Annotated in this window: 114 protein-coding genes, 5 tRNA genes, 2 other RNA genes and 1 pseudogene (2 of these 122 cut by a window edge); 27 read left to right on the forward strand and 95 right to left on the reverse strand. The window is 46.2% G+C overall.

Going from position 1 to position 115,343, the window contains the following annotated elements; genetic code table 11:
* A protein-coding gene (locus BLU12_RS01865; RefSeq protein WP_234945373.1) for a B12-binding domain-containing radical SAM protein crosses the window boundary here: on the forward strand, positions 1 to 228 show its 3' portion. 1,053 nt of this gene lie to the left of the window's left edge; 228 of the gene's 1,281 nt are visible here — the last part of the coding sequence; the start codon falls outside the window, past its left edge; it ends in the stop codon at positions 226 to 228.
* 7 nt (positions 229 to 235) lie between these two features.
* On the opposite strand, the gene BLU12_RS01870 is transcribed toward BLU12_RS01865, so the two are convergent.
* The 9 genes from BLU12_RS01870 to BLU12_RS01910 all read right to left on the reverse strand — a co-directional run bounded on the left by BLU12_RS01870 (position 236) and on the right by BLU12_RS01910 (position 10,153).
* The gene (locus BLU12_RS01870) at positions 236 to 1,495 is read right to left on the reverse strand and encodes an argininosuccinate synthase (RefSeq protein WP_091460160.1); all 1,260 of its coding nucleotides are present in this window, start codon (positions 1,493 to 1,495) and stop codon (positions 236 to 238) included.
* Positions 1,496 to 1,929: 434 nt separating this feature from the next.
* Positions 1,930 to 3,264: an NAD(P)-dependent malic enzyme gene (locus BLU12_RS01875; protein WP_091460162.1), complete on the reverse strand. Its 1,335-nt coding sequence runs from the start codon at positions 3,262 to 3,264 to the stop codon at positions 1,930 to 1,932.
* Between the two features lie 48 nt (positions 3,265 to 3,312).
* Entirely contained in the window at positions 3,313 to 4,575 is a 1,263-nt protein-coding gene (locus BLU12_RS01880; RefSeq protein ID WP_091460163.1) for a nickel-dependent lactate racemase family protein, read from the reverse strand.
* Positions 4,576 to 4,592: 17 nt separating this feature from the next.
* A complete protein-coding gene (locus BLU12_RS01885) occupies positions 4,593 to 5,033 on the reverse strand; it encodes a tripartite tricarboxylate transporter TctB family protein (RefSeq protein WP_091460165.1) in 441 nt (146 codons plus the stop codon).
* Positions 5,030 to 6,553: a tripartite tricarboxylate transporter permease gene (locus tag BLU12_RS01890; RefSeq protein WP_091460167.1), complete on the reverse strand. Its 1,524-nt coding sequence runs from the start codon at positions 6,551 to 6,553 to the stop codon at positions 5,030 to 5,032. The genes BLU12_RS01885 and BLU12_RS01890 overlap by 4 nt, the downstream gene beginning before the upstream one ends.
* A gap of 47 nt (positions 6,554 to 6,600) precedes the next feature.
* Positions 6,601 to 7,563 (reverse strand): tripartite tricarboxylate transporter substrate binding protein, encoded by a 963-nt coding sequence (locus tag BLU12_RS01895; RefSeq protein ID WP_091460169.1) that lies wholly within the window; start codon positions 7,561 to 7,563, stop codon positions 6,601 to 6,603.
* Positions 7,564 to 7,626: 63 nt separating this feature from the next.
* Positions 7,627 to 8,127 carry a LeuD/DmdB family oxidoreductase small subunit gene (locus BLU12_RS01900; RefSeq protein ID WP_234945374.1) on the reverse strand — a complete coding sequence of 167 codons (501 nt, stop codon included), beginning with the start codon at positions 8,125 to 8,127 and terminating at the stop codon, positions 7,627 to 7,629.
* A gap of 12 nt (positions 8,128 to 8,139) precedes the next feature.
* Positions 8,140 to 9,396: a 3-isopropylmalate dehydratase large subunit gene (locus tag BLU12_RS01905; protein ID WP_091460172.1), complete on the reverse strand. Its 1,257-nt coding sequence runs from the start codon at positions 9,394 to 9,396 to the stop codon at positions 8,140 to 8,142.
* Positions 9,383 to 10,153 carry a FadR/GntR family transcriptional regulator gene (locus tag BLU12_RS01910; RefSeq protein WP_091460174.1) on the reverse strand — a complete coding sequence of 257 codons (771 nt, stop codon included), beginning with the start codon at positions 10,151 to 10,153 and terminating at the stop codon, positions 9,383 to 9,385. The genes BLU12_RS01905 and BLU12_RS01910 overlap by 14 nt, the downstream gene beginning before the upstream one ends.
* A 252-nt stretch (positions 10,154 to 10,405) precedes the next feature.
* Here BLU12_RS01910 and nifS point away from each other — a divergent pair, with 252 nt between their 5' ends.
* From nifS to BLU12_RS01925, 3 genes are read left to right on the forward strand one after another with little or no spacing between them, the layout of a single operon-like run.
* Positions 10,406 to 11,575 carry a cysteine desulfurase NifS gene (gene nifS / locus BLU12_RS01915; RefSeq protein ID WP_091460176.1) on the forward strand — a complete coding sequence of 390 codons (1,170 nt, stop codon included), beginning with the start codon at positions 10,406 to 10,408 and terminating at the stop codon, positions 11,573 to 11,575.
* A gap of 6 nt (positions 11,576 to 11,581) precedes the next feature.
* Positions 11,582 to 11,995: a Fe-S cluster assembly scaffold protein NifU gene (gene nifU, locus BLU12_RS01920; RefSeq protein WP_091460177.1), complete on the forward strand. Its 414-nt coding sequence runs from the start codon at positions 11,582 to 11,584 to the stop codon at positions 11,993 to 11,995.
* A complete protein-coding gene (locus tag BLU12_RS01925; protein WP_091460179.1) occupies positions 11,980 to 12,420 on the forward strand; it encodes an MOSC domain-containing protein in 441 nt (146 codons plus the stop codon). Before nifU ends, BLU12_RS01925 begins: the two co-directional genes overlap by 16 nt.
* A 122-nt stretch (positions 12,421 to 12,542) precedes the next feature.
* Here BLU12_RS01925 and BLU12_RS01930 read toward each other — a convergent pair whose 3' ends face one another.
* The 10 genes from BLU12_RS01930 to BLU12_RS01970 all read right to left on the reverse strand — a co-directional run bounded on the left by BLU12_RS01930 (position 12,543) and on the right by BLU12_RS01970 (position 23,359).
* On the reverse strand, positions 12,543 to 13,022 hold the full coding sequence (locus BLU12_RS01930; protein WP_234945375.1) for a class I SAM-dependent methyltransferase: 480 nt from the start codon (positions 13,020 to 13,022) through the stop codon (positions 12,543 to 12,545).
* A 4-nt stretch (positions 13,023 to 13,026) separates the two neighbouring features.
* A complete protein-coding gene (locus BLU12_RS09995; protein WP_200778696.1) occupies positions 13,027 to 13,176 on the reverse strand; it encodes a hypothetical protein in 150 nt (49 codons plus the stop codon).
* A gap of 456 nt (positions 13,177 to 13,632) precedes the next feature.
* Positions 13,633 to 14,304, reverse strand: a complete 672-nt coding sequence (locus BLU12_RS01935) for a GntR family transcriptional regulator (RefSeq protein WP_091460181.1) — start codon at positions 14,302 to 14,304, stop codon at positions 13,633 to 13,635.
* A 286-nt stretch (positions 14,305 to 14,590) separates the two neighbouring features.
* The gene (locus BLU12_RS01940; protein WP_091460183.1) at positions 14,591 to 15,526 is read right to left on the reverse strand and encodes an oxalate oxidoreductase subunit beta; all 936 of its coding nucleotides are present in this window, start codon (positions 15,524 to 15,526) and stop codon (positions 14,591 to 14,593) included.
* A gap of 14 nt (positions 15,527 to 15,540) precedes the next feature.
* Positions 15,541 to 16,728 (reverse strand): oxalate oxidoreductase subunit alpha, encoded by a 1,188-nt coding sequence (locus BLU12_RS01945; protein ID WP_091460185.1) that lies wholly within the window; start codon positions 16,726 to 16,728, stop codon positions 15,541 to 15,543.
* Positions 16,729 to 16,740: 12 nt separating this feature from the next.
* Complete coding sequence (locus BLU12_RS01950) at positions 16,741 to 17,700, reverse strand: oxalate oxidoreductase subunit delta (protein WP_091460186.1); 960 nt, start codon at positions 17,698 to 17,700, stop codon at positions 16,741 to 16,743.
* Positions 17,690 to 19,744, reverse strand: a complete 2,055-nt coding sequence (locus BLU12_RS01955) for an AAA family ATPase (RefSeq protein ID WP_091460188.1) — start codon at positions 19,742 to 19,744, stop codon at positions 17,690 to 17,692. Before BLU12_RS01955 ends, BLU12_RS01950 begins: the two co-directional genes overlap by 11 nt.
* Positions 19,745 to 20,036: 292 nt before the next feature.
* Positions 20,037 to 21,662 (reverse strand): L-lactate permease, encoded by a 1,626-nt coding sequence (locus BLU12_RS01960; protein WP_091460189.1) that lies wholly within the window; start codon positions 21,660 to 21,662, stop codon positions 20,037 to 20,039.
* Positions 21,663 to 22,020: 358 nt separating this feature from the next.
* The gene (locus tag BLU12_RS01965; protein ID WP_091460191.1) at positions 22,021 to 22,647 is read right to left on the reverse strand and encodes a cysteine hydrolase family protein; all 627 of its coding nucleotides are present in this window, start codon (positions 22,645 to 22,647) and stop codon (positions 22,021 to 22,023) included.
* Entirely contained in the window at positions 22,640 to 23,359 is a 720-nt protein-coding gene (locus tag BLU12_RS01970; protein ID WP_091460193.1) for a class I SAM-dependent methyltransferase, read from the reverse strand. Before BLU12_RS01970 ends, BLU12_RS01965 begins: the two co-directional genes overlap by 8 nt.
* Before the next feature lie 146 nt (positions 23,360 to 23,505).
* Between BLU12_RS01970 and BLU12_RS01975 the strand changes: the two genes are divergently transcribed.
* The 3 genes and pseudogenes from BLU12_RS01975 to BLU12_RS01985 form a co-directional block, all read left to right on the forward strand.
* Positions 23,506 to 24,705: a hypothetical protein gene (locus tag BLU12_RS01975; protein ID WP_200778691.1), complete on the forward strand. Its 1,200-nt coding sequence runs from the start codon at positions 23,506 to 23,508 to the stop codon at positions 24,703 to 24,705.
* 45 nt (positions 24,706 to 24,750) lie between these two features.
* Positions 24,751 to 26,358: a gamma-glutamyltransferase family protein gene (locus BLU12_RS01980; protein WP_091460195.1), complete on the forward strand. Its 1,608-nt coding sequence runs from the start codon at positions 24,751 to 24,753 to the stop codon at positions 26,356 to 26,358.
* A gap of 74 nt (positions 26,359 to 26,432) precedes the next feature.
* Positions 26,433 to 26,837, forward strand: a pseudogene (locus tag BLU12_RS01985) (pyridoxamine 5'-phosphate oxidase family protein); the annotation flags it as partial.
* A gap of 55 nt (positions 26,838 to 26,892) precedes the next feature.
* Here BLU12_RS01985 and BLU12_RS01990 read toward each other — a convergent pair.
* The 10 genes from BLU12_RS01990 to hpf form a co-directional block, all read right to left on the reverse strand.
* Positions 26,893 to 28,320 (reverse strand): RtcB family protein, encoded by a 1,428-nt coding sequence (locus BLU12_RS01990; protein ID WP_091460196.1) that lies wholly within the window; start codon positions 28,318 to 28,320, stop codon positions 26,893 to 26,895.
* 15 nt (positions 28,321 to 28,335) lie between these two features.
* Positions 28,336 to 28,740: an archease gene (locus tag BLU12_RS01995; protein ID WP_091460198.1), complete on the reverse strand. Its 405-nt coding sequence runs from the start codon at positions 28,738 to 28,740 to the stop codon at positions 28,336 to 28,338.
* 1 nt (position 28,741) lies between these two features.
* Entirely contained in the window at positions 28,742 to 29,521 is a 780-nt protein-coding gene (gene surE, locus BLU12_RS02000) for a 5'/3'-nucleotidase SurE (RefSeq protein WP_009200566.1), read from the reverse strand.
* A 34-nt stretch (positions 29,522 to 29,555) separates the two neighbouring features.
* Positions 29,556 to 30,158: a site-2 protease family protein gene (locus BLU12_RS02005; RefSeq protein ID WP_091460200.1), complete on the reverse strand. Its 603-nt coding sequence runs from the start codon at positions 30,156 to 30,158 to the stop codon at positions 29,556 to 29,558.
* Positions 30,159 to 30,165: 7 nt separating this feature from the next.
* A complete protein-coding gene (locus tag BLU12_RS02010; protein WP_091460201.1) occupies positions 30,166 to 32,796 on the reverse strand; it encodes a CBS domain-containing protein in 2,631 nt (876 codons plus the stop codon).
* On the reverse strand, positions 32,793 to 33,683 hold the full coding sequence (coaE, locus tag BLU12_RS02015; RefSeq protein ID WP_091460203.1) for a dephospho-CoA kinase: 891 nt from the start codon (positions 33,681 to 33,683) through the stop codon (positions 32,793 to 32,795). The genes BLU12_RS02010 and coaE overlap by 4 nt, the downstream gene beginning before the upstream one ends.
* Positions 33,643 to 35,631, reverse strand: coding sequence for an ATP-dependent helicase (locus BLU12_RS02020; RefSeq protein WP_091460205.1), 1,989 nt, complete (start codon positions 35,629 to 35,631; stop codon positions 33,643 to 33,645). The genes coaE and BLU12_RS02020 overlap by 41 nt, the downstream gene beginning before the upstream one ends.
* A 1-nt stretch (position 35,632) precedes the next feature.
* Entirely contained in the window at positions 35,633 to 36,292 is a 660-nt protein-coding gene (hypB, locus tag BLU12_RS02025) for a hydrogenase nickel incorporation protein HypB (RefSeq protein WP_091460206.1), read from the reverse strand.
* Positions 36,276 to 36,638, reverse strand: coding sequence for a hydrogenase maturation nickel metallochaperone HypA (hypA, locus tag BLU12_RS02030; protein WP_009200560.1), 363 nt, complete (start codon positions 36,636 to 36,638; stop codon positions 36,276 to 36,278). The genes hypB and hypA overlap by 17 nt, the downstream gene beginning before the upstream one ends.
* A 93-nt stretch (positions 36,639 to 36,731) precedes the next feature.
* A complete protein-coding gene (gene hpf, locus BLU12_RS02035; RefSeq protein WP_009200559.1) occupies positions 36,732 to 37,268 on the reverse strand; it encodes a ribosome hibernation-promoting factor, HPF/YfiA family in 537 nt (178 codons plus the stop codon).
* Between the two features lie 169 nt (positions 37,269 to 37,437).
* On the opposite strand from hpf, the gene BLU12_RS02040 reads away from it, so the two are divergent.
* A complete protein-coding gene (locus tag BLU12_RS02040) occupies positions 37,438 to 38,631 on the forward strand; it encodes a pyridoxal phosphate-dependent aminotransferase (RefSeq protein WP_091460208.1) in 1,194 nt (397 codons plus the stop codon).
* A gap of 85 nt (positions 38,632 to 38,716) precedes the next feature.
* Here BLU12_RS02040 and arcC read toward each other — a convergent pair whose 3' ends face one another.
* From arcC to rpsB, 5 genes are all read right to left on the reverse strand, one after another.
* On the reverse strand, positions 38,717 to 39,688 hold the full coding sequence (gene arcC / locus BLU12_RS02045; protein ID WP_091460210.1) for a carbamate kinase: 972 nt from the start codon (positions 39,686 to 39,688) through the stop codon (positions 38,717 to 38,719).
* A gap of 180 nt (positions 39,689 to 39,868) precedes the next feature.
* Positions 39,869 to 40,435, reverse strand: coding sequence for a ribosome recycling factor (frr, locus tag BLU12_RS02050; protein WP_091460211.1), 567 nt, complete (start codon positions 40,433 to 40,435; stop codon positions 39,869 to 39,871).
* The gene (pyrH, locus tag BLU12_RS02055) at positions 40,422 to 41,186 is read right to left on the reverse strand and encodes a UMP kinase (RefSeq protein ID WP_091460213.1); all 765 of its coding nucleotides are present in this window, start codon (positions 41,184 to 41,186) and stop codon (positions 40,422 to 40,424) included. The genes frr and pyrH overlap by 14 nt, the downstream gene beginning before the upstream one ends.
* A 76-nt stretch (positions 41,187 to 41,262) precedes the next feature.
* Positions 41,263 to 41,856, reverse strand: coding sequence for a translation elongation factor Ts (gene tsf / locus BLU12_RS02060; RefSeq protein ID WP_091460214.1), 594 nt, complete (start codon positions 41,854 to 41,856; stop codon positions 41,263 to 41,265).
* Between the two features lie 3 nt (positions 41,857 to 41,859).
* Positions 41,860 to 42,708: a 30S ribosomal protein S2 gene (gene rpsB / locus BLU12_RS02065; RefSeq protein ID WP_091460216.1), complete on the reverse strand. Its 849-nt coding sequence runs from the start codon at positions 42,706 to 42,708 to the stop codon at positions 41,860 to 41,862.
* A gap of 204 nt (positions 42,709 to 42,912) precedes the next feature.
* Here rpsB and BLU12_RS02070 point away from each other — a divergent pair, with 204 nt between their 5' ends.
* A complete protein-coding gene (locus BLU12_RS02070) occupies positions 42,913 to 43,221 on the forward strand; it encodes a metal-sensitive transcriptional regulator (RefSeq protein WP_091460217.1) in 309 nt (102 codons plus the stop codon).
* A 26-nt stretch (positions 43,222 to 43,247) separates the two neighbouring features.
* Here BLU12_RS02070 and ffs read toward each other — a convergent pair.
* The 7 genes from ffs to BLU12_RS02105 all read right to left on the reverse strand — a co-directional run bounded on the left by ffs (position 43,248) and on the right by BLU12_RS02105 (position 46,746).
* Positions 43,248 to 43,347: signal recognition particle sRNA small type (gene ffs, locus BLU12_RS02075), an RNA gene on the reverse strand.
* 33 nt (positions 43,348 to 43,380) lie between these two features.
* Positions 43,381 to 43,473 (reverse strand) — tRNA-Ser (locus BLU12_RS02080).
* Positions 43,474 to 43,526: 53 nt separating this feature from the next.
* Positions 43,527 to 43,619: transfer RNA gene (locus BLU12_RS02085), tRNA-Ser, on the reverse strand.
* Positions 43,573 to 44,082, reverse strand: a complete 510-nt coding sequence (locus BLU12_RS02090) for a nucleoside deaminase (protein ID WP_091460456.1) — start codon at positions 44,080 to 44,082, stop codon at positions 43,573 to 43,575. Before BLU12_RS02090 ends, BLU12_RS02085 begins: the two co-directional genes overlap by 47 nt.
* 137 nt (positions 44,083 to 44,219) lie before the next feature.
* Positions 44,220 to 45,521, reverse strand: coding sequence for an acetamidase/formamidase family protein (locus tag BLU12_RS02095; RefSeq protein WP_091460219.1), 1,302 nt, complete (start codon positions 45,519 to 45,521; stop codon positions 44,220 to 44,222).
* 127 nt (positions 45,522 to 45,648) lie between these two features.
* The gene (locus BLU12_RS02100) at positions 45,649 to 46,035 is read right to left on the reverse strand and encodes a (2Fe-2S)-binding protein (RefSeq protein WP_091460220.1); all 387 of its coding nucleotides are present in this window, start codon (positions 46,033 to 46,035) and stop codon (positions 45,649 to 45,651) included.
* Positions 46,036 to 46,095: 60 nt separating this feature from the next.
* Positions 46,096 to 46,746: a helix-turn-helix domain-containing protein gene (locus tag BLU12_RS02105; RefSeq protein WP_091460222.1), complete on the reverse strand. Its 651-nt coding sequence runs from the start codon at positions 46,744 to 46,746 to the stop codon at positions 46,096 to 46,098.
* 144 nt (positions 46,747 to 46,890) lie between these two features.
* Here BLU12_RS02105 and BLU12_RS02110 point away from each other — a divergent pair, with 144 nt between their 5' ends.
* Together BLU12_RS02110 and BLU12_RS02115 are read left to right on the forward strand one after the other, a co-directional pair.
* A complete protein-coding gene (locus BLU12_RS02110; protein WP_091460223.1) occupies positions 46,891 to 48,150 on the forward strand; it encodes a Y-family DNA polymerase in 1,260 nt (419 codons plus the stop codon).
* A gap of 13 nt (positions 48,151 to 48,163) precedes the next feature.
* Positions 48,164 to 48,520, forward strand: coding sequence for a S24 family peptidase (locus tag BLU12_RS02115; RefSeq protein WP_091460225.1), 357 nt, complete (start codon positions 48,164 to 48,166; stop codon positions 48,518 to 48,520).
* A gap of 6 nt (positions 48,521 to 48,526) precedes the next feature.
* Here BLU12_RS02115 and BLU12_RS02120 read toward each other — a convergent pair whose 3' ends face one another.
* The 12 genes from BLU12_RS02120 to BLU12_RS02175 form a co-directional block, all read right to left on the reverse strand.
* Positions 48,527 to 50,236, reverse strand: coding sequence for an ABC-ATPase domain-containing protein (locus BLU12_RS02120; RefSeq protein ID WP_091460226.1), 1,710 nt, complete (start codon positions 50,234 to 50,236; stop codon positions 48,527 to 48,529).
* A gap of 240 nt (positions 50,237 to 50,476) precedes the next feature.
* A tRNA-Arg gene (locus BLU12_RS02125) sits at positions 50,477 to 50,553 on the reverse strand.
* A gap of 15 nt (positions 50,554 to 50,568) precedes the next feature.
* Positions 50,569 to 50,662, reverse strand: a tRNA-Ser gene (locus BLU12_RS02130).
* Positions 50,663 to 50,787: 125 nt separating this feature from the next.
* Entirely contained in the window at positions 50,788 to 51,852 is a 1,065-nt protein-coding gene (locus tag BLU12_RS02135; RefSeq protein ID WP_091460228.1) for an AbrB family transcriptional regulator, read from the reverse strand.
* A 342-nt stretch (positions 51,853 to 52,194) separates the two neighbouring features.
* Positions 52,195 to 53,457: an isocitrate dehydrogenase (NADP(+)) gene (gene icd, locus BLU12_RS02140; protein WP_091460230.1), complete on the reverse strand. Its 1,263-nt coding sequence runs from the start codon at positions 53,455 to 53,457 to the stop codon at positions 52,195 to 52,197.
* A gap of 12 nt (positions 53,458 to 53,469) precedes the next feature.
* Positions 53,470 to 55,401 (reverse strand): aconitate hydratase, encoded by a 1,932-nt coding sequence (locus BLU12_RS02145; RefSeq protein WP_091460231.1) that lies wholly within the window; start codon positions 55,399 to 55,401, stop codon positions 53,470 to 53,472.
* 28 nt (positions 55,402 to 55,429) lie between these two features.
* Positions 55,430 to 56,923 carry a tripartite tricarboxylate transporter permease gene (locus BLU12_RS02150; protein WP_091460233.1) on the reverse strand — a complete coding sequence of 498 codons (1,494 nt, stop codon included), beginning with the start codon at positions 56,921 to 56,923 and terminating at the stop codon, positions 55,430 to 55,432.
* A gap of 16 nt (positions 56,924 to 56,939) precedes the next feature.
* Positions 56,940 to 57,374 (reverse strand): tripartite tricarboxylate transporter TctB family protein, encoded by a 435-nt coding sequence (locus BLU12_RS02155; protein ID WP_091460235.1) that lies wholly within the window; start codon positions 57,372 to 57,374, stop codon positions 56,940 to 56,942.
* Positions 57,375 to 57,437: 63 nt separating this feature from the next.
* A complete protein-coding gene (locus tag BLU12_RS02160) occupies positions 57,438 to 58,430 on the reverse strand; it encodes a Bug family tripartite tricarboxylate transporter substrate binding protein (protein ID WP_091460237.1) in 993 nt (330 codons plus the stop codon).
* Between the two features lie 62 nt (positions 58,431 to 58,492).
* Positions 58,493 to 58,819 (reverse strand): DUF4387 domain-containing protein, encoded by a 327-nt coding sequence (locus BLU12_RS02165; protein ID WP_009200538.1) that lies wholly within the window; start codon positions 58,817 to 58,819, stop codon positions 58,493 to 58,495.
* Positions 58,820 to 58,821: 2 nt separating this feature from the next.
* Positions 58,822 to 60,177 (reverse strand): acyclic terpene utilization AtuA family protein, encoded by a 1,356-nt coding sequence (locus tag BLU12_RS02170; protein ID WP_234945378.1) that lies wholly within the window; start codon positions 60,175 to 60,177, stop codon positions 58,822 to 58,824.
* Between the two features lie 14 nt (positions 60,178 to 60,191).
* Complete coding sequence (locus tag BLU12_RS02175; RefSeq protein WP_159428496.1) at positions 60,192 to 60,893, reverse strand: GntR family transcriptional regulator; 702 nt, start codon at positions 60,891 to 60,893, stop codon at positions 60,192 to 60,194.
* 172 nt (positions 60,894 to 61,065) lie between these two features.
* On the opposite strand from BLU12_RS02175, the gene BLU12_RS02180 reads away from it, so the two are divergent.
* Both BLU12_RS02180 and BLU12_RS02185 read left to right on the forward strand, forming a co-directional pair.
* Positions 61,066 to 62,940, forward strand: coding sequence for a thiamine pyrophosphate-dependent enzyme (locus tag BLU12_RS02180; protein ID WP_091460241.1), 1,875 nt, complete (start codon positions 61,066 to 61,068; stop codon positions 62,938 to 62,940).
* 28 nt (positions 62,941 to 62,968) lie between these two features.
* Complete coding sequence (locus BLU12_RS02185) at positions 62,969 to 63,541, forward strand: 2-oxoacid:acceptor oxidoreductase family protein (RefSeq protein ID WP_091460243.1); 573 nt, start codon at positions 62,969 to 62,971, stop codon at positions 63,539 to 63,541.
* A 118-nt stretch (positions 63,542 to 63,659) separates the two neighbouring features.
* On the opposite strand, the gene BLU12_RS02190 is transcribed toward BLU12_RS02185, so the two are convergent.
* Complete coding sequence (locus BLU12_RS02190; protein ID WP_091460244.1) at positions 63,660 to 64,826, reverse strand: SurA N-terminal domain-containing protein; 1,167 nt, start codon at positions 64,824 to 64,826, stop codon at positions 63,660 to 63,662.
* 151 nt (positions 64,827 to 64,977) lie between these two features.
* On the opposite strand from BLU12_RS02190, the gene BLU12_RS02195 reads away from it, so the two are divergent.
* The gene (locus tag BLU12_RS02195; protein ID WP_091460246.1) at positions 64,978 to 66,462 is read left to right on the forward strand and encodes an ABC1 kinase family protein; all 1,485 of its coding nucleotides are present in this window, start codon (positions 64,978 to 64,980) and stop codon (positions 66,460 to 66,462) included.
* Positions 66,463 to 66,472: 10 nt separating this feature from the next.
* Here BLU12_RS02195 and polA read toward each other — a convergent pair whose 3' ends face one another.
* Positions 66,473 to 69,043, reverse strand: a complete 2,571-nt coding sequence (gene polA / locus BLU12_RS02200) for a DNA polymerase I (protein WP_091460248.1) — start codon at positions 69,041 to 69,043, stop codon at positions 66,473 to 66,475.
* 162 nt (positions 69,044 to 69,205) lie between these two features.
* Here polA and gltX point away from each other — a divergent pair, with 162 nt between their 5' ends.
* Positions 69,206 to 70,525, forward strand: a complete 1,320-nt coding sequence (gltX, locus tag BLU12_RS02205; protein WP_091460249.1) for a glutamate--tRNA ligase — start codon at positions 69,206 to 69,208, stop codon at positions 70,523 to 70,525.
* 77 nt (positions 70,526 to 70,602) lie between these two features.
* On the opposite strand, the gene BLU12_RS02210 is transcribed toward gltX, so the two are convergent.
* From BLU12_RS02210 to BLU12_RS02315, 22 genes are all read right to left on the reverse strand, one after another.
* Complete coding sequence (locus BLU12_RS02210) at positions 70,603 to 71,007, reverse strand: 4Fe-4S binding protein (RefSeq protein WP_091460251.1); 405 nt, start codon at positions 71,005 to 71,007, stop codon at positions 70,603 to 70,605.
* Positions 71,008 to 71,019: 12 nt separating this feature from the next.
* Complete coding sequence (locus tag BLU12_RS02215) at positions 71,020 to 72,015, reverse strand: respiratory chain complex I subunit 1 family protein (protein WP_091460253.1); 996 nt, start codon at positions 72,013 to 72,015, stop codon at positions 71,020 to 71,022.
* Positions 72,012 to 73,247 (reverse strand): hydrogenase large subunit, encoded by a 1,236-nt coding sequence (locus BLU12_RS02220; protein WP_091460254.1) that lies wholly within the window; start codon positions 73,245 to 73,247, stop codon positions 72,012 to 72,014. Before BLU12_RS02220 ends, BLU12_RS02215 begins: the two co-directional genes overlap by 4 nt.
* 14 nt (positions 73,248 to 73,261) lie before the next feature.
* Entirely contained in the window at positions 73,262 to 73,807 is a 546-nt protein-coding gene (locus BLU12_RS02225) for an NADH-quinone oxidoreductase subunit C (protein ID WP_091460256.1), read from the reverse strand.
* Positions 73,800 to 74,276 (reverse strand): NADH-quinone oxidoreductase subunit B family protein, encoded by a 477-nt coding sequence (locus tag BLU12_RS02230; protein WP_091460258.1) that lies wholly within the window; start codon positions 74,274 to 74,276, stop codon positions 73,800 to 73,802. Before BLU12_RS02230 ends, BLU12_RS02225 begins: the two co-directional genes overlap by 8 nt.
* Before the next feature lie 12 nt (positions 74,277 to 74,288).
* Positions 74,289 to 74,630 carry a hydrogenase gene (locus tag BLU12_RS02235; protein ID WP_091460260.1) on the reverse strand — a complete coding sequence of 114 codons (342 nt, stop codon included), beginning with the start codon at positions 74,628 to 74,630 and terminating at the stop codon, positions 74,289 to 74,291.
* Entirely contained in the window at positions 74,630 to 76,189 is a 1,560-nt protein-coding gene (locus BLU12_RS02240) for a proton-conducting transporter transmembrane domain-containing protein (protein ID WP_091460261.1), read from the reverse strand. The genes BLU12_RS02235 and BLU12_RS02240 overlap by 1 nt, the downstream gene beginning before the upstream one ends.
* Positions 76,186 to 76,533: a sodium:proton antiporter gene (locus BLU12_RS02245; RefSeq protein WP_091460263.1), complete on the reverse strand. Its 348-nt coding sequence runs from the start codon at positions 76,531 to 76,533 to the stop codon at positions 76,186 to 76,188. Before BLU12_RS02245 ends, BLU12_RS02240 begins: the two co-directional genes overlap by 4 nt.
* Entirely contained in the window at positions 76,523 to 77,017 is a 495-nt protein-coding gene (locus tag BLU12_RS02250) for an MnhB domain-containing protein (RefSeq protein ID WP_091460264.1), read from the reverse strand. Before BLU12_RS02250 ends, BLU12_RS02245 begins: the two co-directional genes overlap by 11 nt.
* A gap of 5 nt (positions 77,018 to 77,022) precedes the next feature.
* Positions 77,023 to 77,292 (reverse strand): hydrogen gas-evolving membrane-bound hydrogenase subunit E, encoded by a 270-nt coding sequence (mbhE, locus tag BLU12_RS02255; protein WP_091460266.1) that lies wholly within the window; start codon positions 77,290 to 77,292, stop codon positions 77,023 to 77,025.
* Positions 77,279 to 77,554 (reverse strand): Na(+)/H(+) antiporter subunit B, encoded by a 276-nt coding sequence (locus BLU12_RS02260; protein WP_009200519.1) that lies wholly within the window; start codon positions 77,552 to 77,554, stop codon positions 77,279 to 77,281. The genes mbhE and BLU12_RS02260 overlap by 14 nt, the downstream gene beginning before the upstream one ends.
* A complete protein-coding gene (gene mnhG / locus BLU12_RS02265) occupies positions 77,551 to 77,922 on the reverse strand; it encodes a monovalent cation/H(+) antiporter subunit G (RefSeq protein WP_091460268.1) in 372 nt (123 codons plus the stop codon). The genes BLU12_RS02260 and mnhG overlap by 4 nt, the downstream gene beginning before the upstream one ends.
* Before the next feature lies 1 nt (position 77,923).
* Positions 77,924 to 78,178 carry a monovalent cation/H+ antiporter complex subunit F gene (locus BLU12_RS02270; RefSeq protein WP_091460270.1) on the reverse strand — a complete coding sequence of 85 codons (255 nt, stop codon included), beginning with the start codon at positions 78,176 to 78,178 and terminating at the stop codon, positions 77,924 to 77,926.
* Complete coding sequence (locus BLU12_RS02275; protein WP_091460272.1) at positions 78,175 to 78,663, reverse strand: Na+/H+ antiporter subunit E; 489 nt, start codon at positions 78,661 to 78,663, stop codon at positions 78,175 to 78,177. The genes BLU12_RS02270 and BLU12_RS02275 overlap by 4 nt, the downstream gene beginning before the upstream one ends.
* A 202-nt stretch (positions 78,664 to 78,865) precedes the next feature.
* Positions 78,866 to 79,804: an ABC transporter permease gene (locus BLU12_RS02280; RefSeq protein ID WP_091460274.1), complete on the reverse strand. Its 939-nt coding sequence runs from the start codon at positions 79,802 to 79,804 to the stop codon at positions 78,866 to 78,868.
* Between the two features lie 6 nt (positions 79,805 to 79,810).
* Positions 79,811 to 80,743: an ABC transporter ATP-binding protein gene (locus BLU12_RS02285; protein ID WP_091460276.1), complete on the reverse strand. Its 933-nt coding sequence runs from the start codon at positions 80,741 to 80,743 to the stop codon at positions 79,811 to 79,813.
* Between the two features lie 2 nt (positions 80,744 to 80,745).
* Positions 80,746 to 81,984 (reverse strand): COG1470 family protein, encoded by a 1,239-nt coding sequence (locus tag BLU12_RS02290; RefSeq protein ID WP_091460278.1) that lies wholly within the window; start codon positions 81,982 to 81,984, stop codon positions 80,746 to 80,748.
* A 200-nt stretch (positions 81,985 to 82,184) separates the two neighbouring features.
* Positions 82,185 to 84,059, reverse strand: a complete 1,875-nt coding sequence (gene typA, locus BLU12_RS02295) for a translational GTPase TypA (protein ID WP_091460280.1) — start codon at positions 84,057 to 84,059, stop codon at positions 82,185 to 82,187.
* 147 nt (positions 84,060 to 84,206) lie between these two features.
* Positions 84,207 to 84,559, reverse strand: a transfer-messenger RNA (tmRNA) gene (ssrA, locus tag BLU12_RS02300).
* A 2-nt stretch (positions 84,560 to 84,561) separates the two neighbouring features.
* The gene (smpB, locus tag BLU12_RS02305) at positions 84,562 to 85,020 is read right to left on the reverse strand and encodes an SsrA-binding protein SmpB (protein WP_091460281.1); all 459 of its coding nucleotides are present in this window, start codon (positions 85,018 to 85,020) and stop codon (positions 84,562 to 84,564) included.
* Positions 85,021 to 85,084: 64 nt separating this feature from the next.
* A tRNA-Pro gene (locus BLU12_RS02310) sits at positions 85,085 to 85,162 on the reverse strand.
* A gap of 89 nt (positions 85,163 to 85,251) precedes the next feature.
* On the reverse strand, positions 85,252 to 86,577 hold the full coding sequence (locus BLU12_RS02315) for a pyrimidine-nucleoside phosphorylase (RefSeq protein ID WP_091460283.1): 1,326 nt from the start codon (positions 86,575 to 86,577) through the stop codon (positions 85,252 to 85,254).
* 177 nt (positions 86,578 to 86,754) lie between these two features.
* Between BLU12_RS02315 and BLU12_RS02320 the strand changes: the two genes are divergently transcribed.
* From BLU12_RS02320 to nhaC, 4 genes are all read left to right on the forward strand, one after another.
* Positions 86,755 to 87,138, forward strand: a complete 384-nt coding sequence (locus tag BLU12_RS02320; RefSeq protein WP_091460284.1) for a 4Fe-4S binding protein — start codon at positions 86,755 to 86,757, stop codon at positions 87,136 to 87,138.
* 17 nt (positions 87,139 to 87,155) lie between these two features.
* Complete coding sequence (locus BLU12_RS02325) at positions 87,156 to 89,324, forward strand: aldehyde ferredoxin oxidoreductase family protein (RefSeq protein WP_200778692.1); 2,169 nt, start codon at positions 87,156 to 87,158, stop codon at positions 89,322 to 89,324.
* Between the two features lie 4 nt (positions 89,325 to 89,328).
* The gene (gene thiS, locus BLU12_RS02330) at positions 89,329 to 89,526 is read left to right on the forward strand and encodes a sulfur carrier protein ThiS (protein ID WP_091460286.1); all 198 of its coding nucleotides are present in this window, start codon (positions 89,329 to 89,331) and stop codon (positions 89,524 to 89,526) included.
* Between the two features lie 129 nt (positions 89,527 to 89,655).
* On the forward strand, positions 89,656 to 91,083 hold the full coding sequence (gene nhaC / locus BLU12_RS02335; RefSeq protein WP_091460288.1) for a Na+/H+ antiporter NhaC: 1,428 nt from the start codon (positions 89,656 to 89,658) through the stop codon (positions 91,081 to 91,083).
* Positions 91,084 to 91,134: 51 nt separating this feature from the next.
* Here nhaC and BLU12_RS02340 read toward each other — a convergent pair whose 3' ends face one another.
* A complete protein-coding gene (locus BLU12_RS02340; RefSeq protein WP_091460289.1) occupies positions 91,135 to 91,770 on the reverse strand; it encodes a hypothetical protein in 636 nt (211 codons plus the stop codon).
* Positions 91,771 to 91,913: 143 nt separating this feature from the next.
* Between BLU12_RS02340 and BLU12_RS02345 the strand changes: the two genes are divergently transcribed.
* Genes BLU12_RS02345 through BLU12_RS02355 form a run of 3 tightly spaced genes read left to right on the forward strand, consistent with a single transcriptional unit; the run spans position 91,914 to position 94,546 of the window.
* Positions 91,914 to 92,468 (forward strand): isochorismatase family protein, encoded by a 555-nt coding sequence (locus BLU12_RS02345; RefSeq protein ID WP_091460291.1) that lies wholly within the window; start codon positions 91,914 to 91,916, stop codon positions 92,466 to 92,468.
* A gap of 7 nt (positions 92,469 to 92,475) precedes the next feature.
* A complete protein-coding gene (locus BLU12_RS02350; RefSeq protein WP_234945379.1) occupies positions 92,476 to 93,348 on the forward strand; it encodes an MBL fold metallo-hydrolase in 873 nt (290 codons plus the stop codon).
* Entirely contained in the window at positions 93,302 to 94,546 is a 1,245-nt protein-coding gene (locus BLU12_RS02355) for an NAD(P)-dependent malic enzyme (RefSeq protein WP_091460293.1), read from the forward strand. The genes BLU12_RS02350 and BLU12_RS02355 overlap by 47 nt, the downstream gene beginning before the upstream one ends.
* Here the strand turns inward: BLU12_RS02355 and BLU12_RS02360 are convergent.
* The 9 genes from BLU12_RS02360 to BLU12_RS02400 form a co-directional block, all read right to left on the reverse strand.
* Positions 94,523 to 95,029: a methylated-DNA--[protein]-cysteine S-methyltransferase gene (locus tag BLU12_RS02360; protein ID WP_234945380.1), complete on the reverse strand. Its 507-nt coding sequence runs from the start codon at positions 95,027 to 95,029 to the stop codon at positions 94,523 to 94,525. The genes BLU12_RS02355 and BLU12_RS02360 overlap by 24 nt on opposite strands.
* Before the next feature lie 2 nt (positions 95,030 to 95,031).
* Complete coding sequence (locus tag BLU12_RS02365) at positions 95,032 to 95,598, reverse strand: methyltransferase family protein (protein ID WP_091460296.1); 567 nt, start codon at positions 95,596 to 95,598, stop codon at positions 95,032 to 95,034.
* On the reverse strand, positions 95,564 to 96,628 hold the full coding sequence (locus BLU12_RS02370; protein ID WP_091460298.1) for a lysylphosphatidylglycerol synthase transmembrane domain-containing protein: 1,065 nt from the start codon (positions 96,626 to 96,628) through the stop codon (positions 95,564 to 95,566). Before BLU12_RS02370 ends, BLU12_RS02365 begins: the two co-directional genes overlap by 35 nt.
* Positions 96,629 to 96,710: 82 nt before the next feature.
* The gene (locus BLU12_RS02375) at positions 96,711 to 97,295 is read right to left on the reverse strand and encodes a D-glycero-alpha-D-manno-heptose-1,7-bisphosphate 7-phosphatase (protein ID WP_091460299.1); all 585 of its coding nucleotides are present in this window, start codon (positions 97,293 to 97,295) and stop codon (positions 96,711 to 96,713) included.
* A 4-nt stretch (positions 97,296 to 97,299) separates the two neighbouring features.
* Positions 97,300 to 97,728, reverse strand: a complete 429-nt coding sequence (locus tag BLU12_RS02380) for a hypothetical protein (protein ID WP_091460302.1) — start codon at positions 97,726 to 97,728, stop codon at positions 97,300 to 97,302.
* A gap of 20 nt (positions 97,729 to 97,748) precedes the next feature.
* Positions 97,749 to 98,702: a GDP-mannose 4,6-dehydratase gene (locus BLU12_RS02385; protein WP_234945381.1), complete on the reverse strand. Its 954-nt coding sequence runs from the start codon at positions 98,700 to 98,702 to the stop codon at positions 97,749 to 97,751.
* Positions 98,703 to 98,714: 12 nt separating this feature from the next.
* Complete coding sequence (locus BLU12_RS02390; protein WP_091460305.1) at positions 98,715 to 99,446, reverse strand: nucleotidyltransferase family protein; 732 nt, start codon at positions 99,444 to 99,446, stop codon at positions 98,715 to 98,717.
* Positions 99,433 to 100,014, reverse strand: coding sequence for a D-sedoheptulose 7-phosphate isomerase (gene gmhA / locus BLU12_RS02395; protein WP_091460307.1), 582 nt, complete (start codon positions 100,012 to 100,014; stop codon positions 99,433 to 99,435). Before gmhA ends, BLU12_RS02390 begins: the two co-directional genes overlap by 14 nt.
* Before the next feature lie 14 nt (positions 100,015 to 100,028).
* On the reverse strand, positions 100,029 to 101,021 hold the full coding sequence (locus tag BLU12_RS02400) for a glycosyltransferase family 9 protein (protein ID WP_091460308.1): 993 nt from the start codon (positions 101,019 to 101,021) through the stop codon (positions 100,029 to 100,031).
* A 218-nt stretch (positions 101,022 to 101,239) separates the two neighbouring features.
* Here BLU12_RS02400 and fliD point away from each other — a divergent pair, with 218 nt between their 5' ends.
* A complete protein-coding gene (gene fliD, locus BLU12_RS02405) occupies positions 101,240 to 102,709 on the forward strand; it encodes a flagellar filament capping protein FliD (protein ID WP_234945382.1) in 1,470 nt (489 codons plus the stop codon).
* A 36-nt stretch (positions 102,710 to 102,745) separates the two neighbouring features.
* Here fliD and BLU12_RS02410 read toward each other — a convergent pair whose 3' ends face one another.
* The 3 genes from BLU12_RS02410 to BLU12_RS02420 all read right to left on the reverse strand — a co-directional run bounded on the left by BLU12_RS02410 (position 102,746) and on the right by BLU12_RS02420 (position 105,089).
* Positions 102,746 to 104,119, reverse strand: a complete 1,374-nt coding sequence (locus tag BLU12_RS02410) for a sodium:solute symporter family protein (RefSeq protein ID WP_091460311.1) — start codon at positions 104,117 to 104,119, stop codon at positions 102,746 to 102,748.
* A 63-nt stretch (positions 104,120 to 104,182) separates the two neighbouring features.
* A complete protein-coding gene (locus tag BLU12_RS02415) occupies positions 104,183 to 104,776 on the reverse strand; it encodes a lysine exporter LysO family protein (RefSeq protein ID WP_091460313.1) in 594 nt (197 codons plus the stop codon).
* Between the two features lie 7 nt (positions 104,777 to 104,783).
* On the reverse strand, positions 104,784 to 105,089 hold the full coding sequence (locus tag BLU12_RS02420; protein ID WP_091460314.1) for a LysO family transporter: 306 nt from the start codon (positions 105,087 to 105,089) through the stop codon (positions 104,784 to 104,786).
* Positions 105,090 to 105,295: 206 nt separating this feature from the next.
* Between BLU12_RS02420 and BLU12_RS02425 the strand changes: the two genes are divergently transcribed.
* Positions 105,296 to 106,006 carry a tRNA 2-thiocytidine biosynthesis TtcA family protein gene (locus tag BLU12_RS02425; protein WP_234945383.1) on the forward strand — a complete coding sequence of 237 codons (711 nt, stop codon included), beginning with the start codon at positions 105,296 to 105,298 and terminating at the stop codon, positions 106,004 to 106,006.
* Here BLU12_RS02425 and cdd read toward each other — a convergent pair.
* From cdd to BLU12_RS02450, 5 genes are read right to left on the reverse strand one after another with little or no spacing between them, the layout of a single operon-like run.
* Positions 105,999 to 106,379: a cytidine deaminase gene (gene cdd / locus BLU12_RS02430; RefSeq protein WP_091460317.1), complete on the reverse strand. Its 381-nt coding sequence runs from the start codon at positions 106,377 to 106,379 to the stop codon at positions 105,999 to 106,001. The genes BLU12_RS02425 and cdd overlap by 8 nt on opposite strands.
* A 13-nt stretch (positions 106,380 to 106,392) precedes the next feature.
* Entirely contained in the window at positions 106,393 to 107,328 is a 936-nt protein-coding gene (locus BLU12_RS02435) for a SufB/SufD family protein (RefSeq protein ID WP_091460319.1), read from the reverse strand.
* Positions 107,315 to 108,067 carry an ATP-binding cassette domain-containing protein gene (locus tag BLU12_RS02440; RefSeq protein ID WP_091460321.1) on the reverse strand — a complete coding sequence of 251 codons (753 nt, stop codon included), beginning with the start codon at positions 108,065 to 108,067 and terminating at the stop codon, positions 107,315 to 107,317. Before BLU12_RS02440 ends, BLU12_RS02435 begins: the two co-directional genes overlap by 14 nt.
* A 36-nt stretch (positions 108,068 to 108,103) precedes the next feature.
* Positions 108,104 to 109,480 (reverse strand): glucose-6-phosphate isomerase, encoded by a 1,377-nt coding sequence (locus BLU12_RS02445; protein ID WP_091460322.1) that lies wholly within the window; start codon positions 109,478 to 109,480, stop codon positions 108,104 to 108,106.
* A 25-nt stretch (positions 109,481 to 109,505) separates the two neighbouring features.
* Positions 109,506 to 109,751 carry a glutaredoxin family protein gene (locus BLU12_RS02450; protein WP_091460324.1) on the reverse strand — a complete coding sequence of 82 codons (246 nt, stop codon included), beginning with the start codon at positions 109,749 to 109,751 and terminating at the stop codon, positions 109,506 to 109,508.
* Positions 109,752 to 109,940: 189 nt separating this feature from the next.
* Here BLU12_RS02450 and nuoE point away from each other — a divergent pair, with 189 nt between their 5' ends.
* The 3 genes in view from nuoE to BLU12_RS02465 are tightly spaced (at most 14 nt apart) and all read left to right on the forward strand, a layout consistent with a single transcriptional unit that may run on beyond the window.
* Positions 109,941 to 110,441 carry an NADH-quinone oxidoreductase subunit NuoE gene (gene nuoE / locus BLU12_RS02455; RefSeq protein WP_091460326.1) on the forward strand — a complete coding sequence of 167 codons (501 nt, stop codon included), beginning with the start codon at positions 109,941 to 109,943 and terminating at the stop codon, positions 110,439 to 110,441.
* Positions 110,434 to 112,206: an NADH-quinone oxidoreductase subunit NuoF gene (nuoF, locus tag BLU12_RS02460; protein ID WP_091460327.1), complete on the forward strand. Its 1,773-nt coding sequence runs from the start codon at positions 110,434 to 110,436 to the stop codon at positions 112,204 to 112,206. The genes nuoE and nuoF overlap by 8 nt, the downstream gene beginning before the upstream one ends.
* 14 nt (positions 112,207 to 112,220) lie before the next feature.
* Positions 112,221 to 115,343 carry the 5' portion of an FAD-dependent oxidoreductase gene (locus tag BLU12_RS02465; RefSeq protein ID WP_091460329.1) on the forward strand. The gene runs 111 nt beyond the window's last position, so 3,123 of the gene's 3,234 nt are visible here — the first part of the coding sequence; it begins with the start codon at positions 112,221 to 112,223; its stop codon lies beyond the right edge, outside the window.

The raw sequence follows: 115,343 nt of genomic DNA on the forward strand, positions 1-115,343 counted from the left end.
CTAGCGGAATACTCTCCCATACCCGGAACGCCCATGTTCGACGAATGTGCTAAGATTTTTCCTCTACTGAAAGAAGACCCTCTATACCAGAACAACACCGCCTATTGCGGGTATATGACACCCGATTTAACACAAATAAATCTGCAAAGGTTAAAAAATCTGGCCAAGAATAAAATAAGGGACGGGGTGAAGGCTTCCATTAGACGCGACGACCCGCCCCTGACTTAAAATCTTTCTAGCCTTTTTGGTTTGAGCTTATAGGCTCTTTTTCTGAAGAGGCCTCACATTGGTATGCGGGCTTTTTTGACCCATGGACCTGTTTCCACGTCACAACGGGCAACCCCCAAATGTTTATGAAGCCTACAGCAGCAGAGTGATCGAAGCTATCTCCCGTCGAATAGGTGGCTAGATCGTCAACGTAGAGAGAATTGGGGGATTTAAGGCCAACTACCGTGCTTTGCCCCTTATACAACCTAACCCTTACGACTCCATTGACGACCTTTTGCGCCTGATTGAAGAAGGCGTCTAACGCATCCTTTAGGGGAGAAAACCAATAGCCCACGTAAGCCAGCTCGGCGTATTTCAATTCCAGGTCAGCCTTAGCAGCTATTACATCCTTCGCCAGGGTCATCTTCTCCAATGCCTTTTTGGCCTGAAGCAACACGACAGGCGCCGGACATTCATACACTTCCCTGCTCTTAAATCCCACAAGCCTGTCTTCGATCATATCTATTCGTCCCACTCCATGTTTACCGGCTATCTCGTTCAGCTTAGCGATCAGAGCAACGCCGTCCATCTCCTCGCCGTTCAGGGCCACAGGCAGGCCTTCTTTGAAGGTTATCTCCACGTATTCCACTTCATCAGGAGCATCCCAGGGATCCGCTGTGAGCTTAAAGGCATCGGACGGCGGTTCTGTCCAGGGATCCTCAAGAGGACCGCATTCGATGGAACGTCCCCATAAGTTCTCGTCAATGCTGTAGGGGCTTTTCTTTGTGACGGGAACGGGGATTCCATGTTCTTTGGCGTAATCTATCTCGTCATCCCGGGAGAAGTGCCAATCCCTTACGGGTGCCAAGACCTTCAAATCCGGCTTTAATGCCCTGGTACAAACTTCTATGCGGACCTGGTCTTGACCCTTTCCCGTGCAACCGTGTGCAACGGCGACAGCTCCCTCGATCTCAGCGATTTTTGCCAAATACTTGGATATCAGAGGCCTAGAAAGCGCTGACGTCAAGGGATACGTTCCCTGATACATGGCGTTAGCCTTCAGAGCAGGCCACACGAAATCCTGGACAAACTCCTCCTTGAGATCCATAACATAGGCATTACAAGCACCGGTCAGAAGAGCCCTCTCCTTGCAGGCCTCCAAATCGACTACCTGTCCGACGTCTGCAGTAAAGGTTACGACATCATATCCTTGATCCATGAGCCACTTTATAGCGACTGAAGTATCGAGCCCTCCACTATAAGCTAAAACCACTTTACCTTTATACATTACAATTCCTCCTTTAATTAAATATATTCATAAATAAAAAAGGCCCGTCCCACTTAAGGGACGAGCCTTTAATTGCCCGCGGTGCCACCCTTTTTGGCTAGGACCTTTAGGTCCTGCCCTCTTGCCGGCCTTTTGTCGGAGGCCACCCGAGTTCCTACTTGGTTTTAACCTTTCTTCGGAACTGGCTCGGGGACTCTCTTCGATCCGGCTTCACTCGAGGAACGCTCTCAGCTTATGCATCCCCTCTCTGTCGACGAGCACAGACCTACTCTTCCCCTCATCGCCCTAATATCGGACAACTGAGCGGAACAAGGTCTTATACGTCTAGCTCGTCTTATTCGAAGAGATGCCAACATCAATACTCCACGCTCCTTAGTGAACTTTAGGTTAGTTAACCAAATATTATAAGATTTGTCAATAGTCCTCAACTTAATTTACAAAGATTTTATCAACCCTTCTTTCATAAGAAGTTTCGTCGTCTCCTGGGCTGCCTTTATCCTTTCTTCCGCCATCTTGACCAGATCGTCTCTGGACGCGGTGAGTTTCGCCACTCCCTGTTCGATTGCCTTGACACCCACCGACGCAGCGACCTCGGGGTATACCCACGTCTGATCCATCGTCGGGATCAAGTATTCCTCGCTCATTCCTATCTTCTCGGCGCATTCCGACAGGGTTTTTGCTGCAGCGATGCACATTTCGTCCGTTATGACCGATGCCCTGACGTCAAGCGTTCCTCTGAAAACCGCAGGAAAGATTAAAGAATTATTTATCTGGTTGGGAAAATCCGACCTTCCCGTAGCCACTATCCTGGCCCCTGCTTCCTTGGCCTCCCACGGCCATATCTCCGGCACAGGATTGGCACAGGCAAAGAGCATAGCATCTTTTGCCATTTTGGCCACCCATTCTTTTTTCACGACGTCCGGGCCTGGTTTTGTATAGCAAAAGACAGCATCGGCGCCTTCGAAGACCTTCTCCGGTCCGCCGCTTATCCCCTGAGGGTTGGTTAATTGGGCGAGATGGCGTTTAACATCGTATTTTACGTCCTCGAGGTCCCTTCTGTCAGGGTGAAGCACTCCCCTGCTATCCGCTATCAGTATGTTTTTGGGGTCGACCCCTGCACTTATGAGAATTCTTATCGTGGCCACGTTTGCAGCTCCGCAACCGAAAAAACCTACTTTTATATCTTCGATTCTCTTCCCCGTTATCTTAAGTCCGCTGTACAAGCCAGCGAGGTTAACGGCAGCCGTTCCCTGCTGATCGTCGTGCCATACGGGTATCTTGCAATCCTTTCTCAGTTCATCGAGTATGTAAAAGCACTTTGGCTGAGCTATATCTTCAAGGTTTATTCCTCCGAAGGCAGGAGTTAAATTCTTGACCGTCTCGATGAATTTGTCGGGGTCCTTCGTATCAAGGCAGATGGCCACGGCGTCCACGCCGCCAAGGTACTTAAAGAGCATGCACTTTCCTTCCATGACGGGCAACCCCGCTTCCGGTCCTATATCACCCAGGCCCAATACTCGCGTTCCGTCTGTAACGACGGCTATTGTATTCCCTTTATTGGTAAACTCATAAGCCAAATCAGGGTTTTTCTTTATCTCCTTGCAGGGCTCCGCTACGCCGGGAGTATACCATATTGCGAAATCGGAGACATCTCTGATGCAGCACTTTGGTACGGTCTGCATCTTTCCTTGATAATATCGATGTAGCTTAACAGCTTCCTCTGCAGGCTTTTGGGCCCTTTTCAACATTTCATCCTTAGTTAAATCCATTAACTTCACCTCACAACCTTTGCGACTTTTTGTTTTGTATGTAAAAAACTAGTTTGAAAGCACGGGAACTGTCAGGCTGCCGTAAGGCATTAATATATAGCTTGGTTGATCGTATTTGTCTTCGACATATTTTATAGCTTCATCGACTGAGCCCATTTTACGCATAAACAACCCCTTTGTCTCCTCTTCGGATAGGGAAGAAATCAAAATAATTTCCTTATCGTTTGCCACCTTGCAAATTCCGTAGGCCTTATGACCGCCCATGGCAAAGTTTTTCTTTATCCGCTCTACAACATCGCTCGGTTTTTCGGCTTCACGCATCCACTCCTCGAAGGTCCGTTCTCCGTAACCCTGAGAGCATTCAGCAACCAAGATAATGGTTCCACCTGTCTTCGTCGCTTTATCAGCATGGTCAAGAGCCTTCTGTGCTTGATAGACATTAATGTCCCTCGGGTAACCGCCTGCACTGGCTATGGCGACGTCTGCCTTTCTTGCTATGGGAACCTCATACATCCCCGACGAGACCGAGACACCCTCATACCAGGCATCTTCCAAATCTCCCGCAACGATCTTGACTATCTCCTTTTTGCTGTTTGTAACTACGTTTAGAATAAAATCCACGCCAACGAGCCTAGCTGCCTCGATCATCTCAAGGCTTACGGGGTTTTGCCTTATCGACGGAAGGTCGTCCATGAGATAGACCATGCGAGAGTGATTCTTTTCTATCGATTCTCTCCCTGCTACTCCGGGCAAAATGCTTTTCCTGCCGCCTGAGAAACCCGCGAAATAATGAGGCATTATTACGCCTAAAGTTATAAGAAAGTCGGCCTCCACAACCAACCTGTTAATTTTGAGACTCAATCCTGTAGAAAGATTGCCCATTTCTACAAGTGCGGAATCATCGTCTGCGCAATGTGACACGAATCGATACTTATTCACCAGGTCTTTGCCATAGACCTCTAAATCCTGTTCGCGAGTATGGGGATCATGAATTCCAGTAGCCGTGAGAAAGGTGATCTGGTCATCCCTCAACCCGCAGTCATGCATGACCTCAAGCAGAGGGGGTAGCAGACTTTCGTAGGGCGTAGGCCGGGTAATATCGTTGACTACGATAACCACATTTTTCGGCTTCTTGGCTGAGACCAGGTCGGCCAAAGGACGGGTCCCAACTGGGTTTTTTAAAGCCTCTTTTACGGTATTTAACGGATCTGATATGCCGGGCCTCTCATTGGGCTCTAACGTTTTGATTATCCTGTTTTGATCGACATCAAAAGCAATTTCCGATTTACCATATTTCATCTGCATCAACATATAGGATCACCTCTTATTTAAAAAAGAAAGCCTTCGGGGAAGAAAATATATAAGTACTTGGTAAAGACGTAATATATTACGAATACGCTCCCAATGGCCACTGCCAGAGATATGGCTGAAATTTTTAAATTGCGCTCACTGCTGAGAAACCACTGAATTGCCCACATGGACACAACGCTGGCGACAAAAAATCCGACGTAACTTGCGGAAAGAACCCACAGGAACGACCATATCATCGTAGCAGCCATGTATTTATTTATATCTTTTAAAAAAGGTTTCACGTATTGAGGCTTTACTTTTGCTTTGACGATCATCACTACACCTAAAAATGCCAATAAAGCAATGATGACCTTTGGAAACATTAACCCAAACTTCGTAAAGTCTCCCATCTGAAGCCAAAACATACCGGCAAAAGCAAGCATGATCAATCCACCGTATAAATCGGAATTTAACATCATAAGGCAGCCCTCCTTCTCCTGCGAGCTGCATAAATCGGCCACAGAGCCGAAATTACGGATATTACTATCAAAACTATGGATATTGGCCTTGTAAAAAATACGAGCCACGGTGATCCCGGGAACATACTGTTTCCCATTAAAAAACCCTGAACCAACCCCTTCTCGGCTATTGGCCCCAACACCAACCCCAATACCACTGGCCCGGGGCTAAATCCTAAATTAGAAAGGACATACCCTAGATATCCGCTGGCAAGCATGAAAATGACGTCCATATAGTTATTTCTCACTGCATAGGAACCAACAATAGTAAGAAGGAGTATTGCCGGAACCAGCACCCTTATGGGCAACCGCATTATAATCTGATAGAACAAAACGCCGGCAAACATGCCTATTAATACTGTCAAAGCCATAGCAACGAAAAAGGACATCATAAATGTATATGTAATTTCAGCATGTTTAGTAAAAAGCTCCGGCCCGGGATTTAACCCTTGAATCATCAGAGCCCCATAAACAACTGCTGCTACAGGAGATCCGGGAACTCCAAGCGTGAGAAGGGGCACGAAAGAGCCCATAATAGTAGCCTTATCGGCAGACTCGGTGGCAACTATTCCCTGGGGATTGCCCTTACCAAAACTCTCAGGATCTTTGGACGCCCTTTTTGTCTCGTTATAGGCGATTAAATTAGCTATATTGCCACCTGCTCCAGGTAAAATTCCCACGAATAAGCCAATTATTGAAGAACGCACTAAATTAATCGCGTCTGCAAAGGCATTTTTAAACCCCTTATAGATCACTTCCCTGTATCCGCCGCCCACATGACCTATATTGGTGCTTTTCAAATAAGAACCGACAGGATCCTTTGCCATCTTGAATACCTCAGGTATGCAGAAGAAACCTATCAACACGGAAATGAGTTCCACTCCCCCTTGGAATGAAGCTATTCCGAAGGTAAACCTAACGTCTCCGCCAACGGGAGCGATGCCGATGGTGCTTATGAGCAGTCCAAGCACTCCTCCTGCGATGCCCTTCAGCAAAGAATCACCGGAAAGTCCGGCAATTATAGTTAAACCGAAAATGCTAACCCAAAAATATTCCGGCGGGCCAAACTTCAACGCAATTTTAGCTAAAGGCAGGGAAAAAGCGATCAACCCTATCGTCCCGATAAAGCCTCCCACAAGGGAAGCGAAGGCAATAGTAAACAAGGCTTCCTGCGCTCTTCCCTGCAATGTCATAGGGTAACCGTCAAAACACGTGGCAATGGATGAAGGTGTCCCCGGCGTATTTATCAAAATTGCCGGAAATGCTCCACCATATATGGCCGCGCAATATACTCCGCTCACGCATATAAGCCCCATAATGGGGTCCATGGCAAAAGTAAAGGGAACAAGTATCGCCACAGCCATGGTGGCCGTAAACCCAGGCAGGGCTCCGGCCATCATGCCCAGCGGTATGAGCAGCGTCATAGCAATGATGTTCTTAATAGAAAGGACATTAAGAAAAGCTTCTAAAAATATATCCATCGTACATTTCACCCCTCCCAGATCTACAAGCCACCATCGAAGAAATACTATTTCATCTCTAATTTATCCAATATGCTTTTGTAGTACTCCACACGATCTTCCACAAATTTCTCCGACTCCTCAGGCCCATAAAATACCATCTGAAATCCCATGGCTTCCATCATCTCTTTGAATTCTGGCGTTTCGTTTACTTGCTTGAAAGCATCGGCCAATTTGTTAACTATCTCATCGGGCGTCTTTGGTGGCACACAAATGCCTCTGTAAGCACCTTCGACATAGTCATATCCAAGCTCTTTAAATGTAGGAACATCAGGGAATATTGAAACCCTTTCTTCCGTTGCTACAGCCAAGGGGCGCATCTGCTCTCTGTAATTTGCGACCATCGTAGTATAGGTCATCAGTCCGGTAACATGGCCTCCCAAAAAAGCAGGAACCGCATCTCCCGATCCGGTAAATGGTATATACGTGGTCTCTATTCCGGCAGCCTCGTTGAATTCGACTGTCCCAAGGTGGTTTGCGCTATAGCTTCCGCTTCCTCCCAAGGTTATTTGTCCTGGGTGCTCTTTGGCGTATTTTACGAAGTCTTCTAACGTTTTAAATTGGCTGTCCACTGGAACGACGAGTATGTTGGGCGTTGCTTGGAACCAACAAACCGTCTTTAAATCGGTGGTCTTATAACCAGTGTCCTTGCGTTGAAGCGGCTGAAGGATTATATGAGGTATATTATGACCGACAATCGTGTAACCGTCTGGTCTCATTCGCGGCACTTCAGACCACGCAACAGCTCCGCCTCCGCCGATCTTGTAGGTGATTATGATCTTCGTTCCGAGAACTTTCTCCAAATAGGGCTGCTGTGCTCTAGCGGTAATATCCGACTCTCCTCCTGGATTAAAGGCTATTACATAAGTAATCGGCCTTTCCGGGTACGCGGCTTCCGCCATCATTCCAAAAACGCCAAATACCGCTACGAAAAGCAAAACAATCGCAAGACCTGCCATGAAACGCTTCATTTCTTATCCTCCTCCTTTTTATTTGATGCAATGATATAGCTTATACAAATACGACCGGACTCATCACCTCTCCTCCGTTTTCGACTTATAAAGCGGTATGACGCCTCCCGCTTCAAAAATTTCCAAAATATGTTCAGAAAAAGGTACAAATCTGGCTTCATAACCGTTCGAAAATGCTGCCCTACCTTCTCTAACATCTACGCTCACATTGAGTCCGTCCTGTATTTTTGAAAGGTCAAGATCGGGTATCTCTACAACACAAAGCCCACGATTGATGGCATTTCTATAAAAAATCCTGGCAAAAGACTTGGCTATGACTGCTTTAACGCCTGCAGCAAGCAGGGTAATAACTGCATGTTCGCGGCTAGAGCCACAACCGAAATTTTTCCCGGCCACAATGATGTCTCCCGGCTTGACCTTCGAGGGAAAAGCTTCGTCTGCCCCTTCCATTGCGTGTTTTGCTATATCCTGAGGTTCCGTAAGCTCCAAATACCTGCCGGGATAGATCTGATCCGTATCGATGTTGTCTCCGAAGATATGCACTACTCCTTTTATAGCGTCCATAGCCATTCCTCCCTAAAGAATTTTGCGAGGATCGGTAATCCTGCCGCTGATCGCAGAAGCCGCTGCCGTAGCAGGAGAGGCAATGTAAATAGAAGCCTGCGTGCTTCCCATGCGTCCGGGGAAGTTTCTGCTCGAGGTAGATACGCAGACGTCTCCGGGAGCAAGGACGCCTTCGTGCGCACCAAGACAGGGACCGCATCCGGGGGTAACAAAAACAGCTCCAGCATCAATAAGGGTTTGGACGTAACCCAGCTTCAGGGCATCTTTAAACACCTTCTTGGAAGCGGGAATAACTATACAGCGAACGTTTTTAGCTACACTTTTGCCCTTCAAAATTTCCGACGCTACTTTGATGTCGTTCAACCTGCCGCCTGTACAGGTTCCTATGAACACTTGTGTTGCAGGTGTCCCCTCCACTTCCTCCACATTTGTTACGTTGTCGACACTTCCCGGTAAGGCTATCTGGGGTTTTAGGTCGCTTACGTCTATATGGTGTACTATCGAATAAGTAAAGCCTTCATCAGTGGTCAACACGTCGAAATCTTCTCTTTTTGTGCCCATTGCTTCCAAAAATCCGAACGTTATCTCATCGGGCTGTATATAAGCTGTCTTAGCGCCCATCTCCACAGACATGTTGCAGAGCACAAACCGCTCGTCCATCTCCATGGAGGATAAAGTTGAACCTGTGAACTCTATGGCTTGATAAATGGCAGCATCCTGTTTCAACTTCCCTAAAACATGGAGTATTACGTCCTTTGCCATGACTGGAAAAGGAGGTTTTCCATCGAGATTGATATTGACAATTGAAGGCACTTTAAACCAGAGTCTGCCCGTCAAGAGGATAATGGCCAAATCCGTGGCTCCAACACCGGTAGCAAAGGAGCCGAGAGCTCCAAGCGTCGTGGTATGTGAATCCGTCTCTATGACCACTTTCCCGGGACCCACCAAGCCGCTTTCGGCCAAGAGTTGATGACAAACACCTTCGCCTATGTCGTAAAGCATGTTTATTCCCATTTTTTCGCAAAATTCTCTCATCTGCTTCTGATTATCTGCTGCCTTTATGGTAGGGGGTGGGGAGTAGTGATCGAAGACAAAAGCCACCCTTTCAGGATGTGCAACTTTCTTTCCTCCCATTTCGTAAAAGGACTTTATTACTTGAAGATAAAGGTCGTTAACTTCCGCTAAATCTACTTCGGCCTCGACAATCTCGCCCGTCTTGACGCTACTTTTACCGGACGCCTTGGCTAACAGCTTTTCAAGCGCGTGCATGTAGATCATCCTCCTTCGCATGACCGTTTAATGGAACAAAAAATTGCAGCCCAAGTGATTGGGTAAACCGATAAATACGCTCCTGTGATATAAGAACGTGTTCATGGGCTCTTCTTTCGGCTTCAGCTGCATTTCCCTCTTCTATGGCATCGACGATCCCTGCATGTTCCATCCAGATTTCCTTGGGCCATTTTTCAAAGGGCATGGGTGCCTTTTCTCTTGGAAAGGAAGAGACATTGCGTTCATATAATCTAATGATCCCTTCATGTATCCTACACAAGACATCATTGTGCGAGGTTGCTACAACGATGGCATGAAAGATAGAATTCCACTTTTCGCCCAATAACGCCTTGTCAGACCTGTCTTCTTTAAAAAGCTCTTCAATTTTGAAAATGGTTTCTTTAAGCTTTTCTAAATCCGATTGTGTTCTTCTTTTCGCAGCAATTGCCGCTGCCTTGGGCTCAATTATCAATCTGGCTTCAAACACTTGGGGCAGGATATCGAGAGGCCAATCCACCAAAAAGGACAGCGGAAGCGAAATTTCGCTCCACGCCTTTTCTTTTATAAATATACCCTGTCGATCCCGAACCTCAATTATGCCGAAGGCCTCGAGCATCGCCAGGGCTTCTCTTATCAAAGGGCGTGTGACCTGAAACATATTTGCCAGCTCGCGCTCGCTCGGCAGTTTATTATCCCTGCCCAGCTTGTTTTCTTTTATCTGATCGTAAATACTAATTGCCAATTCTTTCCTCGTCATTTTCACACCTCAAAATCTGGTATTCCAAGGTAGTCCAACTGTTTTTTATATTTTGCCACGTATTTTTAGATCAGTCAAGTAATTGGAAGATATTACACCACTCTCTTTTCAGGAATTGCTAACATCTTCATATTTTCTCCCAAATAAAAGTAATCTTGAAAGTAAACACTAAAACTGCTTGACAATATCCCGGATAGAGGGTAAATTTTTAATGAAGTTAGGCTTATCTAATAAAGAGAGGCGATGCAAACTATGAGTCGTTTTGTATATCTAGATCACTCAGCAACGACGCCTGTGGACCAAAGAGTCGTGGAGGCGATGCTGCCCTTCTTCTCCATAGACTTCGGAAATCCAAACAGCCTTCATGCCTGGGGAAGAAAGGCAAGGCAGGCGGTCGACCAAGCAAGAGACGAAGTTTCCCGGCTGATCAATGCCGAACCCTCTGAGATCATATTTACAGGCGGAGGCAGCGAAGCCGATAATATAGCCATAAAGGGCGTTGCCTTCGCGAAAAAGGACAAGGGGCGCCACATAATAACCTCGGCGATAGAACATCACGCCGTATTGGACACTTGCAAATGGCTCGAAAAAGAAGGCTTCGACATAACCATCCTTCCCGTAGACGAATACGGCACAATAAGGCCCGAGGAATTGAGAAAAGCTATTCGGCCCGACACTATACTGGTTACTATTCACTTTGCAAACAACGAGATAGGAACGGTCCAACCAATCGAACAGTTGGGGAGCATATGCCGCGAGCAGGGCGTGCTGTTTCATACAGACGCAGTTCAAGCAGCGGGACACATCCCCGTAGATGTCAAAAAACTTCCAATAGATTTGATGACCATGGCGGCACATAAGATGTACGGTCCGAAAGGAGTCGGGGCCTTATATATCAAAAAGGGAGTTAAAATCGTTCCTCTGATTCACGGAGGAGGCCAAGAGAGGGGATGGCGCTCGGGCACTGAAAATACGGCCGGAATAGTCGGTTTCGGCAAGGCTGCTGCTTTAGCCTCTGACAGGCTTGCCAAGGACGAGCCGGAAAAAGAAAGAAATTTGCGCGATCGGCTGATAGACGGAATCTTGGAGAAAATTGAAGATGCAATGCTCACAGGCCACAGAAAGGAACGCTTGCCCTTCCACGCGAGCTTCTGTTTCCGTTACATTGAGGGAGAATCCTTGCTTTTGCGTCTGGATGCCCTGGGGATCGGAGCAAGCAGCGGTTCGGCCTGCACATCGGGCAGTCTTGAGCCAAGCCATGTCTTGCTAGCCATAGGGTTGCCTCACGAGATAGCCCACGGTTCTTTGAGGCTTACCCTTGGGAAGGATACAAGCGAGGAAGACATAGATTACGTATTGGAAAATTTGCCAAAAGTAGTAGAGTCGTTAAGGGCCATGTCCCCTTACGGCAAAAGGGGGTAATATGTAATGTATACGGAAAAGTTAATGCAACTTTTCATGGATCCTAAAAACGTCGGAAGAATTGAAGACGCCGACGGCATAGGAGAGGTGGGAAATCCCATCTGCGGAGACGTTATGAAGATCTATCTGAAGATTGAAGACGACCGCATAGTAGACGTGAAATTTGAGACCTTCGGATGCGCGGCGGCCATTGCAACGAGCTCCATGGTTACTGAGCTTGTTAAGGGCAAAACGATAGAGGAAGCTTTGAAGGTATCTAACAAAGATGTTGCCGAAGCGCTTGGCGGACTTCCGCCACAAAAAGTCCACTGTTCATTGCTTGCCGAAGAAGGCATTAAAGCAGCTGTAGACGACTATCTGGCGAAAAAGGACAAAACTAAAAGGGAAGCGAGCGAAACAAGGCAATGTGCGAAGGCATAGTGTGGGCGGTCTGCCTTTCAAAGAAAAAGGGCACCGTCAAGGAAGATGTAGGCGAAGCCACTCTCGTCGAAGGAATGGGCCTTGAAGGCGATGCTCATGCCGGTTTCATGCACAGACAGGTGAGCTTACTTGCCCTTGAAGATATAGAGAAAATGCGGGAAAAGATGCCAAATTTGGGTCCGGGCAGTTTTGCGGAAAATATAACGGTGAAAGGCCTCGATATGGACAGCCTGTCAATCGGAGACAGGGTAAGCGTCGGCGATACTCTGCTCGAGGTCACGCAGATAGGAAAGGAATGCCATAGCAAATGCGAAATTTTCAAAATAACCGGAGACTGCATAATGCCCAAAAAGGGAATCTTCTGTGCCGTCATTAAGGGCGGCCGTGTCAAGAAAGGCGATGTCGTAAAAAAGGTCAAGAAATAACTTTAGAAATAGCGTTATAAAACAAATAGCAGGCTTAGAGCGAGGCCTGCTATTTGTTTTTTTTATTTTCCCTTGAAGGACTAAAATCATATCGACATTCAAGCCAGCCTATAAATTTATATTTACTTTAAGTGTTTGTAGGAAAGGGCACATATAAATCCACCGTCTTCCCTTCCTTGTCTTTGCGCTTCCCTTTCGAGCTCCAATGCTTTTTCCCTATCCTCAAAATTAAAATCAGGCGGAATGAACAAAACCGCCTTGCCCTGAACGTTTTTCCCAGGCATGGCAGCAATAAGCTCATCCAGCGTTCGAAAGTGGGCATGTCTAAAGACGCTTTCAGGATCTTTCTTGGCCTTTTTCTCGTAATACCTGCTCCAGGCGCTTCCTCCTCCAATGAGGCCGATTACCATGCGGCCGCCCGGTTTCAGCACACGATAAATGTCTAACAGGGTTTTCTTTAAATCAGAGGAGAATTCTAAAGCCGAAAGAGAAACAGCTGCATCGAAAGTTTCATCCTCGAAAGGCAGCTCGTTAGCGTCGGCACAGCAAAAGTTTATGCAGAGATTTTCCCTCGCTGCCTTCTCTCGCGCCTTAACAAGCATCGCCTCAGAGATATCTATGCCGGTGACCATTTAAGAACGATAGATAGGTGTAGTTTTCGCCTTGTGCCCTCTCCAAGAAGGCGTCAAGGTATTTGGCAGCGGCAGTCAGTTCTAGGCTTTCCAAGTTAGCTTTTGTCATTACAAGCTCTATCATTTTGTATTCACCTCAAGATAGGACGTCGTAAACTACAAGCGATCGCCTTTGGACTTCCAAAGACGCAAGCTTCGTCGCCCTAGGTTTGGGATAGAGGCGTCCTTCTGCTTCTTTTTTTCACGCGCATCCGATACCTTAAAAGCTTTTAAGGCCGAGCGTATTGGTAATATTATTTTTTATGGCCATTGGCCATAGTGGTAAGAGCCTCCTTTTTCATGGGTTTGGTTGGTTCTTACCACAATTGTATTTTCAAATCCAAATTCCATATTAAAGAGTATAGAGCCTTGATTCGAGGGCTCTATACTCTGAAGTAAGGGCACAAAAATACTTCAGCGCATTAATGAATTTTAATAACAAATAACTTAAGCGCATCAACAATATCTAGTATTCCATATTAACGCGATAATATATCTCGTATTATCAATTTATTTCGACGGTTCTTCTGCTATAAAGCTTTTAGTCTTTCTGTAGTTCCCTTATATACGCTTCCTTGGACCTTTCAATATGTTTCCTGGCCCAGTCTTGTGCCTTTTTGGAATTACGAGATATTAAGGCCTCTAAGATCTCAGCATGTTCTTTTGCGGCCTCCAATTTTCTGCCCGGAAAAGAGTAACCCACGTGAGTGTAGGCCTTTATGCATTCCCTGAGGTCCATCAATATCTGATAAAGCTTTTTGTTTCCCGATAAACTGAACAAACGTTCGTGAAAGAGCATGTGGATTTTTTCAAGCTCTTCGTCGTCGTTTATTTCGATACATCTATGCATATCGTCCATCAATTTCTTGAGGTAAGAGATATCCTCGGCAGTAACGTTATCAACTGCTTTACTAGCGGCAAGCCCTTCCAGGACCTCTCTGACGTCATAGGTATCTATCACTTCCTTCGGCGTGGGCCTTGCCACGATTACGGCCTTCTTTGAAATCTGAACAGCCAGCCCCATTGACTTTAAGCGCTGTATCGCCTCTCGAACAGGCGTGCGCGAAACTCCTAGCTTTTCTGCAAGATCACGCTCTATTAGGACATCACCCGGCTTTAGCTCTCCACACAGTATTGCTTTTTTAAGTACATCAAATACCTTATCGCTGATGTTTACATCAATCAGTGGTCTGATAACACTTGAATTCTCCATTCTTCATCCCCGCTTAAAATAATATGTCGATCTGGATTATTGTTTTTAAGTATACCAAATATCAAAGTCCAATTCCAACTAAACCCTTGACTAATAGCACGAGTTTAACTCGTGGTAAATCCTAAATGTGTCTACTGAAATACTAACTTGACAGCTGTTAACTTTTTGAATATTATGATATCATAGAGCAAGGGAAGATGGGGTTTTTCAGCAAACTAAGAATATAAAGGAAACAGGCCCTCATGCAAGAGAGGGCCTGTTTTTGTTAATCCAACTTAACTATACCTTACGACAGAGCCGCTATTTCTATCTCTATTGCCTTGACCTTCTGATCGACGAAGTTTTGAATCTTTTCGATGTGCTCAGGTTTCAGATGTTTAAACCTTCCCTGCAACTTGAGATACTCATCCACCGGTTTGCGCTGTTTAGGCATGTAGGATATTTTATACTTGCCGTTTTCAAGTTCATACAGCTGAAACATGCCCGTATCTAGGGCAAGTTTTGCCATCTCTATCGTCTTGCTTGAAGGGAACTGCCATCCCTTTGGACAAGGAGCTTGAATATGGAGATATGCCGGTCCCTCTGCGTTTAGGCCCTTTCTTACCTTGTTGAAAAGATCTACGGGAAACGCCGGAGACGCCGTAGCCAAATATTTCAGTTCAGGATGTCCGTGAGCTATCATCTGGGCGTTATCCTTCGGCCACAACCTTTTACCTTCAGGAACAGCAGGGCCCGAAGGAGTAAAGGTGGTAACCGCTCCCCAAGGAGTGGACGGCGAAGTCTGAATGCCCGTGTTGGCGTAAGATTCATTATCGTAGCATATGAAAAGCACGTCGTGTCCGCGATAGATCATCCCTGACAAAGCCTGTAGCCCAATATCCGTAGAACCACCGTCGCCGGCCATCACTATGACATGGGGGCGCTCACCTGTATATTTGCCCTTTCTCATCATTGCCTTGTAAGCAGCCTCTATGCCGGAGGCCACGCCGCCGCCGTTTGTGATCTGAGCATGGATCCAAGGCACAGCCCACGGACCACAGCCGTAGCTCGTGTTAGCGACGTACATGCAACCTGTGGGACCAACGAAAATGGTGTTCGGGCCAGCAGCCTTTGCCACCAATCTATACACCAAAGCAGGGCCACATCCAGCACATGTCCTGTGACCAGGAACATAGTATTCTTTTTGAGGCATATCGCGAAGGGTCTTTATGGTCTCTAACATCATCTTCACCTCCTTTAAAGCTCGTACGGCAGCCAGTAAGAGTTCTTCTCAACCTTACCGGTCTTGGCGATCTCTTTTAGCTTGGCATACATCTTGTAGAACTCTTCCATAGTTATAACTTCTCCACCGAGCCCGCCAACGAAGCCGACGGTCTTGGTCTTGTCGCCCAAGCCGTACAGGGCTGTCCTTGCTTCACTGAGCAATACCCCACCGTCGCCGGCTATTCCGAAATTAACGGAGTTGTCTACGACTCCGACCACCTTAAACTTAGACAGTACATCTCTGACTACCTCAGTGTTGAAGGGCCTGAAGGTACGAAGCTGTACTACTCCGACCTTTTCGCCGTGATTCCTAAGTTTCTGGGCCACGTTCTTAGCAGTAATGGTATGTGCACCCTGTATGAATATGACGACTTCGGCGTCATCGGTCATGTATTCTTCCACGAAGGGGCTGTATTTGCGCCCAAAGATCTCGCCAAATTCCTTGTAGGCTTCGGCAATGACCTTTTTAGCTTCCTGGACGGCCAGATATCTTTGGTACTGAAGAGGTGGCCCCATCTCAGGTTCTATCTGAGCACCTATTATCATTGGATCGTAGATGTTAAGGGAATGTTTGTTTTTGTATGGCGGTAGAAATTCCTTGACTTGACCTTCGTCGGGAATCTCAACTTCGCCAGCTATATGGGAGACAAAGTAGCCGTCTTGACAGGCATATTGGGGAAGCAACACGCGAGGATCCTCTCCTATTCTGTAGTAAAGAAGCGTAAGGTCAAGAGCTTCCTGTGGCGTTGCTGCCCATCCTTGGATCCAGCACTGATCGCGGCACGACTCGGCCTCAGTATGCTCAGAACCAAAGTCCCCGGGAGGATCAAGTGTCCTGTCGGCAATTGCCATCTGGACCGGTAACCTCTCTCCTGATATCGGGGAGTAAACCTCCATAGCGAAAGTAACACCCACGCCCGAACTTCCGGTAAATGTCCTTGCGCCGGCTGCAGAGGCACCGTAGACAACACTGAGCTGGGCGTGTTCGCCTTCGGCATGGACGAACTCGGCATCAAGCTCACCATCTGCAATCATCCTTGCAAGCTCGGACATTATGCCCGTGTAAGGCCTGATAGGATAGGATGAAATCACATCTACGTCAGCAAGCCTGACAGCTTCGGCGGTGGCCACCACTCCGGTTATAAGTCTCTTCTTTCCCATGGATCTCACCTCCTAATCCTCAAAATCCAACTCTGGTACCATGGTTATAGCCTTCGTCGGACACACCGCCGCGCAAAGGCCGCAACCCTTACAGTATTTCAGGTTATTGAACTCCATGGCCTCGGGAGTCTTATAGGTTATGACAGCATCGGGACAGCTGACCCAACACAGCAAACAGCTGGTGCAACGTTCCTTTGACCAAACGGGCCTTTCGGATCTCCAGTTGCCTGTCATTCTCTTCTCGTTTTCCTCATCCACGGAGGGCACTGTACCGGCAAAAGGAAGATCATCCACCCCTAGCTGCTTTTTAGGTGCAGGGACAAAGGCAGGAAAAGTAGTATTTACTGTCATCAGGTGAACCTCGTTGTAGCCATACCTGCAGGCTTGCTCGTTCTTCACCGAGGAAAATACGCTTTCGGGTTTAACGAATGGTTTAGCCTTTGCGACAGCTCCGGCCAAAACCGCACCTGCGCCTACGCCTATACCCGATGCGTCCGTAGCTCCTTCTGCTCCCGAAAGCGTCTGGACATAACCGGCAACTCCCGTAGCATCGACGCATCCTATTGTTCCAAGATTGGTCGTGTCCTTCAAGAACTTCAGTATATACTGCGGATCCCTCTTGGTGTTTACTATCAAGACACCACCCGGCTTCATCCCTGCCAATACGTCATTTCCCTTTACCAACGCCTCTTCCGTAAGGACTACCACATCCGGATTTTCGTTCTCATATATGTACTTACTTAAAATGGGCTCTTCGCTTACTCGAGCATAAGCACGCACAGGAACGCCTACCCTGTCCGGAAGATCGACGTAATTTTCCCATGCCTGAACATACTTGCCCTCTTTGGATCCGGCGTTAGCTAACGCAAAGACAACATCCCTGGCATCCTTGTTTTGCAGGACACCGCGGGCCCAAGTCGTGATCTGAATCAGACTAGGCTCTTCAAACAACTTCTTTGCATCAAGACTCATTAAAAAACACCTCCTGTCCTTTATTAATTTCCTGCAACGCCTCCATCATCTCTTCGTTGGTCAGGACACCACCTCCCCTTTTGAATATCATCTTATAAATCACCTTGCGGCAGGCTCTTTCCACAGAAGCTTTTAGGTCCGCTCCGGAAAGACCTTCGGTGATCTCTGCCAGATAATCCAAGGACACATTGCAGCTAGGTATCTTCTTGAAAATTATTTGAAGTATTTCCTTTCTCTCCTCCAAGGTTGGCATGTTAAAGGCAAGCATCGCCGTTAACCTGTCGGCGGATATCAAAGAGGGATCTATGTTTTCAAGGGAGTTGGCGATGGCTATTATGATGTTATTGACTTCTTTATTAGCATCGAGTTCCGCTATTAACTGATTTGTAAACCTCTTTCCCAAAGCTGCGACCATTCCGTCTATTCTGTCGAAAAGCAGTATACAGGGAGATACCCTTTTTGCCAGCTTGAACAGATCGCTTACAGCTTGCTCTATTCCCCGCTTGTTGGATAAAAGCATTGGAGGTGTGACGTGAATTAGGTTTAAGCCGGCTTCCTTTGCAATAGCATTTGCCATCAAGGATTTGCCCGTGCCGGAAGGGCCCAAAAACATGATGAAGCTGGATTTCTTTAAGCCGAATTCGTCGTAGACTTCCGAATGTTGAAGGGGTATTTTGACCAGTTCCAATAAGCTCTTTTTTATATCAGCAAGCCCGCCTACGCTTTCAAATCCCACAGAAGGGATCTCAACGATCATCTCTCTCAATGCCGAAGGCTCTATCGCTTTAAGCGCCCTCTCGAAGTCTTCCTTTGTTACGGTTACGTCGCCCGTCTCTCGGCAATCCATGTATCGCTCCAGGGCGCGAATTCCGGCTTCCTTACAAAGCTGGGCCAAGTCAGCTCCTGTGTAACCGTGCGTGACTTCCGCTATCTTTCTAAGGTTGACGTCAGGTGTCAGGTTCATCCCCCTGGTATGAATCTTGAGTATCTCTTCCCTTCCCTGAGTTCCTGGAACACCTATGAAAATTTCTCTGTCAAACCTCCCGGGCCTCCTTAAAGCTGGATCGAGCAATTCCGGCATGTTCGATGCCCCGATCACGATGACGTCGCCGCGAGATTTAAGTCCGTCCATGAGCGAAAGAAGCTGCGCTACAACCCTCTTTTCGACGTCGCCAACGACTTCAGATCTCTTGGGAGCTACGGCATCAAGTTCATCTATGAATATGATGGCAGGGGAGTTTTTCTTTGCTTCCTCGAAGATCTCTCTTAACCTTGCCTCACTTTCCCCATAGTATTTGTTCATGATCTCTGGGCCGTTAATGGCGATGAAGTAAGCCCTTGAATCGGAGGCAACTGCACGCGCTATAAGGGTCTTACCAGTTCCTGGAGGACCGTAAAGCAGTATTCCTTTCGGCGGTTCGATGCCCAATTTTCTAAAAAGATCTGGACGGGTCAAGGGAAGTTCGACAAGCTCTCTTACTTTTTTTACCTCTTCCTTGAGGCCACCTATGTCCTCATAACTTACTCTATCCTTTTTGGAATCGAGGGTTTGATCCACCAGTATTATGCTCGTATCCTTCGTGACAAGCCCTATTTCAACGGAAGGCGCCATTCCCTGGATCCTCAGGGCAATGACGCCTCCGCTATAAAGTAGGACTGACACTTTATTGGAGATGACTACAGCTCTACCCAGTAAGTGTTTTTTAAGCTCCTCGCTGGGAGGGACTTCGTCGGGGGCAAGACCACCCTTATCCAACATTACGGTCTTTAACTGAATTGGATTGACTTTCGATACCTCAACAGCATCTCCTATATGAACGCCGAGGTTATCGCGGGCAATGCTATCTATCTGGATCAACTTTGAACCGCGAAAGGCAGTGGGGTTGGGAAAGACCTTTAAAGCCACCTGCGATTTTCCTTTGACCAGAATAAATTCGCCGCTTTGCACCCCAAGGGACTTGATGTCCTCGGGATCCATTCTGGCTATGTCCTTCCCCTTATCCTCTGGCAAACCTTCCTCGACATAAAAATACTGTCTATCCACATTTATCCCTCTTATATTATTTGGTATATGGTATGCCAATCTTTTGTTTAAAAATAACCTTACCTTTGGTTAACGTCAAGTCAACAAATAAGCTTGTCGAAATCAACCTTTAATAATGGGAATCAACATTGAAATGATAAGCACTAAATACCCAACTGCCTCCAAGGCAACATTTTGATGTGTAGTCCCAGGGTATAACAAAAGAGGTGGCGCTATTAACATCCCGAGGAGCGATAAACCCAAAAAGGTTTGATTATTTCCCTTCTTTGCCACTTTGAACGCCCCCTTCTTCTTAATAAATGTGCTTATACAGTATGAAAAGCATGCACCATGCTATGACGCCCAAAATGAGCGCCAAGGTGACGCAATATTTCAATGTCTTACCTATGACCTCTCCCTCACGTCCGGTTAGGCCAACGGTCGAAGTGCCAACTATTACCTTTGACGGCGCCAGCATGCTTCCTATGGAGCCACCTGCAGTTTGAGCGGCAGCGCTTATCAATGTGCTTATGCCGAGTATCTTGGCTATTTGAACCTGGAAAGCCCCAAACATGACGTTAGAGTTGGTGTTGCTGCCGGTCATAAAGGCCCCAAGCACTCCTACGAGGGGGATAAAAATTGGATATATCGATCCGAAGGCATTGGCCACACCCTTTGCCAGGGTATAGGTCATGCCGGATTCGACCATCATGAAAGCCATCAAAACCATGGATGTGGTGGCGATGCTGGAGCTAACTCCTCCTTTTACTACCTTAGACAAAACCGTCTTAAACATTCCGGGCTTCCATACTCCCTTTGCGCGATAGATCAACATACCCACAATTGAAGCATACACGAGGAATGCACCGGCATGAGAAAAGATGCCCACGCTGGTAGATGACCCAGCAGGAGTGACCCATCCCAGGCCCGTTGAGTATTCGCCAAACTTGAGCTTAAGCACAAGTAACCCCTTTAACCAATCCTCAACGCCTGGTATGAACTTTACCAACAAAACTATGACTATCAAAGAGTAATAGGGAGCGAAGGCCAAATTAAAGGGTAGTTTTTTAGTAACGACCTTACCCTTTGTTTCAGGGTTTGAGCTTGGAGAGTTAGATGAAACAGTAGACGAGAATGACGCACTTATAGCCTCATCAGTATTGAAGACCTTTGCCCTAGCCAAAAGAGCTGTTACAAGCATTCCAACGATTCCCGACAAGAACGTGGCTAAAGTCGGTTCCCATTGGGCAATAAAGAGCAGAGCAATCGACATGCTAAAAGAAACTACAAGGGTCGGCACAAGCCCTTGGCGTAAGGCCTTCATGCCTCCGTAAGCATGTACCGCAAACATTCCGCAAAAGATGCCAGCAAGGGCTATAAAAAATCCACACCAAGGCGCAAGATCAGCTGCCAGCAACCCTGTAGCTTGCTGTAGGCTTGCAAAGGATGCTGCCATATCGCCGAAAGTAACCGCCCAGGCATGCCCGATGAGAGCAATTGCCACAGCGCTTACGGGGTCAAACCCCATACCTATGAGTAGTGGTGCCCCAACAGCTACCGGGACGCCAAAGCCGGCTACGCCCTGCAGAAAAGTGACGAAGGCAAAACCTATCATGAGAAGCTGCAGAATTTTGTTTTGCGTCATCTCTATGAAGGTGGCGCCTATGCTTTCGATCCCACCAGTCGCATCGACGACGTTATATAGCAACAAAGCACCCCATACGATATAAAGCACGTAAAAAGCCATGACAAAACCTTTGGCATTCGAATTGGCCAACAAATGGAAGTCGGCCTTAAACACCACCAAAGCACCAATCAGGGCCACGAAAAAACCAATAGGCCCCGCCTTTGAGGCGCTCCACCTAAACCCTATCATCAAGACGAGAATGGCTAGAATCGGAAGAGAAGCACAAATCCACCTAAAAACGTTAACTTCCATACGATACCCCTCCCATCTTATGCTAAAGGCTTTAATAGGGTATCATCGTGAAGTCAAATGAAGGGGCAATCAATCGAACTTTCCCAAATATGGACCATAAAAGTTGAGGAATAAAGTCATTTTTAAATGCGATCTTTGGCATACCGAATACTGCGTTCCACTTGTGTATAACAGTATCATCATCATTTTCTTGTGTCAAGAGGATGATTGGACTTTTTATTATAAGAATATTCCACAATCTATACAAAATAATCCAAAATAAAAAGGGCACACCGAACTTTAACTAGTCTTTCGGCATGCCCTTGAAATGGCCAAAGAACTACAAATTACTTTTTTCTTCTCCTGATTTCTTCTACTTTTATTTCTTCTCCTCCAAATATTTCCTGATCCTTTCCATAAATCCGTCTTTCGGCGGATTGGGCAGGCTTTTAACAAATTCATCCACGGTCATCAACTTAACGCCGATGTTTTTCATATCGGTTAAGTTAGCTTCGTGGACTTCTGTTGTATTGGCCCCCGTTCCGTCAACGAGCACGATTACCTCATAGTCAAGCGAGTTGGCATCCCAAACCGTACCTCTTATGCAGTTGGGCGTTTGAACGCCCGTTACCACCACCTGATCCACGCCAAGCCGCTTAAGCAAGTTGTCCAGTTCTGTCTGAAAGAAAGCGCTCCACCGCCTCTTGCAAACTAAATATTCGCCTGCCAAGGGCTTGAGTTCTTCGACGATCTCTCCCCCCTTTGTACCTTCAATTAAAGCGCCGCCTACCTGCATAAATTTATCGTATCTCGTAATCTCAACATCGCTTCCGTCCGGCCTGTAGTAACGAAACACGTGCACTACAGGCAGTTTGTGCTGACGACAGGCCTCCAAAGCCCTTCGTATGTTACTTGCCACCCCCATGGCTCCTTTCACCTCGAAGGGCGCCCCGGGCAGACAAAAATCGTTTTGCATGTCGACGATCAAAAAGGCCGTTTTACTCATTTTCACTCAACTCCTTTTTAGGCTTAAAAGATACGGCACATATAAATCCACCGTCCTTCCTTCCTTGTCTTTGAGCTTCCCTTTCGAGCTCCAATGCTTTTTCTCTATCCTCAAAATTAAAATCAGGCGGAATGAACAAAACCGCCTTGCCCTGAACGTTTTTCCCAGGCATGGCAGCAATAAGCTCATCCAGCGTTCGAAAGTGGGCATGTCTAAAGACGCTTTCAGGATCTTTTTTGGCCTTTTTCTCGTAATACCTGCTCCAGGCGCTTCCTCCTCCAATGAGGCCGATTACCATGCGGCCGCCCGGTTTCAGTACGCGATAAGCTTCTTTAAGGGCTTCGCTTAAATCGGACACAAACTCCAAGGCAGACAAAGATACAACCGCATCAAAGGTCTCGTCATCGAAGGGCAAATTATGGACGTCAGCCTTATAAAATTTAACATCGAGCTTTTCTCGCAATGCCTTTTGGCGCGCTTCGGCAAGCATGGGCTCGGATATATCTACACCTGTAACCATTGCCCCAAGCCTTGCAAGCTCGAGCGAAAGGTTCCCGGTCCCGCATCCTATATCCAGTATTTCCATATCAGGCTGTGGCTTTAAAAACTTGTACATCACCTCTTTTTCGATCTTGTCTACCAGTCTACCCTTTGGCGTTTTATACCAAAAGTCGTACTCATTTGCTATTTGATCGTCGAAGATATCGGGCAATTCGCGTCTCCTCCTTAGATTAGCTGATGAATGTGATTAATTTGCGTTGAATGTTTGCTTTATTATACAATACTTGGTAATATACGCAGCATGATATACCATATGTAACACACCATTATTTTTTTACCTAAAGGAGGTATTGGGTTTTGGTCCAATCTATGTTTTTCCTGTTTATTTGCTTAATCATTTTCACCATAGGCGATGTCTTGGGAGTTGCAACAAAGGCTAAGCTGTCATCGGTTTTTGTGGCTCTGATGATCTTTTTGGTGGGTTTTTTGACGGGCGTGCTCCCCAAGGACATCATCAATCAGGCCATGTTGTCCGATATAGCCCGTTGGAGTTCTGGTTTTATCGTGTTTCATATGGGCACAATGATTAACATGCGCGAATTGGCCCGCGAATGGAGGACGGTTGTGATGTCCTTAACTGCAATGGCCATTGCAAGTTTATCTATCGTTGTCATAATCCCGTTCATAGGAAAACAGGCAGCTATCGTCAGCATACCCATAATCAACGGCGGAATAGTGGCAACACAAATAATGACCACTACTGCACTGGATAAGGGGTTGGGCTTGGCAGCAGCTTTAGGGGCCATTATCTACGCTGTCCAAAAATTCGTCGGGACGCCCCCGGCTTCGCTCTTTGGCCTAAGAGAGGCCAAATTGATATTGAAGGAGTATCGCGAAAAAGGAATGTCCGAATCGAGCAAAGTGTCAAAGGACGATCCTGAAGAAGCCCAAAAACCATTGTTATATGAGAGATTGGGTTTGGGCAAATACTTCACTCCATTCACATGTCTCGGAGTGACGGCCTTTTTCGCTTGGCTTTCTTACTACCTCCAGTGGGCATCAAAGACAATGGGTGTCGAGATAAATTACTCCATATGGGCTCTAATCTTGGGCGCCGTCATAGGGCAAATCGGGATAGTTCCGCCAAAGATACTTGAAAAGGGCAATTCAGCCGGATTGCTCAATATGGCAATCTTTGCTGGGATCATACCTTCACTTGCCATGATAGAGGTAGGCGATCTGATGACATTGCTTTTTCAGACGGTCGCCATCTTTGCAGCTGTTCTAATCGGGACCTTCTTATTGGTATATTTTCTTCCTCTTTGGAAGATTGTCGGCTCAAGGAACCTGGCCGTTGGAATATCAATGGCACAACTTTTGGGATTTCCCGCCACATATCTGATTTCAAATGAAATTGCCACGGCTGTTGCAGAAAATGAGGAAGAAAGAGAGATAATTTTAAAGAGAATAATGCCTGCATATGTAATAGCGGGTTTTGCATCGGTCACAACGCTATCTATCGTAATAGCAGGTATATGTACCAACTTTTTGAACTAACTGTATGTTTGAGCTACTACAAAAATTCTAAAGAGGTGAATATTAATGACTTTTAACACCTACTCCCATCGCTACCCCTCGAGGAGAAATTTGGTCTTCGCCAAAAAAGGAGTTGTAGCAACAGGACAACCTTTAGCTGCAGAGGCAGGACTTGAAATTTTAAAGAAAGGCGGCAACGCCATTGATGCGGCTGTGGCCACTGCTGCATGTTTGACCGTCGTTGAGCCTGCCTCTAACGGCATAGGAGGAGATGCTTTCTGCATCGCCTACGTTAAGGGAAAATTATACGGCCTAAATTCCAGCGGGCCTGCACCTCAAAACATCTCTATCGAGGCGCTGAAAGACAAAGGATATAAAGAGATTCCTCCTGTTGGTTGGCCGCCCGTGACTGTACCCGGCATTCCAGCGGCATGGGCATCCCTGATAAGGCGTTTCGGCAAATTGCCTTTGAGTGAAGTGTTAAAGCCTGCCATTCAATATGCCTCCGAAGGTTACCCCATATCTCCTGAGCTTGCGGAAAACTGGGGAAGGCGTTTTGAGTGGTACAAGAGGGTCGCCAAAGACGAAATATTCAAGTATTGGTTCGATACGTTTGCTCCAAAGGGACGCGCCCCAATCCCTGGAGAGCTTTGGAAGTGCGAGGCGATGGCCGACACCTTACGGGAAATTGGACAGACTCAGGCAGAATCGTTCTATAGGGGTAAGCTTGCTGAAAAAATTCTGGAATTTTCGAAATCTACAGGCGGATATTTCGAAGCGGAAGACTTCGAGTCCTTCGAACCGGAATGGGTAGATCCGCTGAACATCAATTACAAAGGTTTCGACGTCTGGGAACTGCCTCCTAACGGACAGGGACTGGTCGCACTAGTGGCGCTTAACATCCTCAAAGGCTTCGATCTAACAGATAAAGAGGACCCGAGGTCATATCACCTTCAGATTGAGGCCACGAAACAAGCTTTCGCCGATGGTCTGTCCCTGCTTGGAGATCCAAGGCACATCGAAATTCCCCTATTAAAGCTACTTTCCGAAGACTATGCCCGTCAGAGAAGGAGCGAAATAGGAGAGACCGCAAAGATCTACACATCAGGTATCGCCCCTCACAGCAACACGGTTTACCTGGCTACGGCAGATGAAGAGGGCAACATGGTATCCTATATCCAGAGCAACTACATGGGCTTCGGATCGGGGCTGGTAGTACCGGGAACGGGAATCGCTTTGCATAACAGGGGCCATTGTTTCGTGCTCGATCCAAAACACCCCAATTGCATAGCCCCGGGGAAACGCCCCTATCACACGATAATTCCCGGATTTTTGACAAAGGACGGCTCGCCCGTGGGGCCTTTCGGAATTATGGGGGGCTACATGCAACCCCAGGCTCACGTACAAGTATTAGCGAACTTGCTTGACTTTCATTTAAATCCCCAGGAGGCGCTGGACGCACCGCGCTGGCAGTGGATCAAGGATAACATGGTATCTATAGAATACGGGATGCCGGAAAACGTCGCAGCAGCCTTATCCCGAATGGGACACGACGTGAAAATAGAGTTGGAACATCACCCCTTCGGAAGAGGGCAAATCATTTGGAAGACGGAACATGGCACCTACTGCTGTGCCACAGAACCTCGAACTGACGGACATATTGCTGTCTGGTAAAAAGGAGAACCGCCATGAGGAGAAAGGACCGCGAAATAACGGACCAAAAATGGATAGGGTAAGTTTTAGAAGAAGGGAAAGTTTGTTTTTTGTCGCTTTGTAGGAATAATGAACCGTACGTCGTGCCGATGCATTATGCATGGAAAGACGGTTTTCTTTACCTTCACTCAGCCTTAGAAGGCAAAAAGGTAGATATTGCCAGAGAAAACCCTAGAGTTTCATTTTGCGTAGTTCCTGAATGGAAAATTATCGAGGGATCAAGGCCATGTGATTGGACAACACATTATCGCAGCGTGATAGGCTCAGGGATCGTTTCATTCGTCGAAGACGAAACCGAAAAAAGAAAGGCGCTGACTATCTTCGTTGAACACTTCACCCACGGGGCCTTCGAGCTTCCAAGGCCCATGTTAGACCGTGTGGTAGTATGGAAAATCAAGGTAGATAACATTACCGGAAAGCAAAATCCCAGCCCTCGGTAAAACATCAAAAAAGTTGCAAGGCTAAAAGCAATTGCTTTTGGCCTTGCAACTTAGCTTACCCCTTGATGACGGCCAGCGGACGCAAACGTGCGACTTTTCTGCTAATTCCTGCTTTCTCTACGACATCGACTACGCGAGAAACGTCCTTGTAGGCTTCGGGTATTTCTTCCCTTACAGTTCCTATCGTCTCGGCCATGACTTTTATGCCTCTGTCTTCCAACCGTTTCAAAATAGTGTCCGCCTTCTCGGACTTCATGGCAGCCTTTCTGCTCAAAACCCTTCCGGCGCCATGGCACGTCGAGGCAAAACACTCTTCCATCCCCCGTTTGGTCCCGACAAGGATGTAGCTTTCCGTGCCCATACTGCCGGGAATTATCACTGGCTGACCGACCTGTATATATCTTTCGGGCAATGAAGGATGACCGGGAGGAAATGCCCTTGTTGCTCCCTTCCTGTGGACACACACATCGACCTGCTTTCCCTCCACACCGTGTTTTTCGATATGGGCCATGTTATGGCTTACGTCGTACAGAAGTTTCAAATCGGACTTAGGGAAAAAGTCGCCAAATACTTCCCTTACCAGTTGCCCTATTATCTCCCTGTTGGCCAAAGCGTAGTTTGCGGCAGCCTGCATCGCTCCCAGGTATTGTTTCGCTTCCTCCGATTTCAAGGGGGCACAACACAGCTGTCTGTCTGGAACGCTTATGCCGTATTTATTCATGGCTCTAAGCATCACTTTTATGTAGTCATCGCAAACTTGGTGCCCCAATCCGCGGCTTCCGCAATGGATCATCACGGTTACTTGTCCCGGGTTTAAGCCAAATTGCCTGGCTACGTTTTCATCGTAAATTTCATCTATAACCTGTATTTCCAGAAAGTGGTTCCCGCTTCCCAAAGTGCCAAGCTGAGGCTTGCCCCTTTCAATGGCCTTTTTGGAGACTGCATCTGGGTTTGCATGGGGCAAGGTGCCTCTTTCTTCAATGCATTCGAGGTCTTCGCTCCTTCCGTAGCCCTTCTTAACTGCCCAAAGTGCGCCTTTGGCAAGCACCGAAAGAAGCTCTGTTTCGCTGATCTTCAAAGCCCCTTTTGATCCCACTCCGCTGGGTACCCTGGAAAACAGTGCAGCCGTTAACTCATCTATGCAGGATGCCACTTCTTTCTCCTCGATAAATGTCAACATAACCCTCACGCCGCAGGATATGTCGTAGCCAACTCCCCCGGGAGATATGATTCCTTCATTCAATGAAAAGGCAGCAACTCCACCGATGGGAAAGCCATATCCCCAGTGAACGTCGGGCATAGCGAAGCTGTGCTTTAAAATGCCGGGTAGACATGCGACATTGGCTATTTGAGTCAGAGCGCCCTCCTTTTCAAGGTTTTGAATTATGTAGGAATCTCCATATATCAAACCGGTTACCTTCATTCCGATCTTGAAGTCCCTTTCCAACACCCACCTGACAGGATCTATTTGCTTTAACGCCACGGGAATTCACCTCCTTTACAGGTCAATATATACCCTTAACCTCCATGGCGGGCCTTCCGAAATTTCCGCACCGCCGTAAGTCACAGCCTTGACAGCTCTTGCGGGGCTTGGCGCGATATGCAGGTTACCTTTTGCGAGCAGGCGGGCTCTTTTTGGGTCAACTTCGATTGTTTCGGGAGAAAACACCTTCTCCTTTGTATCATAAATATACAAAAGCTCGTTTAACCAGGAAACGAAAAGCTCCAGCAAATCCATACATTCCAATTCAACGGTGTGTTCTTCAACAGACCTCACTAAAGAAACCTCGCCAAACATGAATGCATAAAACGCCCGTGCCGCTTCTGTGACCAGGTCTTCAACGGAAGAGGCGGTTATTTCCAGACCGGCGTCTGCCGTATGAGGCAGCTCCACCCAAGGCACTTTATAATGAAACCTCCTCGAGTCCGTCGCTTTTCAATTTCATGAGGGAAGGATAGTGCGTCATATCCAAATGAACGGGCGTTACGGAGACGTAGCCGTTGGCTACGGCCCAAACGTCAGTTCCTTCTATCAGCTGATCCGTTGGTTTGCCCGCTATCCAATAGTATATCCTGCCGTGGGGATCTCGCAGTTTACTTACCTTTCCTTCGTATATCCTCAAACCCTTTTTTGTGACTTTTATGCCGGAGATATGATTTATTTCCACGTCCGGTATGTTTACGTTTAAAAGCAACCCTTTATCAAGGGGATGATTCTTAAGCCATCCCATTATCTTAGCTGCGATGATGCCCGCAGTGTTAAAATGAGCACCCGCTTCATCATCGCAATCCAGCGAAAAAGCGACCGAAGGACGCCCCAGCACAACACCCTCCATTGCCGCCGATACTGTTCCGGAATAGGTCAGGTCATCGCCGAGGTTGGGGCCAATATTTATCCCTGAACACACAATCTCAACCGAAGGGTCGAGCTCTTCAAGCCCCAATACTACGCTGTCCGATGGAGTCCCGTTGCAGGCGTAAACCGCGACTCCCTCTGGATAGGGACCGTTGCCTATCTGCCATAGCCTTAAAGGACGATGCAAAGTTATAGCGTGACCTACACTGCTGTGTTGTCTTTCAGGGGCGACCACGATGACTTCATGACCCGCACCTTTTAAATGTGTTGCCAGGGCAATTATCCCGGGCGACAGAACTCCGTCATCGTTTGTGACTAATATTCTCATATTTGACCTCTCTGCAGATTATTTTTTGCCTTCATCACAGCATTATTCTAAATATCGCCATGGTCACAGGCGCCATTACTGCCTGGACAACTCCAAGCATCACAAGAATCAGAATCAAAAAAATACCATATCGCTCAAGGTAGAAATATACGTTCATAGCCTTTGGAGGCAAAAGGACATAAAGTATCCTCGAGCCATCGAGAGGGGGAATTGGAAGCAAATTGAACACCGCCAAACCCACATTTATCATAATCATAAGCAGTATGAACCTCGAAAGGGCGATATTTGATAAAAATATAGCGGGAAATATCCTTACCAAAAGCGCACAAACCACAGCCGTGATCAAATTGCCGACAGCACCCGCAAGCGATACTAGAACCAAATCCCTCCTGGGATTACTGAAGTTTCTCGTGCTTATAGGTACAGGCTTCGCCCATCCGAAACGAAATATGAGCAGCATCAAAGCCCCTATGGGGTCCAGATGCGCCATGGGGTTTAACGTAAGACGCCCCGATCGCAAGGCAGTGTCATCCCCCAATCTATAGGCCACATAACCATGACAATATTCATGAAAAGTAATAGCCCACAAAACTGCAGGCAAACTCAAAATAAGATCTACCCAATTTGGAAAACCCATCACATCCCTATCCTTTCTTTAAAACGTACAAAGGGTAATGCTTTTTAATCCATCTTATTTCATCTTCTCTGGTTTCTACCTCGCCACGAAGACGGGCCCTCAAAAGTTCGTCTAAAATCTTTCCAATTAAGGCCCCTTTCGGGTAACCTAACTCTATCAAATCTCTTCCCATAAGTATAGGGTGTATCCGATGAAGTCTAGTCAAAAAGAGCAATATCCTTCTCCTGACTCGCCACCGCTCCGTCGCGGCAGCCCAAAACAACGCCGTAACGTATGGAACGTCCTCCAGGAAAAAGTAAATTTCCTCATGGCTTCTTATACCCCGCCCTCCCACAGCATTTTCGGCAGTTCCTAGATCGTTTAAAGCCCTTTCGACGGCCTCTCTGTCTGGTTTGGACAGGTGCAGTTTATCGAGCGTAGCTTCCTGTACCCATTCCGCAGAGGAAAAAAGCACCGCCGCCAAAAATGCCAACCACACCTTATCGCCCATGTCGGGCAAATCGTAGTGGATTCGCCTCAAAAAGAAGGATAACCTTCGAATAACCCGCAGACAATTGCGATCGATCTTAATTCCAGGAAATAATGCTTCAAAGATCCCAAGATGGACCATCTCAAGGACGATGGGATATGCTCTTTCTTCCAGAAAAATCAACTTTAGCTCGTTTTTAACCCTTGTTCCGGAAAGGAGAGCCAATAAACCTCCTTTAATGGCGCTTCTGATCAGCCTGACGGTGTTGTCTTCAAATTCGAAACCCAGCCTGTGCTTCAATCTCAAACCCCTTAAAACACGCGTTGGGTCTTCCACAAAACTTAAATTATGCAATACGCGCAACTGTCTTTTTTGAAGATCGCGTCTTCCTCCGAAATAGTCTATAAGAGTCCCCCATGATGTTCCGTTGATGGATATTGCCATTGAATTGACAGTAAAATCCCTCCTGTACAGGTCGTGTTTCAAGCTATCGCCGACGACCTTGGGCAAAGCAACGGGATATTCGTAAAACTCCCTGCGAGCAGTGGCTACATCTATCTTTCTGCCTCCGGGAAACACTATTGTGCCTGTTCTGTATCGCTCATGCACCGCCACTCTGCATCCGTCTGCTTCCCATGACTTGATAAAAGAAAGGGCGTCCCCTTCTATAACTATGTCCAAATCTTGGTTTTCCTTGCCAAGCAGCAAATCCCTCACGAAGCCACCTACGATATATGCTTTGAGCGACATTTCCTCGGCTCGCCGACCCAACCTTCGCAAAGTCTGAGTGATCCATGGCGAAAGCCTCTGAGCCATCAACTCCGAAACGTCCTCTGTCCAGGGCAATGCCGACCCTAAAGACTTTTCTTCGGCGGGAACGGAAACGGGATAAAGTGCTCGGAGCATATCCGTCCTCGTTACGATACCAACGAGCGATCCGTTTTCTTTTACGGGCAAACGTCCTATATTATGAAAGACCATCAATCTGTGGGCTTCAGAAATGGATGCTCCCGGATGAACGGTAATGACACCTTCGGTCATGAATTCTCTCACTTCGACGGTCCCAAATCCGTGAAGGTGAGCTTTGTCCAGGTCTTTTCGCGTTATTATTCCAACAAGATTTCCATCTCGAACGATGGGCATTCCCGAATGACCATAACGAATCATGAGCTTATAGGCTTCGTCAACTTGAAGGTCTGGGTTGATAGCCATTACCGGACTGGTCATCACCTTAGCCACAGTTAACAGGGGCCTTATCTCGTCGGCCAACCGCCTTTCGATTTCCTCGACGAGGACAAAGGGATCTCTGCACGTGAGCGTCACCGACGCAGCTTGAGGATGTCCTCCTCCTCCCCATCTCACCAAAAAGTCGGCCACGTTTAATACTTCTTCTCTGCTTCGTGCTACTATATATGTTCTTTGACCCATTGAAACTACAGCTATGGCCACATCGGCATCGAAATAGTCGCGCAGTCGATGAACGAACAAAGAAAGCCCTTCAACATATTGAGATGAATTTAAAGCAGATAAGACCACTTTTGCCCCGTTTATATATCTTTCCCAAGAATTGTCTATGAGTTCGCTCAATAAATGTTTTTCTGCAGAGTTTAAGGACTGCTCCACGAATATGGGAATTTGCGTCATGTCGGCTCCCAGTTCGCGAAGGGTGGCGATGATCTCGAAATCCTTTCTGCATGTACCTCCGAAGGTAAGCGCCCCTGAATCTTCATATATCCCCATAGCATAAAGTGTAGCCTCTTGAGGAAGTATGGTAATGCCGCGCTCTAAAAGGATCTCCACGAGCAAAGTTGTACAGGCGCCAAGAGTTTCCGTCCTGGCAAAGGAAGCTGGAAGCTCATCCAACACATCACCAGGGTGATGATCGTAGACGTGAATGATAACATCCTTTTTTCCTACGAGAGAGGCAAAGGGTCCTATGCGGGACACCGAGCGTGTGTCTACGACGATCAACGTCGTTACTTCGTCCATATTGACCTTTCTGGGAGTTAAGACTTTGTATCTGCTTTGATAGCGTTTCAAAAAATCTCTTACGTTCCTCGACGCAGAACCTGAAAAGCAGGGAACCGCACCGGGATACAGCTTCGTAGCAGCTATCATGCTGGCTAGAGAATCGAAGTCCGCTCCGATGTGAGTGGTGATTACCTTCAAATATCCAAAACCTCCCTAAGCCATAGTAAAGCCGTGCCGTTCATCCACTTCAAAGGATGAACTAATATTACGGGAGTCTCGTAGCTATGTTTTTCGAGGATAGTATTTTTCAGGGCATGTAATTTGCATTGTAGGGATTTAAACTTCAACTCCCATTCGCCCTCCTGCTCCAACTTTCCCTGCCACACATAGATGCTCTTTACGGGGCAGATGTTGACGCAAGCAGCAAGCTTCCTGTCGATACACGCCCTTGCGATCTCTTCGGCCTCGCTTTCGCTTCCGCACGTAAGGGAAACCAGAATGGGATAAGCGAGGTTCAAAAGAAGCTCTCCCAAGTCTTCGACCTTTGCCCTCAATGTTTTGAGATCTCCTTCGTTTTCTATTACCCAATCTGATCTCTTCTTCTTTTCATCGGCGGGCAAAAGCCACCTCTCCCTCAGGGCTAGGGTCTCTTCGTCCAAACCTCTCGCGGCGTTTCTTCTAGCGCGCAACTCCTTGGGCGCCGTAACGTATATGACGAAATCGATCCAGTCGGGCCTACCGACTTCAAATAACAGAGGTATCTCAAAAACCTTGAGTCCCTCGCCACCTACGAGCTCCCTTTCCATTTCAGCCATGACCAGAGGATGAATGAGGTCGCAAAGCCACTTGTACTCACTGTCGTTCAAGAAGGCCTTGGATGCAATGACATTGGGTAAAACGCGACCCTCCTCATCCAATATTTCCTTTCCCCAGCGATTGCATGCTTGCTCTATAATTTCTGGCTTTGTCCATATCTGTCTTACAATTCGATCAGCCTCCACTATCTCAGCTCCCATTCTCTGAAGGAGGCTGCAAACTGTGCTTTTACCAGCCCCAATGTCTCCTGTTAGACCTACGACCAACATTTATCGGCACCTCTTCTTCTTCTAAAGTCAAATCGTAAACCACCTTGTTTCTATCCGGTATTTCCTCCAAGAACCTCGAGAAGGCATTGTACTGCAAGTTTCCGAACAACATCCTCCTTTGCGCACCAGTCAGATAAAGTTTTTCCATGGCGCGAGTCATTCCAACGTAACACAATCTCCTCTCCTCTTCGAGCTCAGAATCGCTCATCTTCGCCCTGGAGTGGGGGAAAATATTTTCTTCCATTCCGACAAGAAAGACGACGGGAAACTCCAAGCCCTTTGCAGCATGTAGAGTGAGGAGATTGACCCTGCTTCCGGAAGTCTCGTCGACGTCTGCATCGGAATAAAGGGCGATAATTGAAAGAAATTTGGCCAGATCGCCTCCTTCGACGTTTACCGATAGCAACTCGTAAATATTTTCTGACCTGGACTCCCAATCTTCAGGATATTGCTCTCTCAAAAAGAGCCCGTACCCCATTTCCTCCATGATATAGCTGATAACGTCTGCTACGTCACCCGAACGGGACAAAATTTGGATCATGTGTCCGGCCAGCTCTCTGGCGCCGGCTTTTGCCTTGCCCTTTAGGGGCAAAACATCGGAACTGTGAACTTCCTCCCACAAAGGGAGGGGATCCTCATGGCCTGAAGAGATGCTTGCTATCGATTTCTCGAAAGCCTCTAAACTCTTTGCTCCAAGCCCTCTGGAGGGGACGTTTCCGATCCTGTGCAGCGCTGCCGCGTCCCAGGGATTAACCGCAAGCCTCATGAAAGACAATACATCCTTTACTTCTTTTCTTTCATAGAAAGATACTCCCTTAACTATTTTATAGGGAATTCCTCTATTCATAAGATCCTGCTCGTAGCTTCTGCTCATTGCATTGATTCTATAAAGAACGGCGATGTCGTCAAAAGAATAGCCGGAACGACATAGCTTTCTTATTTCGTCGGCAATGAATTGAGCCTCCATGCGATCGGTATTTGCCAGGTATACTGTTATGGGTGTTCCCTGTTGATTGGCCGTCCAAAGGTCCTTCGGCCTTCTTTCGATATTGTTTTTTATTACGGCGTTTGCGGCGTCCAAAATCATGCCCGTCGAGCGGTAGTTCTGATCGAGGGTGATGACTTTGGCCCCTGGGAAATCACGTTCAAAATTCATTATTATGGACATATCGGCTCCTCGCCATCCGTAAATGGACTGGTCCGGATCCCCTACGACCATGATGTTGCCCGATTTGGCCAGTAGTTCGATAAGTTTATACTGTGGCGTATTTACGTCTTGATATTCATCGACCAGCACCCATTTAAATCTGGCACGTTCTTTTAGTAGAACGTTTTTGTTAGTAGTAAGCAAGTGAAGAGGAAGAAGAAGTAAGTCATCGAAATCGAGCGCTCCCTGCCTTTTGAGCTCTTTGTTATAGGCATCGTAAAATTCACGCCATCTTGCCTCCAGTGTCGCATTGGGCGAAAGAGTCTTGGGATCGGCGCTTGCCTTCGCTTTGGAGATCATGTTCATCAAAAAAGATGCGTCAAAGCGTTTTTTATCGATGTTAAAATCCTTCATAAGCCTTTCCACGAGCTTTTGCGAGTCTCCTCTGTCGAATACGCTAAAGGGAACCCTTATACCCGCTTCCCCGACTTCTTTTGTATATCTGTAGAGGAACTCAACACCATAGGAATGAAAAGTCGAAATGTGCAAATTATTAATATCCGACCCCAACAGAGCCCATACCCTTTCTTTCATTTCCCTTGCCGCCTTGTTGGTAAAGGTAACGGCAAGGATCTGCCAAGGTTGAGCCAGGCCGCTGGCGACCAGATAGGCGAATTTATAGGTCAACACTCTGGTCTTTCCACTTCCGGCGCCAGCTAAAACCAAAAGAGGGCCTTTCGTATATAAAACAGCCTCCCTCTGTCTTGGGTTCAATTGGGAAAGAAGTTGTTCAGTCTGCAACTTAATTTCCCCTTATATCTTTTAACCAATCCTCGATAGATCCGATCAAATCGTCCAATCCTTTCCCCTCAATGACCGCAAGCTCGAATTTATCGGCACTGGGGTTCAACTTTTGCACGTCCCGCCAAAAGGCAGACCGGTCGAATTTTATGTAGGGCAATACATCCACCTTTGTCAGAAGCACTGCCCTAGCCTGATGAAAAAGCGAGGGATATTTAAGTGGTTTATCGTCACCCTCAGGGACGCTTGAAATGGCCATCTTGAAGGTCTCTCCGAGATCGAACTCCGCAGGACAAACCAGATTGCCAACGTTCTCCACAAAGAGTACGTCAATGTCATCTATGGGAATATCCCGCAGGGCCTTTCTTACCAAATTGGCTTCCAGATGACATCCTCCCTGTGTGTTTATCTGCACGACCGGCGTTCCGGTGACCGCTATGCGCTCAGCATCCCTGGAAGTAGCGACATCGCCTTCGATAACTGCGCATCTCAAATTCAGTTTGGGCAATAACTTCTCTAGCAACGTCGTCTTGCCCGACCCGGGTGAGCCTATCATATTAATCATCAATACGCCCTTCTGTTTCATCATGCTTCTTATATAAGAAGCATGCTCCTCGTCAGCTGCCATGACGGATTTCTTAACGTTAACAAGTCTTGGCATGTTTCATTTCCACCTCCAGGTTCGTCAATTCCAGCTCCATTCCATTTAAAAGGTTAACATTTATGGAGGAGCATTTTGGACACATGCCCAAAAATTCTCTATCGCTCCAAAGATAACCGCATTCGTCGCATTTGATCAGCAAAGGTATTTCATCAATTTCCAAAAGGGCATTTTCCATTATGGTGCCCTTTGACGCCACATCGAAGCAAAACTTCAGTATATCCGGCACAATCTGGCGCATAGCTCCGACTTTAAGGCGTATTCGTGTGACGGCCTCCCAATCCTCATCTTGCGACATCTTGATTATCTGCTCCATCAACGCCTCTACAATCGACATTTCATGCATATGACAACACCTACAGATCTGATTTTATACCAAAATTAAAGGGGCTGATCGCCCCTTTTGGTCTAAACTCGAAGGGTGTGTTTCAACTTCATTTTAAGCTTCGGGCTCGATCAAGCCATAGCCTCCATTTTTCCTTTTGTAAACAACGTTGATTAATCCCGTATCGGCGTTCTTAAAGACGAAAAAGTCGTGTCCGAGCAAATTCATCTGCAATGTCGCCTCTTCAGGGGTCATCGCCTTAACGGGAACTCTCTTCCTTCTTTCGAAGAGTATCTTCTCTTCATCTTCGGCATACGTTTCGAGAGATTCTATCCCAAAAGAGATGTCATGGGTTTTCATCTGCACCCTGTCTTGAAGGTAAGATTTGTGGCGTTTAATCTGTCGCTCGATGTTCTTCAAAGCCTTATCAAAGGCTTTGCGCATATCGGGAGCATGCTCTTCTCCTCTCATTATAACGCCATTGACGTTAGAGGTGATCTCAACGACATGCATTCCTCTGGTATAGCTAACGACGACTTGAGTATCGAGTATACGATCGAAGAACTTTTCCAGCTTTGACAGTTTCGACTCCATATACTCTTTTGACGTGTCCGAAATCTGAACATTACGCGTGACGAACCTTATATCCATCAATATCGCCTCCCGTCATTTCCGGTACATTGGTAAACCTATTCTACCATGCCTGAGTCTTTTCCTCGAGCTTTAAAAGGGATATTATCTTAATTATAATTTGATTTTTATTCCTTTTAATGCATTATAATATATCATAAAAGCACGCATTTTCAGGAGGGATGCTTCAATGAAGTTTTCGACACGGGCTAAGAACATGGAGGCTTCTGCCACACTGGCTATAAGCGGAAAGGCAAAGGCGATGAAGCGCGAGGGAAAACCTGTCATATCATTCGGTGCCGGTGAACCGGACTTCACTTCACCAAAAGCAGCCTTAGACGCAGCCAAGGATGCTATAGACAGGGGAGAAACTCACTACACTCCGGCTACGGGAATACCCGAACTGAAAGAAGAAGTCGCCAAATATTACGAAAGGCGTTTCGGGCTCAAGTATAAATTCAACAAAGAAGTGATCATTGGCTCAGGGGCAAAACCGCTCATTTACGAGACTTTGGGGTGCCTTGTCGATCCGGGAGACGAGGTTTTGGTCTTTGCCCCTGCTTGGGTAAGTTATGTGGAACAAATAAAGTTATGCGACGGCAAACCTGTGATCATAGACACAACAAAGTCAGGCTTCCTGCCGGATCCGTCGGCCATAGAGGCAAGCATAACGCCAAATACGAAGGGCATGTTGATCAATACTCCCTCCAATCCGGTGGGCGTCGTCTATCCCGAGGATGGGCTTTCGAAAATCGCCGATATCGCCATAAAACATGATCTATGGATAATTTACGACGAAATTTACGAGAGGTTGGTATACGACGGCCAGGAACACATAAACATCGTTTCCCTAAGACCTGAACTCCGCGATCGTACGATTTTAATAAACGGAGCAAGCAAAGCCTTCGCCATGACGGGCTGGAGGATCGGCTATGCCCTGGGTCCGGAGGAGGCGATGGGAAAAATAGGAGATTTTCAGGGACATCTCACCTCAAATCCATCATCTATTGCCCAGTGGGCTGCAGTTGGAGCGTTGAGGGGAGCAGACGAGGACGTCAAGAGGATGCACGGAGCCTTCGACGAAAGAAGAAGAAAAATGATTTCACTGCTGAAGGAAATACCCGGCATATCCTTTGTAGAGCCAAAGGGGGCCTTCTATGTTTTTGTAGATATAAGGAATTGCCTGGGCAAGACCTACGAGGGCAAGATGATTGACAGTGATATAAAGTTTTGCGAGCTGGCTTTGGAAAACAAATACATAGCTATAGTTCCAGGAAGCGCCTTTTTAACTTCCGGTTTCGTCAGGTTTTCCTACGCCAACTCCATGGAGGAAATAGAGGAAGGCATCAAGCGCTTCAAGGAAATGGTTGAGGCCCTAAAGTAGACAAGGCTTTTTATCGATAGTCCCATATATAAATAAAGGCAGGGATAAAAACCCTGCCTTTATTTATATATTAAAGTTATTTATTTTACCGGCAGCATATTTTTTCCTTGACGGGAACCACCTGCGTACCCGTCTTGCCCTCAAGGGCTTCCAGAGCAGAATCGAGCTTTGCGATGATCGCTCTCTTGCCGCCGTTTTCTACGAATCGGAGGGCAGCCTTAACCTTCGGCCCCATACTTCCCGCCTTAAAGTGCCCCTCTGCCTCGTATGCCCTAAGCTCCTCGGGAGTTACAACGTCAAGCCACTTCTCATCGGGCTTCTTGTAATTTATGGCAACTTTGGGAACATCGGTGAGTATCATGAATATGTCAGCTCCGACCTCCTGGGCAAGCCTTTCTCCGGCAAGGTCCTTGTCGATGACTGCCTCTACGCCGCGGTAAGTGCCGTCTTCGTCTTTAATTACGGGAATGCCGCCGCCACCGCATGCTATCACTAAATATCTCTCATCGGAGAGATGTTTAATGACCTCTCCTTCGACAATTTTCTTAGGATCCGGGGAAGGGACTACGCGCCTCCATCCTCTTCCGGAATCTTCTATCCATATTTCGTTTTTTCCGCTCATTCTCTTTTTGGCCTCTTCGGCTGTGTAGAAGGGTCCTACCGGCTTCGTGGGTTTAGCAAAGGCAGGATCGTTGGGATCAACTTCCACCTGCGTCACCATACAACATGGTTGCCAATCATTCAGGCTCTTCCCGAGCATGCAATTCCTTAGGGCCTGGCACAACATATAGCCAATCATACCTTGGCTTTCGGCTCCACAGACATCCATTGGCATTGACGGTACCAAACTGCTTCCTAATTCATTCTGTATCAGGATCGCCCCCACTTGTGGCCCGTTCCCGTGGGTGACAACGACTTCATATCCAGCTTCCAGCATCCTCACTATCTGCCTTGCCGTTGCCATGACGTTTTCCATCTGTTCTTCAAAGGTGCCTTTTTGCCCGCTCTGGAGAATTGCGTTTCCCCCTAAGGCGACTACCACTTTTTCTGCCATCATGAACCCTCCATTGCCCAATGGTTTTAAATATTGTCAAGATAGGATGCAAACATTATACTCCCTCTGGGGTTTTTGTCCATCGGTCATTTAAAAAAAAATAAACTAATATGAGCGATAGGGTTATATCCGCTCATATTAGTTTTTTAGCAGTTTGCACATTGGGAATGACAAATAATGTGATTAGCCCTCTAAAATTTCCTTTTCTTTCTCTTCCAATGCCTTATTTACCATTTCGATGTACTCATTTGTGATTTCCTGTATCTCATCCTGCAATCGCCTTAATTCGTCTTCGCTGATTTCGCTGTCCTTTTCCTGCTTTTTTAATTCATCCAGCACGTCGCGTCTTATGTTTCTTATGGCTACCCTGGCATCTTCTGCATATTTTTTGACCAATCGCGACAGTTCGACTCTTCTTTCTTTAGTCAGTTCCGGCAGAGTGATTCGTATATTTTCGCCGTCGACCTGGGGCATGACGCCCAATTGCGAAGCCTGAATAGCCTTTTCGACGGCTTTGATGGCAGTTTTATCCCAAAGGGAAATTAAAATCTGGCGCGGTTCAGGGATAGAGATCGTTCCCATCTGTTTTATCGGCGTTTGAGCTCCGTAGTAATCGACTTTGATATTTTCTACCAGCGCCGGATGGGCTCTCCCCGCCCTGATGCCCGTCATCTCTGCCTTAAAATGCTCTACGGCTTTTTTCATAGATTCCCTCATATCTTTTAAAATTGCCTTTTTATCCACAACCATAACCGCTACTCCCCCTTTTTGTCGATACTAAAGTCCCTATTGGCTCTCCGTCTATCAATAGCCTTTTTAGGTTTCTCTCTTGAAGTATATCAAAAACTATTATGGGGATTGAATTTTCCATGCAAAGCGAAAAGGCCGTAGCGTCCATGACCTTCAGCTGTTTGCTCAATGCCTCAAGGTATGTGACAAAGTTGAGTTTTTTCGCATCTTCGAATTTCATAGGATCTTTATCGTATATTCCGTCGACCTTTGTAGCTTTTAGCAGACAATCTGCTCCTATCTCCGCCGCTCGAAGGGAGGCGGCTGTGTCGGTGGAAAAATAGGGGGATCCCGTCCCGGCAGCGAAAATCACAACTCGCCCCTTCTCCAGGTGTCTTAATGCCCGTCTTCGAATGAAAGGCTCTGCAATCTCCTGCATTACAACAGCAGTTTGAACCCTCGTGGGCAAGCCCAGACGCTCCAAATTGTCCTGAAGTGCAAGGGCATTTATAACTGTAGCTAACATGCCCATATAGTCGGCCTGCGGCCTGTCCATCCCCATTGCGACAGCCTGAGTGCCGCGGAGTATGTTTCCGCCGCCCACCACCATCGCAATTTGAACCCCCTGTTGAGCAACTTCCAGTATTTCTTTGCAAATTTTAGAGACGGCATCAAAATCGATACCAAAGGGCTTATCCCCGGCCAACACTTCGCCGGATAACTTTAGCAATACGCGCTTGTATCTAAAATTACCGTCTTCCAAGCTAATCAATCCTCCAGCGTTCGAACTTCATTTTTTAAATTAAAGAGGGGTCAGGAAATCCCAACCCCTCACTATACTCGCCTAACTAATCTTTTATCGCGAATCGGGCGAACCTTCTTACAACAATATTTTCACCCAATTTCGCTATTGCTTCCGTAATGATATCCTTTATCTTTTTATCGGGATCCCTGATCCAAGCCTGTTCGAGCAGACAGGCAGTCTCGTAAAATTTCTGAACGCGCCCCTCGGCTATCTTTTCTACTATGTGCTGAGGCTTACCCTCTTCCAGGGCCTGTTTACGGTAGATCTCCTTTTCTCGCTCCAAATCCTCGGCAGGGACATCCTCGGGCGAGACATACGAAGGCGCCGCAGCAGCTATATGCATCGCTATCTCTTTGCCCAAGGTCTGAAATTCATCGGTCCTGGCGACGAAGTCGGTCTCGCAATTCAGCTCAAGCAAGGTACCAATTTTACCGGTCATGTGTATGTAGCTGAATATAAGCCCCTCGGTGGCAGCCCTTCCCGCTTTTTTCGCTGCCTTGGCAATTCCCTTCTCGCGCAAATAATCTATAGCCTTCTCTACATCTCCATTGCATTCTTCCAGGGCTTTTTTACAATCAAGGACGCCGGCACCTGTGCGCTCCCTTAGCTCTTTGACAAGTGTTGTATCAACAGCCATTTCTTATTCCTCCTTCCAACCTTTTCGCTCTTCGAGCTCCTCTTCGACCAATTCTTCTTCAAATTCTCCGTATACTTCGTGCAACTTTTCCCTGACCTCGATCTCATCCGACGACTCGCCCTCTTCGGAGCCCTCCAGTTCCGCTTCCTTTTGTCCACCCATGCTATCTACGCCCTGACGTCCCTCTATCACAGCATCGGCCATCAATGAAGTAATCAATCTGATAGCACGGATGGCATCGTCATTTCCCGGTATGGGAAAATCGATCAGGGTAGGATCGCAGTTTGTGTCTACTACGGATATTATGGGAATGTAGAGTTTCCTCGCTTCGGCTACGGCAATATATTCCCTACGAGGGTCGATCACGAATAAAGCGTCCGGCAAATCCCTCATATTCCTAATTCCGCCCAGATATTTTTCAAGGCGCTCCTTTTCCTTGCGAAGTTTAATAACTTCTTTCTTAGGATATTTTTGGAATTCTCCCTTTTCTTCCATCTCCTGAAGTTCGATCATGCGCCTTACTCGTTTGGATAAGGTAGAGAAATTGGTCAGAAGTCCACCCAGCCATCTTTGATTGATGTAGAACTGGCCGCAACGTTCCGCTTCCTCTTTAATTGTATCCTGTGCCTGACGTTTGGTGCCCACAAAAAGCACCGTGCCTCCGCCTTTGGAGACCTCTCTGAGAAAATCGTAGGCTCTTTCAATAGCCCTAACGGTCTTTTGCAGATCTATAATGTATATGCCGTTGCGCTCTGCAAAGATGTAGGGCTTCATCTTCGGATCCCATCTTCGAGTCTGATGCCCGAAGTGAACTCCGCATTCCAAAAGTTGCTTCATTGAAACTACTGACAAGCTAATCCCTCCCATGGTTTTGATCTTCCATAGCCTTCGACCGAGCCGGAACCAAAATGGCACCACCGACGTCGTCCAGCTATGTGCTTTATAAGCCACAGGCGAGTATAGCATATAAGGCATTTGGCCTTCAAGCGCCAGATATGTTAAAATACGTACAAGAGGGTATTTTTACGAATGTAGCACAGCAAAGGAGGATTTGTCATGGCAAAAAAGCTAACCGAACACATCGACGACCTTCCGGAGGAACGCAAGGCAATTATAAACAGGCTCCGGAGAATAGAAGGACAGTTACGGGAAATCCAGCGAATGATCATCGAAGAAAAACCGTGCGTGGAGGTATTGACACAATTATCTGCTGCGAGAAACGCGATGCAGCAGGCTTGCGTCGAGATTATAAAGAAGAATATGTACAAGTGTATTAGAGAAAGCGCGAACACAGATAAAAATATCGAGGAATTAGAAAAGCTTGTCAGCGCACTCATAAACTTGGCCCCGTCAACCAATTCCTAACCAGTCAAAGACAAGCGGCCCTCCTACAAAACCCAGCTTATCCATGGCGCCCGATGTTCACTGCTTACCGTTGCTCCCTTCCGGGCCTGGCGGGGTTCGCAGGACACCGCCGCATGGAACTGAATTTTGCGGAGGACCGCAACCTTCCCTGACAAATTATGGCGGAGAGGGTGGGATTTGAACCCACGAAGCGGTTTTTTGCCGCTTACTCGCTCTCCAGGCGAGCGCCTTCGACCCCTCGGCCACCTCTCCACTCGATTCGGACATCGCGATTATATCACATATTCCGTGAACTGTTTATAAAATGGCGGAGAGAGTGGGATTTGAACCCACGAGGCGGCTCATCACCGCCTAGTCGATTTCGAGTCGACCGCCTTCGACCGCTCGGCCATCTCTCCTCCTGTTTCGCAACATCAAGAAAAAATTATCTAATATTTTCTTGCAATCGGCTGCAAGTATGCCGCCTTCTACCTCGCACCGCCACGGGAGCCTTTTGTCTTCAAGTACTCTATACAGCGATCTACAGGCTCCGGCTCTTGGATCTCTAGCGCCAAAAAAGACCTTCTTTATTCTGGCCTGTAAAGCTGCGCCTGCACACATCAAGCATGGCTCCAGGGTCACATATAAATTGCATTTGCTCAAATCTCCCTTGGACAAAATGCCGGCCGCTTCTTTAATAGCCACGATCTCCGCGTGCGCTGTAGGATCACCATCGCGTTCCCTGGTATTATGGCCCCTTGCAACTATTGCGCCATCCAGCTCTATCAAAGCCCCTACGGGAACCTCTCCCTCGTCGAAAGCTCTTTTGGCCTCCTGGAGGGCAATCCTCATAAACTTCTCTTGAATCGATCGATCCCGCATTTGTCAGCCACACTTCCTAACACGAGCATAGCGGCGACGCTATAGAAAGATACCACGACCTTTTTGAATCGTCAACTTCGACGAAAGCGGTCCGGCTGCATATTTGGATTTTAAGGCACGTTGAAAGGGACAGTTCTTTAATCGCAAAACCAATCTCCATATTGCGATGAAACTACATCCCAGAGGTTCAGTTTTTCCAGGATCTGCCGCGGGACAAGCATAGATACCTGAACGACTCCCGGAAGCCGTCCAATCTCGACTTGACCTGTAATGGTACATCTGTTCTTGATCTCCGGTAAGGAAAGGCCGGTTAAAGAGGACATCCTCTCAAGGCCGTTATCGCAAGCTTCGTTCAGGTTCTTGCCGGTACCCACTATCATAATAGGCAACGCTTCGCTTTCCAGTTCAAAGCCATACAAGCTTGCGATCTGTTTTGCTTTGCATAAAACCCTCTCGCTTCGCTTCGAAACGATCGCCGGGAGATCGCATGCTCTAGGCAAAACAATAGGACCCTCCAAGGAAAGTCCCTTTATCACCTTGACTTCCAATACCACTTCAGCCGTTACATCAGTAGTATGGCCAGCAATCTCGCCATCCCCCATCATGGCATGAACATCCCCAACGTATACACCTCCTCCCTTCACCTTAACGGGAGCTATTACGACCGAACCTTCCACAACTTCGTTAATATCCATGTGACCATCGGTGCGCATATTAAGCTGCTCCTCAGTAAGGGCGTACTCGTGTGGAGCACCGACAAGAAAGCTTCCAAAGTCGCCAGCGTTGTGAGATGAAGGCATTGCCACAGCAGGGCATGTGCCAAGATTTCCGACCATTGGACGGAGGGGTGCTATTAGCCCGGGCAGATCGCCCCTTGCCATAATATTTGCAGAATATTGCCTCGACTCGGGTGGCAGGGCGCTGAAATGAGCCGCATCGCAGGCAATTTCTTTTGCCACTTCAGGAGGAACGGTAACCGCAACCTCCCTTTCATCATCCATAAGTATGGTGTATGTATTGCCATAAAGGAAGGGGTGAATAGGAGCTTTACACTTCTTACAGCGTATGGCATCCTCGCCAATTCCCTCTACGTATGTCTCAGGATTTACTGTACCGCAGGAGGGACATTTCTTAGCCACAAAAGGATCGCCAACGAAGTGCCCTTCCTGCGGAACGTCAGTACCCGATGTTGTGGCCAGAGAAAGCACGTTGATCTTTCTCACTTTAATTATTATGGCATCACCGACTTCGGCTCCCTCAACTTCAATGGGACGCGTAACCTCGTGTCCGCTCGGATAATCCGGCGTTATCATAGCACCCCAACAACCAGGGCTAACCCTGGCCACAATTATGCCGCCATCTTTAACAGGTCCTGCAAAGGGTTTGCTAGGATCTAACACCCAAACCATTTCTTTAGTATTAACAATAGCATTCGCCATTTGTCCCGACCTCCTCCTTATTTTTTAATTATTTTATCATCCGAACCTAGTTACAGACAAGCAATAATTTTAGGAATACCTAATCTTTATTCCTCCCTTAACCGCACTCTCGCAAACCTGACAGGCTTCATCGGCAAGAAGGGGGCGAGGGCCCAAAGTACCAAGGATTTTCGCTGAGCAGCGACTTGACAGCCATTATCATTCCGGGAGTACAGAAACCACATTGAACTGCATCGTTTTCAATAAATGCCTGCTGGATGACATCTAACTCTCCGTTTGTTTGCAAACCTTCGACAGTCGTAACCTCGTGCCCGTCGACTTGAAAGGCCAAAACGGTACAGGAAGTTACTGCCTTTCCGTCCAACAAAACCGTACAAGTGCCACATTCTCCTTCGCTGCAACCTTCTTTTACGCTCGTCAGTCCTAAATTTCTCAAAAGGTCGATCAATCGCATCCTTGGGTTTACATCAATGCACTTAATCTTTCCGTTAATCTTGATTTCGATATTCACCATGTACTTCCCCCAAACTCATGTGCATTTTCATTAACTTAGCACGACCGCGTCAATAAAACGTCAAAACTCCTTCTTGGGTTTTCCTATTATCCATACGACCTTTCCGATCACTTTCACCAAACCTGAGATCAAATCTTCTTTATCAAAAAATATGGGGCTGTAAGAAGGATTGGCTGGCCTTAATTCTAAAGAACCGTCGGCCTTGGTGTATATGTATTTCACCGTCCACTCGTTGCCGATCGACACGAGGGCCACATCTCCCTGACCAACTTCGGCATTGGGATTGATGACGACTATAGAGTTATCTGTTATTCCTGCCCCAATCATGCTTTCGCCGGAGATTCTGACGGCAAAGGGGGGGATATCGCCAACAGGTCCCAGGGCATCTTCGGGAACATAAATCATCTCTTCCACGACGGGATATATCCCCGTCTGATCCAGGGCCTTTCCCGCAGCGGTCACCGAGGCCTGATCCAACAATGCCACTTCAGTCACATCTAAAGCCTTTTTTGAAAAACCCTCAAGCCCTGTCAGATAATCTATGCTGGTCTGCAACTCCTTCGCGATTTTAACCAACAAGTTAAGGCTTGGAGTCTTCTCTCCTCTTTCTATTTCGCTGATATGAGACGGGCTGGTCTTTACTCGCCTCGCCAATTCAGTGGCGGTCATTCTCATCTTCTTCCTCAAAGTCCTTATGCGTTCGCCCAACATCTTTCTTTCACCCCCATCCTACATAATACACCTTGTGCGAAAATATATTCTCTTTGAGCGAAAATAGTTCTTAAGACTCATTGATATTTTACCAGTAGCGAATATATTTGTTAATAACTGCCGAATTTGCGGGAGGTCTTCGAGATGATAGCGCTAGTGGATTGCGATAGTTTTTACGCCTCATGCGAAAGGATATTTCGGCCGGACTTAGAGGGCAAACCGGTGGTCGTCCTGTCCAATAACGACGGATGTGTAATAGCCAGATCGCGAGAAGCCAAAGCCTTAGGGATACCCATGGGCGTGCCGTACTTTAAAGTCAGAGAAACGATCTCAAAAAACGACGTGGCGGTCTTTAGCTCAAACTATGCCCTTTACCAAGACATTTCAAGCAGAGTCCTGGAGACGATACGGCATTTTTGTCCCGAAGCAGAGCCCTACTCCATCGACGAAAGTTTCTTAGTGCTCGACTCTTTAAAATCGAGCGATGAGATCGCCTTTGCCAAAAGGCTGCGCCGCTCGATAAAAAGATTTGTAGGAATACCCGTATCCATTGGCATCGGCCAGACAAAGACATTAGCGAAAATCGCCACCATGTTGGCGAAAGAGGCCAAGGAAGGCGTATATGATATCGCCGCACAAAAAGACCCCGACTCGGTTTTGGCAGGCATAGATGTGAAAGACGTATGGGGAATAGGGGGTCGCCAGTCCAAAAAGCTGCGGGCGATTCGTATACGCACAGCCTGCGACCTGAAATACGCCGAAGAAGGATGGATAAAAAAGCACCTATCCATCGTTGGCTTAAAAACGGTATATGAGCTCCGCGGGTTGAGATGTTTCGGTTTTCGGGAAGTTCCGGACAACAGAAAGAGTATCTGCGTTTCAAGGTCGCTGGGGGTCTATTTGACAAGTTACGACGAACTCAGTCAGGCCGTGGCCTTTTATGCATCCTTGGCCTCGGAAAAACTGAGAGCGCAAAGGTCGCTAACCGATACCGTCACAACCTACATAGCCACGAGCTTTCATACCGACGACTTCTATTGGGGCACCAGGACAATACGCCTTGAGACTCCAAAAAACGACACTCCATCGCTTGTCAAGACAGCCTTAGAAGGGCTTAAACTAGCTTATATAGAGGGAAAGAAATACAAAAGGGTGGGTGTTCTGTTTACCGAGATTACTCCTTACGAGGTGCAACAGAGGGGACTTTTTTGTGACACAGGTCAGTCCGTCAAATTAAACGCCTTAATGCATATCATCGACAAAATAAATTTTGAAGCCAACAAACCCATGATCTGGCTCGCCGCCGGAGGCAAGCCGAACAGCCAAAAGTGGGTAGCCAGCGCTTCCATGCGCTCACCTCGCTACACATCTTACTGGGACGAAATCCCCTTGGTAAAGGTATGACGGAGGTATCTAAATGCGACGTTTCAATACCACCACGGGCTTTCCCACGCCCGCCGCAGAAAAGGCCCACTCCTTGGATTTAAACGAATTGGTCATACACAACCGCCCATCAACATATTTCTTACGCGCTTCGGGCGACCGCCCCGAATTGGGCATAGCAAAAGGCGACGTGTTAATTGTAGATCGTTCCTTAAACCCCAGGGAGGGGGATATCGCCATAGTCGTAGAGGATAACGAACTTCATCTGAAGGAAGTTACCCCTCTAGCCATACGATCGTGGACTAATGCAAACCTACAAGACACTCCGACGCTAGAAGAGTTTTTCGGCATTGTAACGTGGATAATGCACGAAACCAGAAGCAAAAGATAGAGTTTCCTATCGTACGACGAGCGTCCTCAGCCTATTGATGGCAGCGCAAATTTCTTCGGGCCTTGGCCTTGCGTAGTCCGCCGACGGCCTTGCGAAGGGTGATGCGACTTCCAACCCCTCGGCGTCAATGCGTTCTTCCAAGGCTTTAACAATTTCATGTACAGAACGTTTCCCGTCGATAATGCCATTTCTTACTGCATAAAGAAGTAAGCCGCCTATAGCCCTGGTTTGGCTTTCCTCGGCAATTTGTTCGACGTAAGTTAAATCGATGGTAGTCCTGCCGAATTGTATGCGATCTTTTCCTCTGGAGCGAACCGTCACTTTCTTGCCGATCATGGGATTAAAGCTTTCGGGCAGAGGTATGCGAGCGTTGGATAATTTTGGAAGCTCGGACTCCGCGGGAACCCTTTGGCTTGGCAATTCGCCGGCAATCTCACGCGCCTTTGAAGTGACGTCTTGAGGCCGGTAGTGATCCATCAAAACGACGCGGTCCGCGATGTCGAAATAATCTCCCGATCCTCCCATTACCAAAACCGTCGAAACCCCGAGAATCTCGAAAAGCTGACGAGCCCGATCGATGAAGGGCGTGATCGGCTCTCTGTTTGCTGCGACCAGCCGTTGCATTCTGGCATCGCGTATCATGAAATTAGTAGCCGATGTATCTTCGTCGAGCAGCAGAAGCTTCGCCCCTGCCTCGATGGCCTCGATTATATTGGCGGCCTGCGACGTACTGCCGCTGGCATTGTCGGTCCTGAAGCGAAGAGTATCCTTACCAAAGGGCAAATTACTTATAAAGGGAGGAATGTCAACGCATTCTACCCTGCGCCCGTCCTCCGCCCTTATTTTGACAGCTGAACGCAATGTTACGACATACTCCCTTCCGTCGTCGGGAATATGGTCGTAGACGGAACGCTCAATGGCCGAAAGAAGGGTGGACTTGCCGTGAAAACCACCGCCCACAATTAAAGTTATACCTCTAGGTATTCCCATTCCCCTTATTTTGCCGGCGTTAGGGGCGTTAAGTTCCACTTCCATAGAGGGAGGACTTTCAAAAAGCACAGCCTCGTCTTTTTTCAGAGGTCTTTGATCGACTCCGCTTCGCCTCGGAAGCAAAGAGCCATTAGCTATAAAGGCGACGAGACCTCTTTCTTCCAGCTGCGACCTTAGCGCATTCTGATCTTCCACTACACAAACATGTCGCCAGATATCGCTTTTCGAAAGCACCTCGATAAAAAGAGATGACTCGGCAATCTCAGGAAGATCCTCAAAAAACATCTCCATTGCTTCATCTCCGGCTATTCGTCTTCCCCTTGCCGGAAGACCGATAAACAACCTGGCTTCAATGCGGTCCTGAAAGATCCGCATACAAGTCCTTTCGATGACCTCCTGTTTAGGAACATCTATGGCTATCAAGCCGCTCTTACCCGATCCGCGACGCTTGCCATTAGCTTTTTCAATGGCTTTGTCAACTGAACGGGCTAAAAAGTCCTCAAGGGCTATACGTCTGATCTTATTCGAAAACAACTCCTCTCGGAAACCTGCCGATTTTAAAGGTATGGACAAAGCAACCTGCGACGGCGGAGCAAAGGGATCTCCCTGTATGTACTGAAAGCAGAGCGAATAACGAGGGAAACGAAAGGTCTTACCCTGAAGCTCCTTGTATGCTTTATAACCTCTGCCATCTATTTGAGATAAAATGCGCTTTAACTTTTCCATTCCGCAAACACTCCAATACAGACAAGACTGATTTTTCAAGGCGTTTACCAGAATAGCAAAAAAGGATGGAAAATGGCAATTGTGACGCAATCATCCTATATCGCAATGAATAATTGATATTGCACTAGACTTACGAAGGGTGCGACTTTGTATTTCGATATACCAACAAATTTGCCCCCAAGCCATTTGTCTTGGGGGCATCTATAATTAAAGATTGCGCCACGTGTCAAAATTAATATTTGGCGCGCCGGAGAGGATTTGAACCCCCAACCTTCGGATCCGTAGTCCGATGCTCTATCCAGTTGAGCTACCGGCGCACCGCAGAAAAACTATGGCGGTGGGAGAGGGATTCGAACCCTCGAGGGCGGTTTTAGCCACCCTACTCGCTTAGCAGGCGAGTGCCTTCAGCCACTCGGCCATCCCACCCTGCATAGACATTCTAGAAATTAACCAGCTTTATGTCAATCCCGATCTTCCTCAAAAATTGACAAAGAAGGCAACCATCCTGACAATCTCTTTTGAAGAGATTCCTTTTGTGATTTAGGTTTCAATTAATCCAAGAATATAGAAAACAATATTGGCAAAATTACGAGAATGCTCACCAATCGTACTGTATGCATGAGACTCACTATCAATGGATCTGCTCCCATCTCTTCCGCTATCGCTCCCATTTGCGTGAGGCCTGCAGGTGCAGCGGATAACAAACAAGTCACCAGGTTCCAGTTTGTGAACTTCTTCAGTAAAAAACCTAAAACCAATGCACTTACTATCATGGCCGAACTTAGTAATAAAATAGGAAAGAACATAGAAAAAAACTGATAAAAAGTATCCCTTGTGAAATACATACCAATTGTAATTCCTACACCGATCTGAGCAATGGATCGAATGAATTTCGGAGGATGCCACATGGAGACTCCAAAGGCGCAAAAAAGGCCAACAAAGACCATGGAACCTAGAAGCGCACCAGCAGGTAAATTGCTAATCGTGCCTATCCACCCCCCTAATATAGCAAGGCCAATAAAAATAAAATATTCTCTTTGTTTAGACTTATTTAAAATCTCACTATCAATTGACTTCTCTTCACCTGAAAACGATCGACATGGCTGAGAGCTCTGGTCAGAATATTTTGAGCTCAATAGAGGTATGACAAACATAGAAGCGACTAGCCGAAAAACTTGCAATATAGTGACGTTTGCAACATCCATATTAAGTGAGAGAGCAAAGAGTGCCATCTCTGCAACACCTCCAGTGGTGGAGCCTAAAAGTGCTGTTGAAAGAGGAAGATCGGTTAAAGTATAAAGGAGAAATGCACATACCAAAGATGTGCTCAACATCCAAAAAGATTGAAGGATAGATGGCCAGGCTAAATTACCCAGCAATTTAGCGCAATTTCTATCGAACCGAAGTCCTATAAAAGATCCAATTGTTATCTTGCTTAAAAATGAAACGACATTGGTAGGAAAGGAAATATTTACATCAAGCGACCATAACAAAGCGGTGCTTAAGAGAGGTCCCAATACGAAAGGAGCTGGTAAGCGAAACTGTGATGCACACCACGCCACACATCCGCCAGTTCCAAAGAGAAAAAACAACCCAAACAGGTGAGATAACAACATAACTACACCTCTTTTTGGTCGGGAATTATATCGTAGAGGCAATGTAAGCAACGATATCCCATCTTTTAGATAGCGGGGAAATTATCGATATTTAATGATAATTTTCCCGCTATCCATGAACTGTGGTTCGTCAAAAGAATAAAAAATAAAAATTACAAAATCGTATATATTATATTATCAACAAGAAATGTTTCTAAATAAGATATATCGTAGCCAGTTTTTTATACACATCAATCTTTAACAATAAACAATCCTATAAACAGACTTGAGTGCTTTTTAGGCAATCCCTTGCACTTTTTGGACTGTTTTATTGATCAAAGCAATATCAATCATGTGCGTTTACTACATATTTTCACACACAGTTTCGGCAAATTTAGAGCACGAGACCTCAGAAGCTCCTTTCATTAACCTTGCCAGATCGTATGTAACAGTTTTAGATTGTATTGTCCTTTCTATGCCCCTAACTATAAAAGCAGCTGCTTCCCCCCACCCTATGTGCTCAAGCATCATGACAGAGGAAAGAATTAATGAAGTCGGGTTTACTTTATCCATGCCTGCATATTTTGGAGCTGTACCGTGAGTGGCTTCAAACACAGCCGCCTCGTCGCCAACATTAGCTCCCGGCGCCATGCCTAAACCCCCAACCGTAGCAGCAATCGCATCCGAGAGATAGTCTCCATTTAAATTTGGAGTAACTACTACATCGTATTCTTCCGGCCTGAGCAATATTTGCTGGAACATGGCATCGGCTATTCTGTCTTTTACAATCACCTTTTTGCTAGAAGAAAACCCTGTTCCCTTGCTGGTTAAATCTTCTTCTGTAATAGTTTGATCAAAAAATTCTTCTTTTGCCACCTCGTAACAACAAGCTCTAAATAGCCCTTCAGTGTATTTCATGATGTTTCCCTTATGAACTATCGTTACGCTCGATCTGCCTCGTTCGATGGCATACTGCAACGCTTTTCTCATAATGCGCTTAGACCCAAAAACTGATATTGGCTTAAGGCCAAGACCTACATCTTCTCGCAGTGAAATGCCAAATTCATTCGTTAAAAAGTTTCTGATCTTGGCGCACTCTACGCTTCCAGCCTGCCATTCAATACCGGCATAGACATCTTCCATATTTTCTCTGAATACTACCATGTTGATTTTCCAGGGTTCTTTTAAAGGTGACGGCACTCCGTCGAAATAACGAACCGGCCGAATGCAAGCATACAACTCGAGTGCTTGCCTAAGCCTTACATTGATGCTTCGAATACCACCGCCGACAGGTGTCATCAAAGGTCCTTTTATCGCAACTTTGAAGTATTTAATAGCCTCAAGGGTATCGTCAATAAGCCAGTTGCCAAACAATCGATTGCATTTCTCGCCTGCATATATCTCCCAAAAGTGAAGCTTTTTATTGCTTCCATATGCCTTGTAAACGGCATTTTCCGCAACAATTTTCATTGCCCGTGTTATATCGGGGCCAATTCCATCGCCTTCTATAAAGGGAATTACAGGATCATTCGGTACGATTAGTTTACCTTCATCTGTCATCGTAATGGGGGAACCAAGAGAAGGCGCATCTATATTTGTAAGTTTAAGCCCGGGAAAATTTGACATTTAAGTTACCTCCTAATTAGTAGAAGTGTTCAATTTAATCCAATTAAGCTTACCACCTGCTTTAACGACATCTAAATCATCGCCACTTAAAGGACATTTAACAGGAATTTCCATGTTTTTCGTTAGATTCCTCAAAACCGCCTGAGATTCGACATTAAGTTGACTGATATCGAAGACAAGTCGATCATCCCGATCTATCTTCTCGTAGTCCTCTATATTGGCAAAAATCAATGGCAATATACCGAAGTTAACAAGATTTGCCAAATGGATACGAGCAAAGCTTTTGGCTATAACGGCCTTAACACCTAAATACCTTGGCGCTAAAGCGGCATGCTCCCTGCTTGATCCTTGACCATAATTCATCCCTGCTACGATGAATCCGCCTTTAAGCTCCTTGGCCCTTTTTGAAAAATCTGGATCCACTACTTCAAAGACATGCTCTGCAATGGCGGGAATATTAGAACGCAACGGCAAAAATTTGGCTCCTGCAGGCATTATGTGGTCCGTTGTAATGTCGTCTCCTACCTTTATCAAGACCTGGCCATCAAGCTTATTGGACATGGGTTCCATTTCAGGCAACGGCTTTATATTGGGCCCTCTTCGAACAGTAACTCTCTCCGGTTCAGGCGATGGAGCTATGAACATTCCTTCATCGATTATGAGATTTGAGGGCATTTCAAAATGATATGGCTCTATGCAAATTCCCCTCGGGTCAGTAATTACTCCTGTAATACAAGCTGCTGCTGCGACTTCGGGACTGGCAAGATATACCTTTCCGCTCGCATGCCCGCATCTTCCGTAAAAGTTACGATTTATTGTTCTCACAGAAACGCCGTCTGTAGGAGGCGCAAACCCCATGCCTACACATGCTCCGCAACTTGCTTCCAAAATCCTCACGCCCGCTGCAATTAGGTCCTCGATAGCTCCTTCAGCACCCGCCTGCAACAAAATCTGTTTGCTTCCCGGAGAAAGCCCAACATCGACATTGGGATGTATCCTCCTGCCTTTAAGCATATGCGCTATGGTTAAAATATCGCGCAGTGAGGAGTTTGTACATGAACCGAACATTACCTGATCTACGCGAGTGCCTGCAACCTCCTTAACTGACACTACATTATCAGGTAAAAAGGGTTTTGCAACCATCGGTTCTAATGAAGACAAGTCTATATCAATTTCTTCATCATAGACAGCATCATCATCTGGATACAAAGGTACCCAATATCGCTCTCTGCCTTGAGCTCTTAGCCATTCCCGTGTTATGTCATCACTTTGAAATATAGAGGTAGTAGCACCTGTTTCGGCTCCCATATTAGTTATAGTTGCTCTTTCGCTCACGCTTAAGGATTTAACGCCAGGACCACAGTATTCGAGGACTTTTCCCACTCCGCCCTTAACCGAAATACGCCGCAATACCTCTAATATCACATCCTTTGCCGAAACGAAAGGAGAAAGTTTGCCCGTAAGATGTACTTTGACGATCTTAGGCATTATCAGGGTAAAAGGCATGCCGGCCATAGCCAATGCTACATCTAAACCTCCGGCACCAATGGCAAGCATCCCAATACCACCCGCTGTAGGGGTATGAGAGTCACTGCCAAGGAGCGTCTTTCCAGGAACTGCAAAACGCTCAAGATGAACATGGTGGCATATCCCATTTCCAGGCCTTGAAAACACCAGCCCGTATTTAGCGGCCATATCCTGCAAAAACCTATGGTCATCAGGATTTTTAAAATCCTCTTGAATCATGTTATGATCAACATAAGCTACGGACAGCTCCGTTTTAACACTTCTAACTCCTGTGGCTTCAAGTTCTAACATGGCCATAGTGCCTGTGGCGTCCTGAATCAACGTCTGATCTATCTTAATGGCCACAGAAGCTCCCTTCGTCATATTTCCTTTAATCAAATGATTCTTTATTATTTTTTCTGTTAATGTTAAACCCATAATATAATAATACCTCCTAAGTTTTTAGTTATCCTCTATTTGCTAACCTGATTTTTTTAACAAAGGGCCAAATGACCGAAAGAACAGTCAATGTAATTAAGACGATGCATATTGATGATCTGAAAAAGATACCGAGACTGCCATCAGAAAGCATTAACGATTGACGAAAGGAATTTTCCATTGAAGAACCCAATACTACGGCAAGAATCATTGGCGCAAGTGGAACTTTATATCTCCTCATAAAATACCCGACGAAACCAAAAATGAGCAAAAGATAAAAATCTACCACTGAAAAATTTATGGTGTACACTCCAAAAAATGCAATAGCGACGATTAGAGGATAAAGTAAACGTCCTGGAATAGACAGTACTCTGACTAGCAATCCTGCCAGGGGCAAATTTATAATGATGCAAATGATATCACCGATAAATAAACTAGCGATTACACCCCAGGCAATTTCGGGATGCTGTTCAAAGAGTAGCGGTCCTGGCTGCAGCCCATAGATCATAAGAGCCCCCAGCATTACTGCCGTTGTTCCTGACCCCGGGACCCCTAAAGTCAGCATTGGAATCATGGCTCCGATGGAAGCAGCATTATTGGCCGCTTCTGGCGCTGCTAGACCTTCGGGAATACCCGTTCCGAAACTGTCAGGATCTTTAGAAAGGCGTTTTTCGTTGCTATAGGCCATCATAGCAGCGATCGTGCCACCCGCTCCAGGAAGAACCCCTATGACAAATCCGATGGGAGATTCACGAAGAATTGGCATTAAACACCTTCGCCACTCCTCCATTGTGATCCATATTCGACCAAATGCCTTTTTTAGGGCAAAAACACCAGTTTCCCTTATTGTTTCGAAATTTTTGAATACCTCTCCAATTCCATATAACCCCACTATAACCACAACGAAATCGATACCGGTTTGAAGTTCAGCTACACCAAATGTAAAACGCAATACGCCTGATTGTAGATCTATACCAACGGTCGTTACCATTAGACCAAACAGAAGGGACATAAACCCCTTTATGGGGCTCTCTTGCGAAAGAGAAGCTGTTGCAGCCAGTGCAAACACCATCAACGTAAAGTACTCGGGAGGACCAAAACGTAAGGCAAATCTGGCAACAGGCATTGCCAATACCAGGAAGATAACTGCTGCAATGAGTCCCCCAATAAAAGATGCAATAGCAGAAATTGCCAAAGCTGACTCTGCCTTTCCCTTAAGCGTCATTGGGTATCCATCAAAACAAGAAGCTACTGCAGCACCATCGCCAGGAACGTTTAAAAGTATTGCACTCCTGGAACCACCAAACATTGCTCCATAATATATAGCGGCCATTGTTATCAATGCAGTTTCGGGCCTCATAGTAAACGTAAGAGGAAGCAAGAGCGCCACGCCCGTTGCTGGACCTACTCCAGGCATCATTCCTAGTATTGTTCCCAGGACACATCCTACTGTCATAAATATTATGTTTATAGGCTGAATAACAATCGTTAATCCGTATATTAAATTACTTAATGTTTCCATTTATCCTCAACTCCTATCACGGCAACGATATATATAGTATTTTCTCGAAACAATACCATATTCCTAAAGTTAAACCAATTGTAATTATAATATTTGTTATTAAACCCTTTTTTCCATTAATGATAATTAATAATGCTCCTATAAAGAAAATAGTAGAGGGAATGAAGCCTATCTTGTTGAATATAAAAGCATAAATAAACCCTATAGCCATAGTTCCTAAAACATAAAACCATGGAACTGAAGTTAATATTTTTTCTTCTCGTCTTTTTTTCCTAATACCTGTATATAGAAGAATTGCACTGCATAAAATCATCAAAATTCCCAAAGATATCGGGAAATATATTGGAGCCCAAGGATTTCCTATAAAAGCCTTGGGAAGAGCCAAGCTTTGAACAAAATAGGAAATGCCCAAGGCTAGTCCTGCAATTCCAACAATTACGTCAGACTTCATATAAATACCCCCCTATATGTAAGAGGTAGCCCAAATAATATAGGCTACCTCTTTTTTAGATATTTATTCCCCTTTGTAAAATCCTATCGCTTGCAATACTTCCTTGTACTGCTCGTTTGTATGATCAAGGAACATCCTAAATTGATCGGAGGGCAAAAAGCTCTTATCCCATCCATTTGTTCTACATATTTCGTCCCACAACTGTGTTTTCTCCATTTGAGACAGCTTATCCTCAAGGTACTTAACGGCATATTCCGGCATATCGGGAGGGCCAAACAAACCACGCCAGTTGATAAACTCTGCATCTATTCCGGACTGACGTAAGGTGGGCACATTGGCAAAGGGCCCATCTTTATAAGGTTCAGGTCTTGTTACGGCAAGGACTTTAATATCTCCTGACATCATAGGACCTTGAGTTTCTGCCAACCCGGTACTTAGTAAATCAATATGACCCCCAAGCAACGCCGCTAAATGTTGCCCCTCTTGAAAAGCAATGTACGGGATATCCGCCAAATTGCTTATACCTGCAGCTTTGGCAGCTATAAGAAACTGCACATGATCCATAGATCCAGGAGAAGATAGACCTCCAATTTTAACGCTCTTCGGATCTTTTTTTAAGGCTTCCATTACCTCCGATATCGAATTGTATTTGGAATTTTTCGGAACGGCAAAAGCACCATAGTCACTTATTAGCCTCGCAATTGGGGCAGTATTTTTATATGAAAGTTTTGTTTGCCCTGTCAGATTAATTAACAACAGCGGCGGAGAATATACTGCTACTGTATGCGGGTCACTTTTGCGTTGTTGCAAATATGCGAGGGCTACCCCTCCGCCTCCGCCTGGCTTATTAACCACGGGCATGGGGACAGATACAAGCCCTTCTTCTTGCAACACCCTTGCCACCATCCTTATTGTCGTGTCCCAACCTCCACCAGGACCTGCCGGTGCGATGAACTCAAAAGGCTTGGAAGGATAATTATCCTGAGCTACAGCCATACCTCCAAACAGAAAAAGCAAAACCAAAAAACCCGCTATTAGACCACCTCTTACCTTCATTTTCCTTACCTCCCCTTATATTGAATAATTATTTGGATTGCCTTACATGGCAAACATTTATTTTATAAGGGTATTTCTATATCAAATAAGGGTACATATTGTTGCGCACCATGCATATCAATCTCGCCGACAGATCCTTGCGGACGCATGCGTGGTATCGTAAATTTGAATGCGTTTGCAGCATCGAAAAAAACAAAATTCAATATTTTTTCCGGCTCTATTCCATATAGCTTTGCAACCAACTCACGATTTATTGCGCCGCAGGATTTTACCTTTTCGTAGTCTTCCTTGGTTTTAAATATGACATCAAAGGTAAGCTCAAAAGGGCCAGCATTTTTGCTTCTTATAACTTTCGCTATATCCTTTAGTTTTACCATTTTTTTATCCATAACTACACCTCCATTATATTAACAGGGAAAAGATTTACAGGATCATCAATCTCCATAAGATGATAAACGTTAAATGCACACACTTCTCCTAAGGGAATCTCAAGAGGCGTGAATGGAAGTGCTATGTTACCCGCCGTACCTATGCGTCCTTCATAAGGACAATGCAAAAGTTCCGTCCGAGCACGTGAGCAAATCGCAGTTGCTAGCTCTTGCGTTGATGCTGCAACCTCAAGAATTATGCACAATTCGAGGGGCATAAAATTTTTAATAGGTTCAAGTTCTGCCATAACCCCATTTTTGCCATATACATGGTATATCATTTGATATTGATCCTCGGGTATATCTTTGAAGTAATCCTTAACATCCTCCGTCACTCGAGCCAACACATCATCGATATGATCTATAAAAATAGGGTCTCTTGCACCTGCTATAAATATAGAGCGGAACCCTACCTTCTTTGCTCCTTCAAGTTTTACAGTGTACTTATCCGAAGGATTGAATTTACTGCCAGAAATTTTAACCCTTCTGTCATCAATTTGTTCAAAACTGGTATTAGATAAATCCAAGATACCACCAGGACCAGGTAATAAGTAAGGGTGAGATTTTTCGTATAATGTATGCGCTGCTACCGACCATGTGGTACAACGTTCATCGAGGCTTCCAGGCTCAAGAATAAAGTGATCATCCCTTATGGTACCGAACATCACTTTTCCTGCGGGTTCTGCACAGAGAGCCCCGCACTCCATTATCTTACCCATATGCCAGGCAAGTCCTGGATCAAAACCCTCCTTTATTGGTAGCGCCGCTATGGTAACAGGATCATAAGACCTTCCGGCTATTACAATATCTATATCATTCTCTTTTAAGACCTTAACAATTGGCTCGACGCCCATTTGAGCAACTATGGTAGTGGCTAAATCCACTTCTTTTTCAGATAGATGTTCGACAGGTCCACAGGGTGCTATCTGCCCTTTTTTCAACTTTTCTTTAATTATGGACTTATCAATCTCGCTATATATTGTTGCAATCTTAAAATGATATCCCTTCTCTCTAGATATTTTTTTTATAATATTTATAAAAGTGTCGACTTGAGCGTTGGTCCCAGCCCCACCTGCAGAACTAATTAATAGGGGGATCTTTTTCTCTGCGATAGCTTCTAGTAATAACGATATATCTTTCGTGTAAGCCTCTTTGGAACATGTCATAACACCCATAGCCAGTTTATGTGGACCACTATCAGTAGAACCAGAATCGACAGCTATTACGTGAGGGTCCATTGATAATGCTCGTTTGAACCACTTAATTGGAAAACCATAACCCAACATTCCGTTTGGCGTAAGAATGCGAAGCTCTTTCACTGTCACTTCACCACCTATTTATTGATTTCTGATTTATCGCAAAGACCTTCTTCTCTTAAAAATGCCTCTAGGGCACCTGTTAAGTGTTTTTTGACTGCCATTTCGGCACGTATTGGATCACGTTCAATAACCGCTTGTAATATTTCTTCATGGTCATTGAGAGCAACTATTTGCCTTTCTCGCTTTGCCATGGATATAGTTCTAAATTGTTCCAAATATTCCATATAAACTCTGACAAGTTTAATTAATCTGGGCATCCTACAAGATCTGACCAATATATCGTTAAACTCCTGACAAACAGAGAATAATTTATCAGCTTGCGATGATTCAGTATAATTTCTCATTAGATCTACTAACTGTTTTAATCGATTAATTTCGGCAGGGGCAATTTTCTCTACTGCTTTAGAAACGGCTAGAGATTCGAGTGAGATTCGAATAGCGTAAATTTCCTCCACATCTTCTTTGGTTATTCCTTTTACAAACAAACCCTTCCGCGGCACTCTTTTTAAAAGTCCTTCTGCTTCAAGAACTCGCAATGCCTCGCGAACCGGAGTACGACTCACATTAAGCATTTGAGCAAGATCCGACTCTACTATACGATCACCAGACACTAGGGTTCTGTTTAAAATTGCCTCTCTGAGACGCTCAAGCACTAGATCTCTAGCAGGTCTGAAGTCATCATAAGGTATGGGTTCAATCAATTTTTGTTCGCTCATCATACTCTGCCTCCGTATGAAATCAATTACATCATTTTTGGATACTCGCATCCTGAATACAAGGATACAATTTATATGCTATTTGTCAAGTATCTATTTTGATACTCGAATAATTTCTTATAAGTGTTAAAATAAATTTAATTCATTTTATCTGATAAGCGAGGTGGCAATCTTGAAGAGCTTAGGAGAGATGCTTATAAGAAAGGAACCTTTCAGCGAGATTGTCATGGGAGATACTGCAATTGTAAGGGCTATGATAGAGGCAGGGGTAAGGGTTGCAACGTCCTATCCGGGTTCTCCCACTCCTGAAATCGCCGAGGCAATAGCCTCCATACCCTTTGATCAGCGCCCTTTCTACTTCGAATTTTCGACGAACGAAAAGGTAGCGCTTGAGGTAGCCTTCGGAGCCAGTATAAACGGTCATTTATCATGTCCATTCTTTAAGAGTGTGGGCCTAAACGTCGCAGCCGACTCCTTCGTTCAGCTTTCCATGATGGATCTTTTGGGCGGCATGGTGATAGTGCTGGGAGATGACCCCGGAGCCAACTCTTCTCAAAACGAGCAGGACAACAGACATCTTGCTCGCCTGGCTTATGTCCCCGTCTTTGAGCCCGCCACCCCAAAGGAAGCATATGAAATGTTCTTGGAGGCAGCCGATCTGGCTAAGAAACACCACATGCCGATTATCGTAAGGCTTACTACTCACGTCTGCCACGCAAAGGAAAAAGTTGGTTTTGGCCACTGGGAGCCCCGGCCTTTGGACAAAACGTCACGTTTCGATCCTAAAACTAGCTGTTATATTCCCCTGACCGCGGCGACTGTATACCCCATGAAGCGAAGAGCTCTCCAAAACATAGATGCCGTCAAAAAATATGCCGAAGACTCGCCCTTCAACACTACCGTAGATAACAGCAATAAAGAAAGGGGTATTATAACGATAGGCCTGCCCTTTTTATCGCTAATGGACACACTTCAGTTTGCCGATAGCAAACCAGATGTTTTAAAACTTGGCATAGTATATCCTCTGCCGGAAAAAACCATTGTCGATTTCATGTCCTCCCATGAGGAAGTAAAAATACTTGAAGAACTGGATAATTTCATAGAACTTGAGATCAAAAGCCTTGCCTTCGATCATGGACTGAAGACGAAAATTTTAGGCAAAAAGGACGCAGAAGATTGGATCGGTGAATATGTACCCGAAAAGGTCTATCAGGTAATGAAAAAAACATGGAATGACCTGCTTCCGGAGACGGACTTTTCTCCCAAAGGCGTTTTGCCTTCGCCGAGGCCTCCTCAGCTTTGCCCCGGATGCGGACACAGATCCGCCTTTTACGCGGTAAAACGGGCTTTAAAGGGCACCGACATAACTGTTGCCGACATAGGTTGTCACACTTTGGGTTACCTTGAGCCTCACGAAATGGGGCAAGTCCTCTTGTGTATGGGACATTCTACGGGCACGGGATCGGGCCTTTCTTTGTTCAACGACGAACGGAAGGTAGTGGCTTTTATAGGCGACTCAACCCTTTTTCATGCCGGATTACCAGGCATTATCAACGCAGTCTTCAACCGCCACAATCTGACGCTCGTAATAATGGAAAACGGCACGACGGCAATGACGGGTCATCAGGATCATCCCGGATCGGGAAAGAACTTCAACGGCCCAACAGACGCAATATCTATAAAGAAAATGCTTGAAGGACTTGGCGTCAACTCCGTCAGAGTTGTCAATGCTTACTCGCAGGAAAAACTCACCGAAGCCATCAAGGAAGCAGTTAACGAAGAGGGCTTTTCCGTCGTCATAGCTACCCATCCTTGCATGCTTAAATTTACCAGAGAACAACGCAGGAAGGGCAAAGGTGTGGAAAGACAGGTATCGGTTGACAAGGAAAAATGCGAACACATATATGAGTGCCTTAAGGTCTTTGCCTGCCCTACTTTTCAGCTCATGGACGACGGATCCGTAATAACTTCCAAAGAGCTGTGTATAGGAGACGGCTCTTGTATTCAAACCTGCCCTGTCTGGGCAATAGGTTATCAGGATAAATAAGGCTTCCCGAAGGAACGGAGGGGTTAAGATGAAGCTAGATATTTTCGTGATCGGCGTTGGCGGCCAGGGAATAGGATTGCTTAGCGAAACCATTATACGCGCCGCAGATCATGCTGGCCTGACCGTAAAAGGAGTCGACACTCACGGATTAGCCCAACGCGGCGGAATGGTAACTTCTCACATTAGAATAGGAGAGGATGCATTTTCTCCTTTGATAATGCCGGGGCTAGCCGATATGGTCTTGGCCCTTGAAATTCACGAAGCCTTAAGAGGGCTGAACACATATCTCAGAGATAAAGGTACCTTAGTTTATTACAGCGTATCACTGCAACCTCTGAACGTACGGCTTGGCAAAGAAAAATCCGTTACTATTGACGATATAAGCAGGGAATGCAAGATGCGATCTGTCAAAGAATACGCCGTTTCAAGGGAAGTGCCCGACCCTCGAATGCAAAACATAGCTATACTCGGAACCTTGGCAAGGGAAAGGCTGATAGATTCGGTCGAACCAAGACACTACGAAATGGCCTTAGAGGACCTGTTGTCCGGGAAGGTTCTCGAATTGAACTTAAACCTTTTTCGTTCAATTTTAGCAGATTAATTCTTCTTATCATTTAACTAACTAACTTCCTATAATAATAGCAGAGAGGACAACCTTTATTAAAGAAAGTCCTCTCTGCTATTTTCAAAAAGATCAGTTTCAGTTTTCAAAGATTATATTATTGCTGCTGAGCCTCTTCCTTGGCATCGGTCTCTGTCTGCTCCGCCGTTTGACTTGTTGCCTGATTTTCGGATTGGCCTTCTTCAACGACCTCTACTCCAACATCGCTGCCTTGGCCACCCTCTTCTTCCGCCGAAGGTTGTGCAGGTTCTTCGACCTTTGGCGCCTCAAATACGGAAGAGTCGACTATTTCAACGTTAGCCCTATCTACCAAACCCTGCAAATACTCCTGACGTTGCGCTTGGGCTTTCTGTTGGCTTAAAGCAAGTTTAATATTTTCTTTAACCTCATCATATGGGATCTTTTCCTGTTTTTGGTATCCTTTGACCAAATAGATACCAAACTGCTCCTCATCAAGCTGGATTGGTTGGCTAAGCTCGCCTTCTTTTAGCTCCTTCAGGGGTAGCAACTCTTCCTGGGCTTCCAAAGTCGTCATTGGCAACAGTAAAGGCTTATCGTAGGAAGTGCTGTGCAAAGCTTTATCGCCATACTGACTCATTACATCATCCCATGTCTGTCCACTCGCAAGGGCATCCCTGACTTCTTGAGCTGTTTTTTCGTCAGAAAAAACAGCAAAGTTCACCCACAGTCCTTCGGGGCGCACGAAGTAGTCGTTGCCTCTAGCCTCATAAAACTCCTGCATTTCTTCCTCGGTAACCGTATCGTCCGTTTTCACCGCCGTCTGCAATAGCTTCTGCTGAGCCAGCTGCCTTCTTAGTTCTTTTTTAAGATCTTCCTCTTTGATGTTATATGCGCTTAAATAATCCTGGTAGGCTTCCTTTGTCGGGAACTGGGAAATTATCCTATCCATGGCCACGTTTATCTCATCATCTGTGACTTCGATCTTGTTATCCTTGACTTCCTTATCCAACTCCATATCTAAGACTATTTGGTCCAAAACGTGTTTTCTCAAAATATAATACTGACTCTGAGGTAAGTTGCTTATCCCCATCTGGTCCATTAATTGCCTGACACCCATATCTATCTGAGAAAGCATGATGTTGGTTCCATTGGCTTTGGCCACCACTTTATCCTTCTCCGTAGTGGCGGAAGAACCTTCTCTTCTGGAGTAAATGCCATACCCTGCAAATATGGAAATAACGAATGCTACTGCGACTGCGATCATGATTACCTTAGTTCTCGTTCGAAGCGCCTTTAAAATCATTACAACCTTCCCCTTTCATTATGGTTCCCGAAAATCATTCACATATTTTCTATACACATAACAGCACATAGTATATATCACAACAGTTATTTTAACAAAATCAGTATATCTCCGTATATAATAGAGGCAACGGGCAAAGGGGTGATACTTTTTGAGCATTTTAACGAGAGGTAGCGAGCTGACGCTAAATGCGATACCGCTATTCATCAAGCTTCGCAGGCTCAGTTTAAGGAGTTATAAAACCATACCTGAGGACGAGGTCTCCGATATAAAAAACAGATTTGAACATCTGGGGCCTTCGTTCATCAAGCTCGGCCAAATGTTGAGCTGTCATTACGACGTGCTGCCGCCCATTATAGCAGAAGCTTTATCCCATCTGTTGGACGAGTTACCTCCCTCTCCTCCGCCAAAGGTGTTTAAGCTTATCCAGGACGAGCTGGGAGACAAGTTGGACGAGATATCCTTTTGGGATCCCCAGCCCATTGGTGCTGCCAGCTTGGCACAGGTTCATAAATGCGATCTCAAAGACGGGCGGGTTGCCGCGATGAAGATCTTAAGACCAGATGTCGAGCAGCGCATCGAAGAAGATATAAAAATAATGCGCTTTTTGGTCAAGAGACTCCCCGACTCTCAATCATTCCCCATCGATCTGAAGGATACAGTTGATGAATTCTCCAGCAACATCATCAAGGAACTGGACCTTCTCAGGGAACTGGCATGCATGAGAAAATACGGCGAAGGATTGCCTGCCGAATGGGAAGTAAAAGTCCCAAAGGGATACGCCGGGTTATGCACCAAAAATATACTCACCATGTCGTTTCACAACGGCCAGAGGCTCGATAGGGCCGTGCCTCATTTGTCACGTTTCAGGCGTCACCATATGGCTCTTTCTCTGGCAAAGACCTATTTATATAAATTTCTAAAAGAGGGGCTCGTTCATACGGATCCTCATTTTGGAAACATATTGGTGGACGAAGACGAGCATCTGGTGCTTTTGGATTACGGCGCCACTACCTTTTTATCAGAGAAGATAAGACATAAATCCATGTTGCTCTTTTGGGGATTGCTGCGCAGGGATATCAGCCTCGTCTACAGCAGCCTCGCGTCCCTGGGAGTAATTCAGGGTCAATCGGATCCTTTGGCCATTGAAAACGAAATATACGACTTTCTCGAGGACTATCTGCACAGGCCCTTAGGACAGCTTTCCTTGCCCGACATGCTAAAAGACATGATAGCCCAAAGCCCTATCTGGGGCATAAAGATACCGAAGCCCTTATTATATCAGGTCAAGGCCCTATCGATGCTCGAGGGCACTCTCCACACGCTGGATCCCGAAATTGGCTTTGAGGAGCTTTTAAACGAAAGTTTCCAGGAAGTTACCTCTATTCTTCACCTTCAGCCAATCCTCTTCATGGAACTTGGAAAGGAAAAAGTAAAACAAGCCCTATTCGACATTTCCATGACAACAACATCGACGAGCAGAAAACAGCAGGAGAAAAAAGGCGATACATCAGCTTTGGGCATGGCCTTCTTGCTGTCGATTTTCGGCATCGGCTTCATGGCTTTGCCACAGGGCGCTCACCCATATTGGTTTGCCCTGTGGCTGTTTGCCTCTCTTATTCTCGTCAGAAGGTAGCGGCTGCGCTTCACACTTCGGCCAAAGTGCGGCCGCTCTTTAGGTTAACCTCCAGAGGCACCGAAAGCTCTACGGCGCTTTCCATGCTCTCTTTTAGGATCCCGGAAACGACCTCCTCGTCCTTTGCGGAACATTCACAAATGAGTGAGTCATGAATTTGCAATATTAGCGCAGCATCAATATTTTCTCTTTGTAGGGCTTCGTCCAAGCGTATCATGGCGATCTTTGTTATGTCGGCGGCCGTGCTTTGAATTGGGGTATTAATAGCGACCCTTTTCAAAGCTGCCGTGCTGTTTCCCACTACTGTAGTAACCTCGTTCAGTGGTCTTCTTCTCCCAAAAAGCGAGAGGGTATAACCTCTCTTTCTTGCCTCCTCATAGCTTTTTTCAATGTAATCTCCCACTTTAGGAAAGGCAGAAAAGTACCTATCTATAATTGTTTTGGCCTCTTCTCTGCCTATATTTAACCTCGATGCAAGGCCATAGGGAGTCATTCCGTACAGTAATCCGAAGTTTATCATTTTCGCCATTCTCCTAAGTTCTGGGGAAACCTTTTCCGTATCCACACCAAATATCCATGCTGCCGTCTCTGCATGAATATCTCTACCCTTCTCAAAGGCTTCGCATAGCTTTTTGTCTCCTGAAATGTGCGCCAGAACGCGTAACTCTATCTGTGAATAATCGGCAGCGATAAATATGCCGTCCCTTCGATCCGGGATAAACGCCTCCTTTAGTTTCGTTGCCCAGTCACCGTAGGCAGGGAGGTTTTGAAGGTTTGGATCTCGGCTGCTCAACCGCCCGGTACCGGTGCTCGTATGCTCAAATGTTGTATGCACCTTTCCGGTCTTGGGATCGATGGCGTCGATCAAGGGCTGTACAAATCCGGTAAGCATCTTAGTAAGCTCCCTGTGATCCAGGAGAAGTTTTGCCACCAATGCCTCGGGCCTATCCAATCGACTTAACTCCTCAAGAACGGTAACATCGGTCGAATATCCCGTTTTAGTCTTCTTTATGACAGGTAATCCCAGGTGATCGAAAAGCAGCCAACCAACCTGCTTGGGCGAGTTTAGGTTTACCTTGGAACCGGCCGCCATGTCTATGGAGGCCTTTACGTCATCGAGTGTTCTCTCCAGCTCATGCTTTACCTTCCAAAGATGGTCCAGGTCGAGGCGTATTCCCTTTCTTTCCATCTTTGAAAGGACAACCGACAAAGGTATATCGATTCGATACATGAGGCCATGCAATGCTTCGTCCATCTCTGAAGATATCTTCCCGTACAGGTCAAAAAGGGACAAAGCCTCTTTATCGAGGCCTTCTTCGCTTTTCAGCATCCTTTTTATTTCGGCCAAACCTTCTTTGGATGACGATTTGTCGGGATGAAGCAAATAATAAGCTATTTTGCCGTCCCATACCTTGTCCTTTTCAAAGGGTGCTTTCTTTATTGCAGTTGTAAACTCCTTGAACCCCCAGATCAGGATTTCTTTTTCCCTTAATTTTTCGACCAAAGCATCGTAATCGTCATCGCCTTTAGGCTCTAACAGATAAAAAGACCCTTCCCTTTCGGCTAAGACGCATCGTGAAAGGGCAAAGGACTGAGGATAACGGCCCCTGCCTTCAAAGGCTAAGGCTACGATTTTACTCCAATCTTGGCTTTTCTCAGTGTTTGGCGTCTTTTCACCCTCTCCCGCTTTAGAGCGAGTTTCCCTTGAATCGACATCCTTTACGCTCAGGCCAAGCCTTTCGGGTATCTGCTTAAAGCCAAGCCTTTGAAATATATCAATCAGTGCTTCTTTATCTCTTTCTCCCCCGCCTTTAAATTCATCGGGGTTTATACACAAGGTATCACGCAGGCGAATGAGCTCTCTCCATTGGAACAGTTCGTCCTTTTTATCCTTCAGGCTCGATGCAATTTTTTGGGGCAGCTCGTTTATGTGGTCATATAAATTTTCCAAACTGCCATATTGTTGTATTAATGCCGAAGCTCTTTTGGGCCCAATGCCGGGAATGCCGGGAATGTTATCCACTTTATCTCCTATCAAAGAGAGATAATCGGGAAAGGAAGAGGGAGGAAAACCAAACTCCTCTTCAAAGGTTTTTTCATCATATACCTTGAAAGTAGAAACGCCCTTTATGGGTCTCATGACTTTGACATCAGCCCTTATCAATTGGAGCATGTCCTTATCGGCCGTCAGCACTAAAGTGCTGCCCTTTCCCTCCAAAATACGAACGACAGAGGCTATTGCATCGTCTGCCTCAACGCCCTCAATCTCTATGACGGGATAACCGAGGTATTTCATTATTTCCTTTATGAGGAGCAATTGCGACTTAAACTCCTCAGGAGTCGGAGGCCTTCCTTCCTTGTATTCTTTGTATGCTTCATGCCTGAATGTCTCGCCTTTGGCATCGAAAAAGACAATGACTTGATCTGGGTTTTCATCGTTTATTATCTTAAGCAGCATATTTAAAAATCCTAATATTGCATTGGTAGGCATACCATCGGGCGCGTTAAGTTCCGGCAAGGCATAGAAAGCCCTGAAGGCCAAGGCATGTCCATCCACTAAAAGTATCCTTTCTTCCTTCAAAAAGCGACATCTCCCTTTTAGTTTTTGATACAATTGTAATATATGCAACAGCCGATGACAAAGGCAGATTTTTGTACCATCTTCAAGTCTAAAAATGCCATAATGTTTATTGGATGCTGAAATATCACATTACTCGTTACTCTTGATTAGGAGGTATTATTCATGAACGGAGTCAGAGTTCGCTTCGCCCCGAGTCCGACGGGAAATCTTCACATTGGAGGTGCCCATACGGCACTTTTTAATTGGCTTTGGGCAAGGCACATGGGCGGTAAATTTGTGCTTCGCATAGAAGATTCGGACAGAGAAAGGTCAACCCTGGAATATGAGGAAAGCATATATTCCGGCCTTGAATGGCTTGGCTTGCTGTGGGACGAAGGCCCCAGAGCCGGTGGTCCTTATGGTCCCTACCGTCAATCCGAAAGGCTTGAAATATATAGGGAATATGCCGGCAAGCTGGTGGATAGGGGGCTCGCCTATCGCGAAGGCGAAGCCATTATATTCAGGGTCGTTCCCGGCGAGATAGTGTCCTTCGATGATATAGTTTACGGACATATTGAGGTTAAAAGCGAAACCTTAAAGGACATAGTAATGATAAAAAGCGACGGAATGCCAACCTATAATTATGCCGTTGTCATAGACGACTACACTATGTCCATAACCCACGTCATAAGAGGGGAGGACCACATCGCCAATACGCCTAAGCAAATATTGCTTTATAAGGCCCTGGGTTTCGAGCTCCCGCAATTTGCACATCTGCCAATGATTCTTGGAAAAGACAAAAAGAAACTTTCTAAAAGGCACGGAGCCACCAACGTGCTTGAATATAAAGATATGGGCTTTTTGCCAGAAGCGTTATTTAACTTCCTTGCTTTGCTGGGATGGTCACCGGGAGATGACCGCGAGATCTTTACCATAGAAGAAGCCGTCGAGTTGTTTGACATCAAAGACGTAAATAAAAGGGCAGCGGTATTCGATATGGACAAATTGCGCCACATCAATCAGGAACATATCAAGCGAATGAATCCCGACAAACGTCTGGAAGCCGTCAAGCCATTCTGGGAAGATTTGGGACTGCCTTATCACAACCATAGCTCCGATTATCTGGCCAAGGTCTTAGGTATAATGGAAGGAAGGGGACAAACCTTAAAGGAGCTGGCAGAATATACTGATTATTTCTTGACCTTCGAGCCCGTTAAAGAAAGGGTCGATCGCGAATACGCTGCAGCTTCTAAGGAGGTGTTGGGTCCCTTTTGTGAGGATATGATAAAACTATCCCAGTGGGAAACGAAGGCTTTGGAAGATTTCGCTCGGGAGTGGAGCAACAAAAAAGAAGTGCCTTTGAAAAAGATAGCCATGCCGTTGAGAATCCTTCTGACGGGCACCAAGGTTAGCCCGGGAATTTTCAAAGTTATCGAACTTCTTGGAAAGGACGAGACGATAAAAAGGCTTTCCCACTGGGGCATACTCAACGTATCCGAATAAGTTTTCAAACTAAACTTTGAAAAAGGGCCCGAGCATTTTAATCATAAGCCGCTCGGGCCCTTTTTGTATTCGTATTTCTAATTATTCCCCACCACAACCTGTTCTTTTCTATTATAGGAGGCCAGTAAGAACTCGTTGCTCATCGATAGACACTGTACAGGGCATATCTCGGTACATTGAGCACAGAAACAACATCGGTCAACATGTACCATAATTTTCTTTTCCTCCGTTATATAGGATATAGCATTGGCGGGACATACTCTTACGCACAATCTGCAGCCGATGCACTTATCTTTATCGTATGCTATCCTTCCCCTGAAGCCCTCGGGCGTTGGCACTGGTGGGTTAAGCTCTACCTCGCCCGATTTAACCCTTTTCAATACAGCCAACAAGTGATCCGGTATGTGCGCCAGCGGAAACAAATTGGTAAAGGGCTTTTTGAAGAATTGCTTGATGTTGATAAATAACATTTTATTTATCATTTTGTGTCCCTCCTAAAAAAACATCACATCTAGCGTAACGAGGACCATCCCCGCCAGCGCCAACCCTCCCATTTGAAACCAGTAAAATTGGGAGGCCTGCCATATTTTAAACCTTCCGTACATCGTCCTGACTACAGTAATGGCCACAATCTGAACCAGAAACACCTTTACCCAAAACCAGATAAAATCTACCAGCACGAATGATGCTCCGTTTAAGCCAAACAACTTGCCCAGCGAAAAGGGGAAGAAGAGCGGTACCAACAATGCAGACATGGCAAGGGATCGTAGGGCAAAAGTGAGTTTAAACAGCGCTAAATTCCTTCCCGAATATTCAGCCAAGAAGCCTTCCAAAATCTCCGTCTTGGCCTCGGCAATATCCATCGGGACCTTGCCCACTTCTGCCGGAACCACTCCCAGCAAGGAGAGAAGAAGGGCAAAAATTCCCATGCCGCCAATCAAACCGACGGTATTCCATACAGGAACGGCGACAAAGGTCTCCAAGCTAAAAGGAGCTCCCGGAACTCCCCTCTTGTATACCAACCATGCCAGAGTCAAAACTACGAGTGCCAAGGGAAGCTCATAGCTCATCATCAAGACCATTTCCCGCTGTGACCCGACGTTGGCATAGGGAGAGCCGCTGGCGAAGCCTCCGATAACCATCATCACAGCGGAAGCTGCGAGTAGGTAGAGTATTAAAATAATATCTCCGTTTCCGGCCAAGATTGGCGGTATGGAACCGATGGGAATATATAAAAAGATCAACAGCGTCAACGCCATGGCCATCCAAGGAGATGCCTGAAACACGGCCCTGACAGCCCTTCTGGGAACTATGGACTCCTTTCCCAACAATTTTATTACATCGTAAAAAGGCTGCAGCAAGGGCGGTCCAAAGCGCCTCTGCATTCGAGCGTGAACGATCCTATCGACTCCTTCATACAAAAGAGCAATCAATATAACAAGGCAAAAGAGCGCAAAACCCGATACAATCTTCGTAAGCAGCGGGCTCATCTATGCATCAGCCTCCTCGTCTTATCACGGCACATCCTTATCAGCTCCTCCTTGGTCGCGATAGTAGATGAACCTTTCTCATTAACGACCAACATCCTCTCCATACAAGAAATGCAGGGGTCTATGCTGTTAATGATTAGCGGAGCATCAGCTATCTCCTGATCTTTAAACATAATGGGCCACGACATGGCATTCGCATAGGTTGGAGCTCTGACCTTCCACCACGTAACGTTTTCCTGCGCCTGAGTCAGTTTGACGACATGAGTATCATCTCCTCGAGGCGCTTCTATAGATGATTGGCCTACACCATCAGCTGTCTTTAACAGGTTCAACAGTTTTGCTGGTTTCGGCTCATGCATGATCGGCCCTTCCGGCAGGCCGTCCATGCATTGTTCTATAATTTCCAAAGATTGATAAACCTCCATGACCCTCACGAAAAATCTGTCGAAAACATCGCCCTGAGCATTGCCGAAGTAATCCTGCGGAACAATTGGCTCTACCTTCAAATCCTCGTAAGCCTCATAGGGGGAAGACCATCTGAGGTCAACGCGCAATCCGCTGGCACGCGCCGTGGGGCCAACGGCACAATATTTCACGGCATCTTGTTCGGAAAGCACGCCAACGTTTCGCATCCTGGCTTTGACGATAGGATCCTCGGTAACGGCATTATAAAAATACGAGAACTCCCGCTTGTAATATTCGACCATTTCTTTTATTGCTTCAGCCACTTGGAAAGTTATATCCCGACGAGCGCCCCCTATCGTACCGACGCCATAATTTACCCTATTGCCCGTCATGGCCTCCAATACATCCATGACCTTTTCCCGAAGCAACATACCCAAATTGAAGGCTGAGTCGTATCCGAAGGTATAACAAGCTACGCCAGCCCAGAGGATATGGGAGTGTATACGTTCAAGCTCCAGCAAGATAGTGCGTATATACTTTGCCCTCGGAGGAACTGGAATGCTGGCAGCATCTTCTACAGCCCTCACAAAGGAAATTATGTGAGCAAATGAACAGATACCACATATCCTTTCCGCCAGATATATGACTTGAATGGGATTTCTTTCCCTTGCCATATATTCAATCCCTCGATGTATTGCGCCAGGCCGTATGCGCACATCTACAATTCTTTCGCCATCAACTTGCAGCCAGGCGGTAATCGGCTCCTTGAGGCCTACATGAACAGGACCGATCGGAATAGTATAAGTTTTTCCCTCTTCAATAGCCATCGCTCATCACCTTTTCAAGAAAGTTCCCGTATATGTTTGGGAGATAACCCGGAATCGTCACGCCGCCAGGGATGAACCTTTTCATCCCAATTTTCGGGCAAAAATACCAACGATTGATCCGGCAACCCCTCGAAAGACACGCCTAGCATCTCATGCATCTCTCGCTCGCTGTATTCAATGCCAGGAATCTTATCATAAAGAGAAGGCATCGTAAGATCATTCTTTTGAACTTTTACAGAGACGACAACGCCCACTCTTTTGCCTCGTCCCGCACTGGTAAAGAGAGAGAAATGGTAATTCAGCAATACGAAATCTCCCGCATCGTCTCCGGATATCACATGAAATATAGGGAAATCGAGCATAAAGAGGGAGTCGACAAGATCAATAAAGGCACCTTTGTCGCATGTGATCCACATGTCATAAAAGGACATCTTTTCTTCTGCTCCGGCCACCATCTCTCTTATCTCCAAGCTTTCCAGGTTATTAGCCAACCTTTCTTCCAAGAAAGATTTTATCTCCTCAGGCGTTTTAGGAAGGGGGTTCAGGCTGTATTTAAACATCGGCAATGCCTCCCGTCCCAAGCAGCTCGTTTCTTTTCTCCTCGAGCTTTGCGATCGCCTTAGTCACGCCATCGATGATCGCCTCAGGCCTCGGCGGACAGCCATGTACATAGACATCTACAGGAAGTATTTGATCCACAGGACCGTCTAAGTTGTAGGATTTATAAAACACGTCCCCGGAGGCACCACAATTTCCTACGACTATTACCACCTTAGGATTGGGCATTTGAGCATAAACTCTCCTCAACCTATCAGTCATATATTTCGTAACCGGTCCGGTGACCAATAAGGCATCGGCATGCCTTGGAGTCCCTACTAACTTCATGCCAAAGCGTTCTATGTCGTATCTGGGCGTAAGCAAGGCAACAATTTCTATATCGCAACCGTTACAGGACCCGCTGTTGCAATGAAAGGCCCATATCGACCTCGGCAAAATTCCAAGTTCTTTCTTTATGTCCACCTTAAACATATCCACGTCCTCCTATAAAAGAATCAAAATCGAAATGACGGCAACAGTTACGACCAAAATCCCCATGTAATCGGACAGTATTCCCGTGTGCATGCTCACCAACACATCGTAGAAACGAGAAAGCGCTTTCGTAAAACCCCAGTAGGACGAACTGGCGGGAACGGCCAAATCCTCGCCGTCTTGGGGAACTGGATTTCCTCCGTAAAATACTTCATCCTGATATGTGCCCTTTTCGTAGTCTCCTCTTCCCGTCGAGCGCAAGAATAAAACAATAAGAGCTCCAAGGGCAAAGAACATAACCCAAGCATATACGTTCCAAAAGCCAAATCCTGTGTATACAGTCCCGAGGACCATTATAGACCACTCCCCATTACTGCCTGAATGTAACTGGCTTGGTTAACTAAATCGCGGGCAGCAGGTTCAATTAAATTAGCTAACACCCAATTCGGCATCAAGCTAAGAGAAATTATCATGACGCAAAGGACCATCATACCCACAACCATGCTCAACGGTACTTCTCTGACGTTATTCAAGTTATCCCTTGACGGACCCAAAAAGCCCGACTGAAAGACCTTGACAAAAGAAGCGAGGGTCAATATAGAGGTTACCATCGCGACCACAGCCAAAAAGGGATGAACCACAAAAGAGGATTCGTATATCAAAAGCTTGGAGACGAAACCGTTGAAGGGAGGCAAACCTGCAATAGCAGCCGCCGCAACCGCAAACATGAAGGTCGTATAGGGCATTTTCCTGGCCAATCCCCCAAGCTTGTTAAGATTCGTCGTCCCGGTAGCGTAAAAAAGGGAACCCGCTGTCAAAAAGAGCAATCCCTTATACATTGCATTGTTGATTATATGGAAAATACCGCCCTTCATTGCCGTAAAACCGTATTCGCTCATGGCTTGCGAACTAGAAAGGGCGAGCAATCCCAAACCTATGCCCATAAGCATGTAACCCGTCTGCGAAATGCAGTGATATGCCATCAGGCGCTTCGCTTCCTTTTGTATAACTGCCATTATTACCCCTATAAACATGGAAAGCAAACCCAAAACTATTATCACCCATGCAAGCACGTTGCCCTCAAAAGCCTGCCCGTAAACGGAAAAAGCAATTCTAAACATCCCGTAAAGCGAGGCTTGTCCAACCACAACGAGGAAACAAGAAACGCCTGCCGGCGCCTGACCGTATGCATCTGGCTCCCACATATGCAAGGGAACGGCCCCGCTTTTCATAGCCAAAGAAACGATAAAAAGCACCAAGGCAAGCTTTTCCAGGAAACCCACCTGCATGTTTTTGGCTATTGCTGCCATATTAAGCGTCCCATACACACCGTACAGGATACCAACGCCTATCAAAAAAATGAGGGCCACAAAGGTCGACAATACGGCATATTTAAAGCTCGCTTCTATCGCTTCGGGCCTGTCGCGCCAAAAGGCTATCAACCCGAAGGACGCCACTGAAGCGATCTCGAGAAAGACGAAGAAATTAAAGAAGTCTCCCGTCACCTCAAGGCCCAGCATGCCGGCAAAAAGGAGGAAAAATAGGGCCACAAACTTATTTCCATCATTAACACGATCTAAGAACCTTACGGAGAACAAACCGCTGGCCAAGGTGGCTATAGACCCGGCAAGAGCCATAAAAGCCCCGAATGCATCGACCTCCATAATTATCCTGATGGGCAAGGTCATACCCGAAGGAAGCGTAAGGTTCCATCTTTCGCCACCCATTACATAGACCAATGTACCGTTGATTGCGACGTATCTCCACATAAGAAAGGCCAAAACTGTCGTAGCCACTAAAATTGTTGCAAACCATAGATTACGCAATCGCGGTTTTACCATTGCAATAGAAATAAAGGCTCCTAACAATGGGACGGAAACTACCAAAGCGGGAAGATGTACCTGCCAACTCATCCCTTAAGCCTCCTTATCTCGTGGACGTCCAGTGTCCCGTAATGTTTGTAAAGAAGCATGATCAACGTCAACAAAAGCGCAGTAGTAGCTAAACCAATGACTATTGCTGTAAGCGTCAAGGCTTGCGGTGTCGGCAAGACCATTTTTTTGAACTCGCCTGCCAATGTGTAAACGGGTATGGAACCTCCCGTCCGATAGCCAAGGACTATCAAAAAAAGGTTCGTGGACGACTCTATTATGCTAATGCCAATGGCTATTTTTATGATATTGCGCTTAAACAAAACTCCATATAACCCAATGACGAATAATGCTCCGACTGTTAACATGGGAATGTTATTTATCATCCTTTACCCCCTCCTTGCCGCCTTCAGAGACATAACGCATTCCTAAGAACATAAAGACGAGAATGGTCGAAAGACCACCCACGACTTCAAGGCCTACGGCTATATTGGCCAACGCTATGGTGCCGGAGCTGTTCAGAACGCCCGCATTGGGCCCTAAAGGTACGGCAGATCCAAACAAGCCGCCTTTCAAAGCCAGAAAGTTATATAGAAAGGTCGTAGACAAGCCCAAAAAACCGACACATACAAAAGCAACCAACCCGGCGCCCTCAAAGGAGGAGAAAATTTCCTTTTTAACCCATCCCAAGAAGCTCTTTCCTCCATGCGCAACCAATAGAAGGGCTATAAAGGTTGCCACTATAGCTCCGCCCTGAAAACCGCCGCCAGGCGTCAGATGGCCGTGAAGTATGACGTAGGCTCCAAAGATTGCAACAAACCAGGCAAAAATATTGCAAATCGTTCTAACAACTATTGATAGGGGCTTCATTGCTGCTACTCCTCCTTCCGAAAGAGAGCGGCCACAGACATTACCGCCGTAAAAAGCACCGCCGCTTCACCGAGAGTATCGAAACCTCTGTAATCAAACACTATTGACGTCACTACATTGTTGGCTGCCCGCTCGCTCTGGGCATTGTTTATGAAATAATCGTCCATAGCCGATACACGCGGTTCTCCAAAGGGATGGATATTATATAATCCTTGACACAAAATCCCCGCAAATATGACGAAGAAGATCAAAAAAATTACCCTAGGACCTTTCATTTTTATCGTTCCCCTTTCCGGGCCAACGAGATGACCGACAAGCTTTGAGGGCCATTATATAAATGGCTGTAGTAAGTCCGGCTCCTATGCCCGCTTCGGCAATCGCTACATCAGGAGCCTGCAATATATAAAATTCCAGAGAGATGAGCAGGCTCATAACGCAAAGCGAAATCACCGCATTCAGCAGATTATCAAACCAGATTGCGAAAAAAGCGGATATCACGATCATCAACAATATAGCAATATGGGCAATATCCATCATGAGAACTTTTCACCCGCCTTTTCTTCCGATAACTTATCGACGATTCCAATTGGCTTTATCCCGCTTTTATGTGCTGCACGTGCTATAGCGTGGGCAGCCGTAGGATTGGTAATCAAAAGCGCAAATATTGCTATAATGACGTGGATGGCAAAGGTCATAAACCTGGGCTCTCCGGTCGTCACGTATTTGGATATCGAGTAAACCACTACCGATGCCGATGTAAATATAGAACCAAAGGTAGTACACTTCGTGGTTCCATGCAGACGAGTATATACATCGGGAAACCTATAAAGAGCAACAACGCCAAGGACATTGAAGGCTAACCCAATTCCCAACAGTATCTTTATAAGAATTGTTGAGCCATCCACTTTAGAAACCCCCTTCGATATAGCGCGCTATGAACAATGTGCCGACAAAGGACAGGGCAGCATAGACGATAGCAATGTCTACCATGACAATTGAATCGAACAACGCTCCCAAAATTACCATAGTGGCAACCACAAAAGTATTCAACGTATCTAAAGCAACGACCCTATCCGGAGTAGTCGGGCCCATAATCAAACGCCCCGACATGGCGAGTATAGCAAGGCTGAGTATTAAAAAGGCAAAGGAAAACACGCTCATTCTTCAACCACCTTCCTAGCCCAATCTTCAAAGGAACCATAAACATCTTTTCCGCTTGGATCAACATTATTAATGTTTATCCAGTGAATATAATAGGTGCCGCTTTCCTGATCCACGTCGACGGTTAAAGTACCTGGAGTCAAGGTTATTGAATTGGCCAACATAGTCATGGCGTAGGCATTTTTTAACGAAGTTTGAACCCTCACTATACCGGGATTTATCTTCCCCGTTATGACTCTGTAGGCAACGTCGAAATTTGCCTTTGTCATCCCCCAGAGAAAGGGGCCAAAGATAAAGGCAAGCAATTTAAACCATCTGTCGGGCCTTAGCGCAGTCATCCTGTATAACCCGGGGCTCCAAGAGCGACAGGCATATGTTATGATCCCACCCAAGGCTATAGCGATGACTACTTCATTTAAGGGGATTGACCCTCCAGACCAAACGAGCAACAAATACATAATGACTGAAGCCAAAAAGATTACCATTCATTAGACACCCCCCTGGGTATATCTCTAATAAAAAACTTGCTAGACACACAAACATCTTTTCAGTCATGCATAAAGAGATGACTGAAAAGATGTGACCATGGCTTAAAAGCCATTCTAAAATATTAACAGCAATAAATCCAGTTAAAAAATCTAATCTGATGATTAACTAAAAATAAAACTTCACTTTGAAATCTATGCTCTATATGGATCTAATTTCTTTCCTCATAAACGCCAAATAAGAGACGGCAAAACATATGACCGAAGCAGCAATCAGCGCAACAAATTGCGGCCACACCACTAACACACTCTGACCAAGCGAAAGAGGGGTCAAAATCAACCCTTTAAGCTGCGTTTCAAACATGGGACCAAAGACTCTGACTGTCGGATTTAAAAGGGCAGCAGATATTTCTTCTAAAAGAACGGCAGGAGAAAACCTGAGCAACATGGTCCTCAAGCTCTCGTGCTTTGCCAAAAGCTCCGGAGTAGATTGTTGCGTGATAGGATAGATCTTATCGGCTACAACACCTGCAATCATATATACAAAGAAGGACAGAAAAATCCACAAGGCTATTGAGGTCAAAGCGGATGTAGAACTTTTTTCAAAAATAATGGAAAAAAGTATCGCCAAACTCATCCAAAAGGCAATATACAAAATACAGGCAATAAAAAACAAAATCGCCCTCACTACCTCTTGTCCGTTAGGAACGACTCCTAATTTCGCAATAGAGATACCGGCAATCATGACCATTATGCTGGCTATCATTATGGCCACCGTCGTTAAAGAGGCCAGAAACTTTCCGTTTATAATCGCATCGCGATAAATCGGCTGAGAAAGGATGAGACTCAAGGTGCCCCTTGTGCGTTCGCCGTTAATCGCATCAAAACCCAAAATGATGCCAAGCAGAGGCCCAAAGAAGCTGATGAAAAACAAGAATGAAGGCAATCCTCCACCCGATGAAGTAAAAAGACCAAGGAATAAATACTCCTCGTTCAAAAACTGTTGTTCCTTCAGCGCCTCAGAGGCTGTATATGAAGAAAAGAGCCCTGTGATAACTATGATCAAGGTTATCAACATGAACCTCTTACTTCCAAACTGATCCGTGAGCTCTTTTAAAAACACGGGAAGTAATCCGCCCATCCCGAATCACTCCTCCCGAAAATATCTAATATATATCTCTTCCAGGCTATATTCTCTCCCCTTGACCTCGATAGGAAGGAAGCCTCTCATTACAACTTCGCGCACTATATCAAGTTTTTTATCCTCGTTAAATTTTAGGATGATCGAATGATTGTCAATTCTCTTCTCTACAATCCCTTCAATTCCGTCGAGTTTATTTAATGCCTCCTCGTTAATATACTCGTATGACAGCTTCATAATCCCTTCACGTTCGCCCAAGGCTTGCCGGCCTATTTCTTCTATGCTCCCCATGGCGACCATCTTGCCCTTAAACATTATGCCGACCCTGTCGCAAATCTGCTGAACCTGATACAAAAGATGGGAGCTGAGCAAAATGCTGACACCCATTTCTTTGCTCATCTTATAAATTAAGCTTAATACCTGTTCTGTTCCTTCTGGATCTATCCCTGTAGTGGGTTCATCCAGAATGACCAGCTTGGGATCTTTGATAAGGACAGAGGCAAGACCCAGCCTCTGCCTCATTCCCTTGGAATATGTGCCGGTGAGCTTGTCCCTCACATCCGAAAGGCCCACCGTTTCTAAAATATCATCAATTTTTTTGATAGCAACATCATCCGGGATGCCGTTCAACCTTGCAAGGTAAAGCAAGTTTTCCCTCGCCGTCATATCTTCGTAGAAACCGACGTTTTCCGGCAAATAACCAGCAATCCGCTTGACTTTGAGAGGCTCTTTATTTGGGTCATATCCACAAACCTTTATTTCCCCTGCCGTTGGTTCTGTCATCCCTAAAAGCATCAATATGGTCGTAGTTTTTCCTGCGCCGTTAGGCCCGAGAAGCCCAAAGATCTTGCTCTGGGCCACGTGAAAACTAATGCCATCTACCGCTTTGAAATCGCCATATTTTTTTACGATATCCCGAGCCTCAACCACCAATTCCATCTTTATCGCCTCTTGAGCTTTGCAAAAATTCCAAACAACAAAGCGATGACAATTACGATAACACCTACGCCTATCCATCCCCACGTAGTGGGAACTTTGACCGTGGCTCTCAGTTCTATAGACTTTCTGTCTTGGTCGCCTGCTGCCGTAAGCACTACTTGATAATCCCCGGGGATCGCCCTCTCGGGTGCTTTAAAAGTGATTTCGACTATTTCGGGTTTTTCGGTCTTTGCAAGGGGCTCAAGCACGCCTATTTTATCGGGCTTAAAGGTTATTTCCCAATCCTCAGGCTTGCTGACCACCAGGAAAGATATGTTCTCTATCGGTGCCGACCCTTCGTTCCAGACGTAAAATACCTGCTGGCTTTCTTTCCCAGCTACCATATCGAAGTTGAGCCTTCTGCTCTCCGGTGCTATCTGCAATTTATAGGTTCCCTCGACGATAACTTTTAAATCCAATTTAACGTCACTGTCTCCAACCTTGGCATGAAACTCCAAAGGATACTCCCCTTTTTCGGATTCGATGGGAGGAACGACTGTAAAGTTCAGGGTCTCGCTAGAATTTGAAGCAATTTTAATGGAATTTACGCGCTTTTCCGTCTCCCATCGGGGAGTCACATAGGCATTCCAACCCGATGGAGTAACAGTAACAAAATCTACTACTGCATCTTTATCGGAGTTATTTTTCACCTTAATTTCAAAACTCAGAGATTTGCCTGCAGCGCCCTCTAAAACGGGATACTTGGTTTCGAGTTCCAATTTCCCCGCACCCGAATCGACCGCAACTTTACCGCCTTTTAGATGCACAAAAACAGGATACTCTTTCGTAATTCCGTTAGCCGAAGCCTTCACTGCGAACTTGTAATTTCCGGGTTCGGCATTTTCTCCAGGCTTGATATGCAACTTAATCGTGACTTCTCTATTTTCCTCTCCGGTCCCTAAACGAACCCTGTTGACGCCAAAACCACCCCATTGAGAACTTATGAACCTGACATCCCAATTGTTCGCCTTTGGATCTCTCTCCAGGTTAAGCGTTACTTCAATATCGTTATTTGTGGCGTTCCTTAAATTTACATCGACGTTGACGTCGTCTTCAGTACCCATTTCGATGCCGGTAAAGGGTATGTGTAGCGTAAATCCTCCCTGCTGTGCAATCGCCACACCGGCAAAAAGCATAAACGAAATACCAATTAGAAATGTAAATAGGATACATTTTTTATAAGCGCTACCGAACATGTTCATGGATACCCCTCACCCTCCCGTTTAATTTATTTTCATATCCTTGGAAAGGATACCCCACTATCCATGAAAGTTCAAGGAGGACTCACAACTCATTTGCTTAGGCCAGCCCAAAGCCAATATACCTAAAGAAGTATTTTATAATAAGACTTGAATAGCCTGCCCCAAGTACTAACACTACAGAACCAGCTAAAAAGTGAATATCAATTTACCGTAACCGCCACTTTCTTCGCAGCCTTTTTGCGGTCCTCCTGCCGTAAAATGCTCTTCCTTACCCTTACGGAAAACGGGGTCACTTCGACAAGCTCATCTTCGGCGATCCATTCAAGGGCTGCATCCAAAGTAAGCTTCCTTGGGACGTCGAGAATTATCGGAGTATCCTTAGATGCGGAACGATGATTGGTAACGTGTTTCTTCTTTGTAGGGTTGCATGGCAAATCATTGGGCCTGGAATGCTCTCCGATGATCATTCCCTCATAAACCTGATCCATAGGCGATATAAATAGCGTACCTCTGTGCTGTAAATTATCCAGCTGATAGCTCGTCGCCTCTCCTGTATCCATGCTGACCATCGATCCTCTGTTTCGACCGGATATTTCCCCCCGCCACAAATCGTAACCTATAAATCGGGATGACATTATTCCCAAACCCCTAGTATCGGTAAGAAACTCAGTCCGATAACCTATAAGCCCCCTGGTCGGAATGTTGAACTCCAAACGAAGCAAACCGGTCCCAAGGTTTTGAACGCTCATGAATTCTCCCTTTCTTTTGGAGATCTTTTCTATGACTACTCCCTGATATTCCTCGGGCACATCAATAATAAGTTGCTCAAGAGGTTCCAAGAGGTTGTTGTCATTGTCGTATTTAATAATTACCTCGGGTCGGGATACGCAAAATTCCATCCCTTCGCGCCGCATCTCTTCGATCAGAATAGCGAGATGCAGCTCTCCCCTGCCCGATACCTTAAGCCCGTCGGGTCTGCCGATATCCTCGACCTTCAGCGCGACATTTGCCCTTGCCTCTTGCATTAACCGTTCCTTCATTTGTCTCAAGGTGACGGGTTTGCCCTCCTTGCCCGCAAAGGGTCCGCTATTTACGAGAAAGAACATTGAAACCGTCGGTTCTTCTATGTCAAGCGGAGTGAGCAGGGAATCCGCATTTTCTTCGAAGGACAGGGTGTCACCGATCATTATATCCTCAGGGCCGGCAATCCAAACCACATCGCCAGCAGATGCCTCCTCAATCTCCACTGGTTTCAATCCCTTTGTAACCCAAAGATGGTTCACCTTCGCCAATTCTCGACCGGTTATTTCCCACTCGCCTTTATCCTTGTCCTGCCACCTGGTGCTCGTCCTGACAATCGTGTCCCCTTTCCTTATCTTTCCTTGCAGTATCCTTCCGCATCCGACTCTTCCTATGTAATTATTCCAGGTCAACGTAGTTGCCTGCATCAAAAATGGTTTGTTGACGTCGCCAAGAGGAGCAGGTACATAATTTATTATCGTTTCAAAGAGAGCGTCCATTCCTTCGCGCTCTTCATCTTCCATGTCTTTGACGAACCAACCGTGAAGCCCCGAGCCATAAAGGACGGGAAAGTCCGCTTGTTCGTCCGTTGCACCTAATTCCAAGAATAAGTCGAAGGTGGCATTCAAAGCAGCTTGCACATTTGCGTTTGGCCGATCAACTTTGTTTAGCACCACGATGGGCTTAAGCCTGGCTTTCAAAGCGCGCATCAAGACATATCTGGTCTGAGGCATTGGCCCCTCGTTGGCATCCACCAAAAGCAAAACCGAATCTACCATACACAGCACTCGCTCTACTTCTCCCGAAAAATCTGCATGTCCGGGTGTATCGATGATATTTATCAAATAATCTTTCCACTGAACAGAACAATGTTTGGATCTTATGGTTATGCCCCGTTCGCGCTCCAATTCATCGTTGTCCATCACCCGATCTTCGACTTTCGCGTTTTCCCTAAACAGCCTCGTTGCCCGAAAAATAGAATCAAGGAGAGTGGTCTTGCCGTGATCGATATGGGCTATAATGGCCACATTGCGTATCTTGGAGATATCGTTCATAATTCTGTCCATTCCTTCTTTCCAATGCAATTTACGCCTCGCTTAGAGGCAAACAAATTTGTATTATACAGCAAAATATACAAACCATATGTATACCAAACAAAAAAGCAGCCCCCCATATCCGGTTGGGGACTGCTCGTTGTCTTCTGGTGGAGGCGGGGGGAATCGAACCCCCGTCCGACAAGGGCCAGCCGTGAAGTTCTACGGGCATAGTCCCTGTTTTAGTTTTCGGCTAAGCGCTCTCCCAGGGACAGAATCGCGCTTGCCTATCCTCCTGAAGTGTCCCCTCAGACAGGGAGGAGCTGCCTGAGAACTAGCCACCTATTGTGACGCCCGTCGATATCGCGGTGGCGGCGACATCGCGGACGTGGCCGCTAACTAAGCAGCCAGTGCGTAATTTTCGTTGGCAATTATTGTTTTCCCGCCTGTTTAACGAGGTTTGCGGGGACCTCGGCCCGCTCTTCACGACCCTCCGCTTGCCGTCGACACCATTCGCCCCCGTTTAAGTTTTCGTAATCTTTCGCGCCCTTTCCATCTGAAGCCGGGCGTCTCTTTCTGCTATGGCATGGCGTTTATCGTAAACTTTCTTGCCCTGGGCTAACGCCAACTCGACCTTTGCCCATTTTCCGTTTTTTAAGTAGATTGAAAGCGGAATGAGTGTCAAGCCTTTTTGCTGAGTTTTGCCGATGAGCCTTTTGATTTCGTCTTTATGAAGTAATAACTTTCTCGGTCTCAGAGGATCGTGATTGTAGTAGGTGCCTTTTTCATAAGGTGATATATGGACATTATATAGCCAGCATTCGCCGTTTTCTATCCTGGCATATCCATCCTTCAAGTTAACTCGTCCCGCACGAATCGACTTGATCTCCGTGCCAGTTAAAACAAGACCGGCTTCATAGGTTTCAAGAATGAAATAATCGTGTCGAGCTCTTCTGTTTTGAGCAACTATTTTCTTATCCATCACCCTTCCTCCGATACCAATTCTAACAAAACACAGCTTGATAGTCAATATTGATCAAAAAAAATGGTCGGGGCGAGAGGATTTGAACCTCCGACCTCCTGGTCCCGAACCAGGCGCGCTAACCAAACTGCGCTACGCCCCGAGCTAGGAAATATTATCATCAAAAGAGGCTATTTTCAACTGCAATTTTTTGCCCATGACCCTCTTCGTAGCGACATCTTCGGTTGAGGGTTAAAACATCTCAATGCCATCTCTCCTGACGATCCCATATACGAGCTTCCTCCTGCCTTCTTTTTGCCCTGATATCTTTATCGAAGCTTCCGCTTCTGGCAATACCTCTTGGAGGCGTTTTTCGTCGTTTCCGTAGAGTGTGGCTATATTTTCTCCCTTATTTACGTATTCTCCTACCTTTTTATTTAGAAATATACCTGCCGACAGGTCGATCCTGCTTTCTTTTCTCTCTCTTCCAGCCCCAAGCTTCATAGCACATATCCCAAGCCTCTCGGCAGCCATCTTTGAGACGTAGCCATCTACTTTTGCTTTTAGTTCGTATTTAAATCTCGCTTGAGGGAGTAAAGAATAATCTTCCAGCGCATTCACGTCACCGCCCTGAGCCATGACCATTTCCTTTAGCTTCATCATTCCCCTACCGGAATTAAGCACATCTATCAATAGATCCAGGGCTTCCTCTCTGTCTTTCGCTACGCCAGCCAAGATCGACATTAAACTTCCAAGTGCAAAACATACCTCCATCAAATCTCTATTACCCCTGCCCTTCAACGCCTCACAGGCTTCCATCACCTCCAGGGAGTTTCCGATTGCCTGCCCTAAAGGCTGATTCATATCCGTTATGACCGCCACAGTCTTTTTGCCTGCACTTTCGCCTATGTTAACCATGGTCTTCGCCAGTTTTGCAGCTTCATCGACATCCTTCATAAAGGCTCCGTTCCCTACTTTTACATCTAAAACTATGCCGTCGGATCCGCCGGCAATCTTTTTACTCATAATGGAGCTGGCAATGAGCGGAATGGAATCCACTGTGGCGGTAACGTCTCTCAGTGCGTAAAGCTTTTTGTCGGCAGGGACAAGATCTTCCGTCTGGCCAATTATAGAGATGCCTATGGTGTTTACTATATCGACAAATTCCTCAAGGGGCAAAGAAACCCTCATACCCGGTATAGATTCGAGCTTATCCAAGGTTCCTCCGGTGTGTCCGAGCCCTCTTCCCGACATTTTAGCTATAGGGACTCCGCAAGCAGCTACAAGGGGACAAACAATTAAAGTTGTCGTATCGGCCACGCCTCCTGTGCTGTGTTTGTCGATTTTTACGCCCTTTATGGAAGATAAGTCCACTATTTTTCCCGAATTGGCCATGGCTAAGGTGAAAGATGCAACTTCCTCGTAGCTCATGCCCCTAAAATACGTGGCCATCAAAAATGCTGTTATTTGATAGTCAGGAATATCATCGGATGAACAACCCTTTATTAAAAAATTTATTTCTTCCTCACTCAGAGGCTTCCCGTCTCTTTTCTTCTTTATAATATCAACTGCTCTCATATCTATATTTGTAACCTCCCGTCATCTTTGTCACATCTATCATAACAAAATTTTTTGTAAATTAGATTGTTATGTATAGTTAAATAATAATTTATACTATATAATTATGACACAGAGGCATTTTAGATTCGCCCAAGGGGGAAAGGAAATTTGTAAGGCGACAAAGGGGGGAAAGGAATGAAATGGCTTGCAACATATCCGGAAAGATGCGTGGGATGCGAAAGTTGTATGTTAACCTGTTCAAAGACTTGGTTCAAAGAAGAGGACAAAGAACTATCTAGGATTCAGGTAAGCAGCAGCGAATCGGGTTATGCTATCAACGTATGTAATCAGTGTGGCGAGTGCATCGATTATTGCCCTACTTTGGCCATCAAACGAGATAACAGCGGAGTGGTACGCATTGATGAAAGCAAGTGCGTCGGATGCCTCATGTGCGCAGGATTTTGCCCGACGGAAAGCATGTTCGTTGTCGAAAAAAGAGAAAAGCCTTTCAAATGTATAGCCTGCGGCATCTGCAGCAAAGAGTGCCCGTCGGAGGCACTTGAGATCAAGCAAGATTAACAAAGGGGGGATAATCCGTGGAGAAGATGAAGCTTCTTGCGGAATGGAAATACGAACCGAAAAAAATCGAAAGAGGATATGCCGGAAGGACGCTTTACGTCAACATTGGCGATCGCTCTTTTATAGAAAAACCCGTTACGGAAGATATGAAGGAGAAGTTCGTCGGCGGAAGGGGATTCGGACTTAAGCTGCTCTGGGACGCAGTGAAGGACACCACAAAGTGGAACGATCCTGAAAACGAGTTGGTAATTTCAGGCGGTCCTTTGTGCGGCATCACCCAATACCCCGGCTCCGGAAAATGTTATACCGTGTTCATCTCACCGCTGACAGAGCAGACCTACGACAGTAACGCAGGAGGCTATTTCGGTCCTTTGCTTAAATTTTCCGGGTGGGACGCCTTGGAGGTTCAGGGCAAATCCGACAGGGATGTAATACTTTTCATCGATGGAGACAACAATAAAGTTGAAGTTTACGAATCTCCCTTCGAGGATATAAATGCCGTTACCATTACAGAAGCTTTGCACGAGTATTTTGCAGACAGCGAAGAGGACAAACGCAACATATCGGTCGTGTCAACCGGAAAGGGGGCAGAAACCACTAATTGGGGATGTCTCAACATGAGTTTCTACGACTTGAGGCGCAAAACTCCGCGCCTGAAACAAGCAGGAAGAGGAGGCGGTGGAACCGTATTTAGAGACAAAAAAATCGCTGCCATCGTCGTCAAAAAAAGGGGCGTAGGTCCTGCCAGCAACAACCCTGCAGATATATCGGTGCTGCAAAGGATGGGCCTTAAGCTCCACAAGGAGATCAGAGACCTGGACGACCAACAGAACAAAATGCGCAAAGTGGGCACCCCTCATTTAAACGAAATAATGAACGAATATCATCTCCTACCTGTTCACAACTACAAGTTCGGCCAACACCCTGAGGCTTCGAAGATCCACTCTAAAATATTCGAAAAACTATTCACGCAAGGAATACCTGACGGATGTTGGTATGGCTGCTCCATGGCCTGCGCGAAAGCAGTAGATGGTTTCGAACTAAAGACAGGTCCTTTGAAGAGCAAAAAGGTTACCGTCGACGGCCCTGAATACGAGACATGTGCAGGGTTGGGATCGAACATCGGCATATTCGATCCCGAATGGATCATTGAAGCAAACTTTTACGCCGATCATTACGGCATCGATACCATATCCTTGGGAACGGGACTCGCTTTCGTATGTGAATGCTTCGAATTGGGTTTTCTAAATAAAGATATCACCAACGGGCTCGAGCTGAAGTTCGGCTCGAAAGATGATCTTATGGAATTGATACACAGAATGGGTCGCGGAGACGATGAATTCGCCCGCATTGTAGGGCTTGGCATACATAAAATGAAAAAGGCATTCGCGGAAAAATACGGAGCCCCCTTCGACGTGATGGAAAAGATAGGAATGGAAGGCCAGGGCATAGAAGTATCAGAGTACGTCCCGAAGGAATCCGTAGCTCAGTGGGGCGGTTATTTCCTCACCCTTAAAGGCCCTCAACACGATGAAGCCTGGCTTATTTTCATGGATAGGGTAAACAAACAACTTCCCACCTTCGAGGATAAAGCTGAGGCGCTTCACTACTTCCCCAACTTCAGGCTATGGTTCTCCCTGGTTGGCCTCTGCAAACTGCCATGGAACGATATCGAACCTGCGGACAACGTGATCAAATATAAAGGTATAGAGGCCGCAAAAGTTCCGGAACACGTTCAAAACTACGTCGATCTCTTCAACGCTGTAACCGGGAAGAACATCACCAAAGAAGAGCTAATAGTCCAATCCGAAAGAGTATACAACTTCCAAAGAGTATTCCAACTGAGACTGGGCAAGGGAACACGAAGAGAACATAACATACCCTTGAGGGCAATTGGACCCGTTTTTCCCGAAGAGTGGGAGGCCAGGGCGGAATATTACGATAACGAATTAAAGGCGGCAGGCATAGATCCCCAAGGTCTGACCACCGAAGAAAAGATCCGGAAATTACAGGAATATCGCCTGTCTCAATGGGAACAGCTGGTAGATGCAGTGTACAAGCGCAGGGGCTGGAACAAAAACGGCATTCCAACAGTAGAGACCTTGAAGCGTTTAGGAATCGACTATCCGGATGTCGTAGAAGTGGTGAGAAAACACTCAAATCCCGAGGATAACTGGGAGGAGTAAGAATATGATAAGAGTAAACGGCGAGGAGATGGAGTGGCGTCCGGGGCTTACTGTAAAAGACATCCTCGAGGCCAAAAGGTTTGTCTTTCCCATGATCGGAGTTTGGATTAACGATAAACCCGTCCCCCGCGACAAGTTTGAGACAACCACCGTCAACGACGGCGATGAAGTTCAAGTCATACACATGATTAGTGGAGGGTAATAGCCCCGCCATTAAGTCAACGAAAACTCACCTTTCGTCATAAATATAACTTTTCAATGGACACTTCTACAACGTTCGTTGTAGAAGTGTCCATTGAAAAATAACTACACAGGTTAGGGGGCGTTTTAATTGGAGGTAAAAGGAGAACCTAGGCCAAGGATCATCGATTCGTTGATCTCAATAGGAGCGCTGATCTTCGTAATGGCAATCTGCCTCGCAGTATATCACACAGATCCTCACGTTCCACTATTAATGGGATCGCTCTTTGCAAGCATCATCGCACTCAAGGTCGGTTACAAATGGAAAGATATCGAGACGGGTATGATGCAGGGAATTACCCAGGCTTTGCAAGCAATAGTGATACTTGCAATTATCGGATTACTGATAGGAGTGTGGATAAAAGCGGGCGTAGTTCCATCCATGATTTATTACGGACTTATGGTCATTTCGCCAAAATTTTTCCTCGTAGCGACATTGTTAATTTGTTCCATAGTGTCTCTAGCCACAGGTACTTCATGGGGAACCATCGGGACAATGGGCATCGCCCTGATGGGCATAGGAGCTGGCCTCGGGATACCTCCGGCGCAAACGGGAGGCGCGATAATAAGTGGCGCATATTTTGGCGACAAAATATCGCCCCTCTCGGACACGACCAACCTTGCTCCAGCCATGGCCGGAACAGACTTGTTTACCCACATTAAACACACCTTGAAAGTCAGTGCAGTTTCTTATCCTTTAGCGATCTTGATATTTTTATTCTTAGGGATGAAATACTCCTCCACTAATGTCGATCTGTCTCAGATAAAATCTATACAGGATGCCCTCGCCTTGCAGTTCAGCATCAATCCTCTGCTATTATTGCCGCCAATAATAGTAATAATATGCATCGCCTTAAAGGCACCTGCCATTCCAGGTATCACAATCGGCATCATAGCAGGAGCGATTGCAGCAGTAATATTTCAAGACGTTAACTTCGGAGATATAGTTAACGCAGGATACAGCGGATACGAAAGCATTTCCGGCAACGAAATGATCGATGAACTTTTAACCGCTGGGGGTTTGACGGGAATGATGTATTCGATATCCCTTACGATAATAGCAATGATGTTCGGAGGCATAATGGAAAGGACAAAGCAACTCGAGGTCCTTGTTGATGCCCTTCTCAGCAAAGTCAAGACCACGGGCAATTTGGTTGCAGCAACGGCAGGGACATGCATAGCTTCAAATATGCTACTTCCAGAACAGTACATTTCGATCGTCTTGCCAGGCCGAATGTATGCAAATGCCTACCAAAAAATGGGGCTTCACCCCAAAAATTTGTCTAGAGCTCTGGAGTGTTCCGGAACGGTTACGTCATCATTGGTTCCGTGGAACACCTGCGGAGCCTTCATAAAGGGAACATTAGGGATATCTCCCTTTATGTATGGACCATATGCTTTTTTTAATATTTTGACCGTTTTGACTTTAATTATCTTCGGTTATTTCAATATCACCATGACCAGACTTGACGAAGAGCCCGAAACTGTATTACGACTTGGCCAAATGACCGAAGAGTGATTCGAGTGGTCCTTTTAAAAAATAGAGGGGGGTTACCCCCCTCTATTTTTGCTAAGATGTCTTTCCCTCGTCGTTTCCCTTTTGAAGATGATTGTTCCTCCTCCGAAACCTTTCTTTCCAAAGGAGACCGCGCTTTTCGTCTCCACTTATTTCCCTGAACAACGGAATTTCCGTCCAGCCCCAGGGAGTCAAAAGGATGAAGCGAAGGGAAACGCCCATTTCCGTTAATGATTTTATGTGCTTTGAGTACTGAATTACATCGCTCAATTCCCAATTTTCGGCAATAATCCATATCCTTCGGCATGTTTCTTTTGCAAACAGCGCCGCATGATCTATTGCCCACCTCATCGCTTCATCGTTATCGACTGGCGTAAACGAGAGAACGATGGCTTCCTCATGCCCGAACCCGTCTATCTCCGGACCTACAATGTCAGCGTATTCTCTAAGCCATGCCAACTGCTCCAATAAGTATTGCGGATCGTCGAGGTCGTAACCCTCCGAGGCCAATTCTTCTATTCTTTTAACCTCGTCGCCGTTGGAGACAAACCCCCACATGAAGCCCTGAATTTGAGAAAGCAACCTCTCAATGAATGGTGGATAATCTTGCATAGACATCATTTTAAGCAAATCCTCCACATAAAGTTGATTATCGTCGTTTGCACTACGCCTATCCTTCTTGTTTGTCATGTCACCTACACCTCCCGCCATCCCATACAACCGATGGCCGAAAGAGAATAACATAACGGGACTAAAATTTCCAGTGGAAAAATTACTGTATTTGAAGCAAAATAAATATGACAATCAATCAAACAAAAGGAGGACCAGGCCGAATGACGCCTTATACACTGAAAAAAGACAAATCCCAGCTGTTAATAATAGACGTACAGGAACGTTTGTTGCCCGCCATCTGCGATAACACGTCAATTGTAAGAAATATCAAACTACTTTTGAAGGCAGCTCAACTGCTCTCTGTCCCGACGAAATATACAGAGCAATACCCGAAGGGTTTGGGCCCAACTGTTTCCGACATATTGGAGTTGCTTCCCACCGAAACCCCCCGGTTTGAAAAAATCCATTTTTCCTGTTGCGATGAGGGCAATTTCAAAGATTTTCTCGGACAGGAAAGGAAACAGGTAATATTAGCAGGCATAGAGACCCATATATGCATATTGGCCACGGCAATGGATCTGTTAAATGACGGATACCAAGTGGTGATAGCCATGGAGGGGGTGGGAAGCAGGCGTAAAGAACATCATCTTGCTGCCCTCAATGTCCTTTCGCAACGTGGGGCTATGCTATTGCCAACAGAAAGCATTATCTATCAGTGGTTGAGCAAATCGGGGACTCCCGAGTTCAAGAAAATGTTGCCTTTTTTTAAGGAGTAACTTCAAAATGAACGATATTGCCGATCTATTCTTCAAGGGAGCATTCATTAAGTTTTTAGGTACAGGCGGCGCCAGGTTTGTAATGATAAACCAAACCCGCTCCACAGGTGGTATCTGGCTTGGCCTTTTCGGCTACCACGTCCTAATTGATCCGGGTCCGGGTTCGCTGGTAAGAATTTGCGAAGCAGGTACACCCTTCACTCCGGAGATCCTGGAAACGGTCATGCTTACACATAAACATCTGGACCATAGCAATGACATAAATGTTATGGTTGAGGCAATTACGCATGGCGGTTTTAAAAGACGGGGCACTCTCATTCTCCCCCGAGATGCCGCGATGGGAGAAGGGCAAATATTGCTCTCTCACTTCAACACAAAAATTGGCAAAATTCACTACTGGGAGGATGAAAGACTGATACCGCTCAGCGAGGGAATGCTGGAAGCGGTCCGGTTGATTCATCACGGAGTGGAGTGCTACGGCTTTATATTGAGATATCCTGAGATTGCTCCCTTTGGTTTTATAAGCGATACACGATACGATGAAGAAATAGTAAAAAGATATCATGGTTGCAAGGTTTTAGTAGTCAACATGACCTTCAATCACATCAGAAATGGCGTTGACCATTTAGCCGTCGATCATGTCGCTCTGATCAGAGACCTGGTGGCTCCAGAGCTGATCATGCTAAATCATTTTGGCCGAGGAGTAATCGATGCCGGTCCTGAAAAAATTGCCTTATCCTTGACTACCAAAAGCTGCAAGGTTATAGCACCCTTTGACGGCCAAATGATTGATTTAAAATCTTTCGAATCTTTTTTTTTGAGGAGGATACTTAATGTTAATGGAATGGCATCGTGCAATCGAGCTGCACAAAAGAACTAAAGGCAAAGTGAAGGCATACCCATCATTAAGGCTTCGCACCAAAGACGACTTAGCCTGTGCATACTTTCCCGGAAGCTATGCCGCCGCTGACCTGATAAGCAAGAACAATGATGCTTCCTTTGAATACACGGGGAGGGGAAATTCGATCTTCGTCGTTTCGAACGGTTCTTCGATTTTGGACCTCAAGGAACAAGATCCATTTGCAGTATTGCCGATATTGGAGGGCAAATGCCTCATATACAAGATGTTCGGCGACATAAACGCCTTCCCCCTCTGCCTTGAAGCAAAAAGCGCCGAAGAGATCATCGAGACATGTAAATTGATAGCTCCCACTGTCGGTGGTATAAACCTGTCCAACATATCGTCCCTGACATCGTTTGAAATATTAAGGAAACTTCAAAGCTCATTGGATATTCCGGTATCTTCCGATGATCATTACGGAATTGCCGTAGCGCTTTTCGGGGCTCTGAAAAACGCCTTACGTATAGTAGGCAAGGATCTTTCTGATATCAAGATAGCTATATGGGGAGCAGGCAAGGCAGGCATATCGACGGCAAGATTACTACTTTCAGCAGGAGCAAACCGAATAGCAATGGTGAACAGCCATGGCATATTGACAAAGACAAATCCCTACATGAGCAAGGAACAAGCGGAATTGGCGGAAAGATTGGACCTAAACGTGGACTATCAAGATATTAAAGCAGCCATATCTCAAGCCGATGTTCTAATAGGACTATCGACGAAGGACGCCTTCGAACCTGATTACATTAAGCTCATGAACCAAGACCCCATTGTATTTGCCTTGGCACTGCCGGAACCGGAAATTAATCCTGCTTTAGCAAAAGAAAAGGGAGCTGCTATAGTGGCTAGCAGCTTATATTGGACTACGACCATCAATCCTATAGCCAGCTTTCAGGTATATCCGGGGATAATGAGAGGAGCCCTTGATGTCCGCGCAGCGACAATAACGACAAATATGCTTTTAAGGGCAGCCGACGGCTTTGCCCAATCAATTGACGATAAGCGGCTATCTCCCGACAACATAGTGCCGCCTCTTTTTTCCGACGAGGTTACTCCACGCATAGCGGAGGCCGTGGCCCAAGCTGCCATAGAGGAGGGGATCGCCCTTAACCCTCTTCCGAAAAATAAAGTGTATGCACAAACCTGGGAGAGGTTATTCGGCGGAAGGATTATTTAATACCTTTGCTTCATAGGCTAAAAGGGCTTCCTTTATTTTTATGCCCTGTGGACCTCCATAGCCCAATAAATCTCCGTCCTTGCCTATTACCCTATGGCAGGGCACAAAAGGGGGCCATGGGTTGTAGCGCATGATAGTGCCTACAGCCCGTGCTCCCTTTGGTTTTCCGGCCAATGCGGCGACCTCCCCGTAAGTTTTTTTGTGCCCAAAGGGGATGCCTTCCACTATCTCATATACCTTTTTAGAAAATATCGAAGGCCTTTTGGATGTTCCCAACTTTACATTAGGCCTTTCGCCCCTCCAAAATCTGTTCCACGCCTCGAGCAACCACAAAGGCGGGTCTATGGAAGGCTCTAAATAAGAGGGAATCACGCGAACGACAATATCCTCGATATATATAATTTCAAAGGAACAAGCAGGCGAAGGCAATACGCAACGGCTTAATATATTCGGTTTTTTGTTTATTACCACAAGCTCCGGCATCTTTACCACCACAATCTGCTTATGATCAATAAGCTCCCTACTATAGTTACCCGCAGAGAGTGTCTTTCGCTTTTTACCAGAACCTCCCGCGAGAATGGCCCTTTAATCTCCTCCATCTTCGGCCACCTTTTTACAATCAAAGCCCCTGTCCTATCCTTGTAACTAAGATATTCATTGCCGAATTTGCTTTGGAGAAATCCCTCCTCATAGGGTATGATCAAAAGGCAATAGATTATATAAAAGGACACCAAAAAGACCCAAAGGCTCAAACCGCCTGCCATAATCGCCCACCCTAAACCAATGAGGCCATTCCCCAGATAAAGTGGGTTTCTGACAAATGCATAGGGACCCCAAGTAGTTAATTTTGAAGCCTTTACCTCTACGCCTCTATATAACCCGATCGAACCGGCTGCCCAAAACCTGATCGCCTGGCCTGCAGCAACGAAAATAATCCCCCAAATAATGCTTTCATAGGTCGGCTTTGCCAAGAATAGGATAATTAAATAAAGAGCAGTCCACAGACCGCCTCTCCACTTAAAAGCTGTCTTTCTGACTTCCTGTAGATTCATTTTCGCTTTTTCTCTCCAATATACTAGTTATAATGCTCATTCCTATCGTTCTAATGGCGACGGCAACGCCTATTGCTATGGCTAAATAATGCGTAAAAAACCTCCATCCCAGCGACAAAAGACCTGCCATATTGAGAGGAACCAAGGTCTTGTACACCACCACACCACCCCCCTCGGCCACACCGCTTGCTCCGGGAGTCGGTATGAAATATAGGACGAAAAAGAAAAGCCCCTGAAGTATCGTGGCTTTCATAAAGGACACGCTCACGCCTAAAGCATAGGCGAGAAGAGGGAACACCGATACGGTAAAGACAATATAAAGCAAAGTTAAAAGACAAACCAGCGATAACCTCAAAAATCCACTTCTTGCCAATAATTGCATATTATGCACATACAGATCGATTTGTCGATTTAAAAAACGGACTGCCGAGAAGACACGAAAGTTAAAGACTTTTAACTTGTCAATTCGTATCGTAGTTACTTTAGCAATGTGTTTGAGGGAATCTGACTTTGCTACGCTTATGATAATTACAGCGCAAAACAAGATGACAAAGACAACAGCGTAAAGAAACATGCCCTTCATCGTAAGGCTGTCGATAAAGGCTTCCGGAACCATAAACATTGACAGAGGCACAAAAATGCTGAGTACGAGCACCGTTATTATCGTCCTCACTATGGTTAGGGCAACCCCTTTCCCGACTGGTACCCTGTTGCTGTGAAGAGCATATATTACAAGGGGGCCTCCGCCACTTTGAAAGGGGGTAACGGCAGAGCCAAAGGCATTCAAAAAGACCAGCGAAAGAGCCAACTTGAGGGAAACATTCTCGCCAATTATCGCTGCAATTGCCTTAAAGCGAAGAGCATCAAATATCCAAGCGGCGATAGAAAAAAGAAGGGCCAAAGACAGCAACGACATTTTGGCTGAAGCGAACAATCGCCATGTTTCCTCGTCACTGGTGTAATATAGGGCTAATGTGCCAACGCATATTGTTAACCCGATAAAATATAATATTCCCCTCTTCAACGACAAAGGTTGCTTCCTCCCAACACGACAAGACGTTTAAAGAACAATAATATGTTCAAAAGGTATTTTTGCCCTCTCCTCCAAAACCTCAATGAGAACGTAAAGAAACATCGGATTTAATGTACAAAGCCCCCTCAAATAAATCATATTTAACGGCTTCATATAGTGAAGTATCGCAAAAGGACTCCTTTGAGATAGAATGCAGATCATCATCTCTATTGAGAAGTATACCTTTGCACCCTGCATTTCTTGCAAGTTGCACATCTACGAGCGAATCGCCTATTACCCAAGAATTGGATATATCTATATCATACTCACAGATAGCCCTTTTTATCATCCCTGTTTTGGGCTTTCTGCAATCGCAATTAACATTGTAAGGGGGGAAGCCCTCCGTAGGATGGTGGGGACAATAATAAAAGGCATCGATAGCAACGCCATTATCCTTAAATAATCTACCTAAAATATCGTGAACATTTTGCACAAAATCTTCGCTGAAAAAACCTCTCGCAACTCCACTCTGATTCGTAACCACAATCAAAAGATATCCCATCGACTTGAGCAACTTCAAGCCGTCAACAACGCGCGGAAGGACTTTAATTTGAGAAATAGAAGAGAGATATCCTACATCCTCTATTAAAGTGCCGTCACGATCGAGGAAAACCGCTGAGCGCAAACCCTCATTCTCCCTTTGTCGCTATATCGTGAAGTTCGTCCACATAGGGCTTCATCTCCCTGAATTTGGGCAGTATTTCTTCGCGCAAACGATAGGCCAGCTCGAAAAATTTACCCTCCTGCAGGCAGGGCATGGCGTCTTCAAGGGAATGAGTCAAGGCTTGACTGGCATCGAGCAAATTCCCGTCTGCTATACTTTCGCCCTTTACGCCCAACAACATTATGCTGTTTTGTATAACTTTCATTACCCAGCTGATACCTTCCATGAGCTTCGACATCAACATTAGAGCTTCTTGCGTATCTTCGCTTTCGAGTTTCTGTGCGACGAGATCTACTCCCTGCACGACAACAGGAATGTATTTTTTCGTCTCCTCCAAGGCCTCTATGACCAACTCCTTGACGTCCTTCTTTTCACCGTCGATATCCACATACATTGCAGTCACCCTCTATCCTATTATTTTAAATTTTCCTTCCACCATCTAACCATATCTTCAACCGTTTGCCTCAAGGAGAACCTCTGAACAAAGCCTGCTTCCTCTTTCACTTTGCTCAAGTCGTTCCAGTATATGGGTTCATCCTTTTCGCGGACGAGATTTTTGTCCACAACAATTTCCACCTTGACAGGACAACCTTCGAGGACTATATCCAAAAGTTCCTTGATCGAGCACGGCTTCTCTCCCGAAACATTGTAGGCCTCTCCACTCCTTCCGTGTTTTTCGAGGGACAAAAAACAATCAACGGCATCTCTTACGTCAAGGAAAGCCCTTTTCGTATGGAGGTTACCCACTCGAAACACAGGCTCTGTCATTCCAAGCTCGATTACGGCTCTTCTATATGTGAAATCTGAAACTACCTCGCCTTTCCTGCCCGGACCTACACAATTTCCAATGCGAAGCCTTATTATATCAAGCCCGTAAGAACTGAAATAGGTAAAGCCAAGCAGGTCCTGTGTGGCCTTTGAAACGCCATATACGTGGGCGGGCCTGAAGGGCTGATTTTCCTTCACAGGGGTTTCGGAAGGATCGATAAATCCGTAAGCTGCCGTGGAAGAAGCAAGCATGATCCTTGTAGATTTCAGACCCAATTCCAGAAGGGACTCGAACAAATTTAAGGTTCCCAAGACGTTGGTTTCCATTGTGTAAGACGGGGCTTTGAAGGACTCCATGGGATAGCTTTGTGCTGCCATGTGATACACTACATCGGGGCCGACTTCCTCTAAAGCCTCTTTAAGATGAGGCTTATATCTTACGTCAATGTTGTAGGTCTTAACCGCATAGGGTTTTACCATTTCTACGTCAGAAGTTGGACGAAAATAAGATCCGTATACCTCGTATCCGACTTCGGACATTTTTTTGGCCAGATGAGATCCGATAAACCCCCCGATTCCAGTTATAAATGCTCTTTTCAACTGCAAACCCTCCTAAGAACCTAGAATATAAGGTATTTCCCTTTGAGCTTTAAAATAGTCCCCTGGCACACCGATGTCTATGAAATAACCATCCGAACGGAATGAGTAGACAACACCCCTTCGAACCAATTGCGGAACAACCTCCTTCTCCCAGGACAGGCGTCTCAATGGAAGCTCTTCCACGATATCTCTATCGACTACATAAAAACCCCCGTTGACCAACCAAAAACCACCTTCTTCTGGCGGGACGTTCTTTTCTCCGAAGGATACTACCTTGGATTCGTCATTGACCTTCAGGGGATCTACCCGGGTCAGATCCTTCCATGGCCTAGCTGCAATAGTCAGTTTTGCACTTTTGTTGACATGGAAATCGAACATTTCACCCAAATCCATATCGAGCAAAGTATCGCCATTCATGAAGAAAAAAGTCCCCTCGTCGATATAGGGCAATGCATTTCGCAGTGCTCCGCCTTTGTCTAAGGGCTCTTTCTCCAGGCTGTAAGTCGCTTTAAGGTTCCATTTGCTCCCATCTTCGACAAAGGCCATAATCTTATCTGCACCATACCCCAGAAGCAGCAGGATTTTTGTAATCCCCCTGCAGCTTAACATGGTCAACAGCCAATCCAAAAAGGGCCTCCCCGCTATAGGCGCCAAGGCCTTGGGAACGTCCGAGACGACGCCTCTAAGACGTGTTCCCAAACCGCCGGCTAGTATTACAGCCAATCTACTTCTATTTTCTTCCATCGAAAAGTCCATCCTCCACCAAACCACAGATGATATGCCCCCAAAGCATGTGAACTTCTTGGATTCTGGGCGTATCTTCCGATGGCACGCTCAAAAGGACGTCACACAGGGAAGACATTTCATCCACCTTTCGACCGGTAAAACCGATCGTCTTTAAACCCTTCTTTTTCGCATAATCCAAGGCCTTTAATACATTCGCGCTTTTGCCGCTGGTGGAAAGCCCTACGAGCACATCCCCAGGCCTACCAAAGGCCTCGATCTGCCTTACGAAGACATCGGAATAGTCGTAGTCATTGGCAATCGCCGTCAACGCGCTTGTGTTGGCATGCAAGGCCATGGCAGGAAGGGCTTTTCTTTCCCTTTTAAATCTCCCCACCAGCTCGGCTGCCAAATGCTGTGCATCAGCAGCTGAACCGCCGTTTCCGCAAAACAAAACCTTGCCTCCGCCTTTATAGGCAAGAATTATCAACTCAGCCGCCATCTTCACGCAACCAAGCAAATCGTCGCTCAAGAGCATCTTTTTTAATTCTATGGAATCATTTATCTGATCCTCTATGAATTTGATCAATCATAACGCTCCTTTCATGCTAAAAGCTCCGCACAGGCACTAAAGACCTCATCAACACCTATTTTTGACATGCATGCAAAATCACCGTATACACACTCTTTTCCGACACAGGGCGCGCAGGGCAATGAGGGGGCCACCACCCTATGCCTCGTCCCCCAAGGGCCATATCTTTCTGGACTTGATGGCCCATAAAGGCCCACCACAGGAACGCCCACGGCGCTTCCTATATGCAATGTGCCCGTGTCGTTGGTAACGAAAAGGGAGGCCATACCAAGAAGAGCACCTAGCTCTGTCAGCGGAACCTTTCCCGTTAAATCAAGAGCGTCGATCTCTTGCAGCCCCTTCAGAACTTCCATGCCCAGGGCACGTTCTTCCTCGGAATATCCTATCACACCTATTACGGCACCGAATTCCGAGATCAAGCGCCTGCCCAAACTTACAAACCCTTCTACAGGCCATCTCTTAGGTGGCCAGTTGGCTCCGGGGTTAAATATCACCAGTTTTCGATCCTTAAGCTCATCTTTATATTTTGTTTTAACCATTTCTTTCGTCTCGAAAGGCACGAAAAACCTCAATTGCCTTATCCGTATTGGAATGCCAAGAGACGCTAAGGCCTGCAAAGTCCTTTCTGCTTCATGTAATGTCTTGGGCAAAAATACCTCCCGCAAACCCCATAGGGGCGCGTAGCGGGCCCCCGAAAACAGGGGCATTACAGTTGCCCTGAGGTCGACAATCAGGTCATATTTCCCCTGCCTCATTAGCTTAATCGCCCTCAATCTCCCTTTGAATCCGGAAAATTCACCTCCCCTATCGTAGACTCTTATTTTATCCCACATCGGGTCTTCGGAGAGGGCAGCTATTGCCCTAGGGCCTACCCATAGGGTAAATTCGGCCTTCGGCAAAAAAAGCCTCAAGTTCCACAATGCAGCAGAGGCCATAACCATATCCCCAAGACATGAAAGGCCTATTACCAACACCCTTTCGATTCTATTCTGATCTATCCGCAAAGAAACTGCCTCCTGCCAAAAATACCTTTTTCGCTGTTCCGACATGAATATTTTACCATCACGAACGAAAAAGCGAAGCTCGTGGCGTCATATCCTGACTCTGCTTGCCAAAGCACCTTAAAGGCAGATACAAAATATGTCGATACTACTTATAGCGTTAAACCATGTTATCATAAATAATGAAAATTTCTCCGATTAATAATAAGGAGGTTATCTCCATGGCTACAACCAACCCTCTCTTTCAGGTAACAGGCTTGGCCTCTGGGATAGATTGGGGCACGATGATCGATAAGGTTATGGAACAGGAGCGCAAGGTCACCGACATTTGGACAGCTGAAAAGGAAAAGCTGGAATTTAAAATAGATCTCTACAACGAATTCAGCGCAAACTTCAAGAGTTTGCGTTCAGCGTTGACACCTCTGAAACTGGAATCTACATACACGGCTAAAACCGCTGAAATTACAAACGTTGGTAGCTCTCTGGACCCCACTTCGGTTTTGAGCATAACGGCAACACCCGATGCGGAAATCGCAAGATACGATATTGAGGTGTTGCAGCTGGCCAAATCCCACAGCATCGCAAGCAAAAGGCTTGACGATCCGACGCAAACCATAGGAGATCTAATAAACGAATTTACCGGGGGAAGTTTTACCGTAGGATCGGGCGACAACATCGCTACAATTCAGGTCACGGCCAACGACACCATCTCCTCTTTGGCATCCAAGATTAATTCAGCCACGACTGACGATGGAGAAAGTATAGGAGTATCGGCTAAGATATTGGATAACAGGTTGATAATTACCAGCAATGAGACGGGAGAGGCTAATGCAATAACGGTTACAGATGACGATGGCATATTAAACGCCCTGGAAATTTGGGATGGATCCGATTTTATCAATGAACTACAAGCAGCACAGGACGCTAAAATTAAAATTGACGGACTCGAAGTCAAAAGATCCGGCAATGAGATTTCCGACCTTATAGAGGGCCTCACTTTAAAGCTCAACGGCACGGGCCATGTCGTGACCGATATAGTATTGGATGCCGAAAAGGCAGTTAACGCCATCGCTGACTTTATTGATGCCTATAATGCGGCCATGGATTGGATAAACATCAGGGTTTCGGAAAAACCTATCGAAGACCCTCAGGAGGAATACCAAAAGAAGATAGGGTTACTCAGAGGAGATTCCCTGTTGTGGCAAACCAAATCCAGAATGCGATCTTTAATCTCTGATCCCGTAGCAACGGACGGCGTGTTTGCAATGCTTTCTCAGATCGGCATTACAACCGAAGCTACCGACTACGGCAAAAGCGGAATGTTGGAATTCGACGTAGACAAGTTTATGAGCGCCATGACCACGAATTCCGATGATGTCGCAGCTTTGATGACAACGGTGATGTCGAAGATGGATACCTTCATCGGAAACACGATAGACAACGTCCCTGTAGCAGTCGGAAACACCACAGGCACCAAAGGACGCGTTGCAAGTCAGATAAATTACCTGAACAATAGAATTACGGCAATAGACAAAAGAATCTCCGATTTTGAAGAACGTCTTGCCATAAAAGAAAAGGGACTAATAGAACAATACAGCCAGATGGAAATCATCCTCTCCCAGCTTACATCGCAGGCCAATTGGCTTTCAGGAATTGTAACTCAATTATCGTCTTTCGGCTCCGGAGCTTAATTGCTGACATTTGAGGTAAGCCAGCTTTTTAATATGTTAAAGGCTGGCTTTTTCTTTTATCCTTCTCCTTTGAAATATATCGAATAACACCAAAAGAGCCGAAAAAACCACGCCCATAAGAACTCCCTCTCCGGGAAGCCTCAAAATGGGCCATAAACAGGCCGCTCCAATCCCCACCGCACCCGAAGCAAAGGCCATCGATGGAAGCAGCCTTCCGTAAAGTACCGTTGCAAGAAGGGGCACAAAAACCCCTGCTCCCCTGAGGCCCATGCTAAGATAGCTCCATTGAAGTATGAAAGAACCGGCAGCTTTCAGGCTCGCAATAAAAGCTATGAGTATCACGACTAAAAGGCTTAGCCGATTTACCAGAAGACTAACTCTGCTCGAAGTAATTTTTTTAAAAGAAACAAAAAGATCATAGGACACAGTTGTGGCAACTCCCAAAGACAGCCCCGCCGCAGTTCCCAGTGAAGTTATAAAAAGCGTTGCCCAAGCAATCCCGCTGAACACTTTGGGAAAATAATTATACAAAAAATAGGGAAGCGCCTGCGAGGGCTCGATGATCACACCTTCTCTCCTCAGAGCTAACCCAATCCAAATGCCTAGTAGACCTATAGGTGGCATTAACACTGCTGACAGCAGCGCTCCTTTTTTTGCCGTACTCTCGTTTGAGGCCGACAAGACGGCCTGGGCATAAATTTGCGTTCCCAGGGTTCCGACGATCAGAGAAAGACAGGCGTTCGATTCCCTTAAAACACCTCTTGCGAAGAGCGAAAAATAGGGAAATTCAGGAAGCTCTCTTACCAGGGCCCAGGGGGTGTGGCCCATCCTGTAAGCAACTACACCGCAGGCAATTAGGGTGATATATAATAAAATCAGTTTTGTCTGTCCTATAGCGCTATAGCTTTTTGTGCCCCCGGAATAGATAAATAAAAGTATGAGAAAAGCAACGAGCAAGCTCAAAGCCCAAGACGGCAAAGGTACTATGGCCGACAATAATGCACTCGACGCAAGAAACTGGGCAACTACAGCCATAAGAGTCCCGATAGCGGAACCGACTGCAGCCAACCTGCTCATCCGGAGACCGTAGTGATTAGACAGAAACTGCGCCAATGTAGTGACCTTAGACCTTCTCAGCGGCTCGGCTATGAAGAGTGCCAAAAGAAGGCACCCTATTCCTCCTCCAAGAGTAAACCACCAAGCTGATAAACCATAAACATAAGCCATCTCCGCAGTCCCAACTGTAGATGCTCCTCCCACAAGGGCGCCTAGCAATATTCCGGAAACCGCAAAGGGGCTTGCCCTTCTGCCCGCCAATGAATATCCCTCTTCGTCTATTTTCTTTCCCGATGCGATAACGCCTATGGATATAACGAATGTCAGCGTAATGACTACCGATAGAAAAAACATATGACGTGCCACCCTTCACAGCTATAGTATTGATTTATTTTTTATGCTTTAACTTTTATGTCATCACAATCCCAATGCAAGGGGTACCAAAAGGGGAACTAGAAGCGTCAGCAAAAAACCCGATATAAAAGAATAAATTGCAATATCGGGAGAATTACTCTTGACGATAACGGGCAAGGCGGTATCCATTGCCGTCGCACCCGCTACGCCTACTGCTTCAAAAGATCCGATATATTTACTTATCAGCGGTATCGATATCAGGGCAATGACCTCTCTTATCACGTTCGAAAGAAAGGCTACGGTTCCAAGTTCCACGCTGTGCATCTGAGTGATGAGAACCCCTGAAAGAGAATACCATCCGAAACCGGCGCCAACTGCCAGGGTCTCATTTAAAGGCATTCTCAATAATATCGAGGCCAAAGAAGAACCAAACCCTGTCCCTAAAACCGTTGCCACAGGAACGATAAAAAGCTTTATCCCATCTTCTCTGATGTTTCTAAGCGCTTCCTTATTGCAGCCAAGATCAATTCCCACGGAAAAGAGCAGTATGAACAATCCTAATGTGATAATTAAATTAGTTACGTTGCTTAAAGAAAATATCGCGAGCTTTCCAATCAAGATCCCGCTTGTCAAACAGGCAACTATGATGACGATCAAGGGTTCATCATTCCCTTTTTGTCAGAAATCTGACGAATATATTTATACAAAATATTGTACCTAAAATAGACAAAAAAGAAATCGCGGCAGCTTTATAGCCCAAGTTCCCTAACGCCTTGAGCACTTCTCCGTTGCTTCCAATCTCAATACCTATTGCCAACAGCAATAAAATAAGACATAACGTCTGAACTCTCCCGTTATGCCTTTTTATAAAGTTTGGGACCCTCCCGAAATATCCTACTAGCGCTCCCGCCAACATAAAGGCAACGTAAAAATAAACGCTGTTGTCAACCAAAAATCCAAGGAATTTCATGCCGGCCCGATCACCTTTGTGTTTTTATATTTTATAAACCTGGACATGTTACCTAATAGCTTTTTGAGATTTCTTGCCTACACATCATTTGAAAATATCCTATTGCAGAATATACTTTACTTCAAGGCTTAAAAAACTTTTATTCTTTGTCTTAGTTATTGTAATTCATATTACATACATATTAATATCTCAGCGTGGTGATGTGAATGTTCGATTTACCCGAGAAGATCAAACGCGGCGTCGGCGAAGCGGTGTGCGCCTATTCCATGATCGAAGAAGGCGATAATATCTTAGTTGGATTATCCGGAGGGAAGGACAGTTCGTTGCTCCTCATTGCCCTAAAACACTTACAAAGAGTGAGCCCCATCAGATTCAATATAGAAGCCATGATTGTAGATCCAACGGGCGGGCAGTTTGATCCCGCGGGGCTGAAGGATTTTTGCGAAAGCCTCGATGTGCCCTTTACGCATTATGCCTATCCTATATTTGAAATTATAAAAATCAGAAGGGAAAAATCCCCCTGCAGTTTTTGCGCGAACATGAGAAGAGGGATTTTGAGCGGGATCGCAAAGGACAGAGGGTTTAGGAAGATAGCTCTGGGACATCATCTAACCGATGCCACCGTTACGTTAATGCTGAATATTTTTTTCTCCGGAAAACTTCATACGCTACAGCCAAAAACGTGGCAAAGCAGAACGCAAACATGGGTGATCAGGCCTTTGATATTCCTTCCAGAGGAAACTTTGATATCGGCAGCTTCCGAGATGGACCTGCCGGAACGGGGACCAAAATGTCCTTACGGGGACGACACGAAGAGAAAGAGAATGAATGAAATCCTGAAAAATATACTTGAAGAAGCGCCACAAGGAGAATACAGCACATTAAGGGCACTTCGCAAGACACTTTGGGCTACTTAGGCAAGCGAAAGGACTGAGGAAGAAGCTCTGAAAGGCGGTTTCGCTGAAACTTACCTTCCATATCAAACGATATTATTTCCATATCGCCAAATTCGGCCATTACCTGAAGACACGCTCCACAGGGGGGAACTATAGAGTCGGCACATATAATCATCATCTCGAAGACCCGCTCTCCCTGAGCGACGGCAGAACACAGAGCAACCCTTTCGGCACAAATAGTTAGTCCGTAGGAGGAATTTTCAACGTTACATCCGGCGTAAATACGGCCCGATTGGGCGAGCAAAGCGGCACCCACCGAAAAACCGGAGTAGGGGGCATAGGCATTTTCCCGCCCCCTCATTGCCACATCATAAAGTTTCGACACTATATCCATTGCGACATCAGACCTACCTCAAAAGGCCCGAAACGATAACGTCAATAGCTTCGTTCTCGGTCAAACCTTTGGCCATCAGACCCCACAGCTTTTCGTTAGCTATACGGCCTATGGCAGCTTCGTGGGTTATCTCGGCTCCGGGATGAACCACGGAGACGACGGGAACGGCTTCAGCTTTCGCATTTCCTTGCACTATTTCAGTGCAATCGACATGACCTTTCGCTCCGTCAGCAGCTCCCTGCACTTCTCCGAAGAACTTGCCGAAGCTGTTGTCTTTCAATACAACTCTCGCTTTGGCTAATCCGCTAGACTTTTCCCCGGATAACCTTATCGTATCTTTAACGTTGCAGCTATCGTCGTATTTTCCGTAAACTTTGGAGGTTATCTCCGCACTTCCAAGCCAACCGATGACATCTACTTCCACGTCGAGGGACAGAATACCTACCCTTCCCTCGATTAACGAAAAATTGCTCACGTACCTGCCCTTTTCATCCACCACGACGCGGGTCAGCGGCCTGACTTCGATCTTTCCCTCAGGTCCGTGGACGTGCACTTCTTCATATGTCATGTCAGCGCCTTTGCCCACGATTATATCGCCCTCCATCGCATGGAGGAATTTTACGGCATTCGGAAAAATACAGTGCGAGTAAAATTTAGCTTTCGCGCCTTCTTCCAGCACGATCCTGCTTTCTATGACTTGCTTTCCCTCTTTGCCAAGGTGGCCAAAACAAAGATGCACGGGTTTCTTTAAAACCGCTCCTGCTTTTACGGTAAAGGATGCCCTAATGCCAAATTCAGTCTCTTCGGCGTCGATTTCAAGACCGGGGATGTCTTTTGCAGCGATGATATTGTTGGCATGAACTATAACATGAGCATCGTCGGTCTTGATGGGTTCTCCCGCCTTTTCGGCTATTTCTATCAGTGACATATATTCATTACTGAGATTCATTGGAAATCACCCCTCTGACTAAAAGTGGGTCTGAACAGGGGCTGCACAGCGACATTAAGTATTGCTTTACGGCAATTGGCTGTCCCTCGAGCATGACCTTGCCGTTGCAAAGCAGGTAAGCCCTATCGCAGGCCGAAGCTATGTCATCTCTATGGGTTATCACCAATACGCTGCTACCGAAATCTATTAATTTTTTAAAAAGCTTTATCACATCGCCCAAAGCCAGAAGATCTACTCCCGAATCGGGTTCGTCTAAGATGGCAAGCTTGGGCCTCATTAAATAGATAGACGCAAGCTCTAACCTTTTTCTCTCTCCTCCGGATAGAGCCTTGTCGACAAAACGATCCAGGTAAAAAGGTTCCATCTGAATAAAATCCAAAGCCTCTTCCAGTTCTCTTCTCGTCGCATCCTTACGCGACAACCTAAGATATTCGGCTACGGTAATTCCTTCATATCTGGCCGGATATTGCCATGCTAAAGTTATCCCTAATCTCGATCTTTCGGTAATCGAAAAATCGGTAATATCCTTTCCTTCAAAGAAGATCCTGCCGGAATTGGGCCTATAGGAAGGAAGGCCCATAACAGTATAGGCTAACGTCGTCTTTCCCGCACCGTTTCGGCCCAACACTCCAGTTATCTCTCCATGCTCGACTCGCAAATTGACTTGATCGAGCAGTTTTTTCCCGTTTTCTCGGGTTACCGTTACTTCATCTACTTGAAGCAAGGGGGTATCTGTCATTTATAACTTCCTCCGTTACGCATTCCAAACTTGGAATCATATTATAATCTCCATTTTTTGGCATGCTCCAAAATATTCTTCAACTTCCTTCACATATTCCTTGTATCCCTTGCGGCCCATGAGCGAATATATATACCGTTTCCCCTGTTCCACTCCAGGTTGATCGAAGGGATTGATTTTCATCAAAAAACCGACAAGAGCTGTTACATATTCATAGAAGAACACCAACGCACCAATATATCTCTCGGAAACTTCAGGAATCTTAAGGTAAATAATCGGCTTTCCGGCTTTTACCAAAGCCGAAGCCGTCGAACGAGCCTCTATACTCAACAGATCTCCGAGGGCTTTTCCGTATAAAAACTCCAAATCCTTCAATGCATCTATATCTACAACGTCCGGCAATAGGAATAACGGCCTATTATTTACGTCGATAATCGTAATTAGCTTATCGTCCGGGCCTTCCGCGTAAAGTTGAAGCTGGGAATGCTGATCTATAGCTCCGAGAGCACGCACAGGAGTGGTGCCGCATCCCTCTTTGCCAAGGCTTTCTCCCCAAAGCTGAGCAAACCATTCGGCAAAATCGGCAAGATCGTCTCCATAGGGCATCATAACGGCCATATTACGGCCGGCTTTAGCGTGCAACAGGTTAATGCAGGCCAATAGCCATGCGGGGTTTTCCCAAAGGTGCGACCGCAAGGCAAGTCTTTGATCCATCTCCTTGGCACCTTGAACCAGCTTTTCGATGTTGATACCCAAAGCGGAAGCCGTTGCCAACCCTACCGAGGAAAGAACAGAATACCTGCCCCCCACGCTTTCTGGAATATTCAAACTCCTACAACCTGTAGATTTGGCAAATTTGCGCAGAATGCCCTTTCTAGGATCGGTAATTATCAAAAAATTGTCGCTTGCCCTTTCGCCCATCTTTTCCCTGACCTTTTGCCATGCCCATAAAAAGTGCGCAGCCGTTTCCGTCGTGCTTCCCGATTTGCTGACGACTATAAATGCTGTCTTCGACAAATCAAGCCGATCCAGTAAAGATACTGCCGTCTTGGGATCCGGATTTTCCAGCAGATAAAACTTGGGGGCCTTTCTGACGGAAGCATCAAGTTCGTTGTAAAAAGGGGGAAGGAGTGCCTTTGCAAGCATTCTGTTTCCCAAAGCAGATCCGCCAATGCCTATTTGCACGATGGCTTCAAAGCCGGAAAGCCAACGCCCAATTTCAATCGTTTCGGACAAATCCTGATAGGGCAGGTTAATCCAACCAAAGCCATCAACGTCGTCCCTCCCCTTTTCCCGCAACAGGACATCGGCTTCTTCCACCATTCTTGAAAGATCATCGATATTTTCTCTCAAGACGGGACGATCTCCACCTACAAAAGCACCTCCGACGCTTACGCTCAACAGCTCGTCCAAAAGGTATTCCCCCTTTAAAATTAAGCTAATCTAATATACTGTTCTCCTTTAAAAGCTCCTTAATGGTCTCAGGATCATAACCGACAATAAACTTATCGCCTATGAAGGTTACGGGCACACCCATTTGGCCAGTTCGCCTCACCATGTCCATAGCAGCAGCCCTGTCTTTGCTGACGTCTACCTCCTCATACTCGACACCCAAGTCTTTTAAATATTCTTTTACCTTTGTACACCACGGACATGTGGGAGTACTATAAACTTTCACAGTCATATTCTACACCTTCCTCTGATTTGAAAAATTAGGGTTACCAAACATACGTAAAGAATATAGCATAATACCCGCAAAGGCGCAACAACTCGCGATAAAAAAAGCCCGAGGATCTTCTAAGTACGAATCAATAGTGTTATATTATCCCTAAATTCATTTTTTTGACCAGCTTTTCAAATAGGAGGGAAGCCCATGCTTTCAACAAAACAAGATGACGAGCAGGCTTTACAGAACATTATCGAGACCTTTAGGGGTAAAAAGGGCATCACAATTTCGCTTTTATCGAAAATACAAGAAAGTTACGGCTATTTGCCACAAGAAGTATTGAGCAGGGTAGCCAAAGAGCTCGATATTCCCGAAGCAAGTCTCTATGGTGTAGCGACATTTTATGCCATGTTTAGATTTAAACCTTTAGGCAAATATACCATAAAACTCTGCAGAGGAACGGCTTGTCATGTACAGGGATCCTTGTTAATAGCTCAAGAAGTGATGAGACATCTGGGAATTTCGGAAGGAGAGACGACGGACGACGGACTTTTTACGTTGGAGCTTGTCGCCTGTCTCGGATGCTGCAGCCTGGCTCCTGTTATGATGGTCGGAGAAGACGTTTATGGTCGCCTGACGCCCGATAGGGCCGTAAAGGTTCTGGATAGCTACAGAACGAACAAAAGAGGTGAAGGCAATAATGACTAATACAATAGTGCGCGTTGGGATGGCAAGCTGTGGTTTGGCATCGGGGGCAGACTCCGTTTATGAGGAACTCTCCAAAGTGCTTGTCGGAGACGAAAATACTATTTTAAAAAAGGTCGGATGTATTGGCCTGTGCTCATATGAACCTTTAGTTGAAGTAGAAATCGAGGGCAAGAGAACCATTTATGGATATATGACACCCGAATTGGCCAAGGAATTGGTCGGCTCCTCCTTTCGCCCCACTTCAGCCCTAAAAGAAAAGATTATATACAGCGATGAGGAAACTCAGGCGCCGGAAAATAACAGGATGGCAAAGCAGGTCAGGATAGTTCTCAGAAACTGCGGGATAATTGACCCGGAAAAAATAGACGAGGCCATTTCCAGAGGGGCTTATGAGGCGTTTTCAAAGGCCGTGAAGGAAATGTCTCCCGATGAAGTCATAGATGAAGTGTACAGATCAGGCCTTAGGGGTCGTGGTGGCGCAGGATTCCCAACGGGGCTTAAGTGGAAATTTACGCGACAAGCCAAGGGAGAATCCAAATATGTGATTTGCAATGCCGACGAAGGAGATCCGGGCGCCTTTATGGACAGGTCCGTATTGGAGGGTGACCCCCACGCCGTCATAGAGGGTATGGCTATATGCGCTTACGCCGTCGGTGCTTCTCACGGTTATATTTATTGTCGAGCAGAATATCCTTTGGCCATAAAAAGGATAAACATAGCTCTTGACCAGGCACGCGAAAGAGGCTTTTTGGGAGACAACGTTTTTGGCAGCGGCTTTAATTTCGATATAGAGATAAAAGAAGGGGCCGGGGCATTTGTTTGCGGCGAAGAGACAGCCCTGATAGCCTCAATAGAAGGAAAACGGGGAATGCCGCGACCTCGACCTCCCTTTCCAGCCGAAAGCGGCGTTTGGGGAAAGCCGACCAACATTAACAACGTGGAAACCTATGCAAACGTGCCGTGGATAATACGACATGGAGCATCGGAATTCTCAGCTTTTGGTACGGAAAAAAGCAAGGGAACGAAGGTATTTGCCCTCGCCGGCAAGGTAGCCAAAGGAGGCCTCATCGAAATTCCAATGGGAATGCCCATCAGAGAAGTAATATATGATATTGGCGGCGGAATCGCCGACGGAAAAGAGATCAAAGCAGTACAAATGGGCGGGCCGTCGGGAGGATGCATACCTTCCTGGCTTCTCGATACACCGGTAGATTACGAATCCATAACAGCCACGGGAGCAATCATGGGTTCCGGAGGTATGATTGTTTTGGACGAAACAAGCTGCGTCGTCGATGTGGCAAAGTTTTTTCTGAACTTCACACAACGCGAATCCTGCGGAAAATGTCCCTTTTGCAGAATAGGTACAAAAAGAATGCTAGAGATATTAGAACGCATCAGCAACGGAGAGGGAAAGATGGAGGATCTTGATCTGCTTTATGAACTGGCATTACAGGTAAAGGAAGGTTCCCTATGCGGTCTTGGACAGACGGCCCCAAACCCTGTGTTGACTACGCTAAAATACTTCAGAGAGGAATACGAAACTCATGTTAAGGACAAGAAATGTCCCGCAAAGGTGTGCCCTTCTCTCATTCGCTACACAATAAATACCGATCTATGCATAGGTTGTACTAGATGTGCCAGGATATGTCCCGTTGGCGCAATTAGCGGCAAAGTTAAGGAACCCCACGAAATAGACGACGCCAAATGCGTGAGATGCGGGCAATGCAAACAGACCTGTCCTGTCTCTGCTATATTTGTTGATTGAGGAGGCTTTTAGGTATGGAGCGAAACATTAGAGTATTGCTAAACGGTCGTGAAGTCTACGGTTACCCGGGACAAACGATATTAGATCTTTGCAAGGATTGTGGTGTGGACATACCTTTTCTGTGTTACGATCCGCATCTTTCGACACACGGAGGATGTTCTGTTTGCCTGGTGGAAGTGAAGGGGGCCAAGGCTTTGGTGCGAGCCTGCTCCAATAAGATATCCCAGGGCATGGAGATATACACCAATACGGAAAGAACTGTCGCGGCAAGGAGGACAGCTCTGGAGCTTTTGTTATCGGATCACTTTGGAGATTGCAGACCGCCCTGTACTCTTGCCTGCCCTGCCAGAGGTGATGTTCAAGGTTACGTAAACTTAGCTGCCTCCGGCTTTTACAAAGAAGCCTTGGACTTGCTCCACGAAAACGTAACCCTTCCTGCTTCCATAGGACGAATTTGTCCTGCACCCTGCCAGGAAAAGTGCAGACGCAATTTCGTCGACGAAGAACCTGTTTCCATAAGGGAGATCAAGCGCTTCGTAGGAGACTGGGCCATCGAAAATGGCATGCTGGGCCACATAGACGAAATACAGGAAAACGGCCACAACGTAGCTATTGTAGGGGGAGGCCCCGCTGGATTATCGGCTGCCTTTTTTCTCAGAAAAAAAGGTTATGCCGTGACTATTTTCGAGAAAGAATCGCATCTGGGAGGCATGATGCGATACGGGATCCCAGAGTACAGGCTACCCCGAGACATCATGCAGAAAGAAATAGACTGGTTGCTGTCGTGGGGCATAAAGGTCCAGACGGACACTGCCCTTGGAAGAGATATAACTTTAGAGCAATTGCGCAGGGAATTTGATGCCATATTGCTCGCCTTTGGCTGCTGGCAAAGCACACCTTTACGCGTCCCGGGAGAGGACCTAAAGGGTGTATTTGGCGGAATAAATTTCCTGTATCAGGTGAATAACCGTCTTCCCGTAGAGATAGGCAAGAAAGTCGCTGTCATCGGGGGTGGAAATACCGCAATGGACGCCTGTCGATGCGCCAAAAGGCTTGGGGCTGAAGAAGTTACAGTAGTTTACAGACGCACAAGACAGGAAATGCCGGCCGAGGACGCTGAAATCGAGGAGGCAATGGAAGAAGGGATAAACTTTATTTTCCTTGCAGCACCCAAGGAAATATCAGGTGACGAATCGGTCCGTGAACTTGTGTGCGAAAAGATGGTCCTTGGCGAGCCCGACGAATCGGGAAGAAGAAGGCCCATTCCTACGGGAGAAACATTTACCTTGACTGTAGATACCGTGATAGCTGCAATAGGACAAAGGGCCGTACTCGACTTTCTGCCGCCTGAAATCCACGACGGCCGAAAGATTTTAGGCGATGACAACTACGCTACCCCTCTCGAAAAGGTATTTCTATGCGGAGATTTGAGGACCGGACCCGATATAGCAATTGCGGCTATAGGGGAAGGCCATTTTGCTGCTGAATCTATACATCATTTTATTACCCGCGGATATCCCAAGCGCCCCTTTGAATGCGACGTCACAAGAGAAGACCTAGGGCCCGAAGATTTCAGGGACAAGAAAAAACAACCCAGGGAAATGCCTAAAATCTTCCCGGCAGAGGAAAGACTTGAAAAACCCTTCAAAGAATTCAGCAAGGGGCTCACGGAAGAGCAGGTAAAAAGAGATGCCAGCCGATGCATGGAGTGCGGATGTCCCGACGTCTTCGAATGCAAATTGCGCTCTTATTCGATCGAATACGAGGCTTCGCCTACACGGCTTAGCGGAGAAAGGATAAAGCGCCTTGAGGAAAAATTGAAATACTTCGACAGAAACATGGATAAATGTATACTTTGTGGAAGATGCGTCAGGACCTGCGATGAGATCGTCGGACTACATGCCATTGATTTTGTAAGCAGGGGATTTGTCTCGACAATACACGATGCATACATGAAGCCCTTGGATGAATCTGAATGCACGGGGTGCGGCCTTTGCGTGCAGCTATGCCCCGTCGGCGCTCTTACCGAGAAACGAAAAGAGCGTTGGCCTCACAGTGAAATCCCAACGGCCACAAAGACCACCTGCGGTGAATGCTCTCTTGGGTGCGAGATATATGTAAATGCCGACAAGGGGAAACGTAATGTAGTGCGGGTTACCACAGAGTTGGGGTCCCCAACTTCGCCCACTCGCGGGCTGTGTTGTTTCAAGGCGCGAACCTTCCATTTAAAAAGACAAAGGCCGGAAATAAATAAAGATATCAAGGAAACTTTGCCTGAACTCGTCGACTTCCTTCGTTCCGAAGGAGTTGTCTCGCTATTTTTAGGGAACTCGCTGAGCAACGAAGAATATGAGTCCATAAAAGAGTTTTTAAACCGTAAAGGGCAAAATATCGCAGTCTCAATTTTGGAAGCCGATGACTTTAAAGCTTTCACGTCCCTTGCCGAGGAGGCAAACTTGAAGAGATGTACGCTGGGACAAATCTACGAATCCGATGTCGTCTTCCTTATTGACGAAAACATGGATCAGGAAGTACCTTTGATCACCACGATGTTACGCAAAAATGTCAGAGAAGATGGCTTAAATGTAATTTACTTGGGAAGCGATCCTGGATTGCTCGACAGGGGTACCACAATTTTACTGAAGACCGATGTAGCGGAAATATATCCTATACTCGAATCTTTCACAGATGAAAAGCTGATCAAAAAGACATCGGAGCTCTCGGGGATAAAGGAGACAACGCTTATCAGGGCAATAAATACACTAAAATCAGCCAAATATCCTATTTTCTTGGCGGGACCAAAAGTTACCTCAAATGCCTCTTCAGCCAAGGCGTTCGTAAAATTATGTTCGACCTTGGACAAATGCTCCTACATACCTCTCTATCGGGGTGCTAATACCGAGGGAGCTTTACGCGTACTTGGAGATATTTTAACTCCGACAATCGATAATCTGAGCATGATCAAGAAGGGCCAGGTTACAAAGCTGGTGTTGGTCGAACCCGATCAAGCCACCGTTGAAGTCCTACAAGGGGTCAATGCGGACAATCGTGCCAAATGTGCCCTCTTGGCATCGAGATCATTCGAGGATATTAAAGCAGATCTGGTAATGCCAATTGCGGGTTGGTACGAAAGGCGG

The organism is Acetomicrobium thermoterrenum DSM 13490 (genome assembly GCF_900107215.1).
Lineage (GTDB): Bacteria > Synergistota > Synergistia > Synergistales > Acetomicrobiaceae > Acetomicrobium > Acetomicrobium thermoterrenum.

Coding starts and splice junctions, on each gene's coding strand:
- BLU12_RS02390 (WP_091460305.1), bottom strand. CDS start 99,446: ATGGAAGAAAATAGAAGTAGATTGGCTGTAATACTAGCCGGCGGTTTG.
- BLU12_RS02090 (WP_091460456.1), bottom strand. CDS start 44,082: ATGCGGGATCGATCGATTCAAGAGAAGTTTATGAGGATTGCCCTCCAG.
- BLU12_RS02220 (WP_091460254.1), bottom strand. CDS start 73,247: ATGGCTATTGAAGAGGGAAAAACTTATACTATTCCGATCGGTCCTGTT.
- nifS (WP_091460176.1), top strand. CDS start 10,406: ATGAGTCGTTTTGTATATCTAGATCACTCAGCAACGACGCCTGTGGAC.
- hpf (WP_009200559.1), bottom strand. CDS start 37,268: ATGGATATAAGGTTCGTCACGCGTAATGTTCAGATTTCGGACACGTCA.
- BLU12_RS02275 (WP_091460272.1), bottom strand. CDS start 78,663: ATGGTAATCTTTTTGGCTTCAGTCATTATGTATTTGTTGCTCGTTTGG.
- BLU12_RS02230 (WP_091460258.1), bottom strand. CDS start 74,276: ATGTTTAAGGTGGACATAAAGAAAGAACTTGGAATTTTGCCGAGGTCG.
- hypB (WP_091460206.1), bottom strand. CDS start 36,292: ATGCCAAGACTTGTTAACGTTAAGAAATCCGTCATGGCAGCTGACGAG.
- BLU12_RS01885 (WP_091460165.1), bottom strand. CDS start 5,033: ATGATGTTAAATTCCGATTTATACGGTGGATTGATCATGCTTGCTTTT.
- BLU12_RS02240 (WP_091460261.1), bottom strand. CDS start 76,189: ATGAGTTGGCAGGTACATCTTCCCGCTTTGGTAGTTTCCGTCCCATTG.
- BLU12_RS02135 (WP_091460228.1), bottom strand. CDS start 51,852: ATGTTGTTATCTCACCTGTTTGGGTTGTTTTTTCTCTTTGGAACTGGC.
- BLU12_RS01945 (WP_091460185.1), bottom strand. CDS start 16,728: ATGGGAAAGAAGAGACTTATAACCGGAGTGGTGGCCACCGCCGAAGCT.
- BLU12_RS02120 (WP_091460226.1), bottom strand. CDS start 50,236: ATGGAAAAGTTAAAGCGCATTTTATCTCAAATAGATGGCAGAGGTTAT.
- BLU12_RS02190 (WP_091460244.1), bottom strand. CDS start 64,826: ATGATTTTAAAGGCGCTTCGAACGAGAACTAAGGTAATCATGATCGCA.
- smpB (WP_091460281.1), bottom strand. CDS start 85,020: ATGGATAAGAAAATAGTTGCTCAAAACAGAAGAGCTCGACACGATTAT.
- gltX (WP_091460249.1), top strand. CDS start 69,206: ATGAACGGAGTCAGAGTTCGCTTCGCCCCGAGTCCGACGGGAAATCTT.
- BLU12_RS01870 (WP_091460160.1), bottom strand. CDS start 1,495: ATGTATAAAGGTAAAGTGGTTTTAGCTTATAGTGGAGGGCTCGATACT.
- BLU12_RS02110 (WP_091460223.1), top strand. CDS start 46,891: ATGATAGCGCTAGTGGATTGCGATAGTTTTTACGCCTCATGCGAAAGG.
- BLU12_RS02210 (WP_091460251.1), bottom strand. CDS start 71,007: ATGATAAATAAAATGTTATTTATCAACATCAAGCAATTCTTCAAAAAG.
- BLU12_RS02410 (WP_091460311.1), bottom strand. CDS start 104,119: ATGTTTTTTCTATCGGTAGTCATTACGCTGACATTCGTTATATCCATA.
- BLU12_RS01880 (WP_091460163.1), bottom strand. CDS start 4,575: ATGTTGATGCAGATGAAATATGGTAAATCGGAAATTGCTTTTGATGTC.
- BLU12_RS01960 (WP_091460189.1), bottom strand. CDS start 21,662: ATGGAAGTTAACGTTTTTAGGTGGATTTGTGCTTCTCTTCCGATTCTA.
- BLU12_RS02155 (WP_091460235.1), bottom strand. CDS start 57,374: ATGAAGTCTGACGTAATTGTTGGAATTGCAGGACTAGCCTTGGGCATT.
- BLU12_RS02270 (WP_091460270.1), bottom strand. CDS start 78,178: ATGAGCGTGTTTTCCTTTGCCTTTTTAATACTCAGCCTTGCTATACTC.
- BLU12_RS01930 (WP_234945375.1), bottom strand. CDS start 13,022: ATGCTTGTTAAGGCGCGAGAGAAGGCAGCGAGGGAAAATCTCTGCATA.
- BLU12_RS01875 (WP_091460162.1), bottom strand. CDS start 3,264: ATGGATTTAACTAAGGATGAAATGTTGAAAAGGGCCCAAAAGCCTGCA.
- thiS (WP_091460286.1), top strand. CDS start 89,329: ATGATAAGAGTAAACGGCGAGGAGATGGAGTGGCGTCCGGGGCTTACT.
- nifU (WP_091460177.1), top strand. CDS start 11,582: ATGTATACGGAAAAGTTAATGCAACTTTTCATGGATCCTAAAAACGTC.
- nuoF (WP_091460327.1), top strand. CDS start 110,434: ATGACTAATACAATAGTGCGCGTTGGGATGGCAAGCTGTGGTTTGGCA.
- typA (WP_091460280.1), bottom strand. CDS start 84,059: ATGAACGATATCTCCAAGATACGCAATGTGGCCATTATAGCCCATATC.
- BLU12_RS02420 (WP_091460314.1), bottom strand. CDS start 105,089: ATGAAATTCCTTGGATTTTTGGTTGACAACAGCGTTTATTTTTACGTT.
- BLU12_RS01900 (WP_234945374.1), bottom strand. CDS start 8,127: ATGGACGCTATAAAAGGAGTAGTGCATATCTTCGGAGACAACATCGAT.
- BLU12_RS02225 (WP_091460256.1), bottom strand. CDS start 73,807: ATGTTTAAATACAGCCTGAACCCCCTTCCTAAAACGCCTGAGGAGATA.
- BLU12_RS01925 (WP_091460179.1), top strand. CDS start 11,980: ATGTGCGAAGGCATAGTGTGGGCGGTCTGCCTTTCAAAGAAAAAGGGC.
- BLU12_RS02250 (WP_091460264.1), bottom strand. CDS start 77,017: ATGAAGCCCCTATCAATAGTTGTTAGAACGATTTGCAATATTTTTGCC.
- tsf (WP_091460214.1), bottom strand. CDS start 41,856: ATGGCTGTTGATACAACACTTGTCAAAGAGCTAAGGGAGCGCACAGGT.
- BLU12_RS02070 (WP_091460217.1), top strand. CDS start 42,913: ATGGCAAAAAAGCTAACCGAACACATCGACGACCTTCCGGAGGAACGC.
- BLU12_RS01890 (WP_091460167.1), bottom strand. CDS start 6,553: ATGGATATATTTTTAGAAGCTTTTCTTAATGTCCTTTCTATTAAGAAC.
- BLU12_RS02350 (WP_234945379.1), top strand. CDS start 92,476: ATGAACGATATTGCCGATCTATTCTTCAAGGGAGCATTCATTAAGTTT.
- BLU12_RS01950 (WP_091460186.1), bottom strand. CDS start 17,700: ATGAGTCTTGATGCAAAGAAGTTGTTTGAAGAGCCTAGTCTGATTCAG.
- BLU12_RS02005 (WP_091460200.1), bottom strand. CDS start 30,158: ATGGGTTTTCCAAATTGGGTAGATCTTATTTTGAGTTTGCCTGCAGTT.
- BLU12_RS02160 (WP_091460237.1), bottom strand. CDS start 58,430: ATGAAGGTAAGAGGTGGTCTAATAGCGGGTTTTTTGGTTTTGCTTTTT.
- BLU12_RS01965 (WP_091460191.1), bottom strand. CDS start 22,647: ATGAGTAAAACGGCCTTTTTGATCGTCGACATGCAAAACGATTTTTGT.
- BLU12_RS02435 (WP_091460319.1), bottom strand. CDS start 107,328: ATGAATCTCAGTAATGAATATATGTCACTGATAGAAATAGCCGAAAAG.
- BLU12_RS02245 (WP_091460263.1), bottom strand. CDS start 76,533: ATGATAAATAACATTCCCATGTTAACAGTCGGAGCATTATTCGTCATT.
- BLU12_RS02040 (WP_091460208.1), top strand. CDS start 37,438: ATGAAGTTTTCGACACGGGCTAAGAACATGGAGGCTTCTGCCACACTG.
- BLU12_RS02425 (WP_234945383.1), top strand. CDS start 105,296: ATGTTCGATTTACCCGAGAAGATCAAACGCGGCGTCGGCGAAGCGGTG.
- mbhE (WP_091460266.1), bottom strand. CDS start 77,292: ATGAAAGGTCCTAGGGTAATTTTTTTGATCTTCTTCGTCATATTTGCG.
- BLU12_RS02145 (WP_091460231.1), bottom strand. CDS start 55,401: ATGGGTTTAACATTAACAGAAAAAATAATAAAGAATCATTTGATTAAA.
- BLU12_RS02235 (WP_091460260.1), bottom strand. CDS start 74,630: ATGGTCCTCGGGACTGTATACACAGGATTTGGCTTTTGGAACGTATAT.
- BLU12_RS02165 (WP_009200538.1), bottom strand. CDS start 58,819: ATGGATAAAAAAATGGTAAAACTAAAGGATATAGCGAAAGTTATAAGA.
- BLU12_RS02315 (WP_091460283.1), bottom strand. CDS start 86,577: ATGAGAGCAGTTGATATTATAAAGAAGAAAAGAGACGGGAAGCCTCTG.
- fliD (WP_234945382.1), top strand. CDS start 101,240: ATGGCTACAACCAACCCTCTCTTTCAGGTAACAGGCTTGGCCTCTGGG.
- BLU12_RS02105 (WP_091460222.1), bottom strand. CDS start 46,746: ATGTTGGGCGAACGCATAAGGACTTTGAGGAAGAAGATGAGAATGACC.
- BLU12_RS02380 (WP_091460302.1), bottom strand. CDS start 97,728: ATGTATGTGGATATCGACGGTGAAAAGAAGGACGTCAAGGAGTTGGTC.
- BLU12_RS01905 (WP_091460172.1), bottom strand. CDS start 9,396: ATGCACGCGCTTGAAAAGCTGTTAGCCAAGGCGTCCGGTAAAAGTAGC.
- BLU12_RS02285 (WP_091460276.1), bottom strand. CDS start 80,743: ATGGAATTGGTGGTTGAGGCTCGGGATATCGTAAAAAAATATGGCGAT.
- BLU12_RS02450 (WP_091460324.1), bottom strand. CDS start 109,751: ATGACTGTGAAAGTTTATAGTACTCCCACATGTCCGTGGTGTACAAAG.
- BLU12_RS02345 (WP_091460291.1), top strand. CDS start 91,914: ATGACGCCTTATACACTGAAAAAAGACAAATCCCAGCTGTTAATAATA.
- BLU12_RS01910 (WP_091460174.1), bottom strand. CDS start 10,153: ATGACGAGGAAAGAATTGGCAATTAGTATTTACGATCAGATAAAAGAA.
- BLU12_RS01895 (WP_091460169.1), bottom strand. CDS start 7,563: ATGAAGCGTTTCATGGCAGGTCTTGCGATTGTTTTGCTTTTCGTAGCG.
- BLU12_RS01940 (WP_091460183.1), bottom strand. CDS start 15,526: ATGTTAGAGACCATAAAGACCCTTCGCGATATGCCTCAAAAAGAATAC.
- BLU12_RS02115 (WP_091460225.1), top strand. CDS start 48,164: ATGCGACGTTTCAATACCACCACGGGCTTTCCCACGCCCGCCGCAGAA.
- BLU12_RS02360 (WP_234945380.1), bottom strand. CDS start 95,029: ATGCCGGAGCTTGTGGTAATAAACAAAAAACCGAATATATTAAGCCGT.
- BLU12_RS02280 (WP_091460274.1), bottom strand. CDS start 79,804: ATGGGCGGATTACTTCCCGTGTTTTTAAAAGAGCTCACGGATCAGTTT.
- BLU12_RS02175 (WP_159428496.1), bottom strand. CDS start 60,893: ATGAGCGAACAAAAATTGATTGAACCCATACCTTATGATGACTTCAGA.
- BLU12_RS02355 (WP_091460293.1), top strand. CDS start 93,302: ATGTTAATGGAATGGCATCGTGCAATCGAGCTGCACAAAAGAACTAAA.
- BLU12_RS02150 (WP_091460233.1), bottom strand. CDS start 56,923: ATGGAAACATTAAGTAATTTAATATACGGATTAACGATTGTTATTCAG.
- arcC (WP_091460210.1), bottom strand. CDS start 39,688: ATGATGGCAGAAAAAGTGGTAGTCGCCTTAGGGGGAAACGCAATTCTC.
- BLU12_RS02290 (WP_091460278.1), bottom strand. CDS start 81,984: ATGAACATGTTCGGTAGCGCTTATAAAAAATGTATCCTATTTACATTT.
- icd (WP_091460230.1), bottom strand. CDS start 53,457: ATGTCAAATTTTCCCGGGCTTAAACTTACAAATATAGATGCGCCTTCT.
- BLU12_RS02215 (WP_091460253.1), bottom strand. CDS start 72,015: ATGAGCCCGCTGCTTACGAAGATTGTATCGGGTTTTGCGCTCTTTTGC.
- BLU12_RS02260 (WP_009200519.1), bottom strand. CDS start 77,554: ATGATGGATATTGCCCATATTGCTATATTGTTGATGATCGTGATATCC.
- BLU12_RS01935 (WP_091460181.1), bottom strand. CDS start 14,304: ATGGAGAATTCAAGTGTTATCAGACCACTGATTGATGTAAACATCAGC.
- nuoE (WP_091460326.1), top strand. CDS start 109,941: ATGCTTTCAACAAAACAAGATGACGAGCAGGCTTTACAGAACATTATC.
- hypA (WP_009200560.1), bottom strand. CDS start 36,638: ATGCATGAAATGTCGATTGTAGAGGCGTTGATGGAGCAGATAATCAAG.
- BLU12_RS02440 (WP_091460321.1), bottom strand. CDS start 108,067: ATGACAGATACCCCCTTGCTTCAAGTAGATGAAGTAACGGTAACCCGA.
- coaE (WP_091460203.1), bottom strand. CDS start 33,683: ATGTTGGTCGTAGGTCTAACAGGAGACATTGGGGCTGGTAAAAGCACA.
- BLU12_RS02340 (WP_091460289.1), bottom strand. CDS start 91,770: ATGACAAACAAGAAGGATAGGCGTAGTGCAAACGACGATAATCAACTT.
- cdd (WP_091460317.1), bottom strand. CDS start 106,379: ATGGATATAGTGTCGAAACTTTATGATGTGGCAATGAGGGGGCGGGAA.
- BLU12_RS09995 (WP_200778696.1), bottom strand. CDS start 13,176: ATGATAGAGCTTGTAATGACAAAAGCTAACTTGGAAAGCCTAGAACTG.
- frr (WP_091460211.1), bottom strand. CDS start 40,435: ATGGTTGTGGATAAAAAGGCAATTTTAAAAGATATGAGGGAATCTATG.
- BLU12_RS02100 (WP_091460220.1), bottom strand. CDS start 46,035: ATGGTGAATATCGAAATCAAGATTAACGGAAAGATTAAGTGCATTGAT.
- BLU12_RS01980 (WP_091460195.1), top strand. CDS start 24,751: ATGACTTTTAACACCTACTCCCATCGCTACCCCTCGAGGAGAAATTTG.
- BLU12_RS02095 (WP_091460219.1), bottom strand. CDS start 45,521: ATGGCGAATGCTATTGTTAATACTAAAGAAATGGTTTGGGTGTTAGAT.
- BLU12_RS02320 (WP_091460284.1), top strand. CDS start 86,755: ATGAAATGGCTTGCAACATATCCGGAAAGATGCGTGGGATGCGAAAGT.
- BLU12_RS02365 (WP_091460296.1), bottom strand. CDS start 95,598: ATGAATCTACAGGAAGTCAGAAAGACAGCTTTTAAGTGGAGAGGCGGT.
- BLU12_RS02185 (WP_091460243.1), top strand. CDS start 62,969: ATGAAGCTAGATATTTTCGTGATCGGCGTTGGCGGCCAGGGAATAGGA.
- surE (WP_009200566.1), bottom strand. CDS start 29,521: ATGAGAATATTAGTCACAAACGATGACGGAGTTCTGTCGCCCGGGATA.